This is a genomic window from Vibrio qinghaiensis (genome assembly GCF_002257545.1).
Taxonomy (GTDB): Bacteria; Pseudomonadota; Gammaproteobacteria; order Enterobacterales; family Vibrionaceae; genus Vibrio; species Vibrio ordalii.
The window spans coordinates 1,902,378-2,017,720 of the sequence record NZ_CP022741.1; the positions used below are offsets into that span (position 1 = coordinate 1,902,378).

Consider the following 115,343-nt stretch of genomic DNA (forward strand, 5'->3'; position numbering starts at 1 on the left):
ATGACATGCTCATTGATGTCTAGCGCGATGCCGTCAGCGTACCCTTTTTCATCCATCTCTGACTTCAATAAAACTTGTTCTAGTCGATTGTTATGTTTGTGACCCGCCAATAATGGCGAGAGACCCATCCGCTGTTGGCATACACCAAGCTCGATACCATCGGCTATCCACTGACCATAATGGGCTGGGTACTCAAAGGTACTGATAGTGACTTGAGAATCGCCAACGTTAGCAGGGCTATAACCCCGACCACCTTGTCCGCGGCTAATATGAATTTTCACACCGGATTTTGCGGTACTAGGAACGATTGTTGAGAGCCAGTGTTCAACTTGCCGCCAATCAGGAATCGGAATAGCTAAACACCGCAAACAAGATTCCATGCGTTCAACGTGCATATCCCAATATTGAAGCTCACCAGCGCAAACAAGAATCGTTGTGAAGCAACCATCCCCATACAGAAAAGAGCGATCAGTAAGAGACAGAGAGTCACTAGGTTGTCCATTTACCCAAAACATCGTGCTTACCCCACAAAAAGAAACGGCTCAATGCTAAGCATCAAGCCGTTCAAACTCAAGTGTCACAACCACAATCATTAGATTTTTTTGAAAATCAACGAGCCGTTTGTACCACCAAAACCAAAAGAGTTACAGATTGCATATTCCATACCTTCCACTTTGCGGGCAGTGTGTGGAACAAGATCAATGCCTAAACCTTCTTCTGGATCATCAAGGTTTATGGTTGGTGGAACAACTTGGTCGACTAATGACATAACGGTGATAATGGCTTCAACAGAACCAGCCGCGCCTAGCAAATGACCAGTCATCGATTTCGTGGAAGAGACAAGAACTTGTTTCGAACCCTCTTCACCTAAAGCGCGCTTAACACCTTTAATTTCCGCAACATCACCAGCTGGAGTCGAAGTGCCATGAGCGTTGACGTAACCAATTTGAATACCTGTTACGCCCGCATCACGCATCGCGGCTTCCATCGCTAACGCACCGCCTGAACCGTCTTCGCTTGGTGAAGTCATGTGATAAGCATCACCAGACATACCAAAGCCAACTAGCTCAGCGTAAATCTTCGCACCGCGTGCTTTAGCATGTTCATATTCTTCAAGAACCATAACACCCGCACCATCGCCTAGCACAAAGCCATCACGGCCCTTGTCCCAAGGACGAGACGCTTTTTGCGGTTCATCATTACGCGTAGACAATGCTTTTGCTGCGCCAAAACCCGCCATGCCAAGTGGTGTCGATGCTTTTTCTGCACCACCCGCCACCATCGCATCGGCATCACCGTATGCAATCATACGTGCCGCATGGCCAATGTTATGTAAACCTGTTGTGCATGCGGTAGAAATAGCGATATTTGGACCACGAAGACCACGCATGATAGACAAGTTGCCTGAAACCATGTTAACAATCGTTGAGGGTACAAAGAACGGGCTCACTTTACGTGGGCCTTTTTCTACCAAAGCATGATGACCGGTTTCAATCAAGTCAAGACCACCAATACCAGAGCCGATAGCAACACCGATTCTTGGGGCATTTTCTGGAGTTACTGTGATACCAGAATCATTAAGTGCTTGGATACCCGCCGCAATACCGTACTGGATAAAGAGATCCATCTTACGGGCATCTTTTTTAGACATATACTCTTCGCAGTTAAAGTCTTTGACTAGACCTGCAAAACGAGTTGAAAAATTGGTGGTATCAAAATGTTCGATATTAACGATACCGCTTTGACCAGCTAGCAGGGCTTTCCAAGAAGATTCTACAGTGTTGCCTACCGGTGACAACATACCCATGCCAGTGACAACGACACGACGCTTGGACACGATCATATTCTCCGGAGTTGAAAAGTTCTATGATAGGTATAGAAGAATTAGAAAAACTCAGGCGGCCAGAGGGCCGCCTGGAGAGAGAGATTACTGAGCGCTGTTTACGTAGTCGATTGCAGCTTGAACAGTAGTGATCTTCTCAGCTTCTTCATCTGGAATTTCAGTATCGAATTCTTCTTCTAGAGCCATTACTAGCTCAACTGTATCTAGAGAATCAGCACCTAGATCTTCTACGAAAGAAGCTTCATTCTTTACTTCTGCTTCGTCTACACCTAGCTGTTCAACAATGATTTTCTTTACGCGTTCTTCGATGTTGCTCATGTTTTCTTTTCCTTTACAGATTTCGCCTAATGCGATGGTTCCGTAGTTTATTCTAACTAGGGAAAGTTGCAAGTGGGTCATTGCTGGTCAAACCACAATTTTACCGATTTTAACCGAAATTAAGACCATTTTTGACTTAAATCATGCACAAATGTTGCGCATATGGTTAGCAAGTTTTACACGCCATTGACAATAGCAAAGCCTTTATTTTATCAATAACGTTCAAAAACCAGCTTATACCATGTACATCCCGCCATTTACGTGCAAAGTTTCACCCGTAATGTAGGCAGCCTCTGGAGAAGCTAAAAATACCACTGCCGACGCAATTTCGCGTGGATCGCCTAAGCGGCCAGCTGGCACTTGGGCTAGTGTAGCAGTACGTTGGTCATCATTCAGCGCTTTTGTCATATCTGTTTCGATAAAACCTGGCGCAACTGTGTTAACCGTCACACCACGAGATGCAACTTCGCGAGCCATCGACTTAGTAAAGCCAATTACGCCCGCTTTTGCCGCTGCGTAGTTGGTTTGACCAGCGTTACCCATAGTACCGACCACAGAGCCCACATTGATGATGCGACCATTGCGCTTTTTCATCATGCCACGTAGCACCGCTTTCGATAAGCGGAAGATAGACGTTAAATTGGTATCAATAATATCTGACCATTCATCATCTTTCATGCGCATCAATAGATTATCACGAGTAATTCCGGCGTTATTCACAAGAATATCGATCACGCCAAACTCGTCATTGATAATTTTCAGCGTCGCTGCGATAGATTCGACATCCGTCACGTTCAGCGCTAGGCCTTTACCGTTATTACCAAGATATTCGCTGATTGCCACTGCACCATTTTCGCTAGTAGCCGTACCGATAACCGTTGCACCGCGTTCAACTAACAATTCAGCGATCGCTCGGCCAATACCACGGCTTGCGCCAGTCACGAGAGCAATTTTGCCTTCTAAATTCATCATCTCTTCTTTCCTTTGATTACTTAACGGCATCAAGCGAAGCAATATCATTCACTGCTGCTCCAAGCGATTTAATAATGCGCTTAGTCAGGCCTGTCAATACTTTACCTGGGCCAACTTCAAGCAGCTTTTCTATGCCTTGCTCACTCATCAACTGCACACCTTCTGTCCAACGAACAGGACTGTATAGTTGACGAACTAACGCGTCTTTAATTTTGGCCGGATCAGTTTCTGCTATTACATCCACATTGTTGATAACTGGAATTTGTGGTGTATTAAATTCAATCGATTGTAATGCAATCGCTAACTTATCTGCTGCAGGCTTCATTAAAGCACAGTGAGAAGGAACAGAAACTGGCAATGGCAGCGCGCGCTTTGCTCCGGCCTCTTTGCATAACTGACCCGCACGTTCAACCGCATCTTTGTTGCCTGCAATGACAACTTGGCCTGGCGAGTTAAAGTTAACCGGAGAAACCACTTCACCTTGTGCAGCTTCTTCACACGCTTTTGCAATCAGCTCATCATCAAGACCAATAATGGCCGACATCGCACCTACACCTGCCGGAACGGCTTCTTGCATTAACTGACCGCGCAGCTCTACTAATTTGATGGCTTGCTTAAAGTCAACTACACCTGCACACACCAGTGCGGAATACTCACCCAAGCTATGTCCAGCAAGCAAGGCTGGCTGCTCTAAACCTAGGCTTTGCCATAACCGCCAAAGGGCAACAGAAGAAGCGAGTAATGCCGGTTGAGTACGAGAGGTTTGGTTAAGATCTTCTACCGGGCCATTTTGTACCAATGCCCATAAATCATAACCCAGCACTTCAGAAGCTTCGGCAAATGTCTGTTGAATGACATCATACTGCTGACCAAGTTCCGCAAGCATACCAACTGATTGCGAACCTTGACCTGGAAATACGATAGCAAACTTGCTCATTGTTTGTTTCCTTAAGTAAAAACAAGAGGTTGAACCAACCCCTTAAAATAAAAATCTACCCGTTTAAAACTTAACGAGTGCCGAGCCCCAAGTAAAACCACCACCGAAGGCTTCAAGCAATAACGTTTGACCACGTTGAATTCGACCATCTCGCACGGCTTCATCGAGCGCGGTTGGGACGGTAGCAGCAGACGTATTACCATGGCGATCAAGCGTTATGACGACTTGGTCAAGTGACATCGATAGTTTTTTCGCGGTCGCGGAAATAATGCGATAGTTAGCTTGATGAGGCACTAACCAATCTAATTCTGATTTGTGCATGTTATTGGCAGCAAGCGTATCTTTAACAAGCTTAGAGAGTTGCGTCACTGCCACTTTAAAGACTTCATTACCCGCCATATAGAGCCATTTATCAGCATCACCACCACGCTCTGGAACAGGCAAACTCAAGAGCTCGCCAAACTCACCATCAGAATAGATATGAGTCGACAAAATTCCTGGCTCTTCACTTGCACCAATAATGACAGCGCCTGCGCCATCACCAAATAAAATGATTGTCGAGCGGTCTGTTGGATCGCAGGTTTTAGACAAGGCATCAGCACCAATGACCAGAATGTTTTTACACATACCCGATTTGATGTGTTGATCTGCAATCGATAATCCATAGACAAAGCCTGAACAGGCAGCCGCTAAATCAAAAGCAGGACATCCTTTGATACCAAGCTTACCTTGCACCTGACATGCCGCCGAAGGAAATGCATGGCTACTACTGGTTGTTGCAACAATAATCAGATCAATATCGTTTTTATCAATGCCGGCCATTTGAATGGCATTTTGCGCTGCATAAAAAGCCATATCCGCAACGGTTTCATTCTCCGCGCAAATGCGGCGCTCACGAATACCAGTACGGGCAATAATCCACTCATCGCTTGTCTCTACCATTTTCTCTAAATCTGCGTTGGTACGCACCTGAGATGGCAAGTAGCTGCCAGTACCTAAAATTTTGCTATACATGAAGACTAATAATGCCTCTCGAGTAAAACCGCTTCCAAACGATCGCTTATACGGCTGGGGACTTGTCGTTTGACCTCGTGTACCGCTTCGGAAATCGCATTCACGACGGCGAGTACATCAGCACTTCCATGACTTTTTATGACAATGCCGCGCAATCCTAACAAACTTGCGCCGTTATACTGGTCGGGGTTCAATGTTTTTAGTTCAGTAAATAATGAAGAAAACAGTTTTCGTGCAATCCAACCCTTTATGGATGAGCCCAAAAATTGGCTTTTCAACTTATCAATAAAGAGTTGTGCGATACCTTCACACGCTTTCAGGCAAACATTGCCAACGAAGCCATCGCAAACAATCACATCAGCGACACCATCCAACAGCTGATTACCTTCGATATAACCGATATAGTTGACAGCCTGAGTTTGATTCAGCATTTCAGCGCAACGCTTCACTAAATCATTCCCTTTAATCTCTTCCGCACCAATATTAAGGATGGCAACTTTTGCAGAACGGCCTAAATGCTGTTCGGCCAGCGCACTCCCCATGACAGCAAATTGAAACAGAGAATCTGCATCACTTGATACGTTCGCACCCAAATCCAGCATCCAAGTGCGTTGACCTGAAGCCGTCGGCAATGCCGATACTAACGCAGGACGATCAATGCCGGGCAGCAATTTTAGACGAAAACGAGATAACGCCATGAGCGCACCCGTATTACCACCACTGACACAAGCATCAGCACCGCCATCAGAAACTAGGTCAATTGCGATGCCCATTGAACTTCCAGCACTATTGCGTAAGGCCAGAGAAGGTTTTTCGGAATTAGAAATAACGCGGTCACTGTGCAAAATACTCAAGCGAGTATTAAGTTCATAACCTAATTGAGATAATTGATGTGTGATCAAGACTTGATCACCAACGAGGATCACTTTGAGCTCTGGGAAATGCGACAGTGCCTGCACGGCGGCAGGCACTGTTACGCGAGGACCGAAATCCCCGCCCATTGCATCAAGTGCAACGGTTAAATATTGCAAAGGTCAACCTTACTTGCTGATAACCTTTTTGCCACGGTAATAACCGTCAGCAGTCATGTTGTGACGTAGGTGAGTTTCACCTGAAGTCGCATCTACAGATAGTGCAGATGTAGTTAGCGCATCATGTGAACGACGCATGCCACGACGTGCGCGTGATTTTTTGCTCTTTTGTACGGCCATTGACCCTACTCCTTTGTCTTAACCTATAACGAATTATCGTTTTAAGTTTTTTAAAACATCAAATGGATTCGGCTTTTCTTCCGCTAGTTCTTCTGGAAGTTCACCAAATACTAAATTGTCTGAATTAACGCTACATTCCGCTCTATCGTGCATTGCTACTTGTGGCAAATTAATGATGAACTCGTCTTCAACTAATTGTACAAGGTCGATCTCACCGTACTCATTCGGATCTACCAAATCGTACTCTTCCGGTGCGTCTTCATCCGTTTTACTCCCCAAATAAGGAGTATACTTGAATTGGACTTCGCACTCATGTGCGAAAACCTTGTTACAGCGTTGACACTCTAAATCGACAGAGATGTTAGCTTTACCAGAGATAACAACTAGTCGCTGTTCATCAAGCCCAAATGACAATGAGACTTGTGCGTCGCGTTTAACGCCTGCGACTGATTCTTCTAAACGCTTAAAAAGACTGAGTTGGATGATACCATCACAATCAAGTCGTTTTTGAGCCGCTTTAGCCGGATCAATCGATCGCGGTATTTTTACCTTTTGCATAGGGCGCGAATATTATCTTCCAAATCGGTTTTAGTCAAAGAAAAAGGCAAAAAAGTTCGTTTTTTCCCCTTTCCACTGAGAGAATTATGTACAGCATGCCTGATTGATATATGCTGCGGTAAAATTCGCAGCAATTCTAAATCAAAATGCAAAATTACCAACTAGTTTTAGCATCTACTTCGCCGTTTCGGCAGCAATTACTTAAAAAGCTGGATTTACCTTTTGTTACCTGCTCGCCTAATTGCGACGAAACTGCGTTGCCTGGTGAGTCCGCACAAGATCTGGTGACTCGTTTAGCAGAAACGAAAGCAAGATCTTGCCATCCAAACCAACCCAGTTTAGTCATCGGTTCTGATCAAGTTTGCGTGATTGACGGTGAGATTATTGGCAAACCTCATACACAAGAACAAGCCATTAAGCAGCTACTCAGACAAAGTGGAAAAGCCATCACTTTTTATACTGGGCTTGCGGTTTACAACTCAGTCTCTGGTCAATGCATGGTCACCCTAGAACCCTTCACGGTTCATTTTCGCTCTTTATCTAGCGAGATGGTGACGGCTTACGTGGCAAAAGAACAGCCACTACAGTGCGCAGGCAGCTTTATGTGTGAGGGCCTAGGCATTGCACTTTTTGAACGTTTAGAAGGTGATGACCCTAATAGTTTGGTTGGGCTACCATTAATTAAGCTAGTCTCAATGATTGAGTCTCAAGGCATTACCGTTTTAGGATAATGATTAACAGGGAGCGCCTTGATCTGCGCTCACTTTTATACCATGACTTCGACCATTACTTTATGTTTCTACTATGTTGCTACTCGTTAGCGAATGAAAGCTGGCCTTAAGCGTTTCTCAATTTGACTAATGCTTGCTCTAGTTGAGTATCGAGTGGTGCATTAATGTCCATTAACGCCTCTGTCGAAGGGTGAACAAAACGAATATTCGCCGCGTGTAAGAATAATCGGTCAATGCCAAACTGTGCGGTATATGCGTCAAAACGGCGGTCACCATAACGATCATCCCACGCAATCGGGTGCCCTGTATACTGAGTATGAACGCGGATCTGATGAGTACGGCCAGTGATCGGACTGGCTTGCACCAAAGTTGCTTGTGCAAACTGTTCAAGGATCTTAAAGCGCGTTTCCGATGCTTTACCGTTTGGATTGACTCGCACAATGCTGTTCACTTCATTTTTCAATAGTGGCGCATTCACGACTTTACAGCTGCTTTTCCATTGCCCCATAACTAAAGCAAAGTAATATTTTTGAATCGTTTTTTCTCTAAACTGGGCTTGGAGATGGCGCAGCGCGGAGCGTTTTTTAGCCACTAATAAAATGCCCGACGTATCGCGATCGATACGGTGCACCAATTCCAAAAAGCGAGCTTCTGGGCGCAATGCCCGCAGCGCTTCAATTGCGCCAAATTTCAAACCACTCCCACCATGAACAGCCGTACCAGAAGGTTTATTGAGAATAAGTAAGTGCTCATCCTCAAAAATAATGCAGTGTTCTAGCTCAGCGACTTTACTCAATTTGGTATTGGGTGTGTTGCTCTCTTGATCCGACTGTTCGAGAGTCACTGGTGGTATTCTCACCACATCACCAGCCGATAACTTATATTCTGCTTTGATGCGTTTTTTATTTACACGAACCTCTCCTTTGCGCAGGATTCGGTAAACCATACTTTTAGGAACGTTTTTTAATTGGTTACGCAAAAAATTATCAATGCGTTGACCAGCCATATCTTCATCGATATCGATGAGCTGGACTTGGGTTCTAATTTCACTCATGGGCGCCATTGTACCACTGTAAATTGTTTAAATTCACATTTTCTTCGCCACAAAAAAGAATATTTTCATCTGCTGTTTAATGGCAAATTGGCGAGAATTACACCAATTGAAATGTGACTGTGGATAAAATTAAATATTACCCATTACAATTCTTACTTTAACCACTAAAACTCTTTGATAAACATTAAATTAGCCATCTAACTTTTAGACCTATTCTCATTTTTTTGACCTGTTCATAACAAAGCAGATTGCTGTGTTTACCTGTCACTGCTATAGTTCACAGCTGCAATGAATGATTCGGTGATTTTTTATTCTTTACCGTCCATTTTTGAGCAAAATAGTGAGTAGACTGCTAAGCGTCAATGTGCTGCACATGGCGTAAGACACTATTGAGCGAAGCTATCTTGTTGCTCTACTCATCGTCATTTCATGTTGAGTATTTTCCGCCAATACGCGGATCGCAGGCAATCGTGTGCGTGCGATAACTGAAGTGCCCTAGAGCATCCCCTCCAGCCGGGAGGCTGCACCTTTTAGTCATGGGATCTGGCACCGTGAAAACGAAACCCAGCAACAAGTCCAATAATCAAAACTAAAGAAAGATAACGAGATTTTAAATGAAAAGAATGCTAATTAACGCAACTCAAAAAGAAGAGTTGCGTGTCGCGCTGGTTGATGGCCAACGACTTTTTGATCTAGACATCGAAAGTCCAGGGCATGAATCTAAAAAGGCGAACATCTATAAAGGACGTATCACCCGTGTTGAACCGAGTTTAGAAGCTGCATTTGTTGATTACGGCGCTGAACGTCACGGTTTCCTTCCTCTCAAAGAAATTGCCCGCGAATACTTCCCTGATGGCTACACTTACCAAGGCCGTCCAAACATCAAAGAAGCGCTTAAAGAAGGCCAAGAAGTTATTGTCCAAGTTGAAAAGGAAGAACGAGGCAGCAAAGGCGCTGCATTGACCACTTTCATTTCTCTTGCTGGTAGCTACCTAGTCCTGATGCCAAACAACCCTCGTGCCGGTGGTATTTCACGCCGTATCGAAGGCGATGAGCGTACCGAATTAAAAACCGCATTGAGCAGTTTAGAGCTTCCTCAAGGCATGGGCCTTATCGTTCGCACTGCAGGTGTGGGCAAAAGTGCGGAAGAGCTAGAGTGGGACTTAAACGTTTTGCTCAATCACTGGAGCGCAATCAAACAGGCTTCCGATTTGCGTCCTGCACCGCTACTTATTCACCAAGAGAGCAACGTCATTGTACGCGCAATTCGTGATTATCTGCGTCGTGACATTGGTGAAATTCTAATTGATAGCAACACTATTTATGAACGTGCCCTTGAGCACATTCGTTTGGTGCGTCCTGACTTCGTGAGTCGTGTAAAAAAATACGACGGTGAAGTACCCCTATTTAGCCATTACCAAATTGAAAGCCAAATCGAATCGGCTTTCCAGCGTGAAGTGCGTTTACCTTCTGGTGGCTCTATTGTTATCGACCCAACCGAAGCATTGACCTCAATTGATATCAACTCTGCTCGTGCAACAAAAGGCGGCGATATTGAAGAGACGGCGCTTAACACCAACTTAGAAGCAGCCGATGAAATTGCTCGCCAATTACGTCTGCGCGATTTGGGCGGATTAGTGGTTATCGACTTCATCGATATGACTCCTGTCCGTCACCAACGTGAAGTAGAAAACCGTTTACGTGATGCCGTACGCCTAGATCGCGCTCGCGTACAAATTGGCCGAATTTCACGTTTTGGCTTGTTAGAAATGTCGCGTCAGCGCTTGAGCCCATCGCTTGCCGAAGCAAGTCACCATATCTGCCCACGCTGCTCTGGCACCGGAGTGGTTCGTGATAATGAATCTCTTGCGCTCTCTGTTTTACGTCTCATTGAAGAAGAAGCACTAAAAGATAATACCGCTCAAGTTATGGCGGTGGTTCCCGTTCCTATTGCATCTTATCTACTCAATGAAAAACGTCGCTCAATCAATCATATTGAACGCATTCAAGAAGTCGAGATCACGATTGTCCCTAACTCTGAAATGGAAACGCCTCATTTTGAAGTGATCCGTGTCCGTGAAGGGGAAGAGCAAGAAATACTCTCTTACTTAGTGCCAATGAAACTAGAAGCACTAAAAGAAGCAGAAGGTAAAGAAAGCTCAGATATCGATTTCAAACCAAAACGCATTGAAGAACCAGCGTTGAAAGGGTTTGCTGCCCCAGCACAAACTATTCCAGCTCCAACACCTAAAGCAGAGGTAGCGGTTCCAGTCAAAGAGATCGCTGTTGAACCAGGCAAACCAGGTCTATTTGGCCGCATCGTCAAAGCTCTTGGTAGCATCTTCTCAACCACCACCGAAGAGGTGAAAGCTGAGGAAGAGCAACAAAAACAAGAAAACGAACGTAGCCAAGCACCACAGCGTCGTGATCGAAATGATCAACGTCGTCGTAACGGACGCGGTGAAAATGTCAATCGTGACAACGCAAACCGTGACAGAAACAGACGCAAGCCGGTCAATGCCTCTACTCCTGTTGAAGAAACACAAGATAAAGAAACTGTTGCCGCCAACGAGCCTCGTAAGGCACAAAATCGCAAGCCAAAACAAGAGCGCCGTAACAAGCGTGATGACAGCAAATCCGAAAAGTTAGCGGAGCAAGGGCTACAACTTGCGGCTGAAGCGCAAGCCGTCACTTTGACAGTAAATGAAGATAAAACGGAAGAGAAAACCGTAAAAGTAAAAGAGCGCCGTCAACGCCGTAAGTTAAACAAACAGGTTCGCGTAAAAGATCAAACAGTAGCTCAAGAGCAACCAGAAACTGAAGCTGAAATGTTGATCAATACAGCCCCGCTTGCAGAGGTTATTGAAGCTGTAACAGTTGAAACGGTAAAATCTGTTGAGCCATCGGTTGTTACACCAAACGACGACAATGAGAATGACGATCAAAATCAACGTCGCAATCGCCGCTCTCCTCGTCATTTACGCGCCAGTGGTCAACGTCGACGCCGTGGTCGTGATCGTCGCCCTAACCCATTCCGTTTACGTAAAGGTGGGGTTGCCTCTCCTGAGATGGCAATGGGTAAAGTGATGCCTCGCTATGACCTCTCTAAACCTGTGTATCAAGCACCGGTAACAGAGCAAGTCGCAGCGGTTGAACCTGTTCAACAAGTGGCACATGTTGTGGATAACAATACCGAGATAACATTAGGTGGTTTTGCTTTCCCTGAAATGGCAATGGGTAAAGTGATCATTCGACATGAAGAGAGTCGACATGAAGAGAGTCAGAGCGGCGTTGAATCTGTCACAGCCTCTTTGCAGGATGCTGTTGAGCCTCAGGTACAATCTGCAGCGCTAACAGAATCAGTTTCAGTTACAGAATCAGTTACTGTAGAAGCCGTTATTTCAGAGCCAGTGATCGCTGAAGTTGTTATTGAAAAGACTACCGCTATTGAGCTCGTTGTCGAAGAAAAAGCCACGACAGAGAAAGTACCAGCATTGAAGGTTGACGCAGTAACTAAGGCACCTGAAGCCGTATTACCTAAAACAATCAAAGCGCATGCATTCTCTCCGATGACCAAAGCCTCAGGCTCTTTATTGCTCAAAGAGATTGAAATCGTATCAGCACCTTTCCACGCAGAACGAATTGCAACTCGTGCAGCCGGCAGTCAGTCAGCACAAAGTCAAGCAGGCGCAACAATGACTAAACCACTGTATTAATCTCTGAACTGAGTTTGAACACCATTAAAGGGCTGCATTCGCAGCCCTTTTTATATTCCACTTGCCCAATATCTCTGCATCTCATAGCATGGCTTCTTTCTTGTCACTCAAAATGGACTTCCATGACTTGGATCTTATTCACCCTTCTGGCCGCGTTCATGCAATCTTGGCGCAATGCATTCCAAAGTCGCTTGGCAACTGAGGTCAGCACTACTGGTGTTACCCTTGCGCGATTTCTTTGGGCTGGCCCTATCGCGGCTCTGTATCTCATCACTTTGTATCATTTCATACCAGCGCAATTGCCTACATTGTCATTGATCTTTATCGCCTTCATTGTCGGCGCATCATTGATGCAAATAGTCGCGACTGCGCTCATGGTTAAGCTGTTTAAATTAAATAACTATGCCGTAGGTGCTGGGCTAGCCAAAAGCGAAGCCTTGGTTGCCGCAATTTTAGGGATGATTTTTTTTGGCACTCATTTGACAGGCTTGGGCTGGATTGGTGTCATCGTTGGTGGCATTGGTGTATTTTTGATGAGCACGCACGGCAATGTTAAGCAGCTTTCAATGCCAACTGTTTTACTGGGATTAAGTTGTGGTAGTGCCTTTGCGCTCACTTCATTGTGGGTACGTGAAGCCAGTTTAGCACTTGGCTTACCCTTTCCACACAGTGCTGCTTGGGTATTATTGTTGGTCATTTCACTGCAAACGTTATTACTGCTAGTTTACCTGATGGCGACCGACAAACACTCATTAAGACAATTGTGGGCAAGACCTAAGCTGACGCTATTAACCAGCACAAGTAGCTGTCTTGGTTCTATTGGTTGGTTTAGTGCAATGTCTCTTCAAACCGTACCTTATGTAAAAACTTTAGGCCAAATTGAGATCTTTTTTACGATGTTAATTTCTATTTTTTGGCTAAAACAATCAGTGAAAATTAAAGATGGACTGGGGCTTTTTCTAATCGCAATTGCCGCTATTTTAGTCATGTGGGGATAGCTCCAACCTCACCCACGCTTTTGATAATGAAGTTGCTCGATAAAAAAAAGCCCCACCAGACGGTGAGGCTTCATCTTTTCCCGATAGAGATCGTTTCGTGCTAGCGAAAATCTCTCAACAACTCAGCTTACTTTTTCTTAGCTGGTTTTTGGTCATCTTTTTTCTTGATAACGGTAGTGCCTTCGAAAGTTTCACCTTCAACAAACGCTGTACCATAGTAAGCCGAAATAAGTACTTCTTTTAGCTCAGAAATCAGTGGGTAGCGTGGGTTTGCACCAGTACATTGGTCATCAAACGCTTCAACTGACAGCACGTCAACTTTAGCGAGGAAATCCGCTTCATTCACGCCAGCCGCTTGAATAGATAGCGGGATGTCGAGATCTTTCTTCAGCTCTTCCAACCAAGTCAGTAGACGTTCAATTTTCTGAGCAGTACGGTCGCCCGCTTTGCTCAAGCCTAGGTGGTCAGCCACTTCAGCGTAACGACGGCGTGCTTGTGGACGGTCGTATTGAGAGAACGCAGTTTGTTTGGTTGGGTTATCATTCGCGTTGTAGCGCACAACGTTAGAGATAAGCAATGCGTTAGCAAGACCGTGCGGGATATGGAACTCAGCACCGATCTTGTGCGCCATAGAGTGACATACACCTAGGAACGCGTTAGCAAAAGCGATACCTGCGATAGTCGCTGCATTGTGCACTTTTTCACGAGCAATTGGGTCTGCTGCGCCATTTTTGTAGCTTGATGGTAGGTACTCTTTCAGCATCTTAAGTGCTTGTAGAGCTTGACCATCAGAGTATTCATTCGCAAGAACAGACACATAGGCTTCAAGAGCGTGAGTCACTGCATCGTAACCACCAAATGCCGTTAGAGACTTAGGCATATTCATAACAAGGTTCGCATCAACGATAGCCATGTTAGGTGTTAGCTCATAATCCGCTAATGGGTATTTAGCACCTGTTTTATCGTCTGTTACAACGGCAAATGGTGTGACTTCTGAACCTGTACCTGAAGTAGTCGTGATACAAACCAATTCTGCTTTTTGACCCATTTTAGGGAACTTGTAGATACGTTTACGGATATCCATAAAGCGCATTGCAAGCTCTTCAAAGTGAGTTTCTGGGTGCTCATACATAACCCACATGATCTTCGCTGCATCCATTGGTGAACCACCACCAAGTGCTAGAATCACGTCTGGTTGGAAACTCTTCATTGCTTCAGCGCCTTTCTCTACAACAGATAGAGTTGGATCAGCTTCTACATCAAAGAATGTTTGAACTTCCATACCGTTTGACTTCAGCAGAGTCACTACGTCGTCTGCATAACCGTTGTTGAATAGGAAACGGTCAGTAACTAGGAATGCGCGTTTTTTGCCTTCAAGATCGCTCATAGCGATTGGAAGGCTACCACGACGGAAGTAAATTGACTTAGGTAGTTTATGCCACAACATGTTTTCAGCTCGCTTCGCAACAGTTTTCTTGTTGATTAGGTGCTTAGGACCTACGTTCTCAGAAATCGAGTTACCACCCCAAGAACCACAACCTAGCGTTAGAGATGGTGCAACGTTAAAGTTGTAAAGGTCACCGATACCACCATGAGTGGTTGGGATGTTTACAAGAATACGCGCCGTCTTCATTTTGTCACCAAAGTAACGGATACGGTCTGCGTTAACGTCTTGGTTAGTGTATAGACCAGAAGTGTGGCCGATACCGCCGATTTCTACCATTCTTACGGCTTGTTCTACCGCGTTCTCGAAAGAAGTCGCGCGGAACATGCCAAGTGTTGGAGAAAGTTTTTCATGTGCGAATTCATCGTCATAAGAAACTTCGCCAATACCTTCACCGACAAGGATTTTAGTATCTGCTGGAACTTTAACGCCCGCCATTTCAGCGATGGCTGTTGCTGGTTGGCCTACGATTTTCGCGTTGAGTGCGCCATCGATAAGCAGTACCTTACGTACTTTGTCTGCGTCTGCTTTGCTTAGAACGTGCGCTTTATGGCTCGCGAAACGCTCTTTCACTTCGTCATACACTTCGTCCATAACGATAACCGCTTGCTCAGAAGCACATACCACACCGTTATCGAATGTTTTAGACATAAGAACAGAAGCGACTGCACGTTTGATGTCTGCCGTTTCGTCGATTACAACTGGAACGTTACCTGCACCTACACCGATTGCTGGTTTACCTGACGAGTAAGCCGCTTTCACCATGCCAGGACCACCTGTTGCAAGGATAAGTGCAATACCTTCGTGCTTCATTAGCGCGTTAGATAGCTCAACTGAAGGTTGATCAATCCAGCCGATAATGTCTTTTGGCGCGCCAGCTGCAACTGCTGCATCTAACACGAGTTTAGCTGCATCGTTAGTTGAATTTTTCGCACGTGGGTGTGGCGAGAAGATGATACCGTTACGAGTCTTCAAAGAGATGAGAGATTTGAAGATTGCAGTAGAAGTAGGGTTAGTGGTTGGAACGATACCGCAGATGATGCCTACAGGCTCAGCGATAGTCATCGTGCCTAGGTTTTTATCTTCTTCAAGAATGCCACAGGTTTTTTCGTCTTTGTATTTGTTATAGATGAACTCAGACGCAAAGTGGTTCTTGATTACTTTATCCTCAACAATACCCATGCCTGATTCCGCTACCGCTTGTTGCGCTAGAGGGATACGAGCTTGGTTAGCTGCTAATGATGCTGCGCGGAAAATTTTATCTACTTGCTCTTGAGAGTAAGTAGAGAATTCAGCTTGAGCCGCTTTAACGCGCGCTACTAGAGCATCAAGTTCAGCTAAATTAGTTACAGGCATAATGAATCTCCTAAAAATAGAAAAATGTTAAAAACTCTTTATTAAGTTTGCAGCTTTGTGTTTTTGTTTTTTCTCAACAACTTAAACAATGACAGACTTAGTAAATTGCTTTCAGGACTGAGTATAATATTTCAGAGTGTGAAAAAAATTGACTCAGATCAGTTATGAAAAACTAATTACCCAATTAGGGGTGATCACCTTACAAAATCACTTACAAATCATTGAATATAAACAAAAAATACACAGAAAATTAAATAAACAAAAAACATTTACCTAAACAACGAAAACTATAAAAACTACAACAATCTGTAAAAAAGTTTCATTTTTGAGCGATAGATGAATAAACACACCTCATTTTACGTGCTACTGAGAGTATATCGACTCTCACTTTTACCACCAGCGAGGAGCGCAAATTTTATTAAAAATGTGCAGATGTTAACAGTTGAGCAAAAAACAACACCACTCACATACATTAGAAAAACAATTGTAAAACATTTTCTTCATTGAATTAGTTTTTCTCAGCAATAAAACCCCAATCGCTTTAGTTTTTTTCATTCGTGCTATCCTTTGCTTTCGCTTACATTAGCCACGTAATATTTCATCGAAATGATCCATTAGAGATAAATGCCATGCAAACCTTTGAGTTAGCCATTTTCCTGCAGTTTTTCTTAGGCCTTGTAGCCGCTGTCAACCCAGTGGGGATTATGCCAATATTTGTCTCTCTCACTGGGCATATGACGCAAGAAGAGAAACACAAAACGGCGGCTACAGCGAATATTGCGGTGGCGATAATTTTGATTACCGCACTGCTTGCCGGGCAGATGTTACTGGATATGTTTAGTATCTCTTTAGATTCGTTTCGAGTAGCTGGTGGCCTATTGCTGCTGAGCATCGCATTTTCGATGATGAGCGGTAAATTGGGTGAAGATAAACAAAACAAACAAGAGAAATCTGAATACATTAGCCGTGAACAAATTGGGGTTGTGCCACTCGCTATGCCTTTAATGGCAGGACCGGGTGCCATCAGTTCCACCATAGTGTATGGCTCTCGCTACCCAAGCATGTTCGATACCGTGGGCATTATAATCACTGTGGTGTTATTTAGTTTAAGCTCTTGGCTGCTGTTTCGCTCAGCGCCCTATATTGTCCGCTTCTTAGGTCAAACGGGTATCAACGTGATTACACGGATCATGGGTTTGATACTAGGTGCACTCGGTATTGAGTTTATTGCCAATGGGCTCAGAAATTTATTTCCTGGCCTTGCATAACCGCATTGACCTCGTCACTGTCACTACAGCAGAAAGCATAAAAAAGGGCGCTTTATACAAAGCGCCCTTTGGTTTGTTGGCAGTTTTTTAACCGATAATCATCACTGTTTTTCAGCCAGAATGATCCGCAAAGTACGGCGAAGCGGCTCAGCGGCTCCCCACAATAATTGGTCACCCACCGTAAACGCATTTAAGAAATCATCACCCATCGACATTTTACGCAAACGTCCTACGGGAACTGACAAGGTGCCAGTGACTTTGGCAGGGCTCAATTCACGTGCGGTAATATCGCGCTCGTTTGGAATAACTTTCACCCAATCATTGTGCGTAGCGATCATCTCTTCGATTTCATCAAGCGGAATATTTTTCTTCAGCTTGATGGTTAATGCTTGTGAGTGGCAGCGCATTGCGCCAATACGCACGCAGGTTCCATCAATCGGGATCGGTGACGATTGAAGCCCTAGAATTTTATTAGCTTCAACGCCCGCTTTCCACTCTTCTTTGCTTTGACCATTGTCGCGTTTGACGTCAATCCAAGGGATTAATGAACCCGCTAGCGGTGCACCAAACTGCTCGGTAGGAAAAGAAGGTGATCGCATGGTTTCAGCCACTTTTCTGTCAATATCAAGAATTGAGCTCGATGGATTAGCCAATTCAGAGCTAACCGCATCATTAATTACTCCCATTTGCGAGATCAACTCGCGCATATTTTGAGCGCCAGCACCCGAAGCGGCTTGGTAGGTCATTGCGCTCATCCACTCGACCAAACCTTTCTCATAAAGGCCGCCTAATGCCATAAGCATTAAACTGACTGTGCAGTTACCGCCCACAAAGGTATTGGTTCCTGAATGGATGCCGTGCTGAATTTGTGTCAAGTTGACCGGATCTAAAGTGATGATTGATTGTTTATCCATCCGTAAAGTAGATGCGGCATCAATCCAGTAACCTTTCCAGCCCACTTGACGAAGTGCTGGATACACTTTTTCAGTGTAGCTACCACCTTGACAAGTGATAATGGCATCTAATTGTTTGAGGCTATCAATATCGTAAGCATCTTGCAGTAACCCTGTATGATGATTGCCTTTCTTAGAAGGCACCGTTGGGGCAGGAATACCAATTTGAGATGTGCTAAAGAAAACCGGTTCGATCAAGTCAAAGTCATTTTCTTCAACCATACGCTGCATCAGTACAGAACCGACCATACCACGCCAACCCACTAAACCTACTCTCATCGCGCTCACTCTCCATGTATCTAAAATGAAAATTTATTGCTCCATCTATAAGTGGTTCAGCATAAAATCTCAAGACTTTCTTAGTAAAAGTGGTAACTTTTTCTTTCTGCGCAGCCAGTTTTGTAAAAAACACATTTAAGCCTAAAAATCACTCAAGCTCTCTATGATTCAGCATTCAATAATCAACGAAACGCTAAACGATCACGTTCTTGTTACACAAAAACCCCACACCGCAGAACATTTATAACCATTAAATTTAACTATTATCAACATTTAACATCGAAGGTTAACCACTTGAACGACATAAATCACATCTGAGGTGTTTGATGTCGATATATTATGCTAACTATTGTAAAGTGCGAACGAACTCAATAAGGGCACCGTTCTGTCCTTAGATCATAAATCTGACAAGAGGCTCTTTTATGACGCAAGCCCCTCAACGCCTACCTAGCTTAATTCAAGTAATTATTGCTCTAGGCTTGTTTTTGTTACTCGCGTTTTCGTTTACAGCTCAACTCGATCTCCCTATCCAACTGGCCTTATACATTGGCTGGTTCATCATTATTGTGCTCGGTGTTCGTTTAGGTCACCAATATAAAGAATTAGAAAAAGCAGCACTGAATGGTATTTCTAATGGTTTAGGTGCGGTGTTGATACTTTTAGCTGTTGGCGCATTAGTTGGTACTTGGATCTCCGGCGGGATCGTGCCGACCATCATCTACTACGGTCTTCAAGCAATCCATCCTTCTATTTTTCTTCTTGCAACGATGATCATCTGCTCTCTCACCGCTTTAGCAACTGGAACCTCATGGGGTGCAGCTGGTACCGCGGGGATTGCCATGATGGGGATTGGTCAAGGTCTTGGCGTTCCAGCACCAATCACCGCTGGCGCAGTACTTTCAGGTTGCTACTTTGGTGACAAAATGTCGCCATTATCTGATTCCGTTATTCTTGCGTCTTCAATGTCTAACGTTGAAGTGATGGAGCACATTAAAGGTATGCTGCCGATAGCGCTTATCAGCTACGTGATCACGGGTATCATGTTTACCTTATTTGGTTTCCACTATGCAGGTAACGTAGACATGTCTCAAGTACAAAGCGTGATTGAGGCGATGGAACAGCAGTTTTACATTACCCCATACTCTTTTGTGCCAGTGCTGATTGTACTTGGTTTACTTGCGATGAGAATGCCTTCGTTTCCTGTAATTAGCTTTGGTTCTTTGCTGGGCATCATTTGGGCGGTGATGATCCAAGACGTAGACTTCTTGCAAGCTTTCAATACCGCATGGGCACCTTACAATATTGAATCTGGCGTTGACTTCATTGACTCAATCTTAAACCGAGGCGGCATGTCCTCTATGCTTGGTTCTGTTGCCGTGATTGTCTTTGGTCTTGGGTTTGGTGGATTGCTAGATAAAGTGGGTGTGCTTGAAACCATCGCAAAACTGTTTGAGCGCCGCGTGACAAGCGCAGGTTCACTGGCAACCAGTACCATTGGCACTGCATTTATGGGCAACGTTTTTGGCTCAGCCATGTATGTTTCACTCATCCTGACCCCTAAAATCTGTGCCAAGAACTATGACCGTTTAGGCTATCAGCGTAAGAACCTATCACGTAACGCTGAATTTGGTGGCACGCTCACCTCCGGTATGGTGCCATGGAGCGATAATGGCATCTACATGGCGAGCATTCTAGGCGTTGCAACGCTCTCATATGCCCCCTTTATGTGGCTAAGCTTTGTCTGTATTTTGGTGACCATTTTTACCTCTTACATGGGTTGGTTTGTTGATAAATGTGAACCGACTGCACCAGCAGACAGTGCTGAACAAGCACCGGCTCTCAACCAACAGTCAGCCTAGCAGGGTATTGCAAAAGTCATTGAACTAAAAAACCATTAAAAAGAGCTCAACTGAGCTCTTTTTTACTACAAACAGAATCGCCATTTAAAGCTGACACGATAGAGCTGGCTTATCGTTTTCTTTGATCAAGGTAGTGTTGCGCACTGGATATAGCGGCCGCCAATTGCGTCGTTAATATCCCCAATTGACTCTCCGTAGGTCGTTGCTTCTGGCTAAGTCGCAACTCTATTTCTGACGCTATCTGCTTGAGTGAACGGCAACCAAGATTACCCGCAACGCCTTTCAGGCTGTGTGCTCGGCGCTGAGCGGCCTCCAAATCAGAATGCACCAATCTTTTCAATTCAGCCACATCATGCTGATGATCTTGTATAAATACGCTCAACAGTAGAGTGACAGACCCAACATCGCCATTGAGAGTTATGAGCATGGATTCAATATCGATGGACAAATCATCAGAAAGATCCGATGTTTCCACCTGTGGTTCTTCTGTGGAAAAAACACGACTGGGATTCATCTCAGATGACTCATCATCTTTCGCAGCACTGGGAACTTTATTAACATGAGAACGAGTTAAAACTGATGACCTAAATATCAACCAACCCAACAATAGAATCACTCCACCACTTAAGCCAGTGATTAGGTAGGCATAGATGTTTAAAAGACGATGGTATTGGTTTTCAACATGGGTAAGCTGCTTGTAAATAGAGTGATTGATTAAATTATCGACCAAACGTGCACCTTGGGCGTATTGATTTAGTAAATCAGACGCTTGTGCTAATGTCTGCTCTAGCTCTTTTTTCTGAATGGCTGGTAAAGATTGCCCATCCACATAAAGCTTATCTAATGCTCGATAAATCTCTGGATTTTGCTCAGTGTCACTGAACATCGCTTCAAATACATAAGCGCCTAGCACCACATACATCTGCTTGAGCTGCTCAGAATTAGCGGGATTATCACGCAGCACTTGTAGTCGCTCAACCAGCGGTTGAATGTTGAGCTTAACCGACAAATACGATTTGGTCAGTCCGATATAGCGATCAGTCATGTGGAGTAATTGCTGAATATCCGGCCGCCATGAAAAATCTCGCTGCTCAACTTCCAGTTGTAGCCTAAGTGAATAGAGTAGCTGCACATTCAACGCGATATCATTCGCTCGTGTCGAACGATAAGGCTCTTTAAAATAGAGCGAACTTTTAAGCTCTTCAATACCATAATGTAACTCTTTCACTGAATGCATCGCTTGGTAGCTTAAATGGCTTTGCCAAAACACAAGGCTAACGGAAACTAACCAACCAAACAGAATCACACCATACCATCTCATGCTAAATCGTTTTGATTTCTTTTGCCCAAACACTGTGCTTACCAATTTGTATTTTCAATTAATACAAGCATATACCCAAAGCTACGAGTGTGCAGACTTGTGTATAGAGAGAAAGAATAAAAAAGAGAGCCATATCAAGCTCTCTTAGTGATGAAGGATTAACGCTGACGCGTTAACTGTTCTCTTAAATTCGGTGGCGTGCCTTTGATGGTTAAGGTATCACTTTCAGGATCATAAAAAATACGCTCTCCCAATAACAAGCTATCAAAGCTCACATTCAAACCGCCCCCTGCACCGACAAACTTGGTCAGTTTACGCACGGTAGAACGATCACCAGGAAAGCTCTCTTCCAGTTCATAGCCATGTGCCTGCGTATATTCGAAAAAACCCGTGCCGTCTTGGCTAGCAGGTAATTCTCCAGACAACTCACGAATATGAACCTCTTCACCGGCTTTAATTTGCTCATTGCAGTAATCGTAAACCTGCTTTTTGTAACCGATCGCTTCATCTTTTTCTAGCTTAGAATCAGTGCAAAAATCCTGTACCGCTTGCATCAGTACTTGATTTTGCACTTTGGTATCTAACCCAACATCGGCTTGCAGAAAATCAAGAAAGAAATCCGACACTTTTCGACCAACGCGACCTTTGATATAGGCAAGGTAGCGGTTTGAATTTTTGTCCGTTTCAAAACTTGATAGGTCAAGACGCGCCGCAATATCCATTTTGTTGATATCAAGATAATCTGTCGCGCTAATGTCGAGCCCCTCCGTTACTTTCAAACTTTGATTGAGAGGTAAAAGCCCAATAAATAGGTAATCCGTAGCCAATGACTGATATTCGGCCATCACTAAGATCCCTTCATCAGCAAACGGATACTTTGATAATTCATCTTTCAGCCGTTGAGCACTGATTTGTGAAAAATCGTAAAAATCACGCTCACCTTGACGAAGTTCTTGCAACCAAGTTTGAAAATCACTGTCCGACTTAAACGAACCAAAACCTTTGCTCGCTTTCGAATTAAACACGCGATGCAACTCTGCCACTAAATTTTCGGCTGACGTATCATTATCTAAAGATTGAGAGCGGTATTTAACCACCAGCTCATCTTGCTCGTTTTTGCTCAATTGGTGCAAAATCACGTTGGAAAGGTGAAGACTCATAGTGAAATTATCATCGTTCTAGTTTCAGTTGTAAGGCATTGTAGGTTATCATAAGCCGCTTTTACTATCATCATTAGAGTCTTTATGCCTATTACATCTAAATACAGCGACGAAATAATTGAAAATATCCTGACAGAAGTTGCTGCCATTCTCGCTAAACATAATGCTTCCCCTGAGCTTACTCTCATGATTGCGGGAAACATTGCAACGAATGTCTTAAACCAAAACGTTGCCGCTTCACAGCGTAAGGCGATTGCTGAAAAATTTGCTCAGGCATTGATGTCGTCTTTAGAAACTACTACTCACTAATAGAATGCATAGATAGAAAATCACATGGCAGATAGCGAAAATACATACGGTGAACGCGTATCACGGTTGGTTGGTTGGGGGCATTGGTTTGCTTTCTTCAACATCATTGCAGCAATGCTTATTGGTACTCGATATATCGTACAATCACCATGGCCTGAAACCTTGTTGGGGCAGTTTTATTTAACTGTGTCTTGGGTCGGCCATTTTGGATTTTTGGTTTTTGCACTCTATCTACTGGTTTTATTTCCTCTGACATTCGTCATTCCGTCGCGCAAACTATTTCGTTTCTTGGCTGTCTGTTTTGCAACGTTAGGGCTCACACTCCTATTAATCGACACCCAAGCTTATCAAGCAATCAACCTGCACTTAACACCGATAGTATGGGAACTGCTTTTTAGCGATGAGACCAGCGCTATCACTGCCGACTTACAGCATCTGTTTGTAGTCATGCCGCTCATTCTCCTCTTACAACTAGGGCTTTCGGAGTGGGTGTGGCGTAAGCAGCGAAAACTATCACATAAACACGTTGGTCGGCCCATCGCGGCGGTATTTTTCATTAGTTTTATTACCAGCCACCTTATTTACGTTTGGTCTGATGCGTATTTAGAAACGTCAGTGACCAGCCAAAAATCAAACTTCCCGCTCTCGTATCCAATGACGGCAAAATCGTTCATGGAAAAACATGGCTTATTTGATCGTGATGTGTACTTAAAGCGTTTGAAGGATAATGAAGAGAACTTTAACATTGTTCGTTATCCTCTTGAGCCTCTTCAATTTGGACGCAGAGCAAATAATCTCAATATTTTGCTAGTAAGTGTCAATAATTTAAGAAGTGATGTGCTGACGGCTGAAATCATGCCCAACACTTACCAATTTGCGACAGAAAATTTGAAGTTTAATAATCATTACAGCTCGAGTAATGACATGTTTGGGATTTTCGGCTTGTTTTATGGTTTACCGAGTAGCTATGCCAACGCCATTCGTTCACAAGGCACGCCCCCGATACTGATAGAGGCATTGAAAAAACAGGATTATCAGTTTGGCCTCTTTAGTGGCGATAATTTTGACGACGCCTTATACGAAGAGACGATTTTCCGCAGTTTAACGGTCTCTAAAGCTCCTTTTGATCAAGAATCCAGCACAGATAACCAAACCATACAACGCTGGTATCAATGGGTATCCGAGCAAAGCGATCAACCGTGGTTCAGCTATTTGGAATTGACAACCGTTGACAACTTTAATGACTTTGACCCTCGGTCAAGTAGAGGTAGTGCCAGCGATCGCCTGCGTGCTGGTTACAATAACTCGGTCAATGCTGCCGACCAAGAAATAGGACTGCTGCTCACTAAGATTGACGAATTACAATTGCAAGACAATACGCTGATTGTAATCACCTCAAATCATGGCGCGGAGTTTAACGAGACAAAAACCAACAGCTGGGGTGCTAACAGCAATTACAGCCGATACCAGTTACAAGTGCCGATGATCATCCATTGGCCAGGAAAAATGGCAGGGGAATACTCACACCGTTCAAGTCACTTAGATTTTTCAGTCACGCTTTTACAGGATCTATTAGGTGCTTCATCCAACCCTATTGAATTCAGCAGTGGTAGAAACTTGTTTGATGAAAACAAAAGGAAGTGGATTTTAGCCGGTGATGCCCGTGAATTAGCCTTGATTACTGATACCCAAACCACCCTCATTGATAAATTTGGCAACTTCAAGCTGTTTGACGAAAACTATCAACGTCAGAAAGACTCTAGCCCAGCGTTGCCAGTACTGATGCAAGGCTTAACCGAATTGCAGAGATTTTACGCCAAAGACAATTAAATCAGGCCGTTAGCAAGATTATCTCTTGACGCTAAAGGGATAAATGATTAGATTACGCCAATCGGACTGTAGCGCAGCTTGGTAGCGCACCGTCATGGGGTGTCGGGGGTCGGAGGTTCAAATCCTCTCAGTCCGACCATACACCTAAAAAAAGAGAGCTTCGGCTCTCTTTTTTGCTTTAGTATCTTATTTTTTAGTCTGTTTGGACTAACAGTGGAGCGACTTTGGTTGGGTGAATGACAACGGCAACAGATTTTGATGTCGGGGTATCACTAAAGTCCCCTTTACTGCTCAATGGAATGAGTGCATTTGCCTCAGGGAAATAGGCCGCTACATTCCCTTGAGGAATTACATAGGCGACCACTTTGAAGCCGAAAATTTCACGTTTAATACCATCATCCCACAGTGTCTCAATATCGACTCGTTCACCCGCTTTTAATTGCAGCTGCTCAATATCTTTTTCATTCATGAAAATGACATTACGTTCACCAAATACACCTCTGTAACGATCATCCAAACCGTAAACCGTGGTGTTGTACTGATCGTGCGAACGTATCGTCTGCAACACAAAAATCGGTTTCTTGGTCATCTGCTGAGTTTTGAGCGGAACGATAGATTCAGGAAGTGCATTACTGCTTATCTGCGCTTTTCCTGTGGGCGTTTTCCAAGTAAATTCACGCGCTGAATTACCAAGATAAAAACCGCCAGGCCCTTTGAGCCTCTGATTAAAATTGGCAAATCCTGGGATAATCTTTTCAATCAAATCTCGAATGTTATCGTAATTATCAGCCATGGATTGCCAATCGATTGGATTTCCCTCCCCTAAGGTCGCTTTTGCCATTCCTGCGATAATGGCCGGCTCTGAGCGCATCATCTCTCCTGTAACATCAATTCGCCCAGAAGAGGCATGAACCATGGAGAATGAGTCTTCAACGGTAATTTTCTGTGGCCCCTGAGCCTGAATATCAATATCGGTCCGACCTAAACAAGGCAGGATCAACGCATCCTTGCCCGGGTTGACATGGCTCCGATTCAGTTTAGTCGCAATGTTTACGGTCAAATTACAGTTTTTCATTGCTTGCGCGACACGCTCGGTATCGGGCGCAGCGGCAACGAGGTTTCCCCCTAAACCGATAAAGACTCTACTTTCACCCCGTAGCATCGCCTCAATAGCATTAACTACATTATGTCCATGCGCTTTTGGTGGCGTAAAGCCCAGTACTTTTTCAATATTGTCGAGTAGAAATACCGGCGGTTTTTCATTAATTCCAACCGTGCGGTCACCTTGCACATTTGAGTGGCCACGGACAGGACATACCCCAGAACCATCCTTACCAATTTGGCCAAACAGTAATTGTAGATTGACCAACTCTTGTATGGTTGCCACCGAATGCTTATGCTGAGTCACCCCCATCGCCCAAGTTACGATCACGCGTTTAGCGCCTTGATAGATATCTGCCACCAGCTCTAGCTCTTGGTGCGTGAGCCCCGATTGCTCAATAATACTTGGCCACGACGTAGCCTGCACCATGGCTAAGTAAGACTCCATCCCTTCGGTATGCTGGGCAATGAAATCAAGGTCGAATATCGATTCACCGCAGGCCTGTGCTTGCTGATGACGAGCAAGAAGAATTTTCACCAAGCCACGAACCGCCGCCATATCTCCGCCTAATTTAGGAGTGAAATAATGGCTAGTGGTCGGTGTTGAACCATTGCTTAACATTTCAAAAGGATTTTGCGGGTTAGTAAAACGCTCCAATCCTCGCTCTTTTAAATTATTAAATGCAACAACCCGAGCGCCACGCTTATAGGCTGACGCCAGTGTTTCCAACATACGAGGGTGATTCGTTCCTGGGTTTTGTCCAAATAAAAGAATCGCATCGGATTCTTCAAAATCCTCAATAGTCACAGTTCCCTTACCAATGCCAATCGAGCGAACCAAGGCGACGCTCGTAGCTTCATGGCACATGTTTGAGCAATCAGGAAAATTATTGGTACCAAACCGGCGCGCAAACAACTGGTATAGAAATGCAGCTTCATTACTCGCGCGGCCTGATGTATAAAATTCCGCCTGATTTGGACTAGCGAGTTGATTGAGGTGTTGTGCAACCAGTGCAAACGCCTCATCCCAGCTGATTGGCTCATAGTGATCCGTTTGAGCGTTATAGCGCATTGGTTCCGCTAAACGCCCTTGAGATTCGAGAAAATAGTCACTCTGCTTATTGAGCCAAGTGACCGAATATTGCTTAAAGAAATCTGCCCCAACGCGTCGAGAAGTGGCTTCCCAGTTGACGGCCTTAGCGCCATTTTCGCAAAAACGAAAATGCCCTGGCACATGTTTTTCACCCCAAGCACAGCCTGGGCAGTCAAAACCATGGTCTTGGTTCGTTTTTAAAAGATTGGAAATATTTTTGGCAACATTATGACTTTTCAATAGATGATGCGCGGTGCTTTTTAGCGCTCCCCAACCACCAGCCGAACCGGTATATTGTTTAATACTCATATTCTTCTTCTCACTCTTTCACTGACTGCAAACGTGCATGACCATGGTATATATTGAATTGATTTTTTTTGATAAAACCAATCAGTGTCATATCAAACTGACGCGCCATATCGAGCGCTAAACGTGATGGCGCACCAACAGCCACCACCACTGAAATGCCAGCAATAGCCGCTTTTTGCATTAACTCAAAACTCACTCGGCCGCTAAGAATTAATACCCCTTGCGGGTGCCAGCGCTGCTCACTCAAAATTCGGCCTATCAACTTATCCACTGCGTTATGGCGACCCACATCTTCGGCAACGGCAATCAACTCGCCATTCACGAAGTAACCGGCACCATGCACCGCCCCCGTTTTTGCAAACAGTGGTTGATGAACAAGAAGCAGATTAGGAAGCGCAATAACAACATCAGAAGAGAGCCATTTCGGGCTATCATCAATGCGAATTTCTCGCCTCAAACTCAATGCTCGGATGGATGTCATACCGCAAATGCCACAGCTCGACTGGCTCATATAACGACGGGCCTGATGCTGAATCACATCAGTGTATGGATGATTGAGCGTGACCAACCAGTGATTCTGGCCATGGCGTGATTCGTCGTCAACCAACTCCATATTGAGTATATGGTCATATGAATCGATCACTTGCTGCGTATAAAGTAAGCCACTGATGAGATGAGCATCGTCACCGGGTGTTCGCATTGTCATGCTCCACTCTTCGATATGCAGCTTGTTAGTAATCGTATCATTCCATTGCAAACTGATTTGTAAAGGCTCTTCAATAGCAAGAATATCGTATTCATTTTGAAACCCTATTTTGGAATCAAAACGTTGGCGATAAATGCGTTCAGTCCCCTCAGGTTGAGCATCATGAGGGTCATTGGTTGTGGTTTCTTCTAGCATGGTTCTTTTTATTGACTGATTTCAATCATCAGCATAGTGAGTGCAAGATAAACTCCTGCAAACACTCTGTACTTAATGATTGGAAATATAAACAGCGCCTTAAACACAGGAAGATGCAAATTACTCCTCACCTTGCGCAGGGTCAAGAAAGCCATCTTTTGGCCATGGTTCAGGTTTCGTGCCATTTCACTGCCAGTTTTAACTTATTACCCGTCATTCCCAGAGGTTTAAGCATTATATGAACATAAAGGCATAAAAAAGAAATAATATTCCATTTATGAAACTCCGTTAGCTTGATACTACAAGAGAGCATCAGGCTCTTGGCAAACCACTGCTAATGCATAACTGCTTTCCCCGTTTCAATACGACTTTCTGTATAAACATCGTAAAAATTCACCGTTAAGCCAGCAACCAAATAAAAAAGGCGCCATAACGAAGTGCGCATTAATGCATTTTTTCTCCAACAAGGCGCTAAGAATCAAGCTATTAGTTAAAAACCATCGTCAAATGTACATAAAACCACCAAACGATCAGTTCAAGACTTTACAAAGTAAAATTGCCTCGCTATTATGCGCACCACACGGAGAGATGGCTGAGTGGTTTAAAGCACCGGTCTTGAAAACCGGCGATGGTTAATAGCTATCCTAGGGTTCAAATCCCTATCTCTCCGCCACTTTTAAAGAAAAACCGCTGTTTTTACAGCGGTTTTTCCGTATCTGATTAACATCATTTTCTTATACTGATTTTTATCTCACGCACCAGTTGCCATTCATTATGATGAGTACCCTCTCCATTCACCACATACTAAAGGTGTATTTTTAGAAACTGGCATTAAATATGCTTTCCATTATTCAACAGTTATGTCGTAATTAATGACATGGTTAGAGAGGAGAAGTGTATGAGCCATCTCTATAAGATTGAATCCTACAGTGAAGAAGCGGTCAGCTCGATTGCCCAGTTTATCCGTTCTAAAGGTGGAAGATGTTGTATTGCGGGTTTTGCCGTGATAACAAGTCACCCTTTTCAAGAGCGCGAGGCGTGGCGTTTACTGCCACTTGTCGGCAAAGTGACTGACAATGTAACCGATTGGGATACCAGCCTTTTTTATCGAAAAGGTGATAATTAGCTCGTCAGGTCGGTGAATATCTTACCTAATCGCTGGCCTTAGCGACCGATTCTTTGATGTCACTTTATTGAGCCGAATTACGTTGATAACGCGTTGTTTTGCTGGGTTTACTTGCCTTTCGTTTGAATGCAGGGCGCTCCACTTTGGGCAATGAGCGAAGCGACTCTGGCACTGCGCCCGATTTCGCCTGTTCCATGATCTGCATAATGCGCTCTTGCAGCACTTGCATAAAGGGTTGATACGCTTGCCCACGTTCAGCCATTGCTTGCAGTTGATGCTCCCAATGGGCGGTCATATCAGGATAGGTTGATTCGTTTGGCAGCGCATGAATTAATCCCTTTCCTGCTGGCGAGCTTAGGATCAGCTTACCTTGACGTGTTAAGAGCTGCCGCTTGAATAAAGTGTCAAGGATCCCCGCTCGCGTCGCTTCCGTACCCAAACCATCGGTTTCACGTAAGATTTTTTTCAGCTCTTTATCTTCAACATAGCGAGCAATGCCCGTCATCGCTTGTAGCAAAGTCGCTTCAGTAAAATGACGAGGAGGCTCGGTTTTTCGATCGTGAATCTCCCCTTCTCGACACGTCAGCACCGTCGCCTTACTTAGAGGTGGAACTAGAGGTGGAACGGCATCGACTCCGCTCTCTTCTTCATCGACTTTGCCTAACAAACTCTTCCAACCGGTTTCAACCAGTTGTCGCCCTGACGCAACAAAAAAGCCACCCGCAATATCAAACACCAGCTTGGCTTCCGCGTACACGGCGGCGGGATAAAATTGCATCAAGTATTGGCGCGCAATCAATTGGTATATTTTCATCTCATTTCCCGACAAGGCATTGACGGATGCCTGCTTTGGTGTGGGAATAATGGCATGGTGCGCGTCCACTTTCTTATCGTTCCATGCTTTGGATTTAAGGGCTAAGTTTGCGCCACTGACTGCCGTTAACAACTCTTTGGCGTTACACGCGATAGCTTGAGTTACTGACGAAGCTTGAGCGTAATGTTCTTGCGGTAAGTAACGGCAATCTGAACGCGGATAGGTGATTAATTTATGTTTCTCATACAGAGATTGGCAAGTGTCTAACACTTGTTGGGCGCTCATTGCAAAGCGCTTCGCTGCATCAATTTGCAGTGCAGATAAGGAATAAGGTAACGGCGCGGCTTGCTTAGTTTGCTTTTGTTCCGCTTCAATCACTGTGGCGGGTTGCCCTGCGATACGCTGTGCGACATTTTCCACCAACTTGCGGTTTAAGACTCGCCCTTCTTCATCTTGCCAAGGCAGGCAAGCATCACTGGGTTTCCAGCGCGCACGGATATCAAACGCCACTTGATCAGTTTGATAAGGGATTAACGCATGTAATGTAAAATAGTCTCGCGGGATGAAGTTTTCTATCTCCTCATCCCGACGTACCACTAGCCCTAGAATAGGAGTTTGTACCCGCCCAACCGACAAGACACCTTGATAGCCCGCTTTCTGCCCCAGCAAAGTATAAGCCCGTGACATATTCATACCATACAACCAATCGGCTCTTGAACGCGCGAGCGCTGAAACCGATAAAGGGATGAATTCGCGGTTACTGCGCATCTGTTTCAGTGCACGCTGCACGGCTGGAAGGTTTAAATCGCTGATCAGTAGCCGCAATGCTTGCTCTTTTTTACTTTGGCTTACTTTGCAATAATCAATCACTTCGTCAACCAACAGTTGCCCTTCGCGGTCCGGGTCTCCTGCATGGATAATTTGCGATGCTTCTTTCAAAAGCTGACGAATCACAGTCAACTGTTTGCTCGATGTTTTGCGCGGCCTAAGCTGCCACTGTGAAGGAATGATGGGTAAGTCGAGTAAATTCCACTTTTTATAGCGTTCATCATAAACATCCGGCTCAACTTGCTCGAGTAAATGCCCAATACACCAAGTAACGATGTCGCCATTCGCACAACGAATGAAACCTTGATCTTTCTTGTGTGGTTTTGGCAAAGCATCGGCTATAGCGCGCCCTAAGCTGGGCTTTTCAGCAATGAATAAACGGGTCATAAACTCAAATCAACGCAAAAAAATAAGGTCACATTAACCAATGTGACCTTAATAAATCAAGAAAAACTGTTATTTTATACAGTATTACTCTTCATTGCCTGCACGAGCAGCGGCTTCTTTCACTAAAGGTTGCAGTTCGCCTTTTTGGAACATTTCGATAATGATGTCACAACCACCGATCAACTCACCTTCAATCCACAATTGTGGAAAAGTAGGCCACTGTGCGTATACAGGCAGCTCAGCGCGGATATCTGGATTTTGCAGAATATCCACATAAGCAAATTTCTCACCACAAGCCATTAAAGCCTGCGCAGCTTGAGAAGAGAATCCGCAACTTGGTAGCTTAGGAGAGCCTTTCATGTATAGCAGAATGGCATTTTCTTCAAGTTGCTGTTTAATTTTATCGATAGTTTCCATTGCTTCCTCTTAATGGGATAGTGCGGTTTGTTGGTGACATTCTAAATCATTAATCGAGAATAAAAAGCACATATTGTTTATGGATATCCTGCCTATACAACAATTTCCAACATTGGGGCTTTTAATAAAGTAAAAACTTGCTAAAATACGTTCAAGTCAGTCGTATCGACGAATATCATTATAATATCTGGAAGCCACTGAAAGAGATTTTCACTCTTTCTACACAACGGAGAATCGAGCAATGTCATTCGAATTACCAGCTTTGCCTTACGCTAAAGACGCTCTAGAACCACACATTTCAGCAGAAACACTAGATTTCCATCACGGTAAGCACCACAACACTTATGTTGTGAAGCTTAACGGCCTTATTCCTGGCACTGAATTTGAAGGTAAATCTCTCGAAGAGATCATCAAGACTTCAACTGGTGGCGTATTTAATAACGCCGCTCAAATTTGGAACCACACCTTCTATTGGCACTGCCTTGCACCAAATGCAGGTGGCGAACCAACAGGTGCCGTTGCAGACGCAATCAACGCCGCATTTGGTTCTTTTGAAGCTTTTAAAGCAAAATTCACTGACTCAGCGATCAATAACTTTGGTTCATCTTGGACTTGGTTGGTGAAAAATGCGGATGGCTCTTTAGAGATCATCAACACTTCAAATGCAGCCACACCGCTAACTCACGAAGGTGTGACTCCGCTACTGACGGTTGATCTGTGGGAACACGCTTACTACATCGATTACCGTAACCTACGCCCTGACTACATGAATGGTTTCTGGGCACTGGTTAACTGGGTATTCGTTGCAGAAAACCTAGCAAAATAACCTTTTCCCCTTGGATTGGTATTTAGTCATATGAAAAGCCTGCTTTATCGCAGGCTTTTTTGTTATTTTATCTAAAGTTATCTGCTTTCTCGCCGCTAAAAGTGCATCGGTTGGAGAGGCAAATGCAAGTACATACATTAGATAAAGCCAGTATTATAAACGAGCTTCAATTTGGCTCGGGGCTAAGCCATGCTGTCCAGCAAGGACGCCGTGCGGACTTTGCACTGATACTGTCGATGTTTTCTAACGATGTACGCGACAACACTCCTATTGAACGAATTGGAAACCCACCCACTAGCAATGAATTGTTGCGTAAGCGATTTGAGCTTTCAGAGCCTCAAACACTCCGTTCCGACCAAAGTTCTTACGCTGTTTCAGCAAAACAAGCCGAGCTTTTCCATCACGGAGGGCTAGCCAGTGCGAAACTCAGCCACTACTTGACTCCTGAAGTACTCGCCTATTTGCCTGAAGATACGCATGATTTACCCGAAGAGGTATATCTTAATCTGTCAGGACATGAGCGAAGGCATCTTGCCTCCCCCTCAAACGTTGAGCTCTTAGTTGCCGATCTCGCGGTTCAACTCACCGTCGCCCACCGGCGCGATCAGATCCGCACCCAAGTTTGATGTCTTGTATGTAATATAAAGCGACATTCTCTAGATCAGAATGTGAGTACGCCCAAAAAACTCACACACCACGCTTATTTAGACCAAGTAATTTGATGTTATTCACACCCTACCCACAGTTAATCAACCATTCTATTGAGACTAGATCTCGCAATAACGATAAAACAAGCAATAGGGTGAGGCACCCAATGGATATAAAAAGTGCAATAATATTAATCACTTCGGCAAGTTCGATGCTGGGTAGCACACTGGCCGTTCATTTCGCACATTTAGGTGCGAAAATCATTTTGTGTGACCAAGACAAATTTGGGCTAATGGAAACCTTTGCTCGTTGCAAAGCGATCTCTCAGGATGTTCATTATTACCACACACCAGATTACTCTTTAGAAACGATACATCGGCTATTTGATTTTATTGATCAAACTTATCATGGGGCACCCGATGTGTTGGTCAACAATTGGCCAAACGCATCCCTTCCCCCCTTGATAGGTGAACAACGAGCTGAAGTCTTTATTCAGAAACTCGCCATGATGGCCTCTACTTTGTTCACTTTTGGTCAAGCCAGTGCTGAGCGAATGCGTATTAACAATAAGCCCGGTGTGATTGTGAACGTCATTTCTCAAAATGATGAGCATGACCTAACGGGTATTGAAAATGCGAATTCTATGGTTTCTGGTTTCACGCAGAGTTGGGCAAAAGAACTAACCCCTTTCAACATAAGAGTAGGTGGTGTAGTACCTAGCGCAAAAGATGATGTAGATGAGAAACCCCATTGGGCTGAACTGCAAGATGAATTGATCCGCAATACGGAGTACATCGTCGCTAACGAATACTTTAGCGGACGTGTGATGTCGGCCTAACAGTGCAAGGCCGACCCACATGGATATGATTAAAACCCTTCTTCCAGATAATCGTCGAGATACTCTTCTTCCGATTCATCGTACGTTTGGGTATCAATTTCTGCTTTAAAATCTTGGCGTTGTAAATAAACATCGCGGGTTAATGAGTATGGATCCGGAGAGTTATCTAATGTCACTTCTTGGGGAACGAGCCTTGCTCGGGTTTCCAGCCCTTCCAGTGCCCACTTACCCAATCCAGCCCATACAGTAAGATAAGAAAGAGGGGCATACAAGCCATCCACAACATCCGTCGTTTCTCGAATTGTGTAAGGCCCGTATCCAGGAATCATTAAATATGGGCCATTACCAACACCATAATGGCCTACCGCATCACTAAACGCTTTATCATTGTGTTTGGTGATGCTCGCTTCTGACGCAATATCAATCATCCCAAACAGGCCTAAGGTACTATTAATCCAAAAACGGTTAAAGTGATCGACAGCTTTCGTACCATTACCCATCAATATGTTGTTGATAATACTTGAAGGCTCATCAAGGTTTGACAGCACATTAGCAACCGTTTTCCGAATAGGTTGTGGGACATAATCAACATAAGCAATCGCAACGGGGCGAACTAGATAAGGGTCGAGATAATCATAGTTTATTGTCCACATTACGCGGTTAAAGCTCTCAAAGGGGTCGCCTGACTGCGTTTGATTTGATTCGGCTGACGTTGAATCCGGAGCGCTTGCACACCCTGCTAATACGAAAAGGAACAGCATAGGGCATATCAGTCGAGATAGGCGGCTTATCATCATTTATTTCCATGTATAAAGGCCGATGAGACATCGGCCTATCAATACGTTAATTGTATATAAGTGCTATTAATACTGCTTATTGATCACAACTTCAACAGGTTGACCGAGGCTCATGGCAGCACTTTCACCAAACCAATCACCTTGTTTGGTTGAAACATTGCCATCCGTATCCAAGCGTACTCGAACAATAAGCTGTGCAAGGTCGGATAACTTCCGACCCTGAACCATGCTATTGCTATCATCTAACACAACCTTAATAGGGAATTGAGTCAGTGGATAACGCGCGGCGGCAACAGGCATAGGTGCCCCATCGGAACTGTGCACAGAGACTATGAGTACTGCATTTTGTTCAAGAGTCACGCCAGCACCGAGTGAGATGGTGACAGGAACCATTTTCCCATCGATAGCTTTAGGCTGCATTTTGCTTTGTGCTCTTTCAATACTGCGCGAAAGCATCTCATAACGGCTATCTTCAGGACCAATCATCTGCTGCATTAATCGCCAATACTTCATCGCCGCTGGGTAATCCTGGCGTTCAAACGCATCAAACGCAAGTAGTGAAAACACGCGTAGATCAACATAATCTTGTTGTACTAATGCCGTTAAAATTTCACGTGCTTGATTTTGGTCAAGCTCATCTTGCGACAACATTAATGCTTGCGCATAGCCCAACTTCACATCTGCATCTTTTGGATCTAACGCATACGCTTTTTTCATTGAGCCAATCGATGTTTCTATATCTCTGTTGGCAAGTCCAATGCGCCCAAGCAGCAACCACCCGGTCGCATCTTGAGGCTGATAATGCAGACGAGTGCGCAGCGCCAGTGTGAGATCATCCATCTCATCATCACTTAAGGCAGCACCTTCTGGTGACATCATTTTTTTTGAGAGTGCAGGTAAGTTAGCGTTCACTTGCTGCCACTGCTTCACTTGACTAGCCGCACCAAATTTTAGGTAAAAGCCATAGCTTAAGATAACGACCAATAAAATCGAGGGGATCAAAACAACCATCGGTGACACATATGATGAATTTCGTTGCACCGATTGCGCAGGAATATCATCCAATAGTGACTGTTTCAGATCAGCAATCAGCTCTTGTTCGCTGTCGACCAACCCTTCTTGTGTCTCTTCGTGTAATTCTGCAAGGCGGTTTTTAAAGATCGCTTTGTTCAATTCATCACGCACTGCTGCATCGTCGTTCGCTCTGTTCTTGAAGATAGGCAGTGCAATGAAGACACAACCAAAGAAGGTCAGAATGAGGGTAGATAACCAAAAAAATGTCATTATTGTTTGTCTCCATGCTTCTCATCATCAACCGTGTCTTCGGCGAGCAACTGATTTAATCGCTCCTCCTTTTCTGCATCCCAAGCTTCACCATCTTGGGTGGTTGATGCTTTACGACGTTTGCTGCGTAACACAATAAAACCAAACCCTAGAAACACCACACTCAAAGGACCTAGCCATAAGATGGAAGTCGCCAAAGTCAACGGTGGATTGTAAGTCACAAAATTGCCGTAACGTGCAATCATGTACTCAACAATCTCTTGTTCGGACTTACCTTGCTTGGTCATTTCATAGACTTTATTACGTAAGTCCTGTGCTAATGCAGCATTTGAGTCGGCAATAGTATTGTTTTGACACTTTGGACAACGCAGTGTATTGCTCAACTCTTTAAATTGCTGCTCTTGCTGTGGATTGTCAAACTCGTACACTTCAATTGAAGATTGAACAGAAAATACCAAAGCAAAGCTAGCAATGATCGATAATATAAAACGCTTCATTACTTCACTTCCTCTAGAAGTTTCTGATACATAGGTTGCAAAGTTGTCTGCCAATTGGTTGGATTAACATCCCCCACATGGCGGTAACGAATAACGCCGTTGGCATCAATGAGAAAGGTTTCCGGCGCACCGTAAACGCCGAGATCTAAGCCTAACATACCATTACCATCGAACAGGCTGATCAAGTAAGGATTACCTAGCTCATTTAACCATTGAACCGCTTTATCTCGTTGATCTTTATAATTTAAGCCTATAATTTTTACACCATCACCCGCCAACCGATTGAGATATTGATGTTCGGCATAGCAGGTCGGGCACCAAGTTGCCCAAACATTGAGCAGTAAAGGCTCACCTTTAAATACCGCTTGGTCGTACAGTTTTCCGGGTTCAGCTAAATCTTCCAAACGGAACTCAGGAACAGGTTTACCGATAAGAACCGATTCCAATTTAGTGGGATCGTCACCCTCAGTATTTTTGACTAACTGGGTAGTAAACACGAGGGCAAGCCCAAGAAAAGCAACCAATGGAATAAATAGAATTTTCTTGTTCATCTACGCCTCCTGCTGGGAACTTTTTCTAAAACGATAGCGTTTATCGCTGATGGCTATAGCACCACCTAATGACATCAATAAAGCACCAGCCCAAATCCAACGTACAAACGGCTTGTAATAAATTCTAATTGCCCATGAATGACCATCTTCTAATCGCTCACCCATCGCAATGTACAAATCACGGGTGATACCTCGATCGATAGCCGCTTCAGTCATCATTGACTTAGCAGTACGATAAAAACGTTTTTCCGCATGAAGCGTATTGACGTATTGCCCTTGTTGAGTAATTTCAAAATCGGCAATATAACCATCGTAGTTCGGGCCATCTTTATCTCTTAACCCTTTAAAATAAAAATCATATTGCTGAATTTGAAAAGACTCGCCAGGTGCAAGACGAACATCACGCTCGATACTGTAGTTTTGCACCATAGCAATACCGATCACAGTAACGGCTAAGCCTATATGGCCCAACATCATAGCCCAGTGGCTGCGCTGTAATTTCGTTACGCCCGTCATAAAACTATGCCGATGGGTGGCTCGTTGATATAACTCAACAAGGTGCAATAAAATTATCCAAAACGCCATGACCCAGCCGATAAATGCCATAAAACTAAAGCGTTCAGCTAACAGGTACACCATAACCGCTGAAAGAATCAACGCCATCAGGCCACAGACAAACATAGGTTTCAATAAGTTGGAAAAGTTATCGCGCTTCCAACGGATCAGCGGGCCAATCCCCAATAAAAATGCAAAAGGTACCATCAGCCATGCAAAGAGCATGTTAAAGAAAGGCGCACCTATTGATACTGACCCAAGACCAATTTGTTTGTGAACTAAAGGCAGCAAGGTTCCAACCAACACAACCACTAGTGCAGCGATTAATAAGATGTTGTTGGAGAGCAGAGCATTTTCACGTGAGATCAGCTCGGCATTGCCTCGAACTCGCACGGACGCACCTTTTACCGCAAACAATAACAATGAACCACCGATGACAAACACCAAAAATCCAAGGATAAAAAGACCACGCGCCGGATCAGATGCAAATGCGTGCACCGAAACCAAAATACCTGATCGCACTAAGAATGTACCCAGTAAACTGAGTGAAAATGCTGAAATTGCCAGCAACACTGTCCAAGCTTTGAATGTGCCACGTTTTTCTGTCACGGCAAGTGAGTGCATCAATGCCGTTCCTGCCAGCCATGGCATAAACGACGCGTTTTCTACTGGATCCCAGAACCACCAGCCACCCCAGCCAAGTTCGTAGTAAGCCCACCACGAACCTAGCGCGATACCTAATGTTAGAAACAACCACGCCGCAGTTGTCCAAGGACGAGACCAACGGGCCCATGCAGTATCCAAACGACCAGTCATCAAAGAGGCTATCGCAAATGAGAAGGCCACAGAAAAACCGACATATCCCATGTATAACATCGGTGGGTGAATGATTAGTCCTGGATCTTGTAACAGCGGGTTTAAATCGCGGCCATCAACCGGAAAATAGGGTAAGGTGCGCAAAAATGGATTCGAAGTGACAATCACAAACAACAAAAATCCAACACTGATCAGCCCCATTACAGATAAGACTCGCGCTACCGATTCTTGAGGCATTCCGCGACTAAATGCAGCAACGGCAACTGTCCATAGCGCTTGGATTAAAACCCATAATAATAGCGAACCTTCATGTGCACCCCATACCGCTGTTAATCGGTAGTACCAAGGCAGTTGTGTATTCGAATTACTCGCCACGTATTGCACTGTAAAATCATTGACATAAAATGCCCACAACAAAATACAAAATGAAACAAGCAGTAATAAAAACATTCCCCACGCCAACGGTCGTGCAGTATTCATTAGCATGGTGTTATTTTTTGAAGCACCAATAAGCGGAAGTGAACTCAGTAAGATAGCAAGCCCAAGCGATACAATAAGAGCAAAATGTCCAATTTCAACGATCATTTATTACTTCCTTGTTTCTGCTCTGAGCTATAAATTAAAGGCTCATGCGTTTTCTTCATCGCTTCAGCAATTTCCGGTGGCATATAGTTTTCATCGTGCTTGGCTAGCACTTCAAACGCTTCCACTGTGGTGGCATCTTTCAATACACCTTGCGCAACAATCCCCTGACCTTCTCTAAACAAGTCGGGTAAAATGCCTTCATACTCAACCGTTACATTTGGACCAACATCGTGGAGCTGAAATGTTATCTTTAGCGAACTAGGATCCCTTTTCACAGACCCAACCACCACCATGCCACCAATGCGTAGCCTTTGACCCACTTTTGGTTTTGTCCCATCGGGTTTACCGTGTACAAGCTCGGTCGGCGTATAGAAAAGGTCCATATTTTGACTCAGTGCATACAACATCAAACCAATGGTGGCACCAGCCCCAATAATCAATGCCAAAATAATGGTGAGTCTTTTTTTGCGTCTTGGGGTCATAAGGTGTTCTCCATATGTTTTGCTGCATCAATTCTGGCTTGGCGTTCAACCTTTGCTTGCACATCTTGCAACAAGGCTTTACCACGTCTGATGCTGAGCATCAGTAAAATAAACATGGATAAAAAGGTGATGCCAAATGCACTCCATACATAGACGGAATAACCGCCCATCGCCAAGAAATCACTTAAAGAGTCAAAATGCATGATCAGTTACCTTTCTGTGTTTGAAGGGTTGCCAATTCGATAACCCAAGGGCGATGGCTCTCTTTACTGATAATTTCATTGCGTAAGCGGACCATAGTGACCGCAGCAAAAAAGAAAGCAAAACCAAAAATATTGAGCAGCAGTGGCCACAACATGTCACTGGATATGGAAGGCTTTTCAAATTTAGTAATCGTGGCACCTTGATGCAGGGTATTCCACCACTCAACGGAGAAATGAATGATAGGTAGATTGATCACACCAACAATGGCCAGTAGACCTGCGGCTTTTGCAGCCGTGTTTTGATCATCAAAGGCATGGTAAAGCCCAATCACTCCCAAATAGAGGAACAGTAGAATCAGCTCAGAGGTCAGACGAGCATCCCATACCCACCAAGTTCCCCACATCGGTTTGCCCCAAATGGCCCCAGTAATTAATGCAATAAACGTAAACACCGCACCGATGGGCGCCATTGCAGCAGCGGCCATGTTCGACAGTTTAAGTTGCCAAACTAGACCAATGAAAGCCGCAATCGCCATCGACATATAAATGCCCATTGACCAAATGGCGGAAGGGACATGAATGTAAATGATTCTGAAGCTGTCGCCTTGTTGATAGTCTGCCGGAGCATAAGCTAAGCCAAGAATATTACCGACCACCAAGCATAATATAGCGAGCCCTGCAAACCAAGGCAGCAACTTTCCACATAGCCGATAGGCGGATTCAGGCTTTGCATAGGGATGGAGCCATTTCCACATTGTATTGTCTCACTCTTACTTCATTGCTTCTGAGCATGTCTCTGCTCAGTTTATTGTGTTGTTAATATGCAACGCTCAAATGCATTGCTGAAAATATCGTTCGTACTTAATTTAGTTAACGCTGACTCTCAATGCTGCGCTAATAGCAAACGGGGTTAAGGTCATCGCTCCCATAAACATCGCCCCCAACATAGCCAATTGACCGTTGTAGAGCATACCAAGTGATGCCGCATCAATGGCTGATGTGGCGAAAATTAAAATCGGGATATATAAGGGTAAAACTAGCAGGCTCAATAGTACGCCACCTTTTTGCAACCCTACGGTCAATGCAACACCAATAGCGCCGATAAAACTCAACGTTGGCGTGCCAATGAACAAAGTCAATACAACCGCAAGCCACGTATTAAAATCTAATGACAATAATACGGCTAGCAATGGGCTAATTAAAATTAAAGGCAGTCCAGTCAATAACCAATGAGCCACTACTTTGGAAATAACAACGATGGGTAATGGAACAGGGATCAGCATCATTTGTTCAAGCGACCCGTCTTGAAAATCATCACGAAACAGACGCTCAAGTGATAGTAGCGCTGACAATAGCGCTGCGACCCAAACAATACCTGCGGCGATACGGGCTAGCAAAGCAGGTTCAGGGCCAATACTCAACGGAAATAGCGTAATCACTATGATAAAAAACCACAATGGATTAAAAATGTCCGCTTGGCGACGAAAGGCGATCAATAATTCACGACGGATGATCATCCCCATGATCACAATCATGATTCATACCCTAATTTAATTTTTCGTAATTGCGGATAGTCAGAAAACATATCTTGGTGCGTGGTCAACACAACAATACCACCTTGTTGTGCATGTCCTAGAAATAAGGCTTCCAATACTTTGACACCTTGCTTATCAATCGCAGTTAACGGTTCATCTAAAATCCACAACTTTTGCTGACTGAGCCATAAACGGGCCAGTGCAACTCGGCGCTGTTGTCCGGCAGAAAGTTGGCCTACAGCTACGTCTTCTCGGCCAGCTAAACCCACTTGAGCCAAGGCTTGATGTATCGCTTGAGAAAATGATCCCGAGTTATGTACTGATTGATAAAAATGAAGATTCTCAAATGCCGTCAAATCACGCTTAACTCCTGTTTGATGACCAAGAAACAGTAAATCTTGATGGTAATCATCACGGTTAGACTCAATATTCACTCCATTCCACGAAATAGAGCCATCGTCTCTATCACCTAACCCGGCAATAATTCGTAATAAGGTTGTTTTACCTGTGCCGTTCCGTCCTTCAATCTGCACCAATTCACCAGCACGAATCACAAAGCTAAGTGCTTCAAACAGAACTCTTTCATCACGAATTGCGGTCAGGTTATTTACTTCAAGCATGTGCATCTAAATCGAGAAATTTGAGCCGCTATATTAGCACACCACACCTAAGACAAAACATAATAAGACTATTACCAGTCACGAAACTAGGTAAGAAACTGTTAATTTTTCATTGTTTTTTGTCTTATTTACTACTTTATAGTTACATTTAGCCACATTGAAAAATAGAGAGGGAAGCCATTGGCTTCCCTCTCTATTTTCGCTCTGTCGACTATTTTTGGGCAGGTCGCCGGCTTTGCACCCGCTCGCGACCTTCCGGATGACTGCTCAATGGCGGGATGCTTTCATGCCCTGAAATTTTCTTCTGCAAGGACATCATCAACTCAGCTTCAGCTTTAGGTAGCTCACACTCTTCAATAAGCTCATTGATGTCAGCACCGAGTTGGACCATTTTTGTCGCTCGGCTGTATAAACGCCCATCCGTATCAACATGTTCCAATTCAGTGATTCGCTCGTTTAAATGCTGGATGAGATCCTGCTGATCCGTCACTTTTTGGCCAAGACCAATAGCAACTGAGCGTATCTCTAACAGTTGCCTATTCGTCTTTTGCAACTCCTTATCTAACGATCGGGCTTGTTGTCTTTGGTGATCAATCTGTTGGGCAAGTCCCTGACGCACACGAAGTAACACCAGCAAAAAAAGCACAACAACAAAAACCGTGCTCCCTATAAGAATAACTGGAGCACTGAACAACATAGCTTCGCTCATTATAGGTGGTCCATCTCGTCCCACTCGTCTTCAGTTAGCAGTTTATTCAGGTCAACAAGGATCAATAGTTTGCCATCACGGTTGCTCACTCCTTGAATAAACTTAGCGCTCTCATCGGTACCAACACTTGGTGTAGTATCGATTTCAGAAGAACGCAGGTAAACCACTTCAGCAACGCTATCGACTAAAATACCAATCACTTGGCGCTCAGATTCAATCACAATGATGCGTGTATTATCCGTGATTTCACCTTGCATTAAGCCAAAACGAGATCGTGTATCAATGACGGTCACAACATTACCACGTAGGTTAATGATGCCAAGAACATAATCAGGAGCACCTGGTACCGGTGCAATTTCTGTATAGCGAAGCACTTCACGTACCTGCATTACATTAATTCCGTATGTTTCTTCTTCTAGTTGGAACGTCACCCACTGAAGCACTTCGTCGTTAGACTTGTCTTTTCTTACTTCTACTTCGTTAGTCTGAGACATACCTTTTCCTCTCTAAGTCGATTCCGACATCAATGTATTATTATTTCTCTAGTGCTTTTACATCAAGCCCTGCATTAAGCATAGCTATCAATGCTTCAACATGGATCAAAGCACACATTTTTTCTTTTACCATTCCAGCAAGCCACGGCCTTTTACCTGCTTTTTCTCGCCAGCGGACCTTCTCTGAGTTTAGCAATTCTGTACCCATAAGCTGAGTACTTGCTAACCCCCACATACTGTCACCAAGCATGACGATGTATTGATAGCCTTCTTTGTAGCTATCATCATGGAGCTTTTCTGCCATCACCCATTTTGCCGTATCGACGACATCTAGCTGATTATCTTTATTAGTTTGCAGCCCAAGGTACCAAGCAGGTCGACCGATTAAATGATTGAGCACTCCCATGCGATGGATACCCCCGAGCTCATCAAGCGGGACAGCAAATGTTACGCTGTTCACTTCAAAATAGAGTACTTGAAAATCTCGAGTTCTCGCCGTGCTTTGCCACATACCAATTTCGGAGTAGCCAGCTTGCGTTTGACGTGCGACTTCAACGGTTAATTGTTCAACAACTTCCACATCAACAGCAAATTCTTCAACAGTGTCTGCCGCAGTCAGAATTTCAACTTCAACTTCAACTTCAGTTTCCAAAGTATCGGTGGGAATGTCCCACTCTTGGATCTCTTCAACAATTTCAGCCACTGGTTGAGTTTTTAAAGCGATCTGAACGGTGTTTTGCTCCATGACCTCTTCCAGCTCTAACTCTGCGACTGGATTACTTGATTCTAACTGGCTTAATAAGCGCTGCACGTCATCTAAATTCGGCAGATCAAACTCAACCACTTCAGCATGATAATAGCTTTTTTCCGGAACAGATTGCACCGATGTCGAAAGCGCTAACTCAGGTTCAGCAAGGGACAATTCTTTTTGCTCTTCCGCTTTCAGCTCAAGTTCAATCGCTTCTTCATCTAATAACGCTGTAAAGTAGTCATCGAGTGCTTGTTCACTGGATAAAAATGGCCCACTACTCATCAATAGCTAGCCTCTCTAAATAAATCAGCAATTGTTTATAAGCAAAAACACCACGGCTACCTTCGGCAAAATGAGAAGCAGGTAAGCGCTTTAAACTCGCGTCACGGAACTTGGTATCTATAGGTACAGCAGAGCTCCACACTTGTTCTGGATAATCTTTTTTAAGTTGATTCAGCGTTTGCAAAGAAGCCCGGGTTCGCTTGTCGTACATAGTCGGTACGATAGTCACTTTGAACGATCGACTACGAGATTTTTGCATGATGGCTAAGGTGCGAATCATCCTTTCGAGCCCTTTCATAGCCAGAAACTCAGTCTGTACTGGAATTAAGATACGATCGCTGGCGGCCAATGCATTAACCATCATTACCCCCAAGATTGGAGGACAGTCGATCAACACGTAGTCATAATTATGACGCAATGTAAGAAGCGCACGTTTCAAAATCAGCCCCATCCCACTGCGGTTGCCCATGACTCTATCTAAAGTGGCTAGAGACATATGGGCAGGGATGAGATCAATGCCTTCAACATCGGTTTTTAGGATAAGAGGGATAACACTCTGCTCTGTTAACTCACGTTGCTGAAATAGGTCAAACAGGCTGACAGGCACGCCATCAGAATCATAACCTAAGTATGTAGTAAGCGAGGCGTGAGGATCAGTATCAACCAACAGCACTCTTTTGCCTTGCTGACTTAGCAAACCGGCAAGCGTAATCGTTGTGGTCGTTTTACCCACTCCGCCTTTTTGGTTTGCAATACTCCATACGATCATTGAACTTCCTTTATGCGAGGCCAACTTCAACTAACATTCGTTCTGATATACGCTCTAACGGTAAATCTTCAGACGAGATACCCGCTTTGGCGACAGCTTGCGGCATACCATACACCACGCAGCTTTCTTCATCCTGAGCCCAAATGGTTGCCCCTGCGGCTTGTAACATTCGAGCCCCTTCACGACCATCGGCTCCCATACCAGTCAATACCATTGACAGTACTTTATCGGCATAAATCTTTGCCGCAGAACCGAATGTTATATCGACACACGGTTTATAATTCATACGTTCACCACCATCGATAATGCGCAATTTAGCACTACCCGGGCGGCCCTCAATCATCATCTGTTTACCACCCGGAGCCAAATAAGCAACGCCTGGGCGCAGCGCATCACCATCCTCAGCTTCCTTCACTTCTATTTTACAAAGTGAATTTAGTCGACTTGCAAATGCTGCTGTAAAGGTGGCTGGCATGTGCTGAATGAGTACGATCGGATGTGGATAATTGGCAGGCAACTTCGTCAATATCTTTTGTAACGCAACCGGGCCACCTGTAGAGGTACCGATAGCGGTCAACTGATATTTTTTACCTGTAGCTTTAAAGCGAGCCAATGTGCCCATTGATTTCGGCGCAGGGGAGCTCGGCGTTGCAGCCGTCGTTCTGCTGGCAAACGGCGATGACGAGTTCGGTACAGGGCGTGAAACCAAAGGTCTTCTCAGCATCCCTTTTTTTGACGCGATTTGAATAACCCGTTGCTGCAATAAAACAACAGCCTCATCGCGGTTACGGGCAATATCTTCAAATTTTTTCGGTAAAAAATCTAACGCTCCAGCATCTAAAGCATCTAGCGTTGCTTTGGCACCATCATGAGTCAGTGATGAGAACATCAAGATCGGGATCGGGTTCGCAGCCATGATTTCACGGACGGCAGTAATACCATCCATAACTGGCATCTCAATATCCATTGTGATGACATCAGGCTTTAAGATTCTCGCTTTTTCTACGGCTTCTTTACCGTTGGTTGCAACATCAATCACTTCTAGACGGGTGTCGGAGTTAATAATTTCACTCACACGCCGCCTAAAAAAGCTCGAATCATCAACGACTAATACTCTAATCGCCATGGGTATCCTTATATTGTGTGCTCATTTAAATGCGGGAAGCAGCAGCATACTGCTTAAGCAAATCTGGCACATCTAGTATTAGTGCAATATGTCCATCGCTGGTAATCGTCGCCCCAGCCATACCCGGTGTTCTTTGAAGAAGCTTATCTAGTGGTTTGATTACCACTTCTTCTTGGCCAATTAAGGTATCAACGACAAAACCAACTCGCTGGCTACCGATCTGAACAATAACAACATGTCCATGACCTTTACGCAGTTCTATTTTCCCCGCTTTAGGTGCGAGCCAATTCTGTAAGTAGAAGAGTGGTATCGATTTTTTACGTACTATGATGGTCAATTGTCCATCAACGACGTTCGTCCGGCTAAGATCAAGGTGGAAGATTTCATTCACGCTCGCAAGCGGTAGAGCAAATGGATGCCCTGCGACCCCAACCATCAATGTCGGTAAGATAGCGAGTGTTAGCGGCACTTTGATCGTAATCTTAGTCCCTTTGCCCATCTCAGAATCGATGTCAATTGAACCATTGAGTGTATTGATGGCTGTTTTTACAACATCCATCCCAACACCACGACCAGAAATGTCTGAAATCTGCTCTTTACTGGAGAATCCAGCCATAAAGATTAAGTTAAAACACTCTTTATTGGAGAGGCGTGACGCCGCATCTTCATCCATCATACCGCGTTTCACCGCAATGCTACGCAACTTATCTGGGTCCATACCGCCGCCATCATCGACGATAGCTAGCTCAATATGGTCACCTTCTTGCGAAGCTGAGAGTATGATTTTACCCGTGCTTGGTTTTCCAGATTTGCTGCGCACATCTGGCATTTCAATACCGTGATCAACTGAGTTACGCACTAAGTGAATCAATGGGGTCTGCAAGCGCTTCGACCAAGTTTTTATCAAGGTCTGTTTCTTCGCCACGCGTTTCAAGCACGATGTCTTTTTTCAAGGTACGTGCAAGGTCTCGAACCACGCGAGGAAAACGGCCGAACACTTTCTTAATCGGTTGCATACGCGTTTTCATGACAGCGCCTTGCAAATCCGCGGTAACCACATCAAGGTTAGCCACTGCTTTGGCCATCTCTTCGTCGTTACTATTAAGCCCCAGACTCAGCAAGCGGTTACGAACTAGCACCAATTCGCCAATCATGTTCATAATGATGTCGAGCGTTGATGTATCAACACGGACTGTTGTTTCTGGTTGAGTCTGCGCTTTTTTAGCAGCAGGTGCTGATACTTCTTTTTTCTCAGCCACTGCAACCGGAGCTTTCGCCGGGGAAGAGGCGGCTGGAGCCGTTACTTTAGGCTGAGGTGCAGGTGTAGGTTTCGCCGCTTCAGCCTTCGGTTTTGCGGTCTCTGTTGGTTTTACAGGCTCCGCTGGCTTCACATTTTCAGAGGCAGGCCTGGTTGCCATTTCCAACTCTTCTGGCAGTGGGCCTTTTCCCGAACCATGCAGATCGTCAAGAAGCTTTTCAAACTCCTCGTCAGTCATCAGATCATCGCCACCACCAGCAGAAGCTTTAGGTGCCGCTGTTGATTTTGGTGGAGGAGTAGAAGACGTGGAGGCGGATTTTGCTGCAACCTCAGGAGCAGATTCGACTGTTGGAGCCTTACCTACGCCATGCAGATCATCAAGCAGCTTTTCAAATTCGTCATCCGTAATATCACCACTAGTAGCCGCTGATGCACTTGGGGCTTTAGGCGCTGGGGGCGGTGCGGCATTTTCAGAATGAACATTGGGCGCAGTGCCTTTACCATGTAATTCGTCTAACAGTTTTTCAAATTCATCTTGCGTGATTTCATCGATAGAATTTGAATCTATCGCTTGTGATACTGTTGGTTGAGCAACTTCAGGCTCAGGCGCTTCGATAACCTCCTCTTCCTCAACTTCAGCAATAACAGGCTCCACTTCGTCAATTTCATCTTCAGAAGCAGGGCGACACAATTTATGAAGTTCATCGAGGAGAGCGGGATCTGCTGGCTCTAAAGGTTCTTGATCTTGAACAGCGCGAAACTGTGCATTAACGGTGTCTAAAGCTCGTAACATCGTATCCATTAAGCTTGATGTTACGCTTCTTTGACCATTGCGTAAGATATCAAATACGTTCTCGGCACCGTGGCACGTCTCAACCAGCTCGGTGAGGGCAAGAAACCCGGCCCCACCTTTAACGGTATGGAAACCGCGGAAAATCGCATTTAATAACTCCCTGTCTTCGGGGTTGTTCTCAAGTTCAACCAATTGCTCTGAGAGCAATTCGAGAATTTCACCTGCTTCAACCAAAAAGTCCTGAAGAATGTCGTCGTCTAATTCATAGCTCATACGTTACCCCTAAAAACCAAGACTCGATAATAAATCATCGACTTCGTCTTGAGATGAAACCGCATCGGCTCTTTCATGAGGGTTCAAAATAGGACCTTCAGGTTCGATAGATGGGTTCTTCTTGTCTGTTTTTTGTTCTATTTGGTTAGCCCCAAAGGCAGTGAGAATCTCAACTAGGCGTTTCTCAACTTCATTAACCAGCGTAATAACACGTCGAATTATTTGGCCAGTAAGATCTTGAAAGTCTTGAGCCATCAATATCTCAGTTAGCTGACCTCGTAATTCGCTGCTGTTTCCCTCAACTTGCGATAGCAAGTCATCAATGCGGTGGCAAAGTGCTTTAAACTCGATAAGATCAATTCGCCCATGCATTAACTCATTCCATTGTGGACGCACTTTTAACAAACCTTCGTGAAGGCTGTCAGCGATCGGCATACACCGATCTACCGCATCCATTGTCTTATTCGCAGCTACTTCGGTTTTATCAATCACGTATTGTAGGCGATCCCTTGCATCTGGAATTTCGTCATTTGCAATCTCAGCCATCCGTTCATCAAGGTTGAACTGCTTGAGTGATTCGTGCAGCTCCCTTGTCAAAGTGCCTATTTCTTGCAGCATCGGATTGCTTGCTTTGTCATAGGTCTCTTTCAAGAGCAGATTCGCCTGCTCTTGCTGTCCATTTTCCAGTAGCTGAACGAGTTCTTTTGCTTGTTCTAATGAAATCATCGATTAGCCTTTTCGCGCATAAATGAATAGAGCACCTTTTGCCTGTGACCGCACGCTTTATAAACGCTCGAAAATTTTATCCAGTTTCTCTTTAAGCGTAGCAGCCGTAAATGGTTTTACGATATAGCCATTTACACCGGCTTGGGCGGCTTCGATGATTTGTTCGCGTTTTGCTTCTGCGGTGATCATCAGAACAGGGAGATGCTTAAGTTCTGCGTCTGCTCGGATATTTTTCAGCAAATCGATACCTTGCATGCCCGGCATATTCCAGTCTGTAACTACAAACTCAAAATCACCTTTCTTTAGCATAGGCAACGCTGTCAGGCCATCATCTGCTTCTTGGGTATTATTGAAGCCCAAATCACGAAGTAGATTCTTAACAATACGGCGCATTGTTGAAAAGTCGTCAACAATAAGGATCTTCATGTTTTTATTCAAAATTGCCTCCACTGAGCTCGAAATCAGTGATATTAGTCATTTTGCGTCCAAGAACTTAACTTTGTTCTTAGTCGCTGCATAGATTGGCTCAGTATCTGGCTAACGCGGGATTCGCTAACGCCTAAAACCTCACCAATTTCTTTTAAGTTTAGCTCTTCATCATAATAGAGCGAAAGTACCAAAGCTTCACGTTCTGGAAGTGATTTTATTGATTCAACCAATGCTTTACGAAACGATTCATCGGCTACTCCCTTAAATGGCGAGTTGTCTTCATCGTCATCCAAAGGAGAAATTGCATCATCAGAAATACCTAAATCTTCGATTCCGACAATCCGTGAGCAATTAATGTCAGTTAATACAGTATGGTACTGATCGAGCGACATGCCTAAATACTTCGCAACTTCTGTATCAGTTGGGTTTCGGTTTAGCTCACCTTCTAGAACTGAAATTGCATGGGTTATCTCTCGGTTGTGTTTATGAACCGAGCGTGGAACCCAATCACCACGCCGAATATCGTCGAGCATAGCTCCACGAATTCGAATTCCTGCATAGGTTTCAAAGCTTGCACCTTTACTCCCATCATAATTTTTTTGTGCTTCAAGTAGGCCTATCATTCCTGCTTGTATTAAATCTTCGACCAATACGTTTGGTGGCAGGCGACCTGCTAAATGGTGTGCAATACGCTTAACCAATACAGAGTATTTTTCTAAAAATGCTTGTTGGCTCTTTAGGTTTCCGTGTTGGTCATAAGTAAGCGCTTTATTCACCGAATGGTTCCCCTACACTTTCTGTTCTATTTAGCAAACGCTCGACAAAAAATTCCAAATGGCCAGTCGGCGTTCTTGGAATTGGCCACGTTAACGCTTTGCTTGCTAACGAGCTAATTGCCAATGCCGCAGGTGACCGCGGGAACGCATCGACCACTATTTTTTGTTTTTTTACTGCTTGGCGCACTTTATCATCCAAAGGTATGCAAGCAACAAGTTCAAGGCTCACATTTAGGAATCTTTCTGTCACTAATGTTAATTTAGCAAATAATTCCCGTCCTTCACGATAACTTCTCACCATATTGGCCACAATTTTAAAACGTTGCACTTGGTGTTCACGACTTAACAGTTTGATCAAGGCGTAGGCATCAGTGATGGACGTCGGTTCATCACATACCACGATCACTACATCTTGTGCGGCGCGGCAGAAGCTCACGACCATATCAGAAATACCCGCCGCCGTATCGATGAGCAGAATATCCATCTCATCTTCTAAACTGCCAAAGGCGCGTATTAAACCAACATGTTGGGCGTGTGACAACTCTGTCATTGACTGTGTACCCGAAGTCGCTGGGATTATGCGTATCCCAAAAGGCCCTTCGACGATGGCATCCTTGAGTTCACACTCGCCAGCCAGTACATGCCCTAAGTTTCGCTTCGGGCGTATGCCAAGCATAACATCCACGTTAGCCAAACCTAAATCTGCATCCAACACCATGACTTTTTTACCTTGGCGAGCCATGCAGATCGCCATGCCGAGTGTCACGTGAGATTTACCCACGCCACCTTTGCCACCCGTCACAGAAATGACTTTGGTCAGTGACGGTTGAGTTAAGCGGCGTAAACCGCTCGCTTGGTCATATATCATATTATTCGCCATATTTGTCCGCCGCCTAGAATCTCTCGGAGTCGCTGCTCCAATAGTGAGGTTCATTCTCTGTCGACTTCTCTAGCAATTCGTTTGCCTTTGCAACCATGTACTTTGGCTGGGCAATCACAATATCTTCTGGTACACGCTGGCCATTCGCAATGTAAGCAACCGGCAGTGCGTTTTGAACCACGACACTCACAAATTCCCCTAAGCTCAATGACTCATCAAGCTTAGTCATAATGCACCCTGAAAGAGGGATCCTTCTAAAGTGCTCGATTGTTTCTTGCAATACTTTTCTTTGTGCCGTTGCAGGCAGTACAAGGTAGCTGTGGATGACTTCGCCACTCTCTTGCATCAGGGTATCAAGCTGCTCTGATAACCGAACATCACGCTGCCCCATCCCTGCGGTATCGACTAAAATTAAACGCCGATTTCTTAGCTGATATATTACATCGGCTAACTCACTGGAATCTTTAGCAACTCTTACTGGACAACCCATAATTCGGCCATAAATAGAGAGCTGTTCATGAGCACCGATACGGTAGGTATCGGTGGTGACAAGAGCGACGTTATCAGCGCCATACTCCATAGCGGCGCGAGCGGCCAATTTAGCAATGGTGGTGGTTTTACCAACCCCTGTTGGACCTAATAGCGCAACGACACCACCACGTTTCAGAATGTCTTGTTTGGAAACAGGGACTTGATCGGCAACTAAGCCAAGCAGTGCCTTCCAAGCTTTAGTCGGAGCCGTATCTTCTGGAATATAGCACGCGAGCTGGTCAGCCAATTCTAACGAAACGCCCATACGTTCAAGCCTTTTAATAAGCATGGCACGCAAAGGCTCTCTGCGTTCAACTTCTTGCCACATCAATCCTGAAACTTGATGCTCTAGCAGTTGTCGTATTGAGGTCATCTCTTCGCGCATGTTTTCTAGCTCAGGGTTCGAAACACTCGCCTCTTGTACCGGATGACGATCATAGCGTGATGGATCTAGCTTGGGCGTTTGACGCGTGGAGGCCCTTCTATCATCAGCAATTAATTTTGCTAATGGGGAATCGGCTCGTAACTCTACGCCACTGCGTCCTGAGTTGGTATTGGATGAGCTTGATTGACGTTGCAATAACGCAGAGAGCGAATCTTCATTTTCGGCGTGGTAATCTGAATCTGAGCCGCTAGGCGTGCTGTACTGCTTTAGCATATTCGCGAATCGTTTGGTCATTGAACGTCCGGCATCTGCGCTATTTTGCAGACTGACACGATCGTCATCCAACTCGCGAGAGGATTTGTTCACAGACGGCGTGACTTGGGTGTAACCTTGCTGTTTAGGCTGCGAATTATAGCGCTTGGCGCTGTTTTGCTGAGTAGGTTGTTCACCATCCACTGCAGCAACGATCTCAACACCACCCGCGACTTTTTTATTCGACATGATCACCGCTTCCGCACCAAGCTCTTCTTTCACTTGCAGCAGTGCAGTTCGCATATCTTTGGCAAAAAATCGTTTTATTTTCAAAGCAGATATCCGTGTTTAAATGGCTAAAGCCCGATTAAGTGACAACAGTTTCGTTAGTTACCAACGGCTTGAACAATCCGAATTTGTTTCTCGTCAGGTATTTCTTGATAAGAGAGCACACGCAAATTAGGTATCGTGTTTTTCACAAACTTCGCCAAAGTTGAACGAAGCACGCCAGACGTGAGTAACACGGCAGGCTCACCTTTCAATTCTTGCTCTTGCGTTGCATGGCTCAGCGCCGCTTGTAAACGCTCTGCTAAGCCAGGTTCAATACCTGCCGATTCTCCTCCTGACGCCTGCATGGTTTGATGCAATATTTGTTCCAGCTCAGGAATTAGCGTTATCACTGGCAGTTCAGGCTCTATACCATTGATTTCCTGAACGATTAAACGTTTCAATGAAATTCGAACAGCCGCCGTTAGGATGTCAGGTTCTTGACTCCGCCCAGAATACTCCGCCAAGGTTTGTATTATGGTTCGAATATCTCGGATCGGAATCGCTTCATTGAGTAGGTTTTGCAGTACCTTAACGACAGTACCCAACGGCAGTTGATCTGGGACGAAGTTTTCAACCAACCTTGGCGCTGATCGACCCAGCATTTCAATTAAGTTTTGCACCTCTTCATGACCAATCAGTTGTGAGGCGTTATTAGTGAGAAGCTGACTCAAATGAGTGGCGAGTACAGTCGATGAGTCTACGACTGTGTAACCCAGAGCTTGTGCATGCTCGCGCTGCTCTTCACGAATCCAAACCGCTTCAAGACCGAATGCAGGATCAAGTGTGCGTTCACCGTCAATAACGCCATAAACTTGACCAGGGTTAATCGCCAGTTCTTGATCTGGGCGGATCTCCGCTTCACCAACAGCAACCCCCATTAGGGTAATGCGATAACTATTGGGCGTTAATTCTAAATTGTCGCGAATATGCACTGCGGGGATGAGAAAACCAAAGTCTTGCGAAAGTTTTTTCCGAACACCTTTTACGCGTTCGAGCAGCTCTCCACCTTGATCTCGGTCCACCAGCGGTATCAATCGATAGCCCACTTCCAAGCCAATCACATCGACGGGTTGAACATCATCCCAAGATAGCTCTTTTTGAGTAGGTGTATCGTTGTCCACTTTTGCTGGCAGTTTCTTTTCATCGGCGGTTTTTTTCTGTTTGCGTATCATCCAATACGCGCAACCACCCGCTAATGCGGCTAGCAGTAAAAAAGCAAAGTGAGGCATGCCAGGTACAATACCCATGATGCCGAGAATACAAGCGGTGATCATTAGAGCTTTAGGGTTATCAAACAGTTGGAAGACAACTTGTTCTCCCATATCTTCATCGATATTTTGACGGGTGACCATCATCGCAGCACCAATCGACAGTAGCAATGAGGGGATCTGAGCCACTAAACCATCACCAATGGTCAGCAGTGTGTAGATTTGGATCGCTTCTTTAAACCCCAACCCATGCTGCGCCATTCCAATCGATAAGCCACCAATAATATTAATGAATAAGATTAAGATCCCGGCAATCGCATCCCCTTTGACAAATTTTGATGCACCGTCCATTGAACCGTAGAAATCCGCTTCTTTGGTTACTTCAAAACGTCTTAATCGCGCTTGATCTTGGTCGATTAATCCCGCATTCAAATCTGCATCTATCGCCATTTGCTTACCCGGTAACGCATCCAAAGTAAAACGAGCACTCACCTCAGAAATACGCCCTGCACCTTTGGTTACGACCATAAAGTTGATGATCATTAAGATCAAAAACACCACTAAACCAACGGCGTAATTACCACCAATCACCACACTACCAAATGCTTCAATGACGTTACCAGCGGCGCCGGGGCCTTCATGACCATACAATAAAACCACACGGGTTGAAGCGACGTTCAAGGCTAGTCGAAGTAAGGTTGCAATAAGCAAAACAGTAGGAAATGCAGCAAAATCAAGCGGTCTACGGGTATAGACTGTGACCAGCAATACCACCATCGCTAAAGCAATGTTAAAGGTGAAAAACAGATCTAATAGGAAGGCTGGGATCGGTAAAACGACCATAGCCAGCGTGGCTAATACCATAACCGGCGCACCGATTGCTGGTATACTTCGCTGCGGTATTGATGGCAATTTATCTGCAAATGGGAGAGTAAATTTCATAGGTTAGCAAGCAATCTGTTGATAAATGTCTATAAATGCGACCATGCGTTAACTCAGCGATGCAATTTTTAGTCCAGCAAAACAGTCAAAATAATGGCTACATTGGCAAAGGCAATAACCCTTTACTTAACGTAGCCTAGTAATTCAAATTACGTGAACTTCTTTTACTTTGAATGGTGGTTTAAGGATTAATACTCCAGATCTGCACTCCTTTACGCAACTCTCTATCGTATTCGATACCAATCAAACCTGAGGTGGGGAACATTGGAGGTACTAAATCGGTAACAAATTCAGCCGCAAGATAGCCAACTAACGGTAAATGAGACACCAGCAGCACTGATTCGATTTGTTCTACATCGGCCAAGGCAGAGACATAATCAAATACCACTTCTGCTTTCCCATAAGGTGTGATGTCATCACAGGTTACAACATCATCGGCATGAAAATAGGAGGCTATCGCAGCCCATGTTTGCTGCGCCCGTAAGTAAGGACTCACCAGTACTTTATCTACATGGCGAAGATCTTGCTTTTCACAAGCACGAGCCACAGCAACAGACTCACGAAGGCCTCTTTCGGTTAAGGCCCTTTGTGCATCACTCGCTGCATAATGTTCAGCTTCTCCGTGACGCATAATAAAAATCTTCATTACTCATTCCTAGTGGTTATTATCTATGCCGTCTAGGCGGCTTTATTCTCGATTATATCAGGCAAGCAAGCAAAGACTTCGACACTGTTAACAGTCTATTAAAAAGTCTCCTGAAGGACTAAAATAGCACTTTGCTCATAAAATCATTGCTTGAAATTTGCACCTAACCGTTTCAACGCCATAATTAAAAAAGCCTTTTCTGTGGAGAGTCACTGTGCATTTAAGCCCTAACGACACCAATCAATACCGCTACATTACGTTAACTAATGGTCTGAGAACATTACTTATTCAAACGAATGATGCCCAAAAGTCAGCCGCTGCTTTAGCGATTAATGTAGGGCATTTTGATGACCCTAAAGACAGAGAAGGTCTTGCCCACTATCTGGAACATATGCTGTTTTTAGGCACCGAAAAGTATCCGAAAATTGGTGAGTTTCAAAGTTTTATTAATCAACATGGTGGCAGCAATAATGCATGGACTGGTACAGAGCACACCTGTTTTTTCTTTGATGTAAGCCCAAATCATTTTGAAAAAGCCTTGGATCGATTCAGCCAATTCTTTTGTGCCCCCTTATTTAATCAAGAAGCTCTGGATAAAGAACGCCAAGCGGTGGATTCTGAATTTAAACTCAAACAGAATGATGATTCGAGAAGGCTCTATCAGGTTCAAAAAGAAACCATCAATCCGCAACACCCGTTTGCTAAATTTTCAGTGGGTAATTTAGAAACGTTGTGTGATAGAAATGGTCTCTCTATCCGCGAAGAAATTGTCCGTTTTCACCATGAAAACTACTCAGCTGATTTGATGACGCTCTCGCTAGCAGGCCCACAGACACTTGATGAGTTAGAGCAGTGGGCAAGAGATGAATTTTCCTCCATCCCAAATAAACAGCTCGGCCCGAAAAAAATCGAGGTGCCTTTTGTTTTAGACGCGCACCGCGGCGTCTTGATTCAAATCGAGCCACGAAAAGAGATCCGCAAACTAACTTTAAGCTTCCCAGCCCCAAGCATGGATGACTTTTATCATGTCAAACCTCTCTCTTATTTCGCCCATCTCATCGGTTACGAAGGTGAAGGCAGTTTAATGTTGGCATTAAAAGAGAAAGGTTGGATCACGTCCTTATCGGCTGGAGGCGGCGCAAGTGGCAGCAATTATCGTGAGTTTTCGATAAGTTTTAGCCTGACACATGAAGGCGTAAAACACGTCGACAACATCATCCAGTCACTCTTTACTCAGATTAAATTAATCGCAGAGCAGGGCCTGAACGAATGGCGTTACCTTGAGAAAAGAGCGGTGCTTGAATCGGCTTTTCGCTTTCAAGAAACGACAAGGCCATTAGACATGGTCAGCCATTTAGTGGTTAATATGCAGCACTATCAACCGCAAGACACCATCTATGGCGATTATATGATGGCGGGCTACAACGAATCGCTACTTAAGCAAGCACTTCATTATTTGACTCCTGCAAATCTACGCGCCACGTTAATTGCTAAAGATGGGTATTACGATAAGAAAGCGAAATGGTATTTTACACCCTATTCAATTACTCGATTATCGGCGTCACAACTTGCAACATTCGCAACCCCTTGCGACATTGAAACAAACTTACCACCACTCAATCCTTTTATCTGTTACGACTTAGACCCAAAACCGTTAGAGCCTTCAACGTCTTTACACCCGGAAATCATTGAAGAGTTACCAGGCTTTCGTTTATGGCATCGACAAGACCATGAATTTAGAGTGCCTAAAGGGGTAATTTACATCGCGATTGATAGCCCGAACTCGGTAGCCACTGCTCGAAATATTGTTAAAACCCGTCTCTGTGTGGAAATGTTTTTAGACTCGCTGGCCACGGAAACTTACCAAGCAGAAATTGCTGGGATGAGTTACAACATGTACGCGCATCAGGGCGGCGTTACTCTGATGCTTTCTGGTTTTAGCGAAAAGCAACCACAGTTAATGGAGATGATTCTCGCACGCTTTGCTAAACGTGATTTTAGCCTAAAACGCTTTAACACCATCAAGCAACAACTGCTTCGTAACTGGCAAAACACCACTAAAGATCGTCCAATTTCGCAGCTTTTCAATGCAATGACGGGTATTTTACAACCCAACAACCCTCCTTATGAAACGCTACTTGATGCCTTAAAACAGATAGAAGTCGATGAGCTCAGTGATTTCGTTGAACAAATATTAGCGCAACTTCATGTTGAGATGTTTGTCTATGGCGACTGGTTAAGAAGTGATGCACAAGCGATGGCAGATACGCTTAAAAACGCATTACGAGTCAAAGATCAACAGTACGAGGAATCATTAAGACCACTCGTCATGCTCGGAGAGAGTGGGACTTTTCAAAAAGAGGTTCACTGCGATCAAGAAGATTCTGCTGTGGTGGTCTATTATCAGTGCAATGATGCCACACCCCGCAGCATCGCCTTATATTCATTAGCTAATCACTTGATGTCCGCTACATTTTTTCATGAAATTCGCACTAAGCAGCAACTTGGTTATATGGTCGGAACGGGCAACATGCCATTAAACCGTCACCCAGGCATCGTACTCTATGTCCAGTCACCGAATGCTGCCCCTTATGAGCTGATTAGCGCTGTAGATGAATTTTTAAATGCTTTTTACATGGTGCTGCTGGAGCTCAACGAATACCAGTGGCACAGCAGTAAACGCGGTTTATGGAATCAAATTTCAACCCCCGACCCCACCCTTCGCAGCCGTGCGCAAAGACTTTGGGTTGCTATCGGCAATAAAGATGCCGGCTTTGATCAAAGAGAGCAGGTTTTGAGTGAACTGAAATCACTCAGCCGCAGTGATATGATTCGCTTTGTGGTCAATGAGCTAAAACCAAGGACCGCCAATCGACTGATCATGCACAGCCAAGGAAACGCACATCAAACGGTTCAGAAACTCAGTTTAGGGCAAGAAATTGGCTCAATTGAAGCGTTCCAGCTTCGGCCTAAAAGCTATAACTTAGGATAACAGTACTTCATCGCCATCAGAGCAATTTATCTTTGCTCTGATTTTACGATCTCTTTTAAAGAGTGGGGATGCAGTTTAATGCACACGCCTTGCCACTTAAATGCAACCGTCGGGTTATGTAATCGCTCCCCTTCCCCTTTTGGACTGGACAATTTAACTTGAACACCTTGAGTGTCTAATGTTGTCCAGCATTCTTTTAATCGTGGGTAAACCGACAGTATATCCTGCAAATAGACTTGCGCGGTTTGTGCCTCAGATGGCACCACAAATTCCACATGCTCCCAGCTCTGCTCTGGATAAATTTTTCCCTCGGCAGGGTAAGGCAATTCCAAACATTCTATTGACCAACCATTAGCCGATAGCGGCACCGCAAATTCAATCACAATGATAGGACGGCCATTTATCTGAGCACTCGATATTTCTCGTCCTTCCTCCAGCCATGCCGCATGTGCTAATGACGCTAATTTACGATCATTAATGCGCAGTGCAATGTGGTCAGCTTGATTTGTGGATAAATCAATATGCAAAATTTTGGTTAATTCTTGAATTTTATGCATGAATTTGTCTAAATTCTGCTTAAGCTGTTCAGGATGAAGCGCTGCATTCTTCAATGGTTCAAGCATTTAAATGGTCCAAAATGATGATTATCGTCTAATAGTACCAACAACTCTTCGAAAAGTAGAAAATTTCCTAATTTAGTCCCTATAAGCGCCTCAATAAAATTGGTATTATGTGCGCCAAATGATGAACAAAATTAAGATATGTATTGGCACTAAATGGTGAATAAAATGCATACCTTTGCAATTCCAAGAATTAAAGGAAACGCGTGTGAATATCCAAGCACTGATTAATGACAAAGTATCTCAGGCTCTTGAAGCCGCAGGCGCACCAGCTGGCAGTCCTGCTGCTGTTCGCCAATCGGCCAAAGCGCAATTTGGTGACTATCAAGCCAATGGCATTATGGGCGTAGCTAAGCAACTGGGTACCAACCCGCGAGAATTTGCTCAAAAAGTATTGGATGTTCTGGACCTCGATGGCATTGCAAGCAAAACGGAAATTGCAGGCCCAGGTTTTATCAACATTTTCCTCAGTGAAGCGTTTCTTGCTAAACAAGCTGATATCGCCCTAGCAGATGAGCACCTTGGCGTAACAAAAGAAGCGCAGAAGACGATCGTCGCAGACTACTCAGCGCCTAACGTTGCCAAAGAGATGCATGTAGGTCACTTACGCTCAACCATTATTGGTGACGCTGTTGTGCGTACCTTGGAATTTTTAGGCCATAAAGTGATCCGCGCCAACCACATCGGTGACTGGGGCACGCAATTTGGTATGTTGATAGCCAACCTTGAACGTGTGCAACAAGAATCTGGTAACGAAGTTTCAATGGAACTTTCCGATCTTGAAGCTTTCTATCGTGAGTCAAAAAAACTCTACGACGAAGATGAAGTGTTTGCCGCTAAAGCACGAAATTATGTGGTCAAACTACAAAGCGGTGACGAATTCTGCGCTCAAATGTGGAAAAAATTGGTGGATATCACCATGATTCAAAACCAACGTAACTATGATCGTTTGAATGTTTCGCTCACGCGCGATGATGTGATGGGCGAAAGCATGTACAACGACATGTTGCCCGGCATCGTAGCCGATTTAAAAGAAAAAGGTTTGGCGCAAGAAGATGATGGCGCACAAGTGGTTTTTCTTGAAGAATACAAAAATAAAGATGGCGAGCCGATGGGCGTTATCATCCAAAAACGTGATGGCGGCTTCTTATACACAACAACCGATATCGCGTGTGCCAAATACCGTTATGAAACCTTAGGTGCGGACCGTGTGTTGTACTTTATCGACTCGCGTCAACATCAGCACCTAATGCAAGCATGGACGATTGTCCGCAAAGCGGGCTATGTACCTGACGAAGTGACTCTTGAACACCACGCCTTTGGTATGATGCTAGGCAAAGATGGCCGCCCGTTCAAAACTCGTGCTGGCGGTACTGTTCGTCTGGCCGATCTTCTCGATGAAGCGCAAGAGCGTGCCGCTAAATTAATTGAATCCAAAAACCCTGATTTAGACGCCGCAGAAAAAGCGAACATTGCCAATACTGTCGCGATGGCCGCAGTGAAATACGCTGATCTTTCTAAGCACCGTACTACCGATTACGTGTTTGACTGGGACAACATGTTGGCATTTGAAGGTAACACTGCACCTTACATGCAGTATGCCTACACACGTGTTGCGTCAATTTTTGCTAAAGCAGGCGTATCGATGGATAATCTGACGGGTGAAATTAAAGTCACACAAGAGAAAGAAAAAGCTTTGATTGCGAAACTTCTGCAGTTTGAAGAAGCGGTACAAGCTGTTGCCCGCGAAGGCCAACCTCACATTATGTGTAGCTACCTATTTGAATTAGCAGGCCAATTCTCTAGCTTCTATGAAGCATGCCCAATCTTAGTCGCTGAAGATGAAAGTGTAAAACAAAGCCGCCTAAAACTGGCTGCATTGACAGCAAAAACCATCAAGCAAGGTTTGTCGCTACTCGGTATTGATACATTAGAACGTATGTAACGAAAACTATGAGTGAATGAAAGGGTTGACCATGGTCAGCCTTTTCTTTTATCGGTGATAACATCCGTGAAAGTGAGATTGACATGAATTTTGAACTCCACCCGCAACTGGCCAAAGACACTTCCGTTATTGGTGAATTTCCTCTTTGCTTAGCCTTACTCCATAAAGACAATTCCGTGCCTTGGGTTATTCTGGTGCCTAAACGTGCCAATTTGAAAGAGCTGCATCATCTTTCAATGCAGGACCAACAGCAATTTTTGTACGAATCTCAAGCCGTTAGCCAAGCTCTTGAAGCTACGTTTTGTCCGGATAAACTCAATTTAGGGGCGCTAGGTAACATGGTGCCTCAGCTCCATATTCACCATGTTGCTCGATTTAAAAATGACGTAGCATGGCCAGGGCCTATCTGGGGCAATACTCAAGGGGTAATGAGAGCCGAGCAAGAACAACAAGAGATCTTAACCAGAATCCAAAATGTGCTATCACTGAGTTCTATTTTTAGAAAGGGATAAACGTCGTCTCTCACACCATACATTAGGAAAAAGATAGATTGGGTAAACGTTTGAAAGCCGCTGACATCAGCGGCTTTCGTTTATCAGACAGAATGCCTAGCATCAATTATGACTAAAGTACGACAGTCAAAGACAGCCCATTATTTCGGTTAAGCCCATAACGCACTCTTGTTACGTGGTGAGCCTTGTTGGTATCGATAGTGCGCGACAACACACCTTTTCTTATCCACACGGCTAGCATAGCGTCAACGCCATCCTCACTGAGCGAAAACTTTTTCGCAATCGCCGAGCGGCTAACGATTCCATTCTCTTCAATGTAGCGCTTTAGCTCATTTAATATCATGCCACTTCTACCTCAAGCACCGTTTTCTGCTGGAGTCCTTTTCGCTTAAGCATTTTAAAGGTCAACAAACTCACCATAACAATGGCAATAATCCATGTTAAACTTTCGACAGGGGTTTCGGTGATCCTTGTCGCTTGGTAATAAAGCGCGGCGCCACCATAAGCAAGCCCCATCGTCCATACGGCGATAAAACGAGCGTAATTCGCACCAAACTCACGAACATAAGCCCCCATTGCAGCAACACAAGGCGTGTAAAGCAAAATGAAGATAAGGTAGGCAAATGCGGCATGACCAGTCACAAAGTGCTGTTTCAAATTACCAAAGATTGAGGCATCTACGGCTTGCTCTTCAGCCACTGCGCTACTGTCTGTCAAGTCTCCAACTTCGATACCGAGCGGATCAGAGAAGCTTAATCCCGTTAGGTTTTCTGGTATAGACATGACCGCTTCTTGTAGGCTCGCCATTAGGTCATATTCACTTTCATCACCTTCAGCAGAGGTATATAAATTGTTTAATGTTCCGACTACCGCTTCTTTGGCAAAAATACCCGTGATGATACCCACTGTCGCAGGCCAGTTATCCTGATTGATACCAATAGGAGTAAATACCGGCGTAACCACTTGAGCCACTTTTGATAGCACTGAGTTGTCACTATCTTCATTGCCAAAACTGCCATCAGTACCAACTGAATTGAGGAAGCTTAAGATCATAACGACGATGACAATCGTTTTCCCTGCACCGAGAACAAAACGTTTTAATTTCTGCCATGTTTTGATCATGACGTTTTGTACCGTTGGGATCTCGTAATCTGGCATCTCCATAACGAGGCTGTCGCTTGAACCCGGATAGAGCGTATGCTTCAAAACCAAACCAGTGAACACTGCGGCTAAAATGCCCAATAAATAAAGAGCAAAAACTACATTTTGACCGCTTTCAGGGAAAAATGCCGCAGCAAATAGCGCATAAACAGGCAAACGTGCACCACATGACATAAAGGGTGCCATCGATGCTGCTAATTTACGTTCACGTTCTTGATCTAGAGTACGAGTCGCCATAATCGCGGGAACGTTACAACCAAATCCTAAAACAAGCGGAACAAACGCTTTACCCGGTAGGCCTATCTTCTGCATCACTTTATCTAAAACAAAAGCCGCGCGAGACATATAGCCTGAACTTTCGAGTACAGCTAAAAATAAGTACAAACAAGCGATAACTGGGATAAATGTGGCGACGGTTTGAATACCTCCGCCAAGGCCATCTGCTAATAATGTCACTAGCCAAATAGGCAAATGATCATCCAGTAAGTAGTGCCCGCCATCAACCAATAACGCCCCGACGCCAATGTCGAAAAAATCAATGAAAGCGCTCCCAATATTGATCGAGAACATAAACATTAAGTACATAACCACAAAGAAAAACGGTACACCCACCCATTTATTTAAAATCAGCTTATCCGCTTTTTGTGTAAAACTGTGGCTTAGTTTCCCTTCTGTTTTGCGGATCTGCTGACACTGTTCATGCAAAAATGTGTATTTGGTATCAGCAACATGCAGATCAATATCCAAACCACTTTGCAGTTGCTCTTTCTGGATAAGCTCACGCTGCACTTCTGGTAATCCATTAATCACCAAAAGATCATTTTCTAAGGCACGAATAGCCAATGCGCGAGGTGCCACTTGCTGTTGTTGGAAAATAGCGGCTAATTTTCCGATCGATTGTTCAAATGCACTACCGTAATCCAGTACCAGTTCTTTAAGAGCTACGCCTTGCAGCAGCACTTTATGCAACTTTTCTTTGAATCGACTTACCTGCTCTTTACTGGTAGCAGAAAGCATGAAAACGGGGCAACCTAGAACTTTCTCAAGTTGTTGAATGTCTAGGCTTTGACGCTCTCTTTTTAAAGCGTCCATTTTATTCAAAACCACAATCATTGGACGCCCGAGCTCTCTCAATTGAAGCGTCATATAGAGACTGCGTTCCAAACACGTCACGTCCACAACGTTAATGATTAAGTCGGCAGGATGAGTAAGAACCGCTCTAGAGGCAATGGATTCGTCAATGCTGTTACTGTCATTCCCGCTGTCAAGTGCGTAGATGCCTGGTAAATCAGTTAGTATGAATTCATCTCCAGAATGAGTGTAGCGACCCGTTTTTTTCTCGACTGTAACACCAGCCCAGTTACCGACTTGCTGCTTAGAACCAGTCAGCCCATTAAATAACGTTGTTTTACCACTGTTAGGGTTACCAACGGTTAGAATTTGATATCGCACTACACTATCTCCACTTCAATACAAGCGGCTATATTTTCACGTACCGCTAAAGAGACACCTCTCACTTCAAGTTGAAGTGGGTCTCCCATAGGCGCTCTTCTGATTAACGTAACAGTAGTTAGAGGCAGCAAGCCCATCACCATCAATTTTTTACGAATATCATTTGGAAGTTGATTAAACGCGACAATACTTGCGCTATCCCCTTCATTTAATTGAGATAATTTCATCTATCTTGCTCTAAACGGTAGTGGTAATGAGAAATATTTTTATTAACAGATGGATAATACACGCGCGCCCCCCCTATTTTATTGCGTGAAATCAAAGATTGCATAAATCCACAACGTTGTTTTCGGTAAATAAACTGACGTTAAAAACGTTAAAAAATTATCAGGTACAAATGGTCTCAACATAAAAAAATAAACAAAAAAAGACCAATCCAAAATAAATAAATAAAATCAACAACTTAAAGATGATTATATGTTTTGTCGTTTTTCTTATACTAGGTTGTCGTTAATTTTATAAATGAAATAAGTCCTTTGTCATATAGTAAATCCATCGAAAGGAATTAGTCCTTAGATACAAATTCCAGAGGTGGTACGGATGTTACTCGTATCACTCCGGCAGCAAGCGAAGGTGTCATTGACACCCGTGGTATAGTCCCCCCGGCTATACCACGATTTTTTTTCTACTCATCTTTACCACAGCACAATCACCTACCCAACCTGTTGTATTGTATAAGCACTATCCCCAAACAAATTGATATTACGACTTTGAGTGTTGGTGAATGTATCTACGCAAGCATAGATAAATGCGAATGTGCCTAGCTAACACCGCAGCCAATCTAATCAAGAAAGGGGATGCCGATGCACTCTGGTGGAAAGTGAGTTCATCTCCACGCGCCTGAATAAGCGTTATGATTAGGATGAATATAGCGAACATCGCAGCAGCTTCACGTGGGAAAGTTATCACTATTTATCAGGGGCGATATTACTCGTTATCATCAACAAATTGAGTTGGCGATAAACCGAAGTGATGCTTAAATCTTTGACTGAAATAGGACGGATCATTAAACCCACAATCAAAAGCGACTTGGGCGACTTTTCCTCCTGCGAGCAAACATTGGCACGCTTTCTCTAAACGGATCTCGTTTAAGTACTCTTTAAATGTTTTATTGGTAACCGCTTTAAAACGACGTTGTAGGCTGCGTTCCGATACAAAGAGTAATTTGGCCGCACTAGAGGTACTAAATTCAGGATCTGAATAGTAATTGTGTACCAATTTTTCGACTTTTTTAAGCCACTCTTTTTCCGTTATATCAATAAACTTGTCATCAGAATGCTCCTCTACAATGATCATTTCGGGTGCATCACTCACAAGCTCTACAGATGGCCAAGAAAGCTCAACTAAATTTCGTTCTGGCGATGAAAAAATATGTATTTCCCCACCACTGCGCTGTACTAACAGCTGCATCTCCTCTAGTTCAAAACCAGAGATACGCTTATCACTATTGATAGATTGCACCTGATCGCCACAGTCAATCATCACAATAAACAGTCTTTTATCCCTTTCATAACAATGAATTTGTAGCTCTTGATTTCTGTAAAGACGTTTTACCGCATCAGATAGTAGCGTATTGAAAATGATGTCTAGGTTAAAATGGGCAGACTCAATATAAGCTTGTTTAAGCTCATTGTTCACAGCCAAAGAAATATTCGCTTTAGCGAATTCTTCACGCCATCCGTCCACACAAGAGTTCAAGATGATCGATAGGTCGTAGAGCAACTGAGTCGACGTTTTATCATTTCTTACATTCCGAAGTAACGCCAATTCACATTTTACTTTTAAGGCTAAAGACTCAAGTCGCGCGAGTTGCTGGAGTTGAGACCGATAAATCAGCTGATTTAATGTAGGTGTAATAGAATCCAACATCTGTTCAACAAGGATATGGCGAATTTGTAATTGCTTGCGCAACTGCTGGTTATTAACCAAAACAATTTTGCTTTGATGCCGTAATTGGTCAGTTTTCAAGGCCACCTTAGCTTTTAACTTTCGATTCACTTTGGTAACCCATCGAGAACGCCACCATGAAGCAAAAGCAATAAGTCCTATAGAAAGGCAAAGGTAAAGAACAATAGCCCACGAAGACCAGTACCACGGGTTCTCCACAATAAATGATAGACTGTTTATCATACTGTTTTGCGGATGTGGACTGTAATTTCTCACCAGCAAACGATAGTGTCCAGGTAACAGGTGATCAAGTGTCAACTGGGTGCTTTCTAATCTCTGCCACTCCTTATATCCTGCTATACGATACTCCAATGATAAGGCTCTCGATTCTGGCAATGCACCAAATAAAAAGCTTATCGAACTTCCATATTTCAGTTCTAGTGTCTGAAAACGACCACGACCGAACATGACAGGAATGTGATCGACGTTCACTTGGCTAAAGATAATATTTGTATTCGGTGGAGTAGCAACTGAGAGTTCAGAGGACCATGCTGTCACTAAGCCAAAACGGGAACCTAGCAGCAACTGCTGTTGGCTATTGATAATACTTGATTCGCAGACTCCACTTTTAAATTCATTATTCATCAATCCGTGTGGATCACCAAAATGCTTTACCATCTCACCCATAGGATTGTAGAGCGAGATTCCTTGTGAAGAAGTCAGCCAAATACCGTTGCCCGTTTCAGTTAAACATTTGGGGCTAATATTCTCCTCAACCATATCAATAGATCGAATATCACTACGATCATGTGCCAAAACAAAGACGCCATAAGCGCTAGCAAACCAGACATCACCATTGGTACTCTCAAAGATATCAATGTTTTGACCATAGTGACTCGTCGCTCGGAGAAAAACAATTTTGCCTTTGTCAAAAAGATAAACACCATGGTTAGTGCCAATAAACACCCCTCGCCGCGTTGACTTAAGTTTTATTATTTTTGCTGGCAAAAATGCATCAACAAACCATTCAGAACCGAAATCGGTTAGCGAGTTATCGGCCAACCGATATGACCACAAATGGTTACCTGTTGCTCCCCATAACAGTCCTTCATGATCAAATTCAAGGTGTTTAGTATCATTCGAACGCAGCTTAAGAGGTAACATGCTCGTTTCTATCATCTTTTTTGTCTGCAAGTGATAAATAACGATGCCTGTATGTGTAGCTATCCATAAAGAGTGATCATCTATTTGAGCGAAATCATGCACTTCCCCAGGAAAAATAAGTTTAGGCTCTTGCCAATCCTCAGCATCGACTTGGTATAACCCTTGTCGAGTTAAAAACCAATACCCTTTATTGTCCGACCTTGTCACAATTTTCGTCATGGGATTATTGTCAAACAGCGCTGAGGAATGGCGCTTAAATTTTTGTCCAAACAGAGAAAAGTAACGAACACCTTTATTCGTTGCTATCCAAATACCACCTTGTAAATCGTTAACTAATGAATAAATTTTATTGCCCGGTAGCCCATTAGTGTTCCGATCATTGCTCTCAAGTTTGATAATTTCGTCTGTCAAAAATGAGTATAGGAACAACCCATCATCTGTACCAATCCAGTACTCTTGGTCAGTCTCTGTGATCGATAAAACATGCGATTCACCAACCAATTTTTTTTTACGCTTTAGGTTTTCAACATCAATAATTAACGCACCATTTAAGGTTCCAATCACAAGCTCTCTGCGTTTATCGGAAAAATAGATCTTCTCTATGAAATGTTTATCCGAGCTAAGGACATGAGAAAAACTCTCATCCTCTGATAAGTAGACGCCAGCATTGGTGGCTAATACCCATTTAGAAAGCACAAACTTAGCATCATTAACAATCATTCGACTCGCGTGATTGAATTGATACATTTCTTTAAAAGAATAAGTAACCAGTTCATGGGTTTGCGTGTTGTATGTATAGAAATGTGTGTTATCGGCTAACCAAATGAAAACACCAGATGAACCTATTTTTTTTATGATAACGCCTGGGGTCAAACTGAATATTAATTCGCGATCTTGTGCGGGATAAGTGCGGTAGAGTTCATTATCTATAAACGTCCAAAAAGCATTATTCAGATAAACGATATTTTCGCTCTCTTGCGAGAGCACTGAGCCACGTCGAGGAAGGGTACTTTTCCCATCAAAGAAAACCACTTTGCCGTGCACATCGTGTATCCAAATCCCCCCCTCTTCTCCTAGAAATAAATTTTGCGCGGCGAAAATCTTCCCTTGAGCCTGAGCTGGCAACGGATAAAAGATAGAAGGTGCTTTGTCTAGAGCTTGTGTTCCTTGTGCTAATAAGAGCGACAGAAAACCCAAGATCCAGAACAAAGGTTTGTAATAATCGTTCTTTCCTTTCAACAGACAAAGCCTTAGTCAATAACACGCCACATGAAAACTGTTTTTTTGTTGCGATAATTATCAAAACATTCTAACCAAAGATAAGGCTTTTTGAAGCTAAGAAAGCAGCAATCTATGAATTTTTATCGTAGATTTCAGTGCAAATCGTACAACATACAATACAGCGTATATCTATTGAGACAAACAAGTATAAAAGTTGTTGCTTATCTGATTTAACAGCTCAAAATAACTACCGCTTTTCACCTCAATATCGACACCTAATGGATCAAGTACTCCTGTTTTGACCTCTGTACCACGAGTCACAGTATCAATCACCGCAGGAGTAAACTGAGGTTCTGAAAAGACACACTTTGCTTCATTATTAATAATGGAATTTTTAATAGTGATGAGCGTTTTAGCCCCCGGTTTTCTATCAGGACTCACGGTAAAATGGCCAAGGTTATTGAGATGATATTGCTGCTCAAAATAGCCGTATGCATCATGAAAAACATAATATCCTTTACCGCTAATTGTACCCATCCTCTGCAAGATGGTTTGGTGGTTTGAATCTAACTGAGCTAAGAATTGTGCTAAGTTAGCTTGATATTGCTCGGCATGACGATTATCACTTTGCACCAGTCTTTTGGTAATCGCTTCTGCTACTTGTTTCACTGGCTCTATCCCTAGCCAGAAATGGGGATCATGTGTGCCATGATTATGCCCATCATGCTCATGTTGCTCACCGTTAAACTCCCTCAGCTTTAAGCCATCAATTTGGCTGATGGTCAAAACATTGTGATGGCTATCTAATGTCTTACTTAAGAATGGCTCAAGATCTTTTCCATACCAAATCACTAAATCCGCCGCTCTGACTTTTTTTACATCAGAAGGACGTAACGCATAATCATGTGGTGAGGTATTTGACCCCAATAATACTTGTGGCTCATTCACACCATGAGTCAACTCATACGTGATCATCTGAATCGGCTTAATGCTGGTCAAAATGACCGTAGACCACGCCAAAGGCGATAATGTTATTAGGCAAAGAAGGAGCATAATCTGACGCAACATGATGGTTTTTCCATTCAGTATATAGCGTTAAAGGGAACGAAATGTTACATTATAACACTTCCGAATTGCAAATAAGTTCCATTCATGTCCAACTTAATTCAGCTGCAAGGCATTTGTGTCGAATTCAACAACCGCCGTGTTTTGGACAATGTCAGTATCAACCTAGAAAAAGGGAAGATTACCACACTGATAGGTCCTAATGGTGCCGGCAAGTCGACGCTCGTTAAAGTATTGCTCGGGCTACAGCCCGTCCATAGCGGAACCATGACGCGCGTAAAAAACCTTAAAATTGGTTATGTTCCTCAAAAGTTAAAGCTTAATGACGCGTTACCACTCCCCGTTCAACGATTTTTAAGTTTGGCCGGACGTTTTAGTCAACAAGAGTTACTAGACGCACTCAGGCTTGTCGGGGCCGAGCATCTTCTTGATTATGATATGCATAAGCTGTCCGGTGGTGAAACGCAACGGATTCTTATCGCCCGTGCATTGCTACAGCGCCCAGATATTCTAATTCTCGATGAACCAGCCCAAGGTGTTGACGTGCAGGGGCAAATTGATCTGTATGATCTTATCGATGCCATACGACATCGTTTCGGCTGTGGTGTCTTCATGGTCTCTCACGATTTGCATCTGGTGATGGCAAAAACGGATGATGTTATCTGTCTTCATCACCATGTTTGCTGTTTTGGCTCACCTGCAACGATTACTCAACACCCAAGCTATATCGCATTATTTGGTACACGCAATCGCGAAGCCTTAGCTTTTTACCATCACAAGCATCAGCATCATCACGACTTAGCAGGCCAACCTGTAAAAGGTGATGCAACTTGCTGTTCAAATCATTCACACGGTCACCATCATGATTGAATTTCTTCTTCCATCAATATTAGCAGGCCTTGGTATTGCCGTTATCGCAGGTCCCCTTGGGTCATTCGTGGTTTGGCGAAAAATGGCTTATTTTGGCGATACCCTCGCACATGCCTCGCTGATGGGATTGGCACTAGGCTTTTTACTTGATATCAACCTTTATCTTGCGTTGCTCGTTTGCTGTCTTGGGCTTGCAATCATTTTGGTTACTATGCAGAAACAGCAGCTTGTGGCGACAGACACTTTGCTCGGCATTCTCGCTCACAGCTCGTTATCTATTGGCCTCATTGCAGTAAGCTTCCTTGATAACGTTCGCATCGATTTAATGAGCTATCTCTTTGGCGATTTATTGGCAGTGAACTTTACCGATTTAGCCTTCATTTGGGGGGGAGCGATTGCAGTAAGTGCACTGCTATTTCTTTTTTGGCGGCCATTACTTTCAACTACAGTGAACGAAGAACTTGCGTTTGTTGAGGGTATCAACGTTGATTTAATGCGTTTGCTGCTAATGCTATTGATTGGGGTGGTGATTGCACTCGGAATGAAATTTGTTGGTGCTCTGATTATGACATCGCTGCTGATTATTCCCGCGGCGACCGCTAGGCGACTCACAAAAACCCCAGAGCAAATGGCAATATTGGCTTCTTTGGTTGGCGCTTTAGCTGTGCTGGGCGGGCTAATCCTCTCGTGGCACTTTGACACACCCGCAGGCCCTTCGGTTGTCGTAACGGCTACAACGATGTTTATGTGCAGTCAACTAGTAAAACGCTAGTATCAAAACCTATTGAATCTAAAGTAAAAACCCCGAAACAAGGTTCGGGGTTTTTCTTCAAACAGAGGGAGGCGTAATTACCAACCCGTCACTTCACGCAATGCTTTTCCGATATCAGCAAGGCTTTTGACGGTTTTCACACCCGCGGCTTCAAGCGCTGCAAATTTTTCATCGGCAGTGCCTTTACCACCAGAAATGATAGCGCCAGCATGGCCCATGCGTTTACCTGGAGGCGCGGTCACACCAGCAATATAAGATACCACCGGTTTAGTAACATGCTCTTTAATGAATGCCGCCGCTTCTTCTTCGGCTGTACCACCGATCTCGCCAATCATCACTATCGCTTCAGTTTCAGGATCGTCTTGGAATAGTTTCAAGATATCAATGAAGTTAGAACCAGGAATTGGGTCACCGCCGATACCAACACACGTTGACTGACCAAAGCCCTCATCTGTTGTTTGCTTAACTGCTTCATAAGTTAGCGTTCCTGAACGTGAAACAATACCCACCTTTCCTTTCTTATGAATGTGGCCTGGCATGATGCCTATCTTACACGCATCTGGTGTAATCACACCCGGACAGTTCGGACCAATCATACGCACACCAGTCTCTTCGAGCTTCACTTTTACGTCGATCATATCGGTAGTCGGTATACCTTCAGTGATCGTCACAATAAGTTCAATACCAGCGTCAATTGCTTCTAAAATAGCGTCTTTACAAAATGGTGCAGGTACATAAATAACGGTTGCCGTTGCACCCGTTGCTTCTACCGCGTCACGCACTGTATTAAATACAGGCAGACCAAGGTGAGTTTGACCACCTTTACCCGGGGAAACCCCACCGACCATTTGTGTACCGTAGGCAATTGCCTGTTCGGAGTGGAAAGTTCCCTGACCACCAGTGAAACCTTGGCAGATTACTTTGGTGTCTTTATTAATAAGTACCGACATTATTTACCCTCCGCCGCAGCAACAACTTTCTGAGCTGCGTCCGTTAACGACTCAGCTGCAATGATATCAAGACCAGAATTTGCAAGTACTCCGCGTCCTAATTCCGCATTTGTACCTTCCAAACGCACGACAACGGGAACCGTTACACCAACTTCTTTCACCGCGCCGATAATGCCTTCTGCAATCATATCGCAACGTACGATACCGCCGAAAATATTCACCAATACGGCTTTCACGTTGTGATCAGATAAAATGATTTTGAACGCTTCAGCAACACGCTCTTTGGTCGCGCCACCACCAACATCAAGGAAGTTTGCAGGTTTGCCGCCATGAAGGTTAACAATATCCATAGTACCCATTGCAAGACCAGCACCGTTCACCATGCAGCCAACATTGCCATCAAGAGCAACATAGTTCAGTTCCCACTGAGCAGCATGAGCTTCGCGCTCATCTTCTTGCGATGAGTCATGCATTTCACGAAGTTTAGGTTGGCGATAAAGTGCGTTTGAGTCGATGTTGATTTTGCCATCAAGGCATAACAAGTTCCCTTCAGCGGTAACAACCAAAGGGTTAATTTCTAGCAGTGCAAGATCATACCGGGTAAACATAGCACCAAGGCCAAGGAAGATTTTCACAAATTGCTTAATTTGGTCGCCTTCCAAGCCAAGTTTGAAAGCAAGTTCGCGACCTTGATAGGCTTGCGGACCAACCAAAGGATCAATCGCGGCTTTATGAATCAGCTCAGGAGTCTCCTCCGCTACTTTTTCAATTTCCACGCCGCCTTCTGTTGAGGCCATAAACACGACACGACGAGTCGCACGATCGACGACTGCGCCTAGGTAAAGCTCATTCGCGATATTAGAGGCTTCTTCGACCAAAATTTTTGATACTGGCTGACCATTTGCGTCCGTTTGATAAGTAACCAGATTTTTACCTAGCCATTTTTGAGCAAACTCTTTGACACCATCTTTAGTGTCGTGCAACTCAACGCCACCCGCTTTACCGCGACCACCTGCATGCACTTGACACTTAACAACTTTCTTCGCTGTACTAATCCGACCCGCCGCTTCAAAAGCTTCTTGTGGAGTATCACAGGCATAACCTTCCGGTACAGGCAAACCGAATTCTGCAAACAGCTGTTTGGCTTGATATTCATGCAAATTCATTATGTTCTTCCGTTTGTTTATCCCTTAAGGGATTTATTATTTCCATAAAGCGGCAGCTGTGCTGCGCCATATATCTGTAGGGTGCTTCTCAAATTAAGCGGTTGCAATTTATCCAAGAGGATAGCTTGTCGCATTTTGCTTAAATGAAGGCTAGACGTGAGCCTGCCTAGCCTTAAATTCACTGAACAACGTTCAGTGAGGTTACACGTCCAGTAGCAGACGTGCTGGATCTTCAAGTAGCTCTTTCACTGTCACAAGGAAACCAACTGACTCACGGCCATCCACCAAACGATGGTCGTAAGAAAGTGCTAGGTACATCATTGGTAAAATTTCTACTTTGCCATCTACAGCCATTGGGCGATCTTGGATTTTGTGCATGCCCAATATGGCCGCTTGTGGCGGATTGATGATCGGTGTTGACATTAACGATCCAAACACACCGCCATTCGTAATCGTGAAATTACCGCCAGTCAGTTCTTCAACCGTCAATTTGCCGTCTCTTCCTTTGAGTGCAAGCTCTTTAATGCCCTTCTCAATTTCAGCAAGGCTTAGCGTATCGCAATCTTTAAGAACCGGAGTCACTAAGCCACGAGGCGTTGAAACTGCCATGCTAATATCAAAATAGCTGTGATACACAATATCTTGGCCATCAATAGATGCATTTACTTCTGGGTAACGTTTTAACGCTTCTGTTACCGCTTTTACATAGAAAGACATAAAGCCCAAACGAATACCGTGTTTCTCTTCAAACAGACCTTGATATTGCTTACGAAGATCCATGATAGGTTTCATGTTAACTTCATTAAACGTCGTCAACATCGCCGTGCTATTTTTTGCCTCAAGCAGACGCTCCGCAACACGTTTACGCAAACGCGTCATCGGTACACGTTTTTCACTGCGCGCCATCGCAACGACAGGTTCAGATTGACTTGGAGCAACTGCTGACGCAGATTTTGCGGCCGCTAGATGAGCATCAATATCTTCACGCGTGATACGTCCACCCACACCAGAGCCTTTCACTTGGCTTGCTTCCAAACCATGCTCAGCGAGTAAACGGCGTACCGCAGGACTAAGCGCATCATTCGTTTCGTCTGTCAATGTGGCCTTGTGGCGTTTATCAGGAGACGGCTCTGTATCGTTGGTGGTGTCTTTCGTCGGTTCACCTGCAACGGCACCGGGTTGTAATTTCGCCAATAACTGTTTCGAAAGCACCGTCGCACCTTCTTGCTCGATAATGGCTTCAAGAACACCCGCTTCTGGTGCTGGCACTTCAAGAATGACTTTATCGGTTTCAATCTCAACAAGAACTTCATCACGAGCGACGGCTTCACCTGGCTTTTTATGCCATGTAGCGACTGTTGCATCAGCCACTGATTCAGGTAGATCTGGAACCAGAATTTCAATTGTCATAATCTGTGTCTTCCTTTTACTTCTAGTTCGTTAAGCTAGGGTCAGAGCGTCTTCAATCAACGCTTTTTGTTGTTTCAAGTGTACCGACATATAACCAACGGCTGGTGATGCTGATGCAGGGCGACCTGCGTATTTCAGATCAGCACCGGCTGGAATGGCAGAACGGAAGTTATGTTGGCTACTGTACCAAGCACCTTGGTTTTGAGGCTCTTCTTGGCACCATACATAGTCAACAACATTAGTGTATTGAGCGATAACCGCTTCCACTTCTTCTTTCGGGAATGGATATAGCTGTTCAATACGGACGATAGCAACATCACCTTGTTCGTTATTGCGGCGCTGTTCAAGCAGGTCGTAGTAAACCTTACCAGAGCAGAACACAACACGTTTGACGTTTGCTGGGTTGAGATCGTCAACTTCGCCGATGGCTGGCAAAAACGATCCGTCAGCCAAGTCTTCGAGTGTTGAGATACATAGTGGGTGACGCAGCAACGATTTTGGTGACATAACAATCAATGGTCGACGCATTGGACGAACAACCTGACGACGCAGCATGTGGTATACCTGCGCTGGCGTAGAGGGAACCACCACTTGCATGTTTTGTTCGGCGCACAATTGCAAATAACGCTCTAGGCGTGCTGATGAGTGTTCCGGGCCTTGCCCTTCATAGCCATGAGGTAGCAGCATGGTTAAACCACACAAACGCGCCCATTTTTGTTCACCGGAAGAGATGAACTGGTCAATCACGACTTGAGCTCCATTGGCGAAATCACCAAACTGAGCTTCCCAAATCGTCAAACCACTCGGCTCCGCTGTCGCGTAGCCATATTCAAAAGCTAGCACTGCTTCTTCCGACAAAACCGAATCCAATACTTCAAAAGGACCCTGTTTATCATGGATATTCGCTAATGGAATATAGGTACTTGCGTCACTTTGGTTATGCAATACCGAGTGACGGTGGAAGAAGGTTCCACGCCCAGAGTCTTGCCCCGAAATGCGGATTCGCTTTCCATCATCAACTAAGGTTGCATAAGCCAGCGTTTCAGCCATACCCCAATCGAGAAGCTTCTCTCCATTAACCATCGCTTGTCGGTCGGTATAGATTTTATCCACACGACTTTGTAGTTTATGGCTTTCTGGATACTGACAAATTCGGTTACCTAGCTCTTTTAAACGCTCAAGGTCAACTTTACTATTCCATGACATATCCCATTCATGGCCAATATACGGTGACCAATCAACAGAATGCAGTGCCATTGGACGCCACTCTTTCACCACGACTTCACCATGATCCAGAGCATCACGATATTCGTTGACTAACTGTGTGGCAATCTCAATATCAAACTCACCACGCTCTATCAAAACATCGGCATAAAGCTTACGCGGCGTAGGATGCTTTTTGATCTTTTGATACATTAACGGCTGAGTAGCATTGGGTTCATCGGCTTCGTTATGGCCGTGACGGCGATAACAAACCAGATCAATGACGACATCACGCTTAAATTCATTACGATAATCAAGTGCAATGCGGGTGACGAAAGCAACTGCTTCTGGATCATCAGAATTGACGTGGAAAATAGGGGCCTGAACCATCTTAGCGATGTCAGTACAATACATAGTCGAGCGTGTATCACGAGGGTTTGAGGTGGTAAAACCAACTTGGTTGTTAATAACAATACGTACCGTCCCTCCCACGCAATAGCCACGCGCTTGAGACATGTTAAATGTCTCGGCAACGACACCTTGACCAGCGATAGCCGAGTCACCATGAATAGAGATAGGCAGTACTGTCGAACCGTCTTCATCTCCCAGTCGGTCTTGTCGAGCACGGACTGAACCAATCACTACTGGGTTTACAATTTCAAGGTGTGAAGGGTTAAAGGCTAAGGCTAGATGCACATCACCGCCGGGTGTCGCAAAGTCAGCAGAGAAACCTTGGTGATATTTAACATCACCCGTTCCCCAGCTTTCACCATGCTTGCCCGCAAACTCGTCGAACAGATCTTGAGGCTTTTTACCCAAAACGTTAACAAGCATGTTAAGACGACCACGGTGCGCCATACCAATCACAACTTCACGCATGCCTGTACTACCGGCATGACGGATCAACTCTTTCATCATTGGGATGAGTGCGTCGCCACCTTCTAAAGAAAAGCGTTTCGCACCAGGGAATTTCGCGCCTAAATAACGCTCAAGGCCTTCTGCGGCTGTCAATTCTTCGAGGAAAATTCGTTTTTCTTCTTTACTGAAAGAAGGTTGACCAACGACTGATTCAAGACGTTGTTGTATCCAACGCTTTTGTTCAGTGTCGATAATGTGCATGTATTCTGCACCGATGGAACCGCAATAGGTCTTGTTGAGGGCTTGATAAATATCTTTCAATTTCATTGTCTCTTGCCCAATAGCAAAAGAGCCAACATTGAAAGTCTCTTCCAAGTCATCTTCATTCAAATTGTGGAACGCGGGGTCTAATTCCGCCACGATTGGACGTTGCCATAAACCTAGAGGATCGAGTTGAGCCGCTTCATGACCGCGAAAACGGTAAGCATTGATCAGCTGCAAGACTCTTACTTGTTTAGCATCGACATCAGGATCACTAACTTGGACATTGTAATGCTTTGTTTCTTTCGCGAGTCGTCGGAAGTAGTCACGGACACGTGAATGTGGCTGTTCAACCACATTGTCAGCTTGCGCAGGCAAGCCATCAAAAACACGTTTCCACTCCTCACTTACCAGATCAGGATCACTTAGATACAGTTCGTAGAGGTCCTCTACGTAAGTTGCATTGGCGCCAGCCAAGTGTGAAGACTCGAGCCATGCCTTCATCACGCCGTTGTGCATATTTTCCCTTAACCAGTAGTTTTCACGTTTGCTTCGGTCTATGCCGAGCTATAAAAGGCAGGTCCGAAGACCTGCAATTTTTATTCATTTTAAACCGAACGGTTCACAAGCATTGATTTGATATGTCCAATAGCTTTCGTCGGATTTAATCCCTTAGGACAAACACTTACACAATTCATGATGCCATGGCAACGAAAAACGCTAAAAGCATCATCAAGATTAGATAAACGTTCATCTGTTGCGGTATCGCGGCTGTCAATTAGCCAACGATAAGCCGCCAACAAACCTGCTGGGCCGATAAACTTATCCGGGTTCCACCAGAAAGAAGGGCATGAAGTTGTACAGCAAGCGCACATAATGCACTCATATAAACCATCTAAATGCGCTCGCTCTTCTGGTGACTGCAAGTTCTCACGAGCCGGAGGCAAGTTTCCGTCAGTCACAAGATAAGGTTTAACCTTCTCGTAATTTTCATAAAACTGGGCCATATCGACAATTAAATCACGGACGACAGGCAGCCCAGGCAAAGGTCGAATAACGATCGTGCCTTTGGCCGAAAGCGCGGATAATGGAGTGATGCACGCTAACCCATTTTTACCATTCATGTTCAAACCGTCAGAACCACATACCCCCTCACGACACGAACGACGAAAAGCGATAGTTGGATCTTGCTCTTTCAGCAAAATGAGCGCATCCAACAACATCATGTCAGAGCCCTCTTCGACTTCAAGCAGATAATCCTTCATGTAAGGCTTTTGATCGACATCCGGATTATAGCGATACAAAGAGAATTTCAATTTCATAATAGTGCCTTCTCCTTAGTATGTGCGCGCTTTAGGCGGAAACGCTTCACGATAAATTGGTTCCATATTTACGCTACGCTTCGACATGCTTTCAGTCTCAGGGTTGTAAATTGAATGGCATAACCAATTAGCATCATCGCGTTCAGGATAGTCAAAGCGAGCGTGGGCTCCACGGCTTTCGGTACGATAATTTGCAGCAACCGCGGTAGCAAATGCTGTTTCCATCAAGTTTTCCAGCTCTAAACACTCGATCCGTTGAGTGTTGAACTCGGTTGACTTGTCTGAAAGATGTGCGTTCTTCAAACGTTCACGAATCACTTTAAGCTCTTCAAGACCTTTAGCCATCGCTTCACCTTCACGGAACACCGAGAAGTTATTTTGCATACAACGTTGCAGATCTTTACGAATTTGCGCGGGATCTTCACCACCTGTACTGTTTTCCCAGCGGTTGTAACGTTCTAGGGATTTTTCAATGTCCGCTTCTGTGGCAGGTTTTGCGTCCGCTTGCTTTTTCAACGTTTCGCCCAAATGCAAGCCCGTTGCTCGGCCAAAGACCACTAAATCCAGTAGAGAGTTACCCCCCAAACGGTTCGCGCCATGCACCGATACTGATGCAATTTCACCACACGCAAACAAACCTTGAACTTCCACATCAGCGCCTTTAGCATCTTGCTTAATCGCCTGACCTGAAACTTGAGTCGGTACTCCTCCCATCATGTAGTGGCAGGTTGGGATCACTGGAATCGGTTCTTTAACTGGATCAACGTGAGCAAACGTACGTGACAACTCACATACGCCCGGCAGACGAGATTCCAGAGTTTCTTTGCCAAGGTGATCGAGTTTAAGCTTGATGTGCGGACCCCATGGACCATCGCAACCACGACCTTCACGGATCTCAATCATCATTGAGCGGGCTACTACATCGCGACCAGCCAAATCCTTCGCGTTTGGTGCATAACGTTCCATGAAACGTTCGCCATCTTTATTTAAAAGATAGCCACCTTCACCACGACACCCTTCCGTTACCAAAACGCCAGCACCAGCAATCCCTGTTGGGTGGAATTGCCACATTTCGATATCTTGCATCGGGACGCCAGCGCGGATAGCCATACCCACGCCATCACCCGTATTGATGTGCGCGTTGGTGGTTGAAGCATAGATACGGCCAGCTCCGCCAGTCGCTAACACTGTGGCTTTAGATTTGAAATAACAAACTTCGCCTGTTTCCATGCACAATGCGGTACAGCCAAGTACTGCACCCTCTTCATTTTTCACTAAATCAAGTGCGTACCACTCAGAGAAAATAGTGGTCTTATATTTAATGTTTTGTTGATACAAGGTATGAAGTAGTGCGTGACCAGTACGGTCAGCGGCAGCAGCGGTTCGAGCCGCTTGTTCACCGCCAAAATTTTTGGATTGCCCACCAAATGGGCGCTGATAAATGGTGCCATTGTCAAAACGAGAAAAAGGCAAACCCATTTTCTCTAGTTCAATCACCGACTCTGGGCCATTTTTACACATGTACTCGATAGCATCTTGGTCACCGATATAGTCAGAACCCTTTACCGTGTCATACATATGTTGTTCCCAATGGTCCTCATGCGCGTTGCCTAACGCAACGGTAATACCACCTTGAGCTGAAACCGTGTGAGAACGTGTTGGAAAAACTTTTGAGAGCAGAGCACAGGATAAACCTTGCTCTGAAATTTGCAGTGCTGCACGCATACCAGCACCACCAGCGCCGATCACTACGGCATCAAATTCACGAACTGGAATAGTCACTTACGCACCCCACAATACAAATAAGCCAGAGAAGAAGTATCCAAAAAGCACTGCGATAACGACCAATTGCAGGCCGCCACGCAATTTAGAACACTTAATATAATCCGTTAATACTTGCCATAAACCGATCCAACCATGGATAAGGACAGAGACTAACGCCAGCATTGTGAAGACTTTGGTAAAGGTTCCACCAAAAAACTGTGTCCATGAGACATAGGAGATATCACCAGAGAAAGCACAGAAGCTGACTAGGTAGATAGTATAAAGAGTCATAATGATCGCAGAAGCACGGATCAGCAGATAATCATGCACTCCGTTACGACCAAAAGAAGAAACATGTTTTACCATACCAATACTCCCGCTAAAACGGAAAGCACTGCTGTTGCGATGAAGGCGACTTTGGCACTCATAGCCCCTGACTCCAACTCTTCAAAGTGGCCCAGGTCCATCAGCAAATGACGTATACCACCTGCAATGTGGTAAGACAGTGCGGTTAAAATTCCCCATAAAATAAATTTTGCGAAAAAGCCATTCACAATGTTGCTGGCTTCCATAAAACCTACCGGAGAACTTAACGAGAGGGAGAGTAACCACAACAAAATTCCGACCGCAACGAACATCATCACCCCAGACACTCGGTGTAGGATGGATGCAATCGCACTGATCGGAAAGTGAATGGTCTGTAAATCTAAATTAACAGGTCTTGACTTTCTTTCTTTCACGGGCTTGCTCACTCAGCTCCATTGAGCATTTATAGTTATAAATGAATTTTGGTTGTAAAACCTACAAAAGCTAACATCATTTTAACATAAATGGCCCGTTCTGGCGCGGTTAAATGTAAAAAAAACGTTAACAAGAAAGGCAGAGTACAACAGTTAAATACAGTTTCTAGCCTTTTATTTATAAGGTGTTCACCAAAATTTTCAGTGCCACTATACGGCTCGCAACATTCTAATACAATTGATGTAACAATTTTTGCTACACAGAACAGATTTTTAACTTTATATGTATAAAAAATCAAAACAAGTGCACACATCAGACGAGAAAAATTGACTTTAATTAAGAACACACGTACAAAAATGTCACACAAACATCCTGGACGGATTAAATAATAAACAAAGGAGATTGTTATGGCAGATAAGAAAGCGACCCTTCATATCGAAGGGAAAGCGCCAATCGAACTGCCGATTATGGATGGGACTGTAGGCCCACAAGTAATCGACGTTCGTAAGCTAGGAGCCAACGGATATTTCACTTTTGACCCTGGTTTTCTTGCCACTGCATCTTGTGAATCTCAAATTACTTATATCGATGGCGAAAAAGGGGTGTTACTGCACCGCGGCTTCCCTATTGATCAATTAGCCAATAACGCTGATTACTTGGAAGTTTGTTATATTCTTCTTTACGGTGAAGCCCCTAATCGTAAGCAATATGAAGAGTTTAAACATACGGTGACGCGTCACACTATGGTCCACGAGCAAATTGCAAGTTTCTTCCACGGCTTCCGCCGTGATGCTCATCCAATGGCTGTAATGTGTGGTGTGGTTGGAGCGCTTGCCGCGTTCTACCATGATTCACTTGATATTAATAATGATATACACCGAGAAATAGCGGCTTATAGGCTACTCTCAAAAATGCCAACACTGGCTGCAATGTGCTACAAGTACTCTGTCGGCCAACCATTTATCTACCCACGTAATGACTTAAACTACGCTGAAAACTTTTTGCATATGATGTTTGCAACACCATGTGAAGAATATGAGGTTAATCCTGTAGTTGCTCGTGCGATGGATAAAATTTTCACTCTGCATGCTGATCATGAACAAAACGCATCAACCTCAACGGTTCGCCTTGCTGGTTCTTCTGGTGCTAACCCGTTTGCCTGTATTGCGGCTGGCATTGCCTCTTTGTGGGGGCCTGCTCATGGTGGGGCTAACGAAGCCTGTCTGCGTATGTTAGAGGAGATAGGCAACGTTGATAACATTCCTGAGTATGTGGTCAGAGCAAAAGATAAGGATGACCCATTCCGTTTAATGGGTTTTGGTCACCGTGTTTATAAAAACTACGATCCGCGAGCAACGGTAATGCGTGAAGCTTGCCATGATGTACTCAAAGAGCTCAATATTCAGGATCCATTGTTGGATGTCGCAATGGAACTTGAGCGCATTGCCCTTTCTGACGCATACTTTGTTGAGAAAAAACTCTACCCCAACGTAGATTTTTACTCAGGCATTATTCTAAAGGCGATCGGTATTCCAATCTCAATGTTTACCGTTATCTTTGCAATGTCTCGTACTATCGGCTGGATTGCTCACTGGAATGAAATGCACAGTGACCCAGACAATAAAATTGGTCGACCTCGTCAACTTTATACTGGCCAAAAAATGCGTGATTTCAAGCCATTACACGAACGTGCATAGTAATCAGTTATAACACTTCATTGAAAAGAGCGAGTTAACACTCGCTCTTTTTTTACTTGGTACCTTTACAAAAAGAAACAGCCCATTAGACAGGATTATCGATATCGATAAACTCGACCTCAAAATCATATTCGTTCGCTAACCATTCTCCGAGAGCTTTCACTCCATACCGTTCTGTTGCATGGTGGCCAGCTGCGAAGTAATGGACGTTTTGCTCTCTTGCTGAATAGGTAGTCCGCTCTGATATTTCACCAGAGATGAACGCATCTAATCCGTGCTGCGCCGCTAGATCGACGTAATCTTGCCCACCACCAGTACACCAACCCACCGTTTTGATGATTCTGTTTGAGTTCGGTGCTACGTGCAGTGGCCGTCGTTGTAAAGCTTGTTCGATTCGTTGACTGAGTTCATCGGCTGTCAACGCTTGTTCAAAATGGCCATACATGGCGACCGACTGCGGGTGCCCTTCTAATCCACCATCAACATGAATCCCCAATAAATCAGCTAGCAATTTGTTATTACCTAATTCTGGATGGATGTCTAACGGCAAATGATACGCGTATAAGTTGATATCGCTTTGTATCAAAGATCGGATCCGTTGCCCTTTCATTCCACGGATGGACTCAGGCTCACTTTTCCAGAAATAACCATGGTGTACCAGCAAAGCATCAGCATTATGCTCAATCGCTTGTTCGATCAAAGCTTGAGAGGCTGTCACCCCTGTAACAATTTTTTTGATTTCAGTACGGCCTTCCACTTGCAATCCATTAGGGCAATAGTCTTTAATCAATTGAGGATTAAGCTTTTGATTGAGCAGAGCTTCAAGTTTTAAATTATCCATCTTTCATTCCAAAATTGAGTTTTATCATTAGCGTGGTTATAACAATTTCAGGCTAGAATGTCGAAAAATAAGGACGAGAACAATTAATGGCAATGGACCTCAACACACTGGCACACTGGGTGTCGACAACCCCTACTCTTTTCCAAGGAGAGGGTGTGGTCGCGGCGCGTACTCCTTTTTTACCCAATGTTCCGATATTGAAAGAAGAATATAGAGGGAACCCTAGGTTAGGCTTTCTCTACCAGCATTTATGTTCTTTATTGTTTACGCTAAACCCCACTTATTCCGCCGTTTCTGAAGAAATTCAATTGAACGAAGCAGGAAGTACACTAGGTTCGTTAGATTTTGTCATCAAAAATAAACGCAGTCAGCGTTATGAACATTGGGAAGTGGCGGTCAAGTTTTACCTGCTGCATCAAGGTCTGTGGTATGGTCCTAATGCTCAAGATCGATTAGATCTCAAACTTGAACATATGCTAAACCATCAATTGCCCCTTTCTCAATCAGCCCAATTTAGCGACACTTACCCACTATGGCGTGATATCAGCCGCCATTTGCTGATGCAAGGGCGCTTATATGTAAACCCTTTTCACGATGAGCCTGTTCCTAGTGAATGCCTAGGTTATCAACTCAATCCGTCACAAATTACTGGTTTTTGGTGTTATCAAAGCCAGTCTCATCAAATAGATGAAACCTTATTCTTACTGGAAAAGCCTCAATGGATCAGTGGGAAAAACGAACACTCCGCACGTTATATGGCAAGTAAAAAGCCCGAGTTTGTACATTGCCAAAGTGACAGCGGAAAGTTCTGGTTCATCGTTCCCGACAGTTGGCCTCAGCTTTAACCAAAATAATAGACAACTATACCCAAACAACTTGGAGTTGCAGGTAGGCGGCAAGTGAGTGAGTCCCCATGAGCATAGGTAAACTATGTGATTGGGGTGAACGAACGTAGCCAACACCGCTGCAGCTTCAAGTAGGAAGGGGATAGATATAAAATAGGCGGCCTCTGGCCGCCTATTGGAATTGATAAGTTTGCTTACAAACCAGCGTCGGCAAAGACTTGATTAACAATCTGTTGCGCTTCCGCTTCGATTTGCTTGAGGTGTTCATCGCCCTTAAAACTTTCACAATAGATCTTATAAATATCTTCTGTGCCTGATGGACGAGCAGCAAACCAGCCATAATCAGTGGTCACTTTTAATCCACCGATGGCTGCGCCATTGCCGGGAGCGTGCGTCAAGCGGGCTGTGATCTCATCTCCCGCTAATGTTTGCGCAGAGACCATCTCTGGTGATAATTTGCTCAGCACTGCTTTTTGCGGGCCATTTGCGACAGCTTGAATACGACTATATTTAGACTCTCCATGTTTCGCGGCCAGATCTTCATAATATTGCTGCGGATTTTTACCTGTGACAGCAGTGATTTCCGCCGCCAGTAAGCAAAGGATAATACCGTCTTTATCCGTTGACCAAGGCGTTCCGTCTTTACGCAGGAATGACGCACCTGCGCTCTCTTCACCACCAAAACCGAAGTGACCACTGTATAAGCCATCAACAAACCACTTAAAGCCGACAGGTACTTCGCACAGCTCACGGCCAAGATCGGCAACCACACGGTCAATCAATGCACTTGATACTAACGTTTTACCAACAGCGACTTCTTTACGCCATTGCTTGCGGTGACGGTATAAATAATCGATGCATACGGCTAAGAAATGGTTCGGGTTCATCAAACCTTTCGGAGTGACAATGCCGTGGCGGTCGTAGTCAGGGTCATTACCAAACGCGAGATCATACTGATCTTTTAACGCTAATAACCCCGCCATCGCGTAAGGCGAAGAGCAGTCCATACGCACTACGCCATCTTTATCGAGTGACATAAATTGGAATGTAGGATCCACCGCTTCGCTCACCAGTGTTAAATCAAGCTGATACGCTTTGCCAATTTGGCGCCAATAGTCAATACCACTGCCACCGAGCGGATCAACACCCAGTTTTAGATTGGCTTTTTGGATGGCCTCCATATCAATCACATTCACTAAGTCATCAATATAAGGTTTCACAAGATCAACTTGTTTAAACAGTGGCGATTGCTTTGCCGACATAATAGGCAGACGCTTCACCCCTTGCATGCCTTCTGCAATGATCTCATTGGCCCGGTTCTCAATCGCTTGGGTGATTTCCCCTTCAGCGGGGCCGCCATGGGTAGGATTGTATTTAATACCGCCATCTTGTGGTGGATTATGAGAAGGTGTGATCACAATGCCATCAGCTTTTTGCGCGTGCTTCAAGTTATGAGTCAAGATTGCGTGTGAAATACCCGGAGTTGGCGTATAGCCATTATCCTGTTGAACGATCACTTCAATTCCATTAGCGATCAGCACTTCAAGTACGCTAGAAAAAGCAGGCTCAGAGAGTGCGTGCGTGTCTTTTCCGACAAAAATCGGCCCAGTGGTTCCTTGCTGAGCGCGCACTTCTGCTACCGCTTGAGCAATAGCAAGAATGTGATTTTCGTTAAATGTCGATTTATCCGCGCAACCACGATGCCCCGAAGTACCAAATTGCACTTTATGGTCTGGGTTAGCCGCATCAGGTTGAAGTAAAAAGTAGTTTGCAACGAGCGCAGGGATATTATGTAAGTCTTCCTGCCGTGCTTTTTGTCCGGCGCGTGGGTGCATAGCCATTTTTGACATCCTTTCTTAAAATAACAATGAAATAAAAAGCCTCATCATACGGATTTAGTGGTCCGCAGTATGAGGCTTGAATCAGATTTTTATCTATGAATGGGCACAAATCAGATTGAGTGCGTCACTTTCTCAATAATATCACTCGGGAAATTCATCAATACCATCAGCTGCTCGATCATCTGTTGTTTGCGGCTAGTATTATTATTAGTAATGACCCAAAATGGTGTGTTTGGAATCGCTCTTGGCTTGGTTGTCTGCCCACTAGCAAGCAAGGTTTGCTCGTTGTCAGCAAAATACACACGCTTACGTCCTTTCACTAAGGTCGCTTCAGCAAAACTTACTGGATCGATACGGTATAAGGTTGAAAGCACTAACATAAAACGATCAATTGCTTTTTTCAAAGCCGCAAACTCATCAGAAATGAGCAAAGAACGCATCTCTTTTACGCTATCAATCTGTATCTCTTGTACGGCATCTTTACTCACAACAATGCCCTTGGGCTCGGTACTTACTTGCGTCACGACCGCTGCTGCAGACACTTTACCGTCAACATTGAGCAAACGGCGTAAAATATCCGACGCGCTTTCTCCAATATGTTGGGTTTGGCTGGCAATATAACGGTATAGATCCTCATCAACCTCAATTGTTTTCATTCGCTTTTCACAATCTCAATGTTTAAACTCTGAGGGATTATAGCGAGATCTTCACTGATACTCTACGTTAAACCAATCACTAATAAGATAAAATGTCAGCACTTCTTAATTACAAACTCGAAGGTGAAGGTCACACCGTTGTTTTGATCCATGGTTTATTCGGCAATTTAGACAACCTAGGTTTGCTAGCAAGAGACCTAAAAGCCGATCACCAAGTATTGAGTATTGACTTGCGTAATCACGGTCAATCATTTCACAGTGAGGAACATGATTACGCGAGCATGGCATTCGATGTTGCGAGTTTACTCGAAGAGTTAGCTTGTGATTCAGTCACGCTGATTGGCCATTCAATGGGCGGTAAAGTTGCCATGAAGCTGACTGACATCGCCTCATCCAAAGTCGCCAAACTGGTGGTTTTAGATATGGCACCCGTCAGCTATCAGCATCGGAAACATGATAACGTACTGGCGGGGCTCAACGCGGTTATTGCGCAGCAGCCTACCTCGCGAACAAAGGTCATGGCCATTTTAGCGCAACATATTGAGCTAGAAGGCGTACGACAATTTCTCAGTAAATCATTATTTAAACGAGAAGATGGTGTAATGAGCTGGCGTTTTAATGTTCCCGCTATTGAAAAAAATTATTGGAATATTTTAGGCTGGGAGCCAATTCCTTGCAGCTCTATTCCAACCTTATTGGTTAAAGGCAGCGACTCTGACTATCTACTACCGGAACACCAAGAAATGATCCAGCAGCAGTTTAGCCAAGCGAAAGCGCACGTCATCGCCAACACAGGGCACTGGCTACATGCAGAAAAGCCCGTTGAAGTTTTACGAGCGATCAGAAAGTTCATTGGCAGCTAGCCGCTTTACTGTGAAACAACAAGTGTGAAATAGGTACCAATGCGCGCATTAACTTTGACGAATAACAGTGTTATAGTGCGCTCAAGCAAATTGGCATAAAGGATACCCATGCTGTACGACTACATGAACATGCTTGAGTCAATTGGACTCGATCTTCTTTTTGCGTCTATATTTTTCCTTATCGGTATGGCAATAAAAGATGTCCTTAAGCAAGGTAATGTACCGCCATTTGGGCGCCGTATTGTATGGCTAGTTCTGTTTTTAGGTTGTGCTGGCTTTATCCTTAAAGGACTTATCCAACTCAGTTGGGAAGGCACCGGACTGGGGTAAAGAACACGCTCATCCGCCAGAAAATGACAAATTAAAGGTAATGATTCTATGGCAAGTGTAGGCCTCTTCTTTGGTAGCGATACCGGTAATACTGAAGCCGTTGCGAAAATGATTCAAAAGCAACTGGGTAAGCAGCTCGTTCACGTTCAAGATATTGCGAAAAGCAGCAAAGAAGACATTGATAATTTTGACTTATTGTTACTGGGTATCCCTACTTGGTACTACGGCGAAGCACAATGTGATTGGGATGATTTTTTCCCAGAATTAGAAGCAATCGACTTCTCGACTAAATTGGTCGCTATTTTCGGTTGCGGCGATCAAGAAGACTACGCTGAATACTTCTGTGACGCGATGGGTACAGTGCGTGACATTATCGAAAGCAAAGGCGCAACGATTATTGGCCACTGGCCAACTGAAGGTTATGAATTCGAAGCCTCTAAAGCCTTGGTTGCAGGTGACAATAGCCACTTTATTGGTTTATGCATCGATGAAGATCGTCAACCAGAGCTGACTGAACAGCGCGTCAGCGCATGGGTTAAGCAGATTTATGAAGAGATGTGTTTAGCCGAACTTGAAGGCTAATCTCTTAAACATAAAAAATCCCCTTGCGAGGGGATTTTTTATTGACCCATATACAACAACACTCTTTTCTTTACCAAAGTAGACGGCCGATAAATGGAGCAAGCAACACAGTGACCATGCCCGCAATCATCATTACCACACTCGACACGACCCCTTCAGCATTGCCAATTTGATACGCTTTTGCCGTTCCTGCACCGTGCGCGGAAGCACCAAGACTGGCTCCTTTACCAAGCCCAGAGCGAATGGATAATAACGCTAACACCACTTCACCTACCGCCATGCCTATCACCCCAGTAAGTACCACAAACAGAGCGGTCAGATCACTTTGCCCACCAATTGACTTCGTCGCCTCAACAGCAAAAGGCGTGGTAATCGAGCGCATCGCTAAACTGCGCTGAAGCATATCGGGTAATTCAAACCAACGAGCCAATAAAACCGTGCTTCCGACAGCCACCACAACCGATACGATCACTCCAATAGACAGAGAGAGCCAGTGGCGCTTGATCAACCATCGGTTGTCATAGACCGGAATAGCAAAAGCCACTGTCGCCGGACCAAGTAGCCACAATAACCAATGAGATTCTGCCATATAGGTTTGGTAAGGGATGTGAAAGATCATCACAACAGCCACTAACAATATGGGGGCCAATAGCAGCGGCATCAAAAAAATAGAACGTTTACGTTGATAAAGGCACTTGCTGCCATAGTAAAAAGCCAAGGTTAACAGCAAGCAAAATACACCAAGCAGCGTTGAGGTAAGTAGTGAGCTCATGATGAACGCTCCGCTTTAGTTAGGCGTATTGCCCGGTTGCTTTTTCTACGCGCTAATATCAGCTCTAAACGATACATTTTATCAACGGTCCAAGCAGTAATAGCAATGACCATGATGGTACTGATGACAAGTACCGCCATAATTCGTAATCCTTGCTGTTGCATTAACTCTTGATAGTTAACGACTGCAATGACCGCTGGTACAAAGAACAACAGCATTTCCGCCAATAACCAAGTTGCTCCCTTGCGCAGCCAATCAACTTTTACAATCCGTACAGCCACTAAAGCTAACAGCAATAGCATGCCCGTTAAATTTGCGGGTAAAGGAATATGAAAAGTGCTGACTAGAAAATCCGCCAAAAACCAGATCATTGATAGCGCAACAACTTGTACCACTGTTTGCAGATTGTTTTTTACCCTTTGGCTGTTTCTTATTCTTTGCATGATGAGACCAATGCCGTTTTGTGAAATTAGTCACATTGTATTAAGCGATAAAACCATCGTAAAATGACTTTTTATTATCATCTTCATGCCAAAATGGAATGATATAAAGGAGATATTATGGACATTAAAGCACTGCGCTATTTTGTTGAGTTGGTCAATCAACAAAGCTTTACCCGCGCATCCGAGCAACTGTTCGTTACCCAGCCCACCATCAGTAAAATGATCCGCAGTTTAGAGCAGGAAATTGAACAGCCACTATTACATCGTGAAGGTCGACGTTTCTGGCTTACCGATGCAGGAGAGGTTGTCTATCAAAGAGCGCTAGAGATCTTAGCGCAGATGTCTCAGTTAGAAGCCGAACTGGTCGATCTCAATCAGGTAAAGCGTGGACAACTGCATCTCGGTATTCCACCGATGGTTGGACACCTTTATGCAGGTCTGATCCGCCAATACCGTCAAACCTACCCTCATGTAGAGCTCAACATCGTAGAGTATGGCGGACGTAAAATAGAGCAAGCCATCCTCAATGGCGAAATTGACGTAGCCGTAACTATGCTTTCACCTCATCCGATTGATAATCTGCGGTCACTCTCCCTAGACAGTTACCCCATTTGCGCCGTACTCCCCGATTCATCCCCTTGGAAGCAGCAAGAAGCTATCGGTTGGGAGCAACTACAAAATGAGCCATTTTACCTCTATACCCATGATTTTACGCTGAGTGACTACATCCACTCATTCTGCCTACAACACGGATTTACACCACAAGTTGCAGCGCGCAGTAGCCAGTGGGATTTTTTAGTCGCGTTGGTCAAAAGTGGCGTAGGTGTTGCCTTTCTACCCGAACCACTTTGTCGACGAATTCAAGGAGAAGGCGTCTTAGTCAAACCGATGACACCCAGTATTGATTGGCACTTAGGATTAATATGGCACGCGGAACGGTACGTTTCTCGTACTGCCGAAGCTTGGATTGAACTGTGCAAAATGCAGAAACAGCAACCTTAGCGGTCACAAAAAGTTACCATTTTGTCTACATCACTCTCTTCTCGATATTTAGGTTTTTTACGCACATACAATTTACGTTGCACTTCAGAGACCACTTCGCCTTTGGCATCCTTAACATGGATAACAAATTCCGGAAAGCATTTATCCCCATTAGCCGTGCTTACCAAGATTGAATCCAGTTGGTCTTGCGTTATCAGAAACTCAGCATACAAATCAGAATGGCCCGGTTTGATAAAGTTGATGCTGGCCTCTTTGTCCCATACATAATATTGCTCACCCAAAATCCCCATTAACATCAAAGAGTAAACAGGGTCGGTGAGAGAAAAAATGCTGCCACCATACTGAGTGCGATTGGCATTTTTGTTCCACCACCGCAGCTTTAGGCGCATTTTTACCTGACGAAAGTCACTACTGATTTCATCAATGTGTATACCTGCCCCCCAAAAAGGGGGCCAACTGTTTAACGCCCACTTAACAATATTTGGCTTATAAAATCTTGCTAAAGAGTGATTCATTCCGTGCTCACCTTTTAAACCTATCGACTCAATCACTAATAAATGTTACACGATTGTAACTGGTAAGAGCTGTTATATCAGTGATATTGCGCGGCTTTGTGACAAATATAAAGTAACCCTTTGAACTTCGTGGTTTATTGTTAGCAGTGACTCCCCTATAATGATCGCAATTATGAATTCTGTTAACTGCTGCAGATCATCAACAGGAAAGTGTATGTCAGATAATAACCAAGCGCTCAAGGATGCAGGTCTTAAAGTTACCCTTCCTAGGCTAAAAATTTTAGAAGTGCTACAGCAGCCTGAATGCCAACATATCAGCGCTGAAGAGCTGTATAAGAAATTGATTGATCTTGGTGAAGAAATCGGTCTTGCGACTGTTTATCGAGTATTAAACCAATTTGATGATGCGGGTATTGTCACTCGTCACCATTTTGAAGGTGGAAAATCCGTTTTTGAACTTTCAACACAACACCACCACGACCACTTAGTGTGCTTAGATTGTGGTGAAGTGATTGAGTTTTCAGATGAGGTGATCGAACAACGCCAAAGAGAGATTGCCGAGCAATATAATGTACAGCTCACCAATCACAGCCTTTATCTATATGGTAAATGTGCCGACGGCAGTTGCAAGCAGAACCCTAACGCGCACAAGTCAAAAAAATAGCCATCATTCTCAGCCTTGAGCTGGACGATAATAAAAAAGCCGGGTGAATCAATCACTCGGCTTTTTTGTGTAGAGAGAAAGGGTGGTAAGCCACTCCTTTTTACTAGGTATGAATTAGAAATAATCTCGAATCAACACTTCCGCAATTTGTACCGCATTTGTTGCAGCGCCTTTTCTCACGTTATCTGCCACTACCCACATATTAATGCCACTGTGGTGACTGATATCGTTGCGAATGCGCCCAACAAGAACGGTATCCTTTCCTCCCGCATCGCGAACTTGCGTTGGGAAATCATTCCCGAGGAAGACTTCAATACCTTCCGTTTTCTCTAATAATTCAATAACTTGCTCAGCATCAATCGGTAAGCGTGTTTCAATATGCAGTGACTCTGCATGGCCGTAAAAAACAGGCACACGTACACAAGTTGGATTGACCATAATGGTTGAGTCATTGAATATTTTTTGCGTTTCCCACACCATTTTCATCTCTTCTTTGGTGTAACCATTGTCCATAAACTGGTCGATTTGTGGGATGCAGTTAAACGCAATTTGCTGGCTAAAAACATCAGGATCGGCCGAAACACCGTTTAACAGCCTTGCGGTTTGTCCCGCCAACTCATCAATGCCTGACTTCCCGGCTCCTGAAACGGACTGATAAGTTGACACGTTAATTCGCTCGATACCCACAGCGTCGTGAATCGGCTTTAACGCCACCAACATTTGAATGGTTGAGCAGTTTGGGTTCGCAATAATATTGCGGTTACGGAAATCCGCAATCGCTTCAGGGTTCACTTCAGGCACAACAAGTGGGATATCATACTCATAGCGGAAATGTGAGGTGTTATCGATGACTACCACGCCTTCTTCTGTGGCAATAGGTGCCCATTTTGCGGACAATTCACCACCAGCGGAAAACAGTGCAATCTGAACTTGTGACCAATCGAAATCTTCAACATTTTGTACTTGTATAGTCTTACCATTGAAGCGGTAGAATTTACCTTCACTACGCTCGCTAGCAAGTAGGTAAAGTTCACCAACGGGGAATTTGCGATCTTTGAGCACTTCAAGCATGGTTTCACCAACCGCGCCGCTTGCTCCTAAAATAGCGATATTAAATTCTTGGCTCATTTGTTACCTCTGTTTTAAAACCTAATTTAGCTAAGAGAGTGAGATCACACGACTCACTACCGACGACAGTCATCGCGCTATATTCTCTTCTATCCCAATAAAGTTTACGCATTTGATCAAAAGCACCTGATTTGCCTATTTCACGGCGAAATAAGGCGTCATCTTTGCGTACGTCATAAATCAATTGGGTTAAACTGTGTAATGTTTCCTCATCCCAACCGCGTGATAGATGCACTTGGGCAATGGGAGCCTCGGGTAATAAGTTGCTGGCATTCGCGCAATGGTCATCACCAAGATACTCACAAAAACTATTGAAAATCATGGTCGTGCCTCGGGCTTTACCTTCTAACCCATAGCCAGCCACATGCGGCGTCGCAAACGCGAGCAAAGGCAGCAGTTCCATATCCACTTCAGGTTCAAATTCAAACACGTCTAAAGCGGCAATAAAACCATCATTCTTCTGTAGGCGTTGTTTCAGCGCTTGGTTATCCACCACAGGGCCACGAGCCGCGTTAATCAAGATCTGATCACTGCGCAACTGGGCAAGTCGAACTTCATCAATCAAGTGATGAGTCGGCCATTCACCACTTTTAGTAATGGGTGTATGCAGCGTAATGACATCCGCTTTATCAAGTAAAACATCAAGATGAGTAAACTCGCGGCAATCACCTTGTGCTTGTTTTGGGGGATCGTTGAGCAGCACATTGATGCCAATCCCCGCCAAACACTCGGCTAAATAGCTGCCGACTTGACCAGCACCAATGATGCCAACGGTTTTCTCTAAGGCAGAAAAACCATGCTGCTGTGCTAGCACCATCAATACACTGAAAACATACTCAGCCACTCCCACCTTATTACACCCAGGTGCGGCAGTAAAAAAGATGCCTCTTTCAGCCAAAAGCGCTTGATCAACGTGGTCCATGCCTGCCGTCGCCGTACCAACAAACTTTAATTTATTGGCTTTCGCTAATAGTGCTTGATTTACTTTCGTAACAGAACGAATCATCAAGGCGTCAACGTCGATAAGATCATCAGCCGTTAAGCTTCTACCGGGTTTCAACACCACCTCACCAAGCTGGCTAAATAACGCTTCAGCATAAGGCATGTTTTCATCAATAAGGATTTTCATAGCGGAGTTCACAATTTTCGAAATTGAAGGAATTGTGCAGAAAAGCGCACAGACTGTCGAGAAGAAATCCCGCTTTCCATAAAAATGCCCGGCTCCTCACGGAAACCGGGCAAAAACCCAGAACAAAAGGATCCCGTCCCGCTCTCCATGGGACAGAGTCTGCGTCTGTTCGATCAGCTAAGCTGACCCGCTCTGGAAACCTTTTTATAAGAGGTGTGTAGGCTCATTAGCCTTGATACTTTTTGATCACTAGCGTCGCGTTGGTACCGCCAAAACCAAAGCTGTTAGACATCACAGTGGTTAGCTCTTGCTCGCGCATTTCGGTCACAATATCAAGGCCATCAGCCGCTGGATCTAAATTGTCAATGTTGATGCTTGGCGCGATAAAGCCGTGGTGAAGCATCAAGGTAGAGTAGATGGCTTCATGCACACCTGCCGCACCCAATGCGTGGCCAGTCATTGCTTTTGTTGCCGAGATAGCCGGGCTGTTGCCAGCGAACACTTCTTGAATGGCGCCCAGCTCTTTTACATCACCGACAGGTGTGGAAGTACCATGTGTATTGACATAATCCACACTATCTACCGCTTGCATTGCCATCTTCATGCAACGCACAGCACCTTCACCTGATGGAGCCACCATGTCGTAGCCATCGGATGTCGCACCGTAACCGACGATTTCACCGTAAATTTTTGCGCCGCGAGCCAGTGCATGCTCAAGCTCTTCAACCACAACCATACCGCCGCCGCCTGAAATCACGAAACCATCGCGGTCAGCATCATAAGTACGTGACGCTTTTTCTGGTGTTTCGTTGTACTTGGTTGACAACGCACCCATCGCATCAAACATCATGGTTAAGGTCCAATCGAGCTCTTCACCACCACCTGCAAACACAACATCTTGCTTACCCAATTGGATAAGTTCCATTGCGTGACCAATACAGTGAGCCGACGTCGCACAAGCGGAGCTCATGGTGTAGTTGACGCCACGGATTTTAAATGGCGTAGCAAGACAGGCTGAAACAGTCGAAGACATAGTGCGTGGAACCATATAAGGGCCAACGCGCTTTACGCCTTTCTCACGTAGCGTATCCACAGCAATTGCTTGGTTGTAAGACGACGCCCCACCAGAGCCCGCTACGATGCCAGTACGGTCATTAGAGACCTGCTCGGGAGCTAAGCCTGAGTCAGCAATCGCTTGTTCCATTGATAGGTATGCAAACGCGGCCGCATCACCCATAAAACGCATCTGTTTGCGATCAATATGGTCGGCAGGGGTCATTTTCAGGCTACCCCACACTTGAGAGCGTAAACCGTTCTCTTTGAACTGCTCAGAAGCGGTAATACCTGATTTGCCTGCTTTTAGAGACGCTAAAACTTCTTCGACGTTGTTACCGATACTTGAAACAATACCCATACCGGTGATTACGACTCGTTTCATGTGACATTCCTATAATTCAAAATTCGCTTAGATAATAACTAAGAAGAATAACAAAAGTGGTCAGCTTTCCCAGAAATTCGTACAATCTCGAGCTATATATCGCCCGATTTCACAGAATTACACCATTATGACCAGCATAACCAACGCAACACTGGGTTGGAATGAAGCGGGCACACCCGTTTCCGACCAATTCGATGACGTTTACTTTTCCAACGTTAACGGCCTAGAAGAGACGCGTTACGTGTTTCTTTCCCAAAATCATATACCACAAAGATGGCACCAATATGACCAAAAACGGTTTGTGATTGCCGAAACGGGGTTTGGCACTGGGTTAAACTTTCTCGCTGTATGGCAAGAATTTGATGCGTTTAGGCAACACAACCCAAATGCGCCATTGCAAGCGCTGCATTTTATCAGTTTTGAAAAATATCCGCTCAATAAACACGACTTGATAGCCGCGCACCAAGCGTGGCCTGAATTAGCGACTTATGCGAAAAAGCTTCAACAACACTACCCGATTGCAGTACCAGAATGTCATCGCATTGTTCTTGATAATGGCGCCATTACCCTTGATCTTTGGTTCGGTGATATCAAAGAGTGTATGCCGCAAGTTCCCACGACTGAGCAAGGCGTGGTAGACGCATGGTTTTTGGATGGTTTTGCTCCTAGTAAAAACCCTGAAATGTGGAATCAAACGCTGTTTGAGAATATGGCCAAACTGGCGAAACACAAAGCCACGTGCGCCACTTTTACCGCCGCAGGTTTTGTACGACGCGGATTGATAGAAGCAGGCTTTTCGATGAAAAAAGTGAAAGGCTTTGGCACCAAAAGAGAGATGATTGCTGGTCAACTGGAACACAAAACACCGTACAGCAATATAAAACCTTGGTTTGCGATTGCGCCGACGACCAATGTTACCGACGTGGCGATCATCGGCGGCGGCATTGCTAGTGCCACATTAGCTAAAATGCTCAATCGCCGCGGTATCAATGTCAGCCTGTATTGCGCCGATCCTCAGGCCGCTCAAGGTGCTTCAGGTAACCGACAAGGTGCGGTTTACCCACTGCTGAATAAAGACCACAGTGGTGTATCGCGTGTTTTTGCGCCCGCTTTTCTGTTTGCTCGGCAATTTGTTGAGCAAATGGCACAAACCGTCCCTTTTGATCATGATTGGTGTGGTGTGACCCAATTGATGTGGGATGAAAAATCGACCCAAAAACAGATGGCGATGCTTGAAGGGAAATTTAACCCTCAGCTAATGCACTACTGCGATCAACAAGCAACGTTACAAAACGTCGGCTTACCGACTGATATGGCCAGCTTACATTACCCACTAGGAGGGTGGCTTTGCCCTGCTCAACTGACACAAAGCCTGTTTGATCAATTAAGCCAAAGTGAGCGATTCAACGCCTATTTTAATCACAAGGTGGAGTCTTTGCGCTGGGATGAAATACAGCGGCAGTGGACATTAAGTGTTAATGGTAGCGAAAAGTACCATCAGTGTGTGGTCATTGCAAACGGTCATCAATTTGACCATTTCGAGCAAACACAAGCGTTGCCACTTGGCAAAGTGAAAGGACAAGTGAGCCATATTCCAACCACAGAAACATTGCAAAAGCTGAGCAGCGTGTTGTGTTATGACGGCTATATGACGCCGCACAACCCCAACACTCAACAGCACTGCATTGGCGCAAGTTATGACCGAAGTCAAATCAACCAAGCATTCGATGCGGCGGCGCAGCAAGAGAATGGACAACGATTAACCCGTTGTATTAACGAACAAAACTGGACACAGCAAGTCGATACATCTAGCAATCAATCTCGCCAAGGCGTTCGCTGCGTCAGCCGCGATCATTTGCCGTTTGTCGGGAATGTGGGCAACTTTGAACAGATCAAGCTCGACTATCAGCCGTTACCGTCCCAAGATCCGCAACAGACTCCATCTGTGGCTCACTATCCTCATTTGTACTGCATGCTCGGGCTAGGATCGCGAGGGCTAAGTTCTGCGCCATTAATGGCTGAGTTGCTGGCTTCACAAATGAGTGGCGATCCGCTACCGCTTGCTGTTGATGTTCTCGAAACGCTTCATCCAAGTCGAATGTGGGTGAGAAAACTCAAAAAAGGCAAAGCCATCACCGAACGTACTCCTCGATAAAACCCGTCATAGAAAAAAGCCTTACTTATCCAGCAAGGCTTTTTAATGCTCACTTTTTCACGCGAAAAGGCGTAAAACTTAACGTGAGACAAACTTAAAACGAGACAAGAAAGCTATACGAGCTTCGCAACCGCGTCTTTCAATTGTGCCGCCACTTCTGGGTTAGTCACTTGACCCGTAGCCAAGTCAAAATTGTCATAAAAACTCGGTACCGAGACAGACGCTTTTACATTACCACCAAAATAAGGAGCGGAATTATTTGCCGCCGCCAAAACCGATTGCGCGCCACCAGGACCAGGAGAGCTGGCTAGGTAAACAGCAGGTTTGCCTTTGAATAGTTCACGCTCAATGCGTGTTGCCCAGTCAAATAAATTTTTGTACGCCGCTGGGTAGTGACCATTATGCTCAGCAAAAGAGATAACAAACGCATCTGCTTGAGCAAGGTCACGCAGAAAAGCTTGAGCGCCTTCGGCTTGACCAAGCTCTTTTTCAAGATCTTCGCTAAACATAGGAACGGTATAGTTGTTGATATCAAGCACCACCACATCGGCACCGTCAATAAGGTGAGCAGTGTAAGTGGCCAATGCTTTATTGATTGAAGTTGAGCTGTTTGATGCTCCAAATGCGATGACTTTCATGGTGTTGCCCTTGTGTGTTCGAATATGGCTTAAGCATAGCGATCGCACAAATTAACAACAACCATAAAAATTTTACGGACTCATTCAAAGAATTCGAATGAGTTTAATACTTGTACCTTAAGCTTGGTTGTAAACTTGGTTGTGAAGTTCTGTCCATAAATCGAACACAATCACGCGGTCTGCAGGCGTCAGCTCTGTGCGCGCTTGCTCTAAGCTTTGCTCAATACGTGCTTTGAACAAAGATAGATCATCAATTCCTTCATCTTCACACGCGGCCGCAGACAAAGAAATATGACCTCGCAAATAACCACCCGCAAACAATTCGTCGTCCGATGCCGTCGCAATACGTGCATCTATCATTTCCAGCAGTTTTTCTTCAAATCCAATAATCATACAACTCTCATTTTCTCTTATTATTTAGCCAGTTACCTGATAACAAAGTGCTCTAGCCTTAATTCTGTCGTACTATAAAAAGCACGCAATGCATCTGACAGCATCTTTACTCGGGGTGGAAGGCCTCCCTGTAAAATAGAGACTACCTCACGATGTACCTGAGTCATAAAGGCGATGCGGTCTGGTTCAAAATCGCCGTGTAGGTTGTCACAACTCACAGTAAAAGGAAAGCCAGCACTGACCGATAAAATCCACTCATACGCTTGAGGGCGGATCTCGACTTTTTCGAATTCGGCTTGGACTTGCGCGGTTCGCCCGTCTGGTTGATACCAATAGCCAAAATCTTCCATCAATCGTCGTTCAGGGCCGGCGACGCACCAATGCGCGATTTCGTGCAGTGCCGAGGCAAAGAAGCCTCGTGCGAAAATGATGCGGTGATGATTGATTTGCGCATCAGCAGGCAAGTAAATCGGCTCATCACCACCGAGCTCTAAACGCGTATTGAATGGCTCAAAAAAAGTGTCATTGAACAGGGAGATCAAGTCTTGGTATTGATGTGTCATCACTCAGTCATGCAGGCAAAAATTTCTCAACGCATTCTCTTATTTTTCTGTAGTCAGGTAAAGCCATTCAATCACCCCACTTCATTAGTTTTATTAATCGGTCAAACGGTTTCTTGGCATAAAATCTCATTCGCCATCGCCTGACTTTACTACTACACTTGCGCCTCCATTTTTAAGTTCAACCGCTTTCTCGGTGCTTAGATACCCAAATAAGTGTTATCGGAGTACCGCATTATGTTGCTCAGTGATTTATAAGCGATGAATGGTGTATTAAGTGCTGGTCTTTAGAAAATAGCTAAACAAAAGCGCCCTTACAAAAAGGGCGCTTTTCATTTTAATTCGGTTATGCTGGATTAGATTTTAGGCGTTTCGGTTTGAACCGCAAAATTCTGCCCGCGATGACGAAGTAAGTGGTCCATCAACACAATCGCCAGCATTGCTTCGGCGATGGGCACGGCGCGAATACCAACGCAAGGATCATGGCGACCTTTCGTGATAAGTTGTGTGGGTTCCCCCGTGCGAGTAATGGTATCGCCAGGCACTGTAATACTTGACGTGGGTTTAAGCGCAATACTGGCAACAATATCTTGCCCAGTCGAAATACCACCTAAAATACCGCCGGCATGATTTGAGCGAAAGCCGTTCGGTGTTAGAGGATCACGATGCTGGCTGCCTTTTTGCTGCACGACATCAAAACCGTCCCCAATCTCTACTCCTTTGACCGCATTGATGCTCATCAAAGCGTGCGCAATATCCGCATCTAAACGATCAAAGACTGGCTCACCTAAACCAACAGGGACATTTGTCGCCACGACTTGAATCTTCGCGCCGATCGAATCACCTTCTTTTTTCAAATCACGGATCAACTGGTCGAATGCCGCCACTTTATCTGCATCTGGGCAGAAAAAGGCGTTATTCTCAATTTCGTTCCAATCAACTTTATCGATACAAACGTCACCCATTTGTGACAAGTAAGCGCGAATTTCAACCCCAAATTCTTGTTTGAGATATTTCTTCGCAATGGCTCCCGCTGCCACTCGCATCGCTGTCTCACGTGCTGATGAACGGCCACCACCACGATAGTCGCGAATGCCATATTTTTGATGGTAGGTATAATCGGCATGACCGGGGCGAAACTTGTCTTTAATGTCTGAATAATCGGTTGAGCGTTGGTCGGTATTTTCAATTAATAGACCAATCGATGTACCTGTGGTTTTCCCCTCAAATACACCAGAAAGAATTTTGACTTCATCCGCTTCACGACGCTGCGTTGTATAGCGAGATGTGCCAGGACGGCGACGATCTAGGTCTATCTGTAAGTCAGCTTCTGTAATTTCTAAGCCCGGAGGGCATCCGTCGACGATACATCCTAGTGCGATACCGTGACTTTCTCCGAATGTCATCACCCGAAAATGTTGTCCGATACTGTTTCCTGCCATTACTTCCTCAATATTGATGACACAGAGCGACATGCTCCCTATCACCGATTCATTCTATTGTTCGTGGATTCATAGTGGCTTTATTACGAAATGATGTAAAGCCCCAAAATAAAGCAATGTGTATTTTTCTAATGGATAAAAAAACGCCAGCGCTGGGGCTGGCGTTTTTATTGTGCGTACGGCATTAGTCGATATAAAGCGCAAAGTCGCTAGCGCAATCAACCAACTGCTGGCGAGTCAGCATGAATACGCCATGCCCACCATTTTCAAACTCAAGCCAAGTAAACGGAAGGTGGTCGTATTGGTTCATCATATGCACCATCGAATTGCCCACTTCACAGATCAAAATACCGTTATCGGTGAGATAATCTGCCGCATTGGCCAAAATACGACGCACCAATTTCAAACCATCGGTACCGGCGGCTAAGCCGAGCTCTGGTTCGTGTTTGAACTCTTTGGGCAAACTATTCATATCTTCTTGATCCACATACGGTGGATTCGACACGATTAGGTCATATTTCTCTTTTGGCAAATCACGGAACAGATCGGAACGGATCGGGAAAACTTGTTGCTCCATACCGTGGTCTTGAATATTTTGCTCTGCCACTTGCAGTGCGTCGGTTGAGATATCAATCGCATCCACTTCAGCATCAGGGAACGCGTGGGCGCACGCAATGGCGATGCAACCGCTGCCAGTACACAAATCCATAATGCGTACAGGCTCGTCGATCAACCAAGGTTGGAACTGCGCTTCAATCAATTCGCCAATCGGTGAACGTGGCACCAGCACTCGCTCATCCACATAAAACTCAAGGCCACAGAACCAGGCTTTATTGGTTAAATAGGCGATAGGAGTACGTTCATTAATGCGCTTAATCACCCGTTCAACAATACGCAGACGTTCACTGCCTGTTAAACGAGAATTCAGTACATGCGGAGGAACATCAATCGGAAGATAGAGTGTCGGTAGGATTAGCTGAACGGCTTCATCCCACGCATTATCGGTCCCATGACCATAAAATAAGTTGGCGGCATTAAAACGGCTGACCGTCCAACGAATCATATCTTGAAGCGTGTGAAGTTCAGAAACCGCCTCTTCTACAAAAATCTTATCCAAAATTGCCTCCGAAAAGCGCTACAATACTGCAAATATCGATCTGTTAGAAAATGACCAAACCCAATGAGCCAAAAAGAGACCGAACACGATAACGCTTTCGACTTGTTTCGGGATGCAGTAAAGGGCGTTAAAAAGTTGCGACAGGATACCATAATCCAGCCGCCAAACAGAAACCCCAAACAAAAAGAAATCCGCCGCATTGCGCGGGAAGCCAGCGACACTGAATTTTATTTTTCCGATGAGTTTATACCAAAACTCAGCGATGAAGGCCCAACGCGCTATGCTCGTGATGATGTGTCGAAATATGAAGTCAAACGGTTAAGACGTGGCGTCTATGTGCCGGATGTATTTTTAGATATGCACGGCATGACACAGCAAGAAGCGAAACGAGAGCTCGGGGCGATGGTGGCTTATTGTGTGAAAGAAAATATTCACTGCGCTTGTGTCCAGCATGGGATTGGTAAACACATTCTCAAACAAAAAGTTCCTCTCTGGCTCGCTCAACACCCTGATGTGATGGCGTTTCATCAAGCCCCTCTTGAATTTGGCGGGCATGGCGCGGTGCTGGTGCTGCTTTCAATTCCTGATAAGTGATTTAAACTGACGCTAACTTCAGCATCGACGCTTTTGCTCCAGTATAACGATGAGGATTAATGTCGTAAATCCGGTGGGATCGGCATGTTATTCTCATCGAGTTTGGGTCTTTGGCCACCGCGTTTACGATACTGCTTAAGCTGAAAGACATAAGCAAGTACCTGCGCGACCGCCACGAAAAGCCCGTCGGGGATCTCCTGCTCAAGATCGGTTGTGTGATAAAGCGCTCGAGCCAAAGGCGGCGCGGGAATGATGTGTATATCATGCGCACGTGCTACTTCACGAATTTTCATCGCCATGTGATCGACGCCTTTAGCCACCACAATCGGTGCTTTATCCGTATTTTGTTTATAGCGCAGCGCAACAGAGAAGTGTTCTGGGTTGGTGATGATTACATCCGCTTGTGGCACTTCCGCCATCATCCGCCGCTGAGCCGCTTCACGCTGCAACATCCGAATTCGGCCTTTAACCTCCGGTTTTCCTTCCGTATCTTTGTATTCGTCTTTTACTTCTTGCTTGGTCATTTTTAGTTGGTCAGCGTGCTGCCAAATCTGAAAAGGAATATCGATGGCCACTACGACCAGTAAAGAACAACTGATCAGCAACACGAAGTTGAGCAAGATATCGAGCGCATGGAAAATGTTTTGTGGGTAGACATCTAGACTCAATTGGAAGAGATCTTCTTTTGATGCATTGATCAGATAAAAAGCAACGCCAGAAACAAGCAGTACTTTCAAAATGGACTTAAACAACTCAACCCAGCTTTGTAAACCGAACATACGTTTTAAACCACTGAGCGGGTTCATTTTGGAGGCTTTCGGCATCGCAGCCTCCACAGAGAAATTAATCCCCCCTACACCGGCGGCTCCAATTAATGCAGCGATAAATAGAGTTAACAAAATAAGAACTAAGGGCAATATCAACACCACCAACGAACCTGCGGCAATATCAAACAGCTTACCAAGATCAAACACTTCTTCTCGGCTTAAGGTAAAGGTTCGCCCCATCCCAATATATAAAGCTCGTGCTAATGCATCCCCAAACCACATTAATGCAATTGCGCCAATCACTAATACCGAAACAGAAGCCAATTCTTTTGAACGAGCAACCTGACCTTTTTTTCTCGCCTCATCCAACCGCTTGGGCGTGGCGTCTTCGGTACGTTCTTGACCGTCTGACTCTGCCAAACGCGCCTCCTAACAATTCATGCGGATTAGGCGACAAATTTGCTGCTCGCCTTCTAACCAGAATAGATCATAGTGGCTATACAAGCCGCCTAAAATATACCAACAGAGCAACAAGCCGACTAAAAGTGCAAACGCAAAGCCCAAAGAAAAAATATTAAGCTGAGGAGCCGCACGAGTCATCACGCCAAACGCTAAGTTAACCGTTAATAGCGCAATGATGCCAGAAAGAGACATACTCAGCGCTACTTTAAACATGGTGCCAAGCCACAGCGCGAGTTCACGAAAGTCCACAGTGGTCAACGCCCCGCCACCAATAGGCAAGGTTTTAAAACTGAACACCACCAGTTGGATCATCTTTAAATGACCATCAGTTGCGAGAAAAAACAAGGTCGCTAAAAACATAAACAGTTGACCAAGCAAAGGGGTGTTTTGGCCGTTTGCAGGATCAACCATTGAAGCAAAACCTAGGCTGGCTTGCATACCTAATATTTGACCAAGCATGACAAAAGTTTGGATTATAAACTGGGTAACCATCCCCATTGCTACACCGATAACGATCTGCTCAAAGGTAGTCAAAAAACCTTCAAAGGAAAGTAGTTCAACGCTCTCAGGAACGGCAGGAATCGCAGGCATCACGGCGAAGGTAATAGCCAAACCTAAATAGAGCCGCACTCGAGTCGGAACAAAACGAGCCCCTGTGACTGACATCACCATCAGCATGGCGGAAATACGAGTGTAGGGCCAAAAATAGTTGGCAATCCACTCTAAAACGAGGCTTGTTGGGTACTCCATTCAAGCTCCTAGTACAGCACCTGTGGGAGCCGTTCAATAATAGAGAAGAAAAACTCCATCATCATCTGCGTCATCCAATGGGCAAAGAACATCAGTGCCAGTAAGGTCACAATGAGACGCGGCAAAAAGCTCAACGTCTGTTCGTTGATTGAGGTCGCCGCTTGAAAAATGGCGACCACTAATCCAATCAGCAAACTCGGGATGATGATGGCGCACACCATAATCAGCACCATCCACAGTGCATCTTGAAATAGCTCAACAAAGATTTCAGGAGTCATTCGAGCCCCCGCTATAAAGCAAAACTGCCGGCTAGCGTTGAGAGGATCAAGTTCCATCCATCCACTAGTACAAACAGCATGAGTTTAAAAGGCAATGAGACGATCATCGGCGAAAGCATCATCATACCCATCGCCATCAAAACAGACGCCACCACTAAATCAATGATTAAAAAGGGCAAAAATAACATAAAGCCGATTTGAAACGCCGTTTTTAACTCAGAGGTGATGAACGCAGGGATCAGCACCGCCATCGAGACCTCTTCAGGATTGGTTGCGTCAGAGCCCGATATCTCAACAAAGGTTTCTAAATCTTTGACTCGTGTCTGTTTAAGCATGAAGGCTTTTAGTGGCTCTTGAGCCGTATCAAACGCTTGACGCGCCGTCATCTGCTCATTGAGATACGGCTGCACAGCTTGCTCATTAATGGCGTTAATGACTGGTGACATAATGAAAAAAGTGAGAAAAATAGCGATGCCGATAATTACTTGGTTTGACGGCGTTTGTTGCAGGCCCATTGCCTGGCGCAAGATCGACATCACAATCACGATACGTGTAAAGGAAGTCATCAAAATGACCATGGCAGGCAAAAAACCCAACATGGTCATCAAGGCTAAAATTTGTAGATTGATCGAGTAATCTTGACTGCCATCTGGATTGGTCGTCATGGTAAATGCTGGAATACCACCACCACTGACGCTACCAGCGGCTATCGTTTTAGAGGCGCCACTGTCTTTATTCATCGCCGTTACCGTCACCGTTTCTGCGCCTACGGCGCTGGAAGGAATTGGCGTGGCTAACTCTTGCTCTGAAAACGCAAACGGGGTAAACAATAGAGCCATCAGCAACATAGAAAGATGCCATAGATGACCAAGGTAACCCAATGAGGCCGTGCGACTATTTCTTGTCATTTTTCTTTAGCAGCTGAGTCAGTTGACCGGCAAACGGACTGACCTCAGCCTCCTCCTGTTTGAGTGGGGCATCTAATTTGGCGATCAATTGGACGGATTGTGGCGTGACTCCGACGAGAAATTGTTCTTCTCCCGCTTGCACAATAACGATACGCTCTTTGGTGCCCACCGGCAGTTGACGTACAATGCTCAGCCCTTTTTGATTACCGAACGTGGGCACTCGCATGCGTTTTAACACCCAAGCCAAAAAGAGAATTAGCGCAATAACGAACAAAAGCGACCCGAAAGTGGTCGCTAAATCTAAATGATCATTCGTCGCTGCCATCGCTTGGCTTGAACAAAGCCATAAACCGATCAGTTTTTTCATCCAAAGACTTCTTTTTCGTGAACTAACGTTATGCTAACGCAGCTTTTTAATACGCTCAGTTTGGCTGATTACATCGGTTAAACGAATACCAAATTTATCGTTAACCACCACCACTTCTCCATGAGCAATCAAGGTGCCGTTCACCATCACATCCAATGACTCACCCGCGATGCGATCAAGCTCAACCACCGAGCCTTGGTTCAATTGCAGTAAGTTACGAATGCTGATCTTCGAACGCCCCACTTCCATCGAAATGGTCACCGGAATGTCCATGATCGTATCCAGTTTGCGGCGCTCATCTTCGGTGATCGGTGGCGAAGTATCTTTTAATTCATCAAGAGGCGCGGCCAGAATTTCATCTACATCAATACTAGGCGCCGATGGGTCCTCGCCTAATGCGGCGGCCCATTCGTCTGCCAATCTTTGGTCGTCACTTGGTTCCATCTTCGTTACCTACTCTATTATTCTTCGTTATCTTCTTCGTCATCATCTTCAAATTCAGACATGATGTCTTTGCCTAAAAAGGCGAGATCCGTTTTTACTACATCAGGGCGTTTAATTTTTTCAGAGACTTGAACCGCCATTTTCTCACCAGAGCGGCCCATTTTCACTCGGTAAGTAGGCAGCTCTTCAACAAACATTGTCGCGTGTTTTGGCATTTTAATTGGAATAATATCACCGACTTGCAGGTCCATTAAGTCACGCAGTGAAATGTCTTGTTCTAATAAATTGACTCGGAAATTGACGGGTACATCCATGATCTCTTCGCGCAGCGCAGAACTCCAACGTACGTCGGTTTCCATTTTATCCGACTGGACACCCGCATCAAGCAACTCACGAATGGGTTCAACCATCGAATAAGGCATAACCACGTGGAAATCGCCGCCGCCGCCATCGACTTCAATATGAAACGAGCTCACTACGATCACTTCCGTTGGGCTGACGATGTTAGCCATACTTGGGTTCACTTCTGAATCCAAATATTCAAACTCAACGCCCATCACCGGTGACCAAGCTTCTTTGTAGTCACCGAAAACAATTTTTAACAGTAATTGAATGACTCGTCGTTCTGTTGGCGTAAATTCGCGCCCTTCAATTCGAGCGTGGAAACGGCCATCGCCACCAAAAAAGTTTTCCACCAAAATGAAGACTAAACGCGCTTCCATTGTGACCAACGCGGTCCCTTTTAACGGACGAAAACGCACCATGTTCAAGCTGGTTGGAACATAAAGCGTATTTTGGTATTCACCAAACTTCATCATCTGCACGCCGTTGATCGACACTTCAGCCGTTTTGCGTAGCATGTTGAATAAACTAATACGCATGTGACGAGCAAAACGTTCGTTGATAAGCTCCAGCGTAGGCATACGCCCACGGACGATGCGGTCTTGTGAAGAGAAGTCAAAGTTAATCGCCGGCTTACCGGCAACATCGTCATCGTCTTCCGCCTCATCAACACTGTCTACACCATGAAGTAGAGCATCAATTTCGTCTTGGCTTAATAAATCAGTCACTTCTCACCTACTGCATTACAAAATCGGTAAACAACACTTTTTCGATCACAGGTTGCCCAACCGCTTTAGTGAGTGCCGCTTTAATGTCATCGGTCGCCTTATCTCTCAGCTCAATTCGCCCGGTAGGGCTACGAAGCTGCTCCACAGTGGCAGACGCAAAAGTGGCCAGCAATGAACTTTCAACCAAAGGCGAATGATAACGTGCAAGGCCTTCATTTTTTGAACCTCGCACCATCAACTGCACTTTGATTTGCACCAAACGATCTTTTTTATCACCCGTGACGTTAAATACAAACGGTTGTGCAATATTGACGTAAGCCACTGGATCTGTCGGCGAAGCTTGCTGCGCTGCAGGTGCTTGATCGCTCGTGGCTTCACCCTCACCTCCCCCAATCAAAAAGAGAGCGGCACCACCACCAAGCAGTAACACTACAGCAGCGATAACTATAATCAGCAGTTTTTTGTTCCCTTTTGGGGCTTCCGCGCCTAACTCTTCATCGGCCATAATGTTTCTCTATGTCGTTATTTTAATGTTAGTTTAAGCGTAATAACTGATTCCATCACGCTTTGATGCGACATTCAAATCAAGTTTGACGTCTGTATCAAGGTTTTCTTCGTCTAAATAGCTTCCGTTGCGCGCCAATTGACCAGATTGAGCATCCCCATCGGCAGTGTAGCGCGCTTGTTGCTGACCAGCACTCTGTTGTTGAACAGAGGTCTCACCCAACTGTACACCTTGCTGTGCCAACATTTCTCGTAGCCTTGGCATCGATTGTTCAATCACATCCCGAGCTTGATGGTTAGCGACCGTAAAATGGACCGTCGTATGATCACCATTCATATTCATACGAATTTGCAAACGCCCTAATTCGGGAGGATCCAAACGAATATCAACATGCTTGAGGTTTTTCGACATCATCATTTGCAGCCGTTCCGCCATTTGCTCACTGGCCATTTCTCGGTTGAACAATAAAGGGGGCTGTTGCGCGGCTTGTAAGTTGTCAGCACGGCTCTGCGTCGCGTTCAAACCATGTTGCCCCAAAGCACTCGAAAGCTGCTGCGCTAATGTGCCCTCTTTTTGCTCTTGAGCAGACCCTGCATCATTCACACCCGATAACGCTTTCGCGCCTAATCCGGCTTTGAGTAGCGCGGGGTTGAGTGGTAATTCTGCATGTGTTGCAGCTGGTATCGCGGCCGCATTCGCTAACTGTTGTATTTGTAGATTGGATAACTCATTGCTTGCTGTCACAAGAGGTGACGATGCTAGTGCGGCTTTGTCTGCCGCCACGGCGGCCTGCATGGTTTGAGATTGTTGCTGAGCTAAGGCTTGCTGAACAGAATGGGCTAATGAAACCGGCGTATTTTTACCCTTGAGGACCATTTCACTTTGTGTCACGTCTAGAGGTAATGCTTGCCCTTCGGCAACAGCTGTGTTGGCCCAAGGAATGGCTGCAGCAGCCAATAACATCTCTGTGGGCAAACCTTGCTGATCATTTTCCGCATCGGTTTGTGGTGTATTCGTAGATGGAGAGAGTGGCAGCTTGCTCTGTGCTAAATTTGTCGTCAATTGTGAATCAAGCGCTTTTGCCTCAACTAAAGATGATGGCTCCATGGGCATGCCGTTATCACTTTTTGTCGCCGCGTTAGCTGCTACATCGCCAACTTCAGTTGTGGTAAGTAAAGTGGCCTCATCCTCTATCGCTTGCGACAAAGCGCTTACTTGCACTGACTTTGTATCTTGAGGCGGCTGAATGAATTTTCGGACTGATTCCGGCAGGATGAGTTCACCACTCTCTTCAGTCTCTGCGCTTAAGCCTGATGCCGTAGGTGAACCTTCCGCAGCCATAGAACGCTCTTTGCCCTGCTGAATAGGCAGCACACGCTCTGCATCTTGTTCCGTGATGTGCTGATCAGATAATGGAGCTTGCTCATTCACTGACGTCGGTGCTACTAGTTCAGTAGTGGGTTTAGCGAATGCATCCGGTACTGGGATTTGTGCAGTCGCTAGCGCTTTTTGCTCCACTTGATCCGCAGAGTCACCTGCATTGTCATCGATTTGCACCTCTACTGGATGAGGGTTTTGTGGCAAGGTTTTGCCGTTTTGGTCAGCAAGTGCTTGATTGGCGCTATTTAAACGGCCAAGAATTTCATCGCCATCGCTCATCACTTGTGCTGTTTTCTGCTGAAGAGCGGAGTCATCAACCTCTGCTGAAGGGGGTAATTTTGTTTGCACGGTAGCAAGATCAGCCTCTTCACTCAAGGCCTCACCAAGTTCTTTATCTAACAAGGCATCGCTACTTTGGGCAGCTACCTCATCGGTGAGCACAGCTCCCTCATCCAGCGCCTTAAAGTCAGTTTCTGCCGAAGATTCAGTGCTACGACCCATAATGAGGGTGGTCAGCTTTTCAAAAAAACCTTGAGATTCAGAACCTTCACTCACCGCATCAGAGCCTGCTTTACTCACGCTGGCCATTTTAGAGGTGTCGGATGGTGTTGTAATATTTACATTCATATCCATGATGCTCGCACTAAAAACAGAGGATGACGCGGATTCATTATTGGCCAGTAAGCCATGTTTCATCATTTTTTGACGATGGCGTAGTGGATTAACCTAATGAACTCCGTGATTAGTCAGAAGCAAGAAATAAGCCAAGCCTTCAATATCGATAAGAAAGTATGACACCCATCTAATTGGACACATTGACGACTTGAGGCGTCAGTGACTTAAAACTTATTTTGATTAAAACTTATGTTGCTTAAAACTTGTGTTGCTTAAAACTTATGTTGCTTAAAACTTGTGTTGATTAGAACGTTGCCGACTAAAGAGCAGTGTAGAAAACTCATCCATCTGCTTCTGCTCTCGTTTATCTTGCAGACGTTGCGCTTCTATCTGTTTTTTTTCAATGAGCCATTCGTAAGAGCGTCGCTGTTTTCTCACTTCCATCCAATGCTCTTGGCAGTTCTCTACCTGATTTTTGAAGTGTTGTTCTGCATCTCTTTGTTTGACAAGGGTTTCATCTAACTGGGTAAGAAATCGGTTTAAGTGTCCATATTGGCTCGCCGTCAAACCTGACATGCCGCGCTCCATAAGCTGCTGACAATAATCCAGTCGGTATTGTTCAATCTGCGCCAACTGCTTGTAATAGCTCTCTAGCTCATCACGCGATTTAGATAACGCCATCACGGCTTTTTCTTCTTTGTCTTTGGCTTGATCAAGCAAAAACTCGAGTGCGTTATCCATCGATTACCCCACTTGCAAAACGTGCTTGAGCATATTGACGCACATGTCGTAAGGAACCGAATCCTTCATCCCTTGCTGCAAATATTCATCCAGCCTAGGTTTTAGCGTAAATGCACTGTCAATCGCAGGGTCCGTCCCCGGCTTGTAAGCACCGATAGAAACGAGATCTTGATTTTTCCGACAGATGGAGAGTATTTGACGCACCGCTTTCGACATCAACAGATGTTCATCGGTGGTGATTTGTGGCATGACACGGCTGACCGATTTCTCTACATCAATCGCTGGGTAATGCCCGGCATCGGCCATTTCTCGTGATAAAACAATGTGACCATCAAGAATGGCTCGCGATGCGTCAGCGATCGGGTCTTGTAGATCATCCCCTTCGGTGAGCACGGTAAAGAAAGCGGTAATTGATCCTTGGTGAGGACCGCCATTTCCCGCTCGTTCAACCAAGGCGGGCAGTTTAGCAAACACCGATGGCGGATAACCTTTTGTGGCTGGCGGCTCACCCACAGATAACGCAATTTCACGTTGCGCTTGGGCAAAACGAGTCAACGAGTCCATTAGTAGCAACACATCTAACCCTTGATCACGAAAGTATTCCGCAATCGCTAACGCGGTTTGACAGCCTTTTAAACGCATCAGCGGTGAGGAGTCCGCAGGCGCGGCTACCACCACTGAACGTTGACGTCCATCAACGCCTAAAATCTCTTCAATAAACTCTTTTACTTCGCGGCCACGTTCACCAATCAGCCCCACCACCACCACTTGAGCGGTTGTGCCACGGGTCATCATGCCAAGCGTTACCGACTTACCGACACCAGAACCGGCAAATAAACCAATCCGCTGCCCTTTACCCACCGTGAGTAAACCGTTGATCGCTTTTAGGCCAACGTCCAGAGGTTCTGTTATGGGTTTGCGAGCTAATGGATTGATAGGGTCAGCATTAAACGATGCGCGCTTTTCGGTATAAATAGGCCCTAGCCCATCGAGTGGGTTACCGACACCATCAATCACCCGTCCAAGCAGCTCCATCCCGACTGGTAGCCCCGCATCCCCTGTCATTGGGGTAACTTTAGCTCCGGGCAGTACGCCTGTTATCTGTTCGCTGGGCATCAGATAGAGGTTATCGCCAGAAAAGCCAACCACTTCCGCTTCCATTTCTCCGGACATGGTTTCTACTTTACATAAGCTACCAATAGGGGCTTTACAACCAGTAGCCTCAAGGGTTAAACCAACCACACGGACCAATTTGCCCGATGCCATTGGGCGGCAGGTTAACCCTTCAGTTTTGTATTGACTAAGGCGATCGGCAAGAGACAACACTATTGATCACCTTGTTGGTGACGATTGGTGCCACAAAAACTTTTCAACACGCTACGAATGCGATCTTCCATTCGATAATTCACACTCGACTCACCAGCTTCAATCTGGACGTCACCGCGATTTAATGCTGGTTCTTTGACCAATGTCCAGTTTCGGAAATCCAGTTCTTTTTCGCCATAAGCAGAATGAATCACGTCAACATCTTCTGGATGGAGTTTTAATGTGATGGCATGACCGGATACAGGCAGGGATTCAACCGACGATTTGACGGTATCTAAGATCACTTGCGGATTGGTTTGTACCTCAACGTGAACGACTTCTTTGACCAAGGTTAAAACCATATCGACCAGCTGTTTTTCAACTTGGGCATTCATCAACTCTAGCGGTTGAGCAAATTGATTGGCAAGACCAACGAAAATATTGACCTGCTGCTGGATGAGGGTTTGCCCTTCAGCGATACCGTCGATTTTTCCTTGCTCAACACCTTCTTGGTGTCCTGCAATCAGCCCTTCTTCTTTGCCTTTTTCATAGCCTTGTTTGAATCCGGCTTCTTGACCTTGATGCAAACCTTCTTGATAAGCCCCTTGTTTGATCTGGCCAATCTCTTCTTCGCTGAGTTGCAGCGGCTCTTCAGCCACTGGCTCATCAAAACTTGGCATCCAACCGGGGTCGTAGTTCATTGCCGTTTCTTTGGCTTTTTTATTGATCTCTGCGCCGTAGTCAGGCAACCCCCACTTTTTGGCTTGTTCAATATTAGCGTCTGCATCTAAACGTAAAAAGCCGCGTTTTCTTTCTCCAGACATAATGCTACCTATTGTTGAGTCAGGGTTAGATTATAAGAATTCGTCCGCGCCGCCAGACAGCATGATTTCACCGCTGTCGGCCATGCGACGTGCAATCGCCAGAATCTCTTTTTGCGCCGCTTCAACGTCAGAGACTTTAATGGGTGGCATGGCTTCAAGATCATCTTTCATCATCTCAGCAGCACGTTTTGACATGTTTTTGAAGATCTTCTCGCGCAAGGCATCATCAGCACCTTTGAGTGCTTTTTGCAGCACATCTTGCGGTACGTCACGCAGCAATTTTTGAATACCTTGGTCGTCGACTTCGACTAAGTTTTCGAACACGAACATCAGATCTTGGATCTGCGTTGCCATGTCTTCATCTTGCTCACGCATCTGATCCATGAGCAAGCCCTCAAGATTATTATCGAGGTAGTTCATGATATCGGCCGCCGCTTTCAAACCACCAATTTTCGCCGCTTGCGCGCCCGCTTGGCCTGCGAACTGTTTCTCCATGATTTCATTTAGCTCAGCTAATGCAGAAGGTTGTACTTCTTCAAGGTTAGCGATACGCATTAGTAAATCTAAACTGTCACGCTGTGCAAACTGCGCCAAAATTTCAGCCGATTGATCTGGTTCTAAATACGACAAAACAATGGTTTGGATTTGTGGGTGTTCATTAACAATGATGCTCGCTACTTGTCGCGGATCCATCCATTTCAATGAATCCAAGCCTTTTGAGCCCGTACCCAACAAAATTTGATCGACCAAGTTATTGGCCTTATCGGCACCTAATGCAGCAATAAGCGCATTACGCATAAAGTCTTCACTACCCATACCGATATTGGTGTATTTCTGAATATCTTCGAGGAAAGCACGATGCACCGCGCCCACTTTTTCCTGGCTGAGCTCTTTCGCTTTCGCCATCGCGCTACCGACTCGTTGTACCTGCTTAGGTTCAAGATGGCGGATGATGCCCGCGGCGTCCTCTTCGTTTAAGCTCAACAACAAAATAGCGGCTTTTTCATCACCAGAAATCGTTGATATATCGATCTTTGATTCTTCCACTTCGGTTCCATTTTTATTTTCAGGCATTTTGCATCCAATTCTTCACTACTTGAGCCGCAAGTTCAGGCTCGTTAGCCACCAGAGCACGCACCGCTTTCAGTACATCCTCATCCTTGTGTAAGTTTGGCAAATCAATACCGGAACCAAACTCAAAGAGATCACCGCCGTCAATACCACTACCAATTAAGCTAGTCTCTCCATCCGCACCAATCGGTAAACCATCAGGTCCGTACATTGGGTCATCATCATCCGCAGCAGGGTTGAGCAGTTTTTTCAATGCAGGACGAACTAACACTAAAATCACAACGACAATCACTAGCGCACTGGCGAACCAACGAATCCAGTCGTTGAAGTTAGGATGTTCCCAGATAGGCACATCAGCCATAGTTTCAACTTCAGGCACGGCAAATTGCATGCTAAGCACATTCAATAAATCACCCCTGTTTTCATCAAACCCAACCGTCCCAATCAAGACTTGTCGCACGGCATTAATTTCACTTTCACTCAGCGAAGTGTAGGTGACTTCTCCTGTCTCTGGATTCACTGAAGAACGGTTTTTAATCGCTACCGCCACCGTTTGTCGGTTAACAACACCGGACTGCCTGCGCTCATGGCTAATGGTAGTATCGAGTTCAAAATTGCGAGTGGCTTCTTTGTGCACAGAACCTTGCCCGAGTATCGAACCATCTTTCATCTGCGCAACGTCTTGAGGAATCGAAGCATCCGCTGGGGGTTGATTACTTAATGCACCCGGAACACCAGCGACCATACTACCGTTGTTATAATCTTCAAGCGTATATTCACTGCGAGTTGCGGGGGTATTGGGATCAAAACGTTTACGCGTTTGTTCAATGGCACTGAAATCCAGTTGGATATCCACTTGGGCGGTATAATTACCAAAACCTAGAATTGGGATTAATACCGAATCAATTTTT

At 44.8% G+C, this 115,343-nt stretch carries 107 protein-coding genes, 2 tRNA genes and 1 pseudogene (2 of these 110 cut by a window edge); 27 read left to right on the forward strand and 83 right to left on the reverse strand.

Annotated features, from left to right (window positions below):
- From pabC to yceD, 9 genes are all read right to left on the reverse strand, one after another.
- A protein-coding gene (gene pabC / locus CCZ37_RS08730) for an aminodeoxychorismate lyase (protein WP_094500321.1) crosses the window boundary here: on the reverse strand, positions 1-515 show its 5' portion. The gene continues 283 nt to the left of window position 1, outside the view; the window shows 515 of its 798 coding nt (coding positions 1-515); it begins with the start codon at positions 513-515; its stop codon lies beyond the left edge, outside the window.
- A 77-nt stretch (positions 516-592) separates the two neighbouring features.
- Positions 593-1,837, reverse strand: coding sequence for a beta-ketoacyl-ACP synthase II (gene fabF / locus CCZ37_RS08735; RefSeq protein WP_094500824.1), 1,245 nt, complete (start codon positions 1,835-1,837; stop codon positions 593-595).
- Between the two features lie 90 nt (positions 1,838-1,927).
- Positions 1,928-2,161, reverse strand: coding sequence for an acyl carrier protein (gene acpP, locus CCZ37_RS08740; RefSeq protein ID WP_014204679.1), 234 nt, complete (start codon positions 2,159-2,161; stop codon positions 1,928-1,930).
- 234 nt (positions 2,162-2,395) lie between these two features.
- Positions 2,396-3,130 (reverse strand): 3-oxoacyl-ACP reductase FabG, encoded by a 735-nt coding sequence (gene fabG, locus CCZ37_RS08745; RefSeq protein WP_010319115.1) that lies wholly within the window; start codon positions 3,128-3,130, stop codon positions 2,396-2,398.
- Between the two features lie 19 nt (positions 3,131-3,149).
- Positions 3,150-4,070, reverse strand: a complete 921-nt coding sequence (gene fabD / locus CCZ37_RS08750; protein ID WP_094500323.1) for an ACP S-malonyltransferase — start codon at positions 4,068-4,070, stop codon at positions 3,150-3,152.
- A 63-nt stretch (positions 4,071-4,133) separates the two neighbouring features.
- Complete coding sequence (locus CCZ37_RS08755) at positions 4,134-5,084, reverse strand: beta-ketoacyl-ACP synthase III (protein ID WP_010319117.1); 951 nt, start codon at positions 5,082-5,084, stop codon at positions 4,134-4,136.
- A 5-nt stretch (positions 5,085-5,089) separates the two neighbouring features.
- Complete coding sequence (gene plsX, locus CCZ37_RS08760) at positions 5,090-6,115, reverse strand: phosphate acyltransferase PlsX (protein WP_010319118.1); 1,026 nt, start codon at positions 6,113-6,115, stop codon at positions 5,090-5,092.
- Positions 6,116-6,124: 9 nt separating this feature from the next.
- Positions 6,125-6,295 (reverse strand): 50S ribosomal protein L32, encoded by a 171-nt coding sequence (rpmF, locus tag CCZ37_RS08765; RefSeq protein WP_010319119.1) that lies wholly within the window; start codon positions 6,293-6,295, stop codon positions 6,125-6,127.
- A gap of 33 nt (positions 6,296-6,328) precedes the next feature.
- Complete coding sequence (gene yceD / locus CCZ37_RS08770) at positions 6,329-6,853, reverse strand: 23S rRNA accumulation protein YceD (protein WP_010319120.1); 525 nt, start codon at positions 6,851-6,853, stop codon at positions 6,329-6,331.
- A gap of 146 nt (positions 6,854-6,999) precedes the next feature.
- Between yceD and CCZ37_RS08775 the strand changes: the two genes are divergently transcribed.
- Positions 7,000-7,584, forward strand: coding sequence for a Maf family protein (locus CCZ37_RS08775; RefSeq protein WP_094500324.1), 585 nt, complete (start codon positions 7,000-7,002; stop codon positions 7,582-7,584).
- A gap of 106 nt (positions 7,585-7,690) precedes the next feature.
- Here the strand turns inward: CCZ37_RS08775 and rluC are convergent, their stop codons facing one another.
- The gene (gene rluC, locus CCZ37_RS08780; protein ID WP_029388080.1) at positions 7,691-8,638 is read right to left on the reverse strand and encodes a 23S rRNA pseudouridine(955/2504/2580) synthase RluC; all 948 of its coding nucleotides are present in this window, start codon (positions 8,636-8,638) and stop codon (positions 7,691-7,693) included.
- A gap of 614 nt (positions 8,639-9,252) precedes the next feature.
- Here rluC and rne point away from each other — a divergent pair.
- Together rne and CCZ37_RS08790 are read left to right on the forward strand one after the other, a co-directional pair.
- Entirely contained in the window at positions 9,253-12,354 is a 3,102-nt protein-coding gene (gene rne / locus CCZ37_RS08785) for a ribonuclease E (RefSeq protein WP_094500325.1), read from the forward strand.
- A gap of 122 nt (positions 12,355-12,476) precedes the next feature.
- The gene (locus CCZ37_RS08790) at positions 12,477-13,352 is read left to right on the forward strand and encodes a DMT family transporter (protein ID WP_094500326.1); all 876 of its coding nucleotides are present in this window, start codon (positions 12,477-12,479) and stop codon (positions 13,350-13,352) included.
- A 127-nt stretch (positions 13,353-13,479) separates the two neighbouring features.
- Here the strand turns inward: CCZ37_RS08790 and adhE are convergent, their stop codons facing one another.
- Positions 13,480-16,152, reverse strand: a complete 2,673-nt coding sequence (gene adhE / locus CCZ37_RS08795) for a bifunctional acetaldehyde-CoA/alcohol dehydrogenase (RefSeq protein WP_010318852.1) — start codon at positions 16,150-16,152, stop codon at positions 13,480-13,482.
- Between the two features lie 629 nt (positions 16,153-16,781).
- Between adhE and CCZ37_RS08800 the strand changes: the two genes are divergently transcribed.
- Positions 16,782-17,420 carry a YchE family NAAT transporter gene (locus CCZ37_RS08800; RefSeq protein ID WP_010318853.1) on the forward strand — a complete coding sequence of 213 codons (639 nt, stop codon included), beginning with the start codon at positions 16,782-16,784 and terminating at the stop codon, positions 17,418-17,420.
- A gap of 101 nt (positions 17,421-17,521) precedes the next feature.
- Here the strand turns inward: CCZ37_RS08800 and asd are convergent, their stop codons facing one another.
- Positions 17,522-18,652 carry an aspartate-semialdehyde dehydrogenase gene (asd, locus tag CCZ37_RS08805; protein WP_010318854.1) on the reverse strand — a complete coding sequence of 377 codons (1,131 nt, stop codon included), beginning with the start codon at positions 18,650-18,652 and terminating at the stop codon, positions 17,522-17,524.
- A gap of 422 nt (positions 18,653-19,074) precedes the next feature.
- On the opposite strand from asd, the gene nhaC reads away from it, so the two are divergent.
- Positions 19,075-20,511: a Na+/H+ antiporter NhaC gene (nhaC, locus tag CCZ37_RS08810; RefSeq protein WP_010318855.1), complete on the forward strand. Its 1,437-nt coding sequence runs from the start codon at positions 19,075-19,077 to the stop codon at positions 20,509-20,511.
- A gap of 109 nt (positions 20,512-20,620) precedes the next feature.
- On the opposite strand, the gene CCZ37_RS08815 is transcribed toward nhaC, so the two are convergent.
- Entirely contained in the window at positions 20,621-21,817 is a 1,197-nt protein-coding gene (locus CCZ37_RS08815; RefSeq protein WP_094500826.1) for an Hpt domain-containing protein, read from the reverse strand.
- Positions 21,818-21,990: 173 nt separating this feature from the next.
- Complete coding sequence (yejK, locus tag CCZ37_RS08820; RefSeq protein ID WP_017042553.1) at positions 21,991-22,992, reverse strand: nucleoid-associated protein YejK; 1,002 nt, start codon at positions 22,990-22,992, stop codon at positions 21,991-21,993.
- 84 nt (positions 22,993-23,076) lie between these two features.
- On the opposite strand from yejK, the gene CCZ37_RS08825 reads away from it, so the two are divergent.
- From CCZ37_RS08825 to CCZ37_RS08835, 3 genes are all read left to right on the forward strand, one after another.
- Complete coding sequence (locus CCZ37_RS08825; protein WP_010318858.1) at positions 23,077-23,301, forward strand: YejL family protein; 225 nt, start codon at positions 23,077-23,079, stop codon at positions 23,299-23,301.
- A gap of 24 nt (positions 23,302-23,325) precedes the next feature.
- Positions 23,326-25,131 (forward strand): DUF3413 domain-containing protein, encoded by a 1,806-nt coding sequence (locus CCZ37_RS08830; RefSeq protein WP_094500327.1) that lies wholly within the window; start codon positions 23,326-23,328, stop codon positions 25,129-25,131.
- Positions 25,132-25,193: 62 nt separating this feature from the next.
- Positions 25,194-25,270: transfer RNA gene (locus tag CCZ37_RS08835), tRNA-Pro, on the forward strand.
- Between the two features lie 54 nt (positions 25,271-25,324).
- Here the strand turns inward: CCZ37_RS08835 and CCZ37_RS08840 are convergent.
- Together CCZ37_RS08840 and CCZ37_RS08845 are read right to left on the reverse strand one after the other, a co-directional pair.
- Entirely contained in the window at positions 25,325-27,634 is a 2,310-nt protein-coding gene (locus CCZ37_RS08840) for an FdhF/YdeP family oxidoreductase (protein WP_094500328.1), read from the reverse strand.
- 10 nt (positions 27,635-27,644) lie between these two features.
- On the reverse strand, positions 27,645-28,535 hold the full coding sequence (locus tag CCZ37_RS08845) for a formate dehydrogenase accessory sulfurtransferase FdhD (RefSeq protein WP_094500329.1): 891 nt from the start codon (positions 28,533-28,535) through the stop codon (positions 27,645-27,647).
- A 582-nt stretch (positions 28,536-29,117) separates the two neighbouring features.
- On the opposite strand from CCZ37_RS08845, the gene CCZ37_RS08850 reads away from it, so the two are divergent.
- Together CCZ37_RS08850 and CCZ37_RS08855 are read left to right on the forward strand one after the other, a co-directional pair.
- A tRNA-Ser gene (locus CCZ37_RS08850) sits at positions 29,118-29,208 on the forward strand.
- A gap of 225 nt (positions 29,209-29,433) precedes the next feature.
- Complete coding sequence (locus tag CCZ37_RS08855; protein ID WP_010318863.1) at positions 29,434-29,661, forward strand: hypothetical protein; 228 nt, start codon at positions 29,434-29,436, stop codon at positions 29,659-29,661.
- A 64-nt stretch (positions 29,662-29,725) separates the two neighbouring features.
- Here the strand turns inward: CCZ37_RS08855 and CCZ37_RS08860 are convergent, their stop codons facing one another.
- Together CCZ37_RS08860 and CCZ37_RS08865 are read right to left on the reverse strand one after the other, a co-directional pair.
- A complete protein-coding gene (locus tag CCZ37_RS08860) occupies positions 29,726-31,690 on the reverse strand; it encodes a DNA topoisomerase III (protein WP_094500330.1) in 1,965 nt (654 codons plus the stop codon).
- A gap of 84 nt (positions 31,691-31,774) precedes the next feature.
- Positions 31,775-32,107 (reverse strand): Grx4 family monothiol glutaredoxin, encoded by a 333-nt coding sequence (locus tag CCZ37_RS08865; protein ID WP_010318865.1) that lies wholly within the window; start codon positions 32,105-32,107, stop codon positions 31,775-31,777.
- A gap of 241 nt (positions 32,108-32,348) precedes the next feature.
- Between CCZ37_RS08865 and sodB the strand changes: the two genes are divergently transcribed.
- The 3 genes from sodB to CCZ37_RS08880 all read left to right on the forward strand — a co-directional run bounded on the left by sodB (position 32,349) and on the right by CCZ37_RS08880 (position 34,419).
- Positions 32,349-32,933, forward strand: a complete 585-nt coding sequence (gene sodB, locus CCZ37_RS08870) for a superoxide dismutase [Fe] (RefSeq protein ID WP_094500331.1) — start codon at positions 32,349-32,351, stop codon at positions 32,931-32,933.
- 122 nt (positions 32,934-33,055) lie between these two features.
- Positions 33,056-33,559 carry a VC2046/SO_2500 family protein gene (locus tag CCZ37_RS08875; protein WP_010318867.1) on the forward strand — a complete coding sequence of 168 codons (504 nt, stop codon included), beginning with the start codon at positions 33,056-33,058 and terminating at the stop codon, positions 33,557-33,559.
- 188 nt (positions 33,560-33,747) lie between these two features.
- Positions 33,748-34,419, forward strand: coding sequence for an SDR family oxidoreductase (locus CCZ37_RS08880; protein WP_167372401.1), 672 nt, complete (start codon positions 33,748-33,750; stop codon positions 34,417-34,419).
- A 29-nt stretch (positions 34,420-34,448) separates the two neighbouring features.
- Here the strand turns inward: CCZ37_RS08880 and CCZ37_RS08885 are convergent, their stop codons facing one another.
- From CCZ37_RS08885 to sixA, 23 genes and pseudogenes are all read right to left on the reverse strand, one after another.
- Complete coding sequence (locus tag CCZ37_RS08885) at positions 34,449-35,213, reverse strand: MlaA family lipoprotein (RefSeq protein WP_029626946.1); 765 nt, start codon at positions 35,211-35,213, stop codon at positions 34,449-34,451.
- Between the two features lie 69 nt (positions 35,214-35,282).
- Complete coding sequence (ccmI, locus tag CCZ37_RS08890) at positions 35,283-36,500, reverse strand: c-type cytochrome biogenesis protein CcmI (RefSeq protein WP_010318870.1); 1,218 nt, start codon at positions 36,498-36,500, stop codon at positions 35,283-35,285.
- The gene (locus tag CCZ37_RS08895; protein ID WP_094500333.1) at positions 36,500-36,997 is read right to left on the reverse strand and encodes a cytochrome c-type biogenesis protein; all 498 of its coding nucleotides are present in this window, start codon (positions 36,995-36,997) and stop codon (positions 36,500-36,502) included. Before CCZ37_RS08895 ends, ccmI begins: the two co-directional genes overlap by 1 nt.
- On the reverse strand, positions 36,997-37,548 hold the full coding sequence (locus CCZ37_RS08900) for a DsbE family thiol:disulfide interchange protein (RefSeq protein ID WP_094500334.1): 552 nt from the start codon (positions 37,546-37,548) through the stop codon (positions 36,997-36,999). The genes CCZ37_RS08895 and CCZ37_RS08900 overlap by 1 nt, the downstream gene beginning before the upstream one ends.
- Positions 37,549-39,504 carry a heme lyase CcmF/NrfE family subunit gene (locus tag CCZ37_RS08905; protein ID WP_094500335.1) on the reverse strand — a complete coding sequence of 652 codons (1,956 nt, stop codon included), beginning with the start codon at positions 39,502-39,504 and terminating at the stop codon, positions 37,549-37,551. It lies immediately after the preceding gene.
- Positions 39,501-39,986 carry a cytochrome c maturation protein CcmE gene (ccmE, locus tag CCZ37_RS08910; RefSeq protein ID WP_094500336.1) on the reverse strand — a complete coding sequence of 162 codons (486 nt, stop codon included), beginning with the start codon at positions 39,984-39,986 and terminating at the stop codon, positions 39,501-39,503. The genes CCZ37_RS08905 and ccmE overlap by 4 nt, the downstream gene beginning before the upstream one ends.
- Entirely contained in the window at positions 39,983-40,189 is a 207-nt protein-coding gene (gene ccmD / locus CCZ37_RS08915) for a heme exporter protein CcmD (protein WP_094500337.1), read from the reverse strand. The genes ccmE and ccmD overlap by 4 nt, the downstream gene beginning before the upstream one ends.
- Positions 40,190-40,191: 2 nt before the next feature.
- Complete coding sequence (locus tag CCZ37_RS08920) at positions 40,192-40,944, reverse strand: heme ABC transporter permease (RefSeq protein WP_094500338.1); 753 nt, start codon at positions 40,942-40,944, stop codon at positions 40,192-40,194.
- A gap of 111 nt (positions 40,945-41,055) precedes the next feature.
- Complete coding sequence (gene ccmB, locus CCZ37_RS08925; protein WP_010318877.1) at positions 41,056-41,724, reverse strand: heme exporter protein CcmB; 669 nt, start codon at positions 41,722-41,724, stop codon at positions 41,056-41,058.
- A complete protein-coding gene (ccmA, locus tag CCZ37_RS08930) occupies positions 41,721-42,344 on the reverse strand; it encodes a cytochrome c biogenesis heme-transporting ATPase CcmA (protein ID WP_010318878.1) in 624 nt (207 codons plus the stop codon). The genes ccmB and ccmA overlap by 4 nt, the downstream gene beginning before the upstream one ends.
- Before the next feature lie 211 nt (positions 42,345-42,555).
- The gene (locus CCZ37_RS08935; protein ID WP_029626948.1) at positions 42,556-43,077 is read right to left on the reverse strand and encodes a DUF2802 domain-containing protein; all 522 of its coding nucleotides are present in this window, start codon (positions 43,075-43,077) and stop codon (positions 42,556-42,558) included.
- Positions 43,053-43,547 (reverse strand): chemotaxis protein CheW, encoded by a 495-nt coding sequence (locus tag CCZ37_RS08940; RefSeq protein ID WP_010318880.1) that lies wholly within the window; start codon positions 43,545-43,547, stop codon positions 43,053-43,055. Before CCZ37_RS08940 ends, CCZ37_RS08935 begins: the two co-directional genes overlap by 25 nt.
- Positions 43,548-43,587: 40 nt before the next feature.
- A complete protein-coding gene (locus CCZ37_RS08945; RefSeq protein ID WP_094500339.1) occupies positions 43,588-44,583 on the reverse strand; it encodes a chemotaxis protein CheW in 996 nt (331 codons plus the stop codon).
- On the reverse strand, positions 44,573-45,349 hold the full coding sequence (locus CCZ37_RS08950; protein ID WP_010318882.1) for a ParA family protein: 777 nt from the start codon (positions 45,347-45,349) through the stop codon (positions 44,573-44,575). Before CCZ37_RS08950 ends, CCZ37_RS08945 begins: the two co-directional genes overlap by 11 nt.
- 10 nt (positions 45,350-45,359) lie before the next feature.
- Positions 45,360-46,475: a protein-glutamate methylesterase/protein-glutamine glutaminase gene (locus tag CCZ37_RS08955; protein ID WP_094500340.1), complete on the reverse strand. Its 1,116-nt coding sequence runs from the start codon at positions 46,473-46,475 to the stop codon at positions 45,360-45,362.
- A 25-nt stretch (positions 46,476-46,500) separates the two neighbouring features.
- Positions 46,501-48,799 (reverse strand): annotated as a pseudogene (locus tag CCZ37_RS08960) (chemotaxis protein CheW).
- A 9-nt stretch (positions 48,800-48,808) separates the two neighbouring features.
- Entirely contained in the window at positions 48,809-49,525 is a 717-nt protein-coding gene (locus tag CCZ37_RS08965) for a protein phosphatase CheZ (RefSeq protein ID WP_094500341.1), read from the reverse strand.
- A 57-nt stretch (positions 49,526-49,582) separates the two neighbouring features.
- Positions 49,583-49,951, reverse strand: a complete 369-nt coding sequence (gene cheY / locus CCZ37_RS08970; RefSeq protein ID WP_033197405.1) for a chemotaxis response regulator CheY — start codon at positions 49,949-49,951, stop codon at positions 49,583-49,585.
- A gap of 44 nt (positions 49,952-49,995) precedes the next feature.
- Positions 49,996-50,730: an RNA polymerase sigma factor FliA gene (locus CCZ37_RS08975; RefSeq protein WP_010318887.1), complete on the reverse strand. Its 735-nt coding sequence runs from the start codon at positions 50,728-50,730 to the stop codon at positions 49,996-49,998.
- A complete protein-coding gene (locus CCZ37_RS08980) occupies positions 50,723-51,610 on the reverse strand; it encodes a MinD/ParA family protein (RefSeq protein ID WP_010318888.1) in 888 nt (295 codons plus the stop codon). Before CCZ37_RS08980 ends, CCZ37_RS08975 begins: the two co-directional genes overlap by 8 nt.
- 13 nt (positions 51,611-51,623) lie before the next feature.
- Complete coding sequence (gene flhF / locus CCZ37_RS08985; RefSeq protein ID WP_010318889.1) at positions 51,624-53,111, reverse strand: flagellar biosynthesis GTPase FlhF; 1,488 nt, start codon at positions 53,109-53,111, stop codon at positions 51,624-51,626.
- 53 nt (positions 53,112-53,164) lie between these two features.
- The gene (gene flhA, locus CCZ37_RS08990; protein ID WP_010318890.1) at positions 53,165-55,258 is read right to left on the reverse strand and encodes a flagellar biosynthesis protein FlhA; all 2,094 of its coding nucleotides are present in this window, start codon (positions 55,256-55,258) and stop codon (positions 53,165-53,167) included.
- A 181-nt stretch (positions 55,259-55,439) separates the two neighbouring features.
- Entirely contained in the window at positions 55,440-55,904 is a 465-nt protein-coding gene (gene sixA / locus CCZ37_RS08995; RefSeq protein WP_094500342.1) for a phosphohistidine phosphatase SixA, read from the reverse strand.
- A 214-nt stretch (positions 55,905-56,118) separates the two neighbouring features.
- On the opposite strand from sixA, the gene CCZ37_RS09000 reads away from it, so the two are divergent.
- Complete coding sequence (locus CCZ37_RS09000; RefSeq protein ID WP_094500343.1) at positions 56,119-58,896, forward strand: insulinase family protein; 2,778 nt, start codon at positions 56,119-56,121, stop codon at positions 58,894-58,896.
- Positions 58,897-58,922: 26 nt separating this feature from the next.
- Here CCZ37_RS09000 and CCZ37_RS09005 read toward each other — a convergent pair whose 3' ends face one another.
- A complete protein-coding gene (locus CCZ37_RS09005; RefSeq protein ID WP_017042527.1) occupies positions 58,923-59,519 on the reverse strand; it encodes a VOC family protein in 597 nt (198 codons plus the stop codon).
- Positions 59,520-59,724: 205 nt separating this feature from the next.
- Here CCZ37_RS09005 and argS point away from each other — a divergent pair, with 205 nt between their 5' ends.
- Complete coding sequence (gene argS, locus CCZ37_RS09010) at positions 59,725-61,461, forward strand: arginine--tRNA ligase (protein ID WP_026028268.1); 1,737 nt, start codon at positions 59,725-59,727, stop codon at positions 61,459-61,461.
- A gap of 83 nt (positions 61,462-61,544) precedes the next feature.
- Complete coding sequence (locus tag CCZ37_RS09015) at positions 61,545-61,973, forward strand: HIT family protein (protein WP_094500344.1); 429 nt, start codon at positions 61,545-61,547, stop codon at positions 61,971-61,973.
- Positions 61,974-62,085: 112 nt separating this feature from the next.
- On the opposite strand, the gene CCZ37_RS09020 is transcribed toward CCZ37_RS09015, so the two are convergent.
- From CCZ37_RS09020 to znuA, 5 genes are all read right to left on the reverse strand, one after another.
- Entirely contained in the window at positions 62,086-62,316 is a 231-nt protein-coding gene (locus CCZ37_RS09020) for a FeoC-like transcriptional regulator (RefSeq protein WP_010318896.1), read from the reverse strand.
- Entirely contained in the window at positions 62,313-64,586 is a 2,274-nt protein-coding gene (gene feoB / locus CCZ37_RS09025; RefSeq protein ID WP_094500345.1) for a Fe(2+) transporter permease subunit FeoB, read from the reverse strand. Before feoB ends, CCZ37_RS09020 begins: the two co-directional genes overlap by 4 nt.
- Positions 64,586-64,813, reverse strand: a complete 228-nt coding sequence (locus CCZ37_RS09030) for a FeoA family protein (protein ID WP_094500346.1) — start codon at positions 64,811-64,813, stop codon at positions 64,586-64,588. Before CCZ37_RS09030 ends, feoB begins: the two co-directional genes overlap by 1 nt.
- A gap of 760 nt (positions 64,814-65,573) precedes the next feature.
- Positions 65,574-68,936 (reverse strand): AraC family transcriptional regulator, encoded by a 3,363-nt coding sequence (locus CCZ37_RS09035; protein ID WP_094500347.1) that lies wholly within the window; start codon positions 68,934-68,936, stop codon positions 65,574-65,576.
- A gap of 171 nt (positions 68,937-69,107) precedes the next feature.
- Positions 69,108-69,986, reverse strand: a complete 879-nt coding sequence (znuA, locus tag CCZ37_RS09040; protein WP_094500348.1) for a zinc ABC transporter substrate-binding protein ZnuA — start codon at positions 69,984-69,986, stop codon at positions 69,108-69,110.
- 84 nt (positions 69,987-70,070) lie between these two features.
- Here znuA and znuC point away from each other — a divergent pair, with 84 nt between their 5' ends.
- Positions 70,071-70,853 (forward strand): zinc ABC transporter ATP-binding protein ZnuC, encoded by a 783-nt coding sequence (gene znuC / locus CCZ37_RS09045; RefSeq protein ID WP_094500349.1) that lies wholly within the window; start codon positions 70,071-70,073, stop codon positions 70,851-70,853.
- The gene (znuB, locus tag CCZ37_RS09050) at positions 70,846-71,625 is read left to right on the forward strand and encodes a zinc ABC transporter permease subunit ZnuB (protein WP_026027242.1); all 780 of its coding nucleotides are present in this window, start codon (positions 70,846-70,848) and stop codon (positions 71,623-71,625) included. The genes znuC and znuB overlap by 8 nt, the downstream gene beginning before the upstream one ends.
- A 77-nt stretch (positions 71,626-71,702) precedes the next feature.
- On the opposite strand, the gene sucD is transcribed toward znuB, so the two are convergent.
- From sucD to sdhC, 8 genes are all read right to left on the reverse strand, one after another.
- The gene (gene sucD, locus CCZ37_RS09055) at positions 71,703-72,575 is read right to left on the reverse strand and encodes a succinate--CoA ligase subunit alpha (protein ID WP_010318669.1); all 873 of its coding nucleotides are present in this window, start codon (positions 72,573-72,575) and stop codon (positions 71,703-71,705) included.
- On the reverse strand, positions 72,575-73,741 hold the full coding sequence (sucC, locus tag CCZ37_RS09060; RefSeq protein WP_094500350.1) for an ADP-forming succinate--CoA ligase subunit beta: 1,167 nt from the start codon (positions 73,739-73,741) through the stop codon (positions 72,575-72,577). Before sucC ends, sucD begins: the two co-directional genes overlap by 1 nt.
- A 201-nt stretch (positions 73,742-73,942) precedes the next feature.
- Positions 73,943-75,151, reverse strand: a complete 1,209-nt coding sequence (odhB, locus tag CCZ37_RS09065; protein ID WP_094500351.1) for a 2-oxoglutarate dehydrogenase complex dihydrolipoyllysine-residue succinyltransferase — start codon at positions 75,149-75,151, stop codon at positions 73,943-73,945.
- 30 nt (positions 75,152-75,181) lie between these two features.
- Entirely contained in the window at positions 75,182-77,992 is a 2,811-nt protein-coding gene (sucA, locus tag CCZ37_RS09070; RefSeq protein WP_094500352.1) for a 2-oxoglutarate dehydrogenase E1 component, read from the reverse strand.
- A gap of 89 nt (positions 77,993-78,081) precedes the next feature.
- On the reverse strand, positions 78,082-78,795 hold the full coding sequence (locus CCZ37_RS09075; protein WP_010318673.1) for a succinate dehydrogenase iron-sulfur subunit: 714 nt from the start codon (positions 78,793-78,795) through the stop codon (positions 78,082-78,084).
- A gap of 15 nt (positions 78,796-78,810) precedes the next feature.
- Entirely contained in the window at positions 78,811-80,577 is a 1,767-nt protein-coding gene (sdhA, locus tag CCZ37_RS09080) for a succinate dehydrogenase flavoprotein subunit (protein ID WP_013856347.1), read from the reverse strand.
- A complete protein-coding gene (sdhD, locus tag CCZ37_RS09085; RefSeq protein WP_010318675.1) occupies positions 80,578-80,925 on the reverse strand; it encodes a succinate dehydrogenase, hydrophobic membrane anchor protein in 348 nt (115 codons plus the stop codon).
- Complete coding sequence (gene sdhC, locus CCZ37_RS09090; RefSeq protein ID WP_010318676.1) at positions 80,919-81,311, reverse strand: succinate dehydrogenase cytochrome b556 subunit; 393 nt, start codon at positions 81,309-81,311, stop codon at positions 80,919-80,921. Before sdhC ends, sdhD begins: the two co-directional genes overlap by 7 nt.
- A 396-nt stretch (positions 81,312-81,707) precedes the next feature.
- Here sdhC and CCZ37_RS09095 point away from each other — a divergent pair, with 396 nt between their 5' ends.
- The gene (locus CCZ37_RS09095) at positions 81,708-82,997 is read left to right on the forward strand and encodes a citrate synthase (protein ID WP_094500353.1); all 1,290 of its coding nucleotides are present in this window, start codon (positions 81,708-81,710) and stop codon (positions 82,995-82,997) included.
- A gap of 85 nt (positions 82,998-83,082) precedes the next feature.
- On the opposite strand, the gene CCZ37_RS09100 is transcribed toward CCZ37_RS09095, so the two are convergent.
- Positions 83,083-83,838 carry a Nif3-like dinuclear metal center hexameric protein gene (locus CCZ37_RS09100; protein WP_088729034.1) on the reverse strand — a complete coding sequence of 252 codons (756 nt, stop codon included), beginning with the start codon at positions 83,836-83,838 and terminating at the stop codon, positions 83,083-83,085.
- A gap of 86 nt (positions 83,839-83,924) precedes the next feature.
- Here CCZ37_RS09100 and CCZ37_RS09105 point away from each other — a divergent pair, with 86 nt between their 5' ends.
- Positions 83,925-84,683: a DUF1853 family protein gene (locus tag CCZ37_RS09105; protein WP_094500354.1), complete on the forward strand. Its 759-nt coding sequence runs from the start codon at positions 83,925-83,927 to the stop codon at positions 84,681-84,683.
- Positions 84,684-84,877: 194 nt separating this feature from the next.
- Here the strand turns inward: CCZ37_RS09105 and pgm are convergent, their stop codons facing one another.
- Both pgm and seqA read right to left on the reverse strand, forming a co-directional pair.
- Entirely contained in the window at positions 84,878-86,524 is a 1,647-nt protein-coding gene (gene pgm, locus CCZ37_RS09110) for a phosphoglucomutase (alpha-D-glucose-1,6-bisphosphate-dependent) (protein ID WP_088729036.1), read from the reverse strand.
- Positions 86,525-86,634: 110 nt separating this feature from the next.
- The gene (gene seqA, locus CCZ37_RS09115) at positions 86,635-87,180 is read right to left on the reverse strand and encodes a replication initiation negative regulator SeqA (protein WP_010318681.1); all 546 of its coding nucleotides are present in this window, start codon (positions 87,178-87,180) and stop codon (positions 86,635-86,637) included.
- A 92-nt stretch (positions 87,181-87,272) separates the two neighbouring features.
- Here seqA and CCZ37_RS09120 point away from each other — a divergent pair, with 92 nt between their 5' ends.
- From CCZ37_RS09120 to fldA, 3 genes are all read left to right on the forward strand, one after another.
- Complete coding sequence (locus CCZ37_RS09120; protein ID WP_010318682.1) at positions 87,273-88,043, forward strand: alpha/beta fold hydrolase; 771 nt, start codon at positions 87,273-87,275, stop codon at positions 88,041-88,043.
- Between the two features lie 108 nt (positions 88,044-88,151).
- Positions 88,152-88,373, forward strand: a complete 222-nt coding sequence (locus CCZ37_RS09125) for a DUF2788 domain-containing protein (RefSeq protein WP_010318683.1) — start codon at positions 88,152-88,154, stop codon at positions 88,371-88,373.
- 48 nt (positions 88,374-88,421) lie between these two features.
- On the forward strand, positions 88,422-88,955 hold the full coding sequence (gene fldA / locus CCZ37_RS09130; protein ID WP_094500355.1) for a flavodoxin FldA: 534 nt from the start codon (positions 88,422-88,424) through the stop codon (positions 88,953-88,955).
- A 70-nt stretch (positions 88,956-89,025) separates the two neighbouring features.
- On the opposite strand, the gene CCZ37_RS09135 is transcribed toward fldA, so the two are convergent.
- Together CCZ37_RS09135 and CCZ37_RS09140 are read right to left on the reverse strand one after the other, a co-directional pair.
- On the reverse strand, positions 89,026-89,727 hold the full coding sequence (locus tag CCZ37_RS09135) for an LrgB family protein (RefSeq protein ID WP_010318685.1): 702 nt from the start codon (positions 89,725-89,727) through the stop codon (positions 89,026-89,028).
- Positions 89,724-90,170, reverse strand: a complete 447-nt coding sequence (locus CCZ37_RS09140) for a CidA/LrgA family protein (RefSeq protein WP_029626934.1) — start codon at positions 90,168-90,170, stop codon at positions 89,724-89,726. Before CCZ37_RS09140 ends, CCZ37_RS09135 begins: the two co-directional genes overlap by 4 nt.
- Before the next feature lie 117 nt (positions 90,171-90,287).
- Between CCZ37_RS09140 and CCZ37_RS09145 the strand changes: the two genes are divergently transcribed.
- The gene (locus tag CCZ37_RS09145; protein ID WP_094500356.1) at positions 90,288-91,172 is read left to right on the forward strand and encodes a LysR family transcriptional regulator; all 885 of its coding nucleotides are present in this window, start codon (positions 90,288-90,290) and stop codon (positions 91,170-91,172) included.
- On the opposite strand, the gene CCZ37_RS09150 is transcribed toward CCZ37_RS09145, so the two are convergent.
- Positions 91,169-91,687, reverse strand: a complete 519-nt coding sequence (locus CCZ37_RS09150) for a DUF4442 domain-containing protein (RefSeq protein WP_094500357.1) — start codon at positions 91,685-91,687, stop codon at positions 91,169-91,171. The two genes, CCZ37_RS09145 and CCZ37_RS09150, sit on opposite strands and share 4 nt — an antisense overlap.
- Before the next feature lie 214 nt (positions 91,688-91,901).
- On the opposite strand from CCZ37_RS09150, the gene fcrX reads away from it, so the two are divergent.
- Entirely contained in the window at positions 91,902-92,351 is a 450-nt protein-coding gene (gene fcrX / locus CCZ37_RS09155; protein WP_094500358.1) for a ferric iron uptake transcriptional regulator FcrX, read from the forward strand.
- A gap of 114 nt (positions 92,352-92,465) precedes the next feature.
- On the opposite strand, the gene CCZ37_RS09160 is transcribed toward fcrX, so the two are convergent.
- The 3 genes from CCZ37_RS09160 to fabB form a co-directional block, all read right to left on the reverse strand.
- Positions 92,466-93,479, reverse strand: a complete 1,014-nt coding sequence (locus CCZ37_RS09160; RefSeq protein WP_094500359.1) for an aspartate-semialdehyde dehydrogenase — start codon at positions 93,477-93,479, stop codon at positions 92,466-92,468.
- Positions 93,463-94,608: a 4-phosphoerythronate dehydrogenase gene (locus CCZ37_RS09165; RefSeq protein ID WP_094500360.1), complete on the reverse strand. Its 1,146-nt coding sequence runs from the start codon at positions 94,606-94,608 to the stop codon at positions 93,463-93,465. Before CCZ37_RS09165 ends, CCZ37_RS09160 begins: the two co-directional genes overlap by 17 nt.
- Before the next feature lie 226 nt (positions 94,609-94,834).
- Positions 94,835-96,046 carry a beta-ketoacyl-ACP synthase I gene (gene fabB, locus CCZ37_RS09170; protein WP_094500361.1) on the reverse strand — a complete coding sequence of 404 codons (1,212 nt, stop codon included), beginning with the start codon at positions 96,044-96,046 and terminating at the stop codon, positions 94,835-94,837.
- Between the two features lie 127 nt (positions 96,047-96,173).
- Here fabB and mnmC point away from each other — a divergent pair, with 127 nt between their 5' ends.
- Entirely contained in the window at positions 96,174-98,201 is a 2,028-nt protein-coding gene (gene mnmC, locus CCZ37_RS09175) for a bifunctional tRNA (5-methylaminomethyl-2-thiouridine)(34)-methyltransferase MnmC2/FAD-dependent 5-carboxymethylaminomethyl-2-thiouridine(34) oxidoreductase MnmC1 (RefSeq protein WP_094500362.1), read from the forward strand.
- A 113-nt stretch (positions 98,202-98,314) separates the two neighbouring features.
- Here the strand turns inward: mnmC and CCZ37_RS09180 are convergent, their stop codons facing one another.
- The 5 genes from CCZ37_RS09180 to prmB all read right to left on the reverse strand — a co-directional run bounded on the left by CCZ37_RS09180 (position 98,315) and on the right by prmB (position 102,351).
- Positions 98,315-98,839, reverse strand: a complete 525-nt coding sequence (locus tag CCZ37_RS09180; protein WP_094500363.1) for an NADPH-dependent FMN reductase — start codon at positions 98,837-98,839, stop codon at positions 98,315-98,317.
- 117 nt (positions 98,840-98,956) lie between these two features.
- Entirely contained in the window at positions 98,957-99,232 is a 276-nt protein-coding gene (locus CCZ37_RS09185) for a YfcL family protein (protein ID WP_010318695.1), read from the reverse strand.
- A gap of 32 nt (positions 99,233-99,264) precedes the next feature.
- Positions 99,265-99,795 carry an elongation factor P hydroxylase gene (locus CCZ37_RS09190; RefSeq protein ID WP_010318696.1) on the reverse strand — a complete coding sequence of 177 codons (531 nt, stop codon included), beginning with the start codon at positions 99,793-99,795 and terminating at the stop codon, positions 99,265-99,267.
- 353 nt (positions 99,796-100,148) lie between these two features.
- Positions 100,149-101,234, reverse strand: a complete 1,086-nt coding sequence (gene aroC / locus CCZ37_RS09195; protein WP_094500364.1) for a chorismate synthase — start codon at positions 101,232-101,234, stop codon at positions 100,149-100,151.
- Between the two features lie 184 nt (positions 101,235-101,418).
- Positions 101,419-102,351, reverse strand: coding sequence for a 50S ribosomal protein L3 N(5)-glutamine methyltransferase (prmB, locus tag CCZ37_RS09200; protein WP_094500365.1), 933 nt, complete (start codon positions 102,349-102,351; stop codon positions 101,419-101,421).
- A gap of 63 nt (positions 102,352-102,414) precedes the next feature.
- On the opposite strand from prmB, the gene smrB reads away from it, so the two are divergent.
- Positions 102,415-102,945 carry an endonuclease SmrB gene (gene smrB, locus CCZ37_RS09205; protein WP_010318699.1) on the forward strand — a complete coding sequence of 177 codons (531 nt, stop codon included), beginning with the start codon at positions 102,415-102,417 and terminating at the stop codon, positions 102,943-102,945.
- Positions 102,946-103,001: 56 nt separating this feature from the next.
- Here smrB and flhB read toward each other — a convergent pair whose 3' ends face one another.
- The 14 genes from flhB to fliF form a co-directional block, all read right to left on the reverse strand.
- Positions 103,002-104,132, reverse strand: coding sequence for a flagellar biosynthesis protein FlhB (gene flhB, locus CCZ37_RS09210; RefSeq protein WP_010318700.1), 1,131 nt, complete (start codon positions 104,130-104,132; stop codon positions 103,002-103,004).
- 9 nt (positions 104,133-104,141) lie between these two features.
- Positions 104,142-104,924 carry a flagellar biosynthetic protein FliR gene (gene fliR / locus CCZ37_RS09215; protein WP_094500366.1) on the reverse strand — a complete coding sequence of 261 codons (783 nt, stop codon included), beginning with the start codon at positions 104,922-104,924 and terminating at the stop codon, positions 104,142-104,144.
- Positions 104,925-104,932: 8 nt separating this feature from the next.
- Positions 104,933-105,202 carry a flagellar biosynthesis protein FliQ gene (gene fliQ, locus CCZ37_RS09220; RefSeq protein WP_010318702.1) on the reverse strand — a complete coding sequence of 90 codons (270 nt, stop codon included), beginning with the start codon at positions 105,200-105,202 and terminating at the stop codon, positions 104,933-104,935.
- Between the two features lie 11 nt (positions 105,203-105,213).
- Positions 105,214-106,050, reverse strand: a complete 837-nt coding sequence (fliP, locus tag CCZ37_RS09225; RefSeq protein ID WP_094500367.1) for a flagellar type III secretion system pore protein FliP — start codon at positions 106,048-106,050, stop codon at positions 105,214-105,216.
- 46 nt (positions 106,051-106,096) lie between these two features.
- On the reverse strand, positions 106,097-106,477 hold the full coding sequence (gene fliO / locus CCZ37_RS09230) for a flagellar biosynthetic protein FliO (protein ID WP_010318704.1): 381 nt from the start codon (positions 106,475-106,477) through the stop codon (positions 106,097-106,099).
- A gap of 33 nt (positions 106,478-106,510) precedes the next feature.
- Positions 106,511-106,921 carry a flagellar motor switch protein FliN gene (fliN, locus tag CCZ37_RS09235; protein ID WP_010318705.1) on the reverse strand — a complete coding sequence of 137 codons (411 nt, stop codon included), beginning with the start codon at positions 106,919-106,921 and terminating at the stop codon, positions 106,511-106,513.
- Between the two features lie 17 nt (positions 106,922-106,938).
- Positions 106,939-107,991, reverse strand: coding sequence for a flagellar motor switch protein FliM (gene fliM / locus CCZ37_RS09240; RefSeq protein WP_010318706.1), 1,053 nt, complete (start codon positions 107,989-107,991; stop codon positions 106,939-106,941).
- Positions 107,992-107,998: 7 nt separating this feature from the next.
- A complete protein-coding gene (gene fliL / locus CCZ37_RS09245; RefSeq protein WP_010318707.1) occupies positions 107,999-108,496 on the reverse strand; it encodes a flagellar basal body-associated protein FliL in 498 nt (165 codons plus the stop codon).
- A gap of 33 nt (positions 108,497-108,529) precedes the next feature.
- Positions 108,530-110,575 carry a flagellar hook-length control protein FliK gene (locus CCZ37_RS09250; RefSeq protein ID WP_094500368.1) on the reverse strand — a complete coding sequence of 682 codons (2,046 nt, stop codon included), beginning with the start codon at positions 110,573-110,575 and terminating at the stop codon, positions 108,530-108,532.
- Positions 110,576-110,779: 204 nt separating this feature from the next.
- A complete protein-coding gene (gene fliJ / locus CCZ37_RS09255) occupies positions 110,780-111,232 on the reverse strand; it encodes a flagellar export protein FliJ (protein WP_010318709.1) in 453 nt (150 codons plus the stop codon).
- Positions 111,233-111,235: 3 nt separating this feature from the next.
- The gene (fliI, locus tag CCZ37_RS09260; RefSeq protein ID WP_013856312.1) at positions 111,236-112,558 is read right to left on the reverse strand and encodes a flagellar protein export ATPase FliI; all 1,323 of its coding nucleotides are present in this window, start codon (positions 112,556-112,558) and stop codon (positions 111,236-111,238) included.
- Complete coding sequence (gene fliH, locus CCZ37_RS09265; protein ID WP_094500369.1) at positions 112,558-113,361, reverse strand: flagellar assembly protein FliH; 804 nt, start codon at positions 113,359-113,361, stop codon at positions 112,558-112,560. The genes fliI and fliH overlap by 1 nt, the downstream gene beginning before the upstream one ends.
- Before the next feature lie 30 nt (positions 113,362-113,391).
- Entirely contained in the window at positions 113,392-114,435 is a 1,044-nt protein-coding gene (gene fliG, locus CCZ37_RS09270) for a flagellar motor switch protein FliG (RefSeq protein WP_094500370.1), read from the reverse strand.
- A protein-coding gene (gene fliF, locus CCZ37_RS09275; protein ID WP_010318713.1) for a flagellar basal-body MS-ring/collar protein FliF crosses the window boundary here: on the reverse strand, positions 114,428-115,343 show its 3' portion. It continues 827 nt past the right edge of the window; the window shows 916 of its 1,743 coding nt (coding positions 828-1,743); the start codon falls outside the window, past its right edge; it ends in the stop codon at positions 114,428-114,430. Before fliF ends, fliG begins: the two co-directional genes overlap by 8 nt.

Coding starts and splice junctions, on each gene's coding strand:
- acpP (WP_014204679.1), bottom strand. CDS start 2,161: ATGAGCAACATCGAAGAACGCGTAAAGAAAATCATTGTTGAACAGCTA.
- fabG (WP_010319115.1), bottom strand. CDS start 3,130: ATGAATTTAGAAGGCAAAATTGCTCTCGTGACTGGCGCAAGCCGTGGT.
- fabD (WP_094500323.1), bottom strand. CDS start 4,070: ATGAGCAAGTTTGCTATCGTATTTCCAGGTCAAGGTTCGCAATCAGTT.
- CCZ37_RS08755 (WP_010319117.1), bottom strand. CDS start 5,084: ATGTATAGCAAAATTTTAGGTACTGGCAGCTACTTGCCATCTCAGGTG.
- rpmF (WP_010319119.1), bottom strand. CDS start 6,295: ATGGCCGTACAAAAGAGCAAAAAATCACGCGCACGTCGTGGCATGCGT.
- yceD (WP_010319120.1), bottom strand. CDS start 6,853: ATGCAAAAGGTAAAAATACCGCGATCGATTGATCCGGCTAAAGCGGCT.
- CCZ37_RS08775 (WP_094500324.1), top strand. CDS start 7,000: ATGCAAAATTACCAACTAGTTTTAGCATCTACTTCGCCGTTTCGGCAG.
- rluC (WP_029388080.1), bottom strand. CDS start 8,638: ATGAGTGAAATTAGAACCCAAGTCCAGCTCATCGATATCGATGAAGAT.
- rne (WP_094500325.1), top strand. CDS start 9,253: ATGAAAAGAATGCTAATTAACGCAACTCAAAAAGAAGAGTTGCGTGTC.
- CCZ37_RS08790 (WP_094500326.1), top strand. CDS start 12,477: ATGACTTGGATCTTATTCACCCTTCTGGCCGCGTTCATGCAATCTTGG.
- adhE (WP_010318852.1), bottom strand. CDS start 16,152: ATGCCTGTAACTAATTTAGCTGAACTTGATGCTCTAGTAGCGCGCGTT.
- CCZ37_RS08800 (WP_010318853.1), top strand. CDS start 16,782: ATGCAAACCTTTGAGTTAGCCATTTTCCTGCAGTTTTTCTTAGGCCTT.
- asd (WP_010318854.1), bottom strand. CDS start 18,652: ATGAGAGTAGGTTTAGTGGGTTGGCGTGGTATGGTCGGTTCTGTACTG.
- nhaC (WP_010318855.1), top strand. CDS start 19,075: ATGACGCAAGCCCCTCAACGCCTACCTAGCTTAATTCAAGTAATTATT.
- yejK (WP_017042553.1), bottom strand. CDS start 22,992: ATGAGTCTTCACCTTTCCAACGTGATTTTGCACCAATTGAGCAAAAAC.
- CCZ37_RS08825 (WP_010318858.1), top strand. CDS start 23,077: ATGCCTATTACATCTAAATACAGCGACGAAATAATTGAAAATATCCTG.
- CCZ37_RS08830 (WP_094500327.1), top strand. CDS start 23,326: ATGGCAGATAGCGAAAATACATACGGTGAACGCGTATCACGGTTGGTT.
- CCZ37_RS08840 (WP_094500328.1), bottom strand. CDS start 27,634: ATGAGTATTAAACAATATACCGGTTCGGCTGGTGGTTGGGGAGCGCTA.
- CCZ37_RS08845 (WP_094500329.1), bottom strand. CDS start 28,535: ATGCTAGAAGAAACCACAACCAATGACCCTCATGATGCTCAACCTGAG.
- CCZ37_RS08855 (WP_010318863.1), top strand. CDS start 29,434: ATGAGCCATCTCTATAAGATTGAATCCTACAGTGAAGAAGCGGTCAGC.
- CCZ37_RS08860 (WP_094500330.1), bottom strand. CDS start 31,690: ATGACCCGTTTATTCATTGCTGAAAAGCCCAGCTTAGGGCGCGCTATA.
- CCZ37_RS08865 (WP_010318865.1), bottom strand. CDS start 32,107: ATGGAAACTATCGATAAAATTAAACAGCAACTTGAAGAAAATGCCATT.
- sodB (WP_094500331.1), top strand. CDS start 32,349: ATGTCATTCGAATTACCAGCTTTGCCTTACGCTAAAGACGCTCTAGAA.
- CCZ37_RS08875 (WP_010318867.1), top strand. CDS start 33,056: ATGCAAGTACATACATTAGATAAAGCCAGTATTATAAACGAGCTTCAA.
- CCZ37_RS08880 (WP_167372401.1), top strand. CDS start 33,748: ATGGATATAAAAAGTGCAATAATATTAATCACTTCGGCAAGTTCGATG.
- CCZ37_RS08885 (WP_029626946.1), bottom strand. CDS start 35,213: ATGATAAGCCGCCTATCTCGACTGATATGCCCTATGCTGTTCCTTTTC.
- ccmI (WP_010318870.1), bottom strand. CDS start 36,500: ATGACATTTTTTTGGTTATCTACCCTCATTCTGACCTTCTTTGGTTGT.
- CCZ37_RS08895 (WP_094500333.1), bottom strand. CDS start 36,997: ATGAAGCGTTTTATATTATCGATCATTGCTAGCTTTGCTTTGGTATTT.
- CCZ37_RS08900 (WP_094500334.1), bottom strand. CDS start 37,548: ATGAACAAGAAAATTCTATTTATTCCATTGGTTGCTTTTCTTGGGCTT.
- CCZ37_RS08905 (WP_094500335.1), bottom strand. CDS start 39,504: ATGATCGTTGAAATTGGACATTTTGCTCTTATTGTATCGCTTGGGCTT.
- ccmE (WP_094500336.1), bottom strand. CDS start 39,986: ATGACCCCAAGACGCAAAAAAAGACTCACCATTATTTTGGCATTGATT.
- ccmD (WP_094500337.1), bottom strand. CDS start 40,189: ATGCATTTTGACTCTTTAAGTGATTTCTTGGCGATGGGCGGTTATTCC.
- CCZ37_RS08920 (WP_094500338.1), bottom strand. CDS start 40,944: ATGTGGAAATGGCTCCATCCCTATGCAAAGCCTGAATCCGCCTATCGG.
- ccmB (WP_010318877.1), bottom strand. CDS start 41,724: ATGATTGTGATCATGGGGATGATCATCCGTCGTGAATTATTGATCGCC.
- ccmA (WP_010318878.1), bottom strand. CDS start 42,344: ATGCTTGAAGTAAATAACCTGACCGCAATTCGTGATGAAAGAGTTCTG.
- CCZ37_RS08940 (WP_010318880.1), bottom strand. CDS start 43,547: ATGTCTCAGACTAACGAAGTAGAAGTAAGAAAAGACAAGTCTAACGAC.
- CCZ37_RS08950 (WP_010318882.1), bottom strand. CDS start 45,349: ATGATCGTATGGAGTATTGCAAACCAAAAAGGCGGAGTGGGTAAAACG.
- CCZ37_RS08955 (WP_094500340.1), bottom strand. CDS start 46,475: ATGGCGATTAGAGTATTAGTCGTTGATGATTCGAGCTTTTTTAGGCGG.
- CCZ37_RS08965 (WP_094500341.1), bottom strand. CDS start 49,525: ATGATTTCATTAGAACAAGCAAAAGAACTCGTTCAGCTACTGGAAAAT.
- cheY (WP_033197405.1), bottom strand. CDS start 49,951: ATGAAGATCCTTATTGTTGACGACTTTTCAACAATGCGCCGTATTGTT.
- CCZ37_RS08980 (WP_010318888.1), bottom strand. CDS start 51,610: ATGGCGAATAATATGATATATGACCAAGCGAGCGGTTTACGCCGCTTA.
- flhA (WP_010318890.1), bottom strand. CDS start 55,258: ATGAAATTTACTCTCCCATTTGCAGATAAATTGCCATCAATACCGCAG.
- sixA (WP_094500342.1), bottom strand. CDS start 55,904: ATGAAGATTTTTATTATGCGTCACGGAGAAGCTGAACATTATGCAGCG.
- CCZ37_RS09005 (WP_017042527.1), bottom strand. CDS start 59,519: ATGCTTGAACCATTGAAGAATGCAGCGCTTCATCCTGAACAGCTTAAG.
- CCZ37_RS09015 (WP_094500344.1), top strand. CDS start 61,545: ATGAATTTTGAACTCCACCCGCAACTGGCCAAAGACACTTCCGTTATT.
- CCZ37_RS09020 (WP_010318896.1), bottom strand. CDS start 62,316: ATGATATTAAATGAGCTAAAGCGCTACATTGAAGAGAATGGAATCGTT.
- CCZ37_RS09030 (WP_094500346.1), bottom strand. CDS start 64,813: ATGAAATTATCTCAATTAAATGAAGGGGATAGCGCAAGTATTGTCGCG.
- znuA (WP_094500348.1), bottom strand. CDS start 69,986: ATGTTGCGTCAGATTATGCTCCTTCTTTGCCTAATAACATTATCGCCT.
- znuC (WP_094500349.1), top strand. CDS start 70,071: ATGTCCAACTTAATTCAGCTGCAAGGCATTTGTGTCGAATTCAACAAC.
- znuB (WP_026027242.1), top strand. CDS start 70,846: ATGATTGAATTTCTTCTTCCATCAATATTAGCAGGCCTTGGTATTGCC.
- sucD (WP_010318669.1), bottom strand. CDS start 72,575: ATGTCGGTACTTATTAATAAAGACACCAAAGTAATCTGCCAAGGTTTC.
- sucC (WP_094500350.1), bottom strand. CDS start 73,741: ATGAATTTGCATGAATATCAAGCCAAACAGCTGTTTGCAGAATTCGGT.
- odhB (WP_094500351.1), bottom strand. CDS start 75,151: ATGACAATTGAAATTCTGGTTCCAGATCTACCTGAATCAGTGGCTGAT.
- sucA (WP_094500352.1), bottom strand. CDS start 77,992: ATGCACAACGGCGTGATGAAGGCATGGCTCGAGTCTTCACACTTGGCT.
- CCZ37_RS09075 (WP_010318673.1), bottom strand. CDS start 78,795: ATGAAATTGAAATTCTCTTTGTATCGCTATAATCCGGATGTCGATCAA.
- sdhD (WP_010318675.1), bottom strand. CDS start 80,925: ATGGTAAAACATGTTTCTTCTTTTGGTCGTAACGGAGTGCATGATTAT.
- CCZ37_RS09095 (WP_094500353.1), top strand. CDS start 81,708: ATGGCAGATAAGAAAGCGACCCTTCATATCGAAGGGAAAGCGCCAATC.
- CCZ37_RS09100 (WP_088729034.1), bottom strand. CDS start 83,838: ATGGATAATTTAAAACTTGAAGCTCTGCTCAATCAAAAGCTTAATCCT.
- CCZ37_RS09105 (WP_094500354.1), top strand. CDS start 83,925: ATGGCAATGGACCTCAACACACTGGCACACTGGGTGTCGACAACCCCT.
- pgm (WP_088729036.1), bottom strand. CDS start 86,524: ATGGCTATGCACCCACGCGCCGGACAAAAAGCACGGCAGGAAGACTTA.
- seqA (WP_010318681.1), bottom strand. CDS start 87,180: ATGAAAACAATTGAGGTTGATGAGGATCTATACCGTTATATTGCCAGC.
- CCZ37_RS09120 (WP_010318682.1), top strand. CDS start 87,273: ATGTCAGCACTTCTTAATTACAAACTCGAAGGTGAAGGTCACACCGTT.
- CCZ37_RS09125 (WP_010318683.1), top strand. CDS start 88,152: ATGCTGTACGACTACATGAACATGCTTGAGTCAATTGGACTCGATCTT.
- fldA (WP_094500355.1), top strand. CDS start 88,422: ATGGCAAGTGTAGGCCTCTTCTTTGGTAGCGATACCGGTAATACTGAA.
- CCZ37_RS09135 (WP_010318685.1), bottom strand. CDS start 89,727: ATGAGCTCACTACTTACCTCAACGCTGCTTGGTGTATTTTGCTTGCTG.
- CCZ37_RS09140 (WP_029626934.1), bottom strand. CDS start 90,170: ATGCAAAGAATAAGAAACAGCCAAAGGGTAAAAAACAATCTGCAAACA.
- CCZ37_RS09145 (WP_094500356.1), top strand. CDS start 90,288: ATGGACATTAAAGCACTGCGCTATTTTGTTGAGTTGGTCAATCAACAA.
- CCZ37_RS09150 (WP_094500357.1), bottom strand. CDS start 91,687: ATGAATCACTCTTTAGCAAGATTTTATAAGCCAAATATTGTTAAGTGG.
- fcrX (WP_094500358.1), top strand. CDS start 91,902: ATGTCAGATAATAACCAAGCGCTCAAGGATGCAGGTCTTAAAGTTACC.
- CCZ37_RS09160 (WP_094500359.1), bottom strand. CDS start 93,479: ATGAGCCAAGAATTTAATATCGCTATTTTAGGAGCAAGCGGCGCGGTT.
- CCZ37_RS09165 (WP_094500360.1), bottom strand. CDS start 94,608: ATGAAAATCCTTATTGATGAAAACATGCCTTATGCTGAAGCGTTATTT.
- fabB (WP_094500361.1), bottom strand. CDS start 96,046: ATGAAACGAGTCGTAATCACCGGTATGGGTATTGTTTCAAGTATCGGT.
- mnmC (WP_094500362.1), top strand. CDS start 96,174: ATGACCAGCATAACCAACGCAACACTGGGTTGGAATGAAGCGGGCACA.
- CCZ37_RS09180 (WP_094500363.1), bottom strand. CDS start 98,839: ATGAAAGTCATCGCATTTGGAGCATCAAACAGCTCAACTTCAATCAAT.
- CCZ37_RS09185 (WP_010318695.1), bottom strand. CDS start 99,232: ATGATTATTGGATTTGAAGAAAAACTGCTGGAAATGATAGATGCACGT.
- CCZ37_RS09190 (WP_010318696.1), bottom strand. CDS start 99,795: ATGACACATCAATACCAAGACTTGATCTCCCTGTTCAATGACACTTTT.
- aroC (WP_094500364.1), bottom strand. CDS start 101,234: ATGGCAGGAAACAGTATCGGACAACATTTTCGGGTGATGACATTCGGA.
- smrB (WP_010318699.1), top strand. CDS start 102,415: ATGAGCCAAAAAGAGACCGAACACGATAACGCTTTCGACTTGTTTCGG.
- fliR (WP_094500366.1), bottom strand. CDS start 104,924: ATGGAGTACCCAACAAGCCTCGTTTTAGAGTGGATTGCCAACTATTTT.
- fliQ (WP_010318702.1), bottom strand. CDS start 105,202: ATGACTCCTGAAATCTTTGTTGAGCTATTTCAAGATGCACTGTGGATG.
- fliP (WP_094500367.1), bottom strand. CDS start 106,050: ATGTTGCTGATGGCTCTATTGTTTACCCCGTTTGCGTTTTCAGAGCAA.
- fliO (WP_010318704.1), bottom strand. CDS start 106,477: ATGAAAAAACTGATCGGTTTATGGCTTTGTTCAAGCCAAGCGATGGCA.
- fliN (WP_010318705.1), bottom strand. CDS start 106,921: ATGGAACCAAGTGACGACCAAAGATTGGCAGACGAATGGGCCGCCGCA.
- fliL (WP_010318707.1), bottom strand. CDS start 108,496: ATGGCCGATGAAGAGTTAGGCGCGGAAGCCCCAAAAGGGAACAAAAAA.
- CCZ37_RS09250 (WP_094500368.1), bottom strand. CDS start 110,575: ATGATGAAACATGGCTTACTGGCCAATAATGAATCCGCGTCATCCTCT.
- fliJ (WP_010318709.1), bottom strand. CDS start 111,232: ATGGATAACGCACTCGAGTTTTTGCTTGATCAAGCCAAAGACAAAGAA.
- fliH (WP_094500369.1), bottom strand. CDS start 113,361: ATGTCTGGAGAAAGAAAACGCGGCTTTTTACGTTTAGATGCAGACGCT.
- fliG (WP_094500370.1), bottom strand. CDS start 114,435: ATGCCTGAAAATAAAAATGGAACCGAAGTGGAAGAATCAAAGATCGAT.